98 protein-coding genes (2 of these 98 cut by a window edge) are annotated in these 115,343 nt (G+C 71.8%); 62 read left to right on the top strand and 36 right to left on the bottom strand.

Annotated elements, in window-relative coordinates; translation table 11 throughout:
• Window positions 1-367: the final stretch of an IMP dehydrogenase gene (gene guaB / locus IE269_RS02835; protein ID WP_189821052.1), read on the top strand. The gene continues 1,139 nt to the left of window position 1, outside the view; 367 of the gene's 1,506 nt are visible here — the last part of the coding sequence; its start codon lies beyond the left edge, outside the window; the stop codon is at window positions 365-367.
• A gap of 102 nt (window positions 368-469) precedes the next feature.
• Entirely contained in the window at window positions 470-1,597 is a 1,128-nt protein-coding gene (locus IE269_RS02830; RefSeq protein ID WP_189821051.1) for a GuaB3 family IMP dehydrogenase-related protein, read from the top strand.
• Between the two features lie 90 nt (window positions 1,598-1,687).
• On the opposite strand, the gene IE269_RS02825 is transcribed toward IE269_RS02830, so the two are convergent.
• The 5 genes from IE269_RS02825 to IE269_RS02805 all read right to left on the bottom strand — a co-directional run bounded on the left by IE269_RS02825 (window position 1,688) and on the right by IE269_RS02805 (window position 6,741).
• A complete protein-coding gene (locus tag IE269_RS02825; RefSeq protein ID WP_189821050.1) occupies window positions 1,688-1,933 on the bottom strand; it encodes a hypothetical protein in 246 nt (81 codons plus the stop codon).
• Window positions 1,930-2,517: a hypothetical protein gene (locus tag IE269_RS02820; RefSeq protein WP_189821049.1), complete on the bottom strand. Its 588-nt coding sequence runs from the start codon at window positions 2,515-2,517 to the stop codon at window positions 1,930-1,932. The genes IE269_RS02825 and IE269_RS02820 overlap by 4 nt, the downstream gene beginning before the upstream one ends.
• Before the next feature lie 105 nt (window positions 2,518-2,622).
• Entirely contained in the window at window positions 2,623-4,425 is a 1,803-nt protein-coding gene (locus IE269_RS02815; protein ID WP_229897468.1) for a M16 family metallopeptidase, read from the bottom strand.
• 2 nt (window positions 4,426-4,427) lie between these two features.
• Complete coding sequence (locus IE269_RS02810; RefSeq protein ID WP_189821048.1) at window positions 4,428-5,381, bottom strand: tetratricopeptide repeat protein; 954 nt, start codon at window positions 5,379-5,381, stop codon at window positions 4,428-4,430.
• Window positions 5,382-5,478: 97 nt separating this feature from the next.
• Window positions 5,479-6,741, bottom strand: a complete 1,263-nt coding sequence (locus tag IE269_RS02805) for a nucleotide sugar dehydrogenase (RefSeq protein ID WP_189821047.1) — start codon at window positions 6,739-6,741, stop codon at window positions 5,479-5,481.
• A gap of 262 nt (window positions 6,742-7,003) precedes the next feature.
• Between IE269_RS02805 and IE269_RS02800 the strand changes: the two genes are divergently transcribed.
• From IE269_RS02800 to IE269_RS02770, 7 genes are all read left to right on the top strand, one after another.
• Complete coding sequence (locus IE269_RS02800) at window positions 7,004-8,710, top strand: glycerol-3-phosphate dehydrogenase/oxidase (RefSeq protein WP_189821046.1); 1,707 nt, start codon at window positions 7,004-7,006, stop codon at window positions 8,708-8,710.
• Between the two features lie 287 nt (window positions 8,711-8,997).
• Window positions 8,998-11,286, top strand: coding sequence for a serine/threonine-protein kinase (locus IE269_RS02795; protein ID WP_229897417.1), 2,289 nt, complete (start codon window positions 8,998-9,000; stop codon window positions 11,284-11,286).
• Window positions 11,287-11,539: 253 nt separating this feature from the next.
• On the top strand, window positions 11,540-14,320 hold the full coding sequence (locus IE269_RS02790) for a protein kinase domain-containing protein (RefSeq protein ID WP_189821045.1): 2,781 nt from the start codon (window positions 11,540-11,542) through the stop codon (window positions 14,318-14,320).
• Window positions 14,321-14,579: 259 nt separating this feature from the next.
• Window positions 14,580-16,346, top strand: a complete 1,767-nt coding sequence (locus IE269_RS02785) for a serine/threonine-protein kinase (protein WP_229897467.1) — start codon at window positions 14,580-14,582, stop codon at window positions 16,344-16,346.
• A gap of 106 nt (window positions 16,347-16,452) precedes the next feature.
• A complete protein-coding gene (locus IE269_RS02780; RefSeq protein WP_189821044.1) occupies window positions 16,453-18,141 on the top strand; it encodes a serine/threonine-protein kinase in 1,689 nt (562 codons plus the stop codon).
• Between the two features lie 139 nt (window positions 18,142-18,280).
• The gene (locus IE269_RS02775) at window positions 18,281-19,897 is read left to right on the top strand and encodes a succinic semialdehyde dehydrogenase (protein WP_189821043.1); all 1,617 of its coding nucleotides are present in this window, start codon (window positions 18,281-18,283) and stop codon (window positions 19,895-19,897) included.
• A 93-nt stretch (window positions 19,898-19,990) separates the two neighbouring features.
• Window positions 19,991-21,826: a GMC oxidoreductase gene (locus IE269_RS02770; RefSeq protein WP_189821042.1), complete on the top strand. Its 1,836-nt coding sequence runs from the start codon at window positions 19,991-19,993 to the stop codon at window positions 21,824-21,826.
• Between the two features lie 63 nt (window positions 21,827-21,889).
• Here the strand turns inward: IE269_RS02770 and IE269_RS42940 are convergent, their stop codons facing one another.
• Complete coding sequence (locus tag IE269_RS42940; protein WP_229897416.1) at window positions 21,890-22,966, bottom strand: LAETG motif-containing sortase-dependent surface protein; 1,077 nt, start codon at window positions 22,964-22,966, stop codon at window positions 21,890-21,892.
• Window positions 22,967-23,405: 439 nt separating this feature from the next.
• Window positions 23,406-23,714, bottom strand: a complete 309-nt coding sequence (locus IE269_RS02760) for a chorismate mutase (protein ID WP_189821041.1) — start codon at window positions 23,712-23,714, stop codon at window positions 23,406-23,408.
• A gap of 348 nt (window positions 23,715-24,062) precedes the next feature.
• On the opposite strand from IE269_RS02760, the gene guaA reads away from it, so the two are divergent.
• The 5 genes from guaA (at window position 24,063) to IE269_RS02735 (ending at window position 29,246) form a co-directional block, all read left to right on the top strand.
• Window positions 24,063-25,637: a glutamine-hydrolyzing GMP synthase gene (gene guaA, locus IE269_RS02755; RefSeq protein WP_189821040.1), complete on the top strand. Its 1,575-nt coding sequence runs from the start codon at window positions 24,063-24,065 to the stop codon at window positions 25,635-25,637.
• A 207-nt stretch (window positions 25,638-25,844) separates the two neighbouring features.
• Window positions 25,845-26,642 carry a class II aldolase/adducin family protein gene (locus tag IE269_RS02750; RefSeq protein WP_189821039.1) on the top strand — a complete coding sequence of 266 codons (798 nt, stop codon included), beginning with the start codon at window positions 25,845-25,847 and terminating at the stop codon, window positions 26,640-26,642.
• 37 nt (window positions 26,643-26,679) lie between these two features.
• Window positions 26,680-27,252: a hypothetical protein gene (locus tag IE269_RS02745; protein ID WP_189821038.1), complete on the top strand. Its 573-nt coding sequence runs from the start codon at window positions 26,680-26,682 to the stop codon at window positions 27,250-27,252.
• A gap of 100 nt (window positions 27,253-27,352) precedes the next feature.
• A complete protein-coding gene (locus IE269_RS02740; protein ID WP_189821037.1) occupies window positions 27,353-28,627 on the top strand; it encodes a hypothetical protein in 1,275 nt (424 codons plus the stop codon).
• 97 nt (window positions 28,628-28,724) lie between these two features.
• The gene (locus IE269_RS02735) at window positions 28,725-29,246 is read left to right on the top strand and encodes a DoxX family protein (RefSeq protein WP_189821036.1); all 522 of its coding nucleotides are present in this window, start codon (window positions 28,725-28,727) and stop codon (window positions 29,244-29,246) included.
• Here the strand turns inward: IE269_RS02735 and IE269_RS02730 are convergent.
• The gene (locus IE269_RS02730) at window positions 29,153-29,416 is read right to left on the bottom strand and encodes a hypothetical protein (RefSeq protein ID WP_189821035.1); all 264 of its coding nucleotides are present in this window, start codon (window positions 29,414-29,416) and stop codon (window positions 29,153-29,155) included. The two genes, IE269_RS02735 and IE269_RS02730, sit on opposite strands and share 94 nt — an antisense overlap.
• On the bottom strand, window positions 29,403-30,692 hold the full coding sequence (locus tag IE269_RS02725) for a PspC domain-containing protein (RefSeq protein WP_189821034.1): 1,290 nt from the start codon (window positions 30,690-30,692) through the stop codon (window positions 29,403-29,405). Before IE269_RS02725 ends, IE269_RS02730 begins: the two co-directional genes overlap by 14 nt.
• Before the next feature lie 142 nt (window positions 30,693-30,834).
• On the opposite strand from IE269_RS02725, the gene IE269_RS02720 reads away from it, so the two are divergent.
• The 3 genes from IE269_RS02720 to IE269_RS02710 all read left to right on the top strand — a co-directional run bounded on the left by IE269_RS02720 (window position 30,835) and on the right by IE269_RS02710 (window position 34,152).
• Window positions 30,835-32,136, top strand: coding sequence for an ATP-binding protein (locus tag IE269_RS02720; RefSeq protein ID WP_189821033.1), 1,302 nt, complete (start codon window positions 30,835-30,837; stop codon window positions 32,134-32,136).
• Window positions 32,133-32,831: a LuxR C-terminal-related transcriptional regulator gene (locus tag IE269_RS02715; protein ID WP_189821032.1), complete on the top strand. Its 699-nt coding sequence runs from the start codon at window positions 32,133-32,135 to the stop codon at window positions 32,829-32,831. The genes IE269_RS02720 and IE269_RS02715 overlap by 4 nt, the downstream gene beginning before the upstream one ends.
• A gap of 202 nt (window positions 32,832-33,033) precedes the next feature.
• Window positions 33,034-34,152 carry an alpha/beta hydrolase gene (locus IE269_RS02710; protein ID WP_189821031.1) on the top strand — a complete coding sequence of 373 codons (1,119 nt, stop codon included), beginning with the start codon at window positions 33,034-33,036 and terminating at the stop codon, window positions 34,150-34,152.
• Window positions 34,153-34,188: 36 nt separating this feature from the next.
• Here the strand turns inward: IE269_RS02710 and IE269_RS02705 are convergent, their stop codons facing one another.
• Both IE269_RS02705 and IE269_RS02700 read right to left on the bottom strand, forming a co-directional pair.
• A complete protein-coding gene (locus IE269_RS02705; RefSeq protein WP_189821030.1) occupies window positions 34,189-34,362 on the bottom strand; it encodes a hypothetical protein in 174 nt (57 codons plus the stop codon).
• 79 nt (window positions 34,363-34,441) lie between these two features.
• Entirely contained in the window at window positions 34,442-35,509 is a 1,068-nt protein-coding gene (locus tag IE269_RS02700) for a C40 family peptidase (protein WP_189821029.1), read from the bottom strand.
• A 254-nt stretch (window positions 35,510-35,763) separates the two neighbouring features.
• Here IE269_RS02700 and IE269_RS02695 point away from each other — a divergent pair, with 254 nt between their 5' ends.
• Window positions 35,764-36,117, top strand: coding sequence for a hypothetical protein (locus IE269_RS02695; protein WP_189821028.1), 354 nt, complete (start codon window positions 35,764-35,766; stop codon window positions 36,115-36,117).
• 13 nt (window positions 36,118-36,130) lie between these two features.
• On the opposite strand, the gene IE269_RS02690 is transcribed toward IE269_RS02695, so the two are convergent.
• Complete coding sequence (locus IE269_RS02690) at window positions 36,131-37,279, bottom strand: C40 family peptidase (protein WP_189821027.1); 1,149 nt, start codon at window positions 37,277-37,279, stop codon at window positions 36,131-36,133.
• Between the two features lie 419 nt (window positions 37,280-37,698).
• Between IE269_RS02690 and pcrA the strand changes: the two genes are divergently transcribed.
• Entirely contained in the window at window positions 37,699-40,179 is a 2,481-nt protein-coding gene (gene pcrA, locus IE269_RS02685) for a DNA helicase PcrA (RefSeq protein WP_189821026.1), read from the top strand.
• A gap of 73 nt (window positions 40,180-40,252) precedes the next feature.
• Here the strand turns inward: pcrA and IE269_RS02680 are convergent, their stop codons facing one another.
• Window positions 40,253-41,821, bottom strand: coding sequence for a M23 family metallopeptidase (locus IE269_RS02680; protein ID WP_189821025.1), 1,569 nt, complete (start codon window positions 41,819-41,821; stop codon window positions 40,253-40,255).
• Window positions 41,822-42,090: 269 nt separating this feature from the next.
• The gene (locus IE269_RS02675) at window positions 42,091-42,915 is read right to left on the bottom strand and encodes an esterase/lipase family protein (RefSeq protein WP_189821024.1); all 825 of its coding nucleotides are present in this window, start codon (window positions 42,913-42,915) and stop codon (window positions 42,091-42,093) included.
• Between the two features lie 398 nt (window positions 42,916-43,313).
• On the opposite strand from IE269_RS02675, the gene IE269_RS02670 reads away from it, so the two are divergent.
• The gene (locus IE269_RS02670; protein ID WP_189821023.1) at window positions 43,314-43,727 is read left to right on the top strand and encodes a coenzyme B12-dependent isobutyryl CoA mutase small subunit; all 414 of its coding nucleotides are present in this window, start codon (window positions 43,314-43,316) and stop codon (window positions 43,725-43,727) included.
• A 189-nt stretch (window positions 43,728-43,916) separates the two neighbouring features.
• Here the strand turns inward: IE269_RS02670 and IE269_RS02665 are convergent, their stop codons facing one another.
• Together IE269_RS02665 and IE269_RS02660 are read right to left on the bottom strand one after the other, a co-directional pair.
• Window positions 43,917-45,512 carry a DUF5691 domain-containing protein gene (locus IE269_RS02665; protein ID WP_189821022.1) on the bottom strand — a complete coding sequence of 532 codons (1,596 nt, stop codon included), beginning with the start codon at window positions 45,510-45,512 and terminating at the stop codon, window positions 43,917-43,919.
• A 75-nt stretch (window positions 45,513-45,587) separates the two neighbouring features.
• Window positions 45,588-46,961: an SWIM zinc finger family protein gene (locus tag IE269_RS02660; protein ID WP_189821021.1), complete on the bottom strand. Its 1,374-nt coding sequence runs from the start codon at window positions 46,959-46,961 to the stop codon at window positions 45,588-45,590.
• A 129-nt stretch (window positions 46,962-47,090) separates the two neighbouring features.
• Between IE269_RS02660 and IE269_RS02655 the strand changes: the two genes are divergently transcribed.
• From IE269_RS02655 to sucD, 6 genes are all read left to right on the top strand, one after another.
• The gene (locus IE269_RS02655) at window positions 47,091-47,555 is read left to right on the top strand and encodes a hypothetical protein (protein WP_189821020.1); all 465 of its coding nucleotides are present in this window, start codon (window positions 47,091-47,093) and stop codon (window positions 47,553-47,555) included.
• A gap of 104 nt (window positions 47,556-47,659) precedes the next feature.
• On the top strand, window positions 47,660-48,796 hold the full coding sequence (locus IE269_RS02650; RefSeq protein ID WP_189821019.1) for an ATP-binding protein: 1,137 nt from the start codon (window positions 47,660-47,662) through the stop codon (window positions 48,794-48,796).
• Window positions 48,793-51,237 (top strand): DUF5682 family protein, encoded by a 2,445-nt coding sequence (locus tag IE269_RS02645; protein WP_189821018.1) that lies wholly within the window; start codon window positions 48,793-48,795, stop codon window positions 51,235-51,237. The genes IE269_RS02650 and IE269_RS02645 overlap by 4 nt, the downstream gene beginning before the upstream one ends.
• Window positions 51,234-52,412: a VWA domain-containing protein gene (locus IE269_RS02640; protein WP_189821017.1), complete on the top strand. Its 1,179-nt coding sequence runs from the start codon at window positions 51,234-51,236 to the stop codon at window positions 52,410-52,412. Before IE269_RS02645 ends, IE269_RS02640 begins: the two co-directional genes overlap by 4 nt.
• A 367-nt stretch (window positions 52,413-52,779) precedes the next feature.
• Window positions 52,780-53,961 (top strand): ADP-forming succinate--CoA ligase subunit beta, encoded by a 1,182-nt coding sequence (gene sucC, locus IE269_RS02635; RefSeq protein WP_189821016.1) that lies wholly within the window; start codon window positions 52,780-52,782, stop codon window positions 53,959-53,961.
• Window positions 53,962-53,982: 21 nt separating this feature from the next.
• On the top strand, window positions 53,983-54,867 hold the full coding sequence (gene sucD, locus IE269_RS02630) for a succinate--CoA ligase subunit alpha (protein WP_189821015.1): 885 nt from the start codon (window positions 53,983-53,985) through the stop codon (window positions 54,865-54,867).
• A 94-nt stretch (window positions 54,868-54,961) separates the two neighbouring features.
• Here the strand turns inward: sucD and IE269_RS02625 are convergent, their stop codons facing one another.
• Window positions 54,962-56,494: a helix-turn-helix domain-containing protein gene (locus IE269_RS02625; protein WP_189821014.1), complete on the bottom strand. Its 1,533-nt coding sequence runs from the start codon at window positions 56,492-56,494 to the stop codon at window positions 54,962-54,964.
• A gap of 134 nt (window positions 56,495-56,628) precedes the next feature.
• Here IE269_RS02625 and IE269_RS02620 point away from each other — a divergent pair, with 134 nt between their 5' ends.
• Complete coding sequence (locus tag IE269_RS02620) at window positions 56,629-58,254, top strand: cell division protein PerM (protein WP_189821013.1); 1,626 nt, start codon at window positions 56,629-56,631, stop codon at window positions 58,252-58,254.
• A gap of 30 nt (window positions 58,255-58,284) precedes the next feature.
• Here IE269_RS02620 and IE269_RS02615 read toward each other — a convergent pair whose 3' ends face one another.
• Window positions 58,285-59,073 (bottom strand): hypothetical protein, encoded by a 789-nt coding sequence (locus IE269_RS02615; RefSeq protein ID WP_189821012.1) that lies wholly within the window; start codon window positions 59,071-59,073, stop codon window positions 58,285-58,287.
• 299 nt (window positions 59,074-59,372) lie between these two features.
• Between IE269_RS02615 and purN the strand changes: the two genes are divergently transcribed.
• Window positions 59,373-60,038: a phosphoribosylglycinamide formyltransferase gene (gene purN, locus IE269_RS02610; protein WP_189821011.1), complete on the top strand. Its 666-nt coding sequence runs from the start codon at window positions 59,373-59,375 to the stop codon at window positions 60,036-60,038.
• Complete coding sequence (purH, locus tag IE269_RS02605; protein WP_189821010.1) at window positions 60,019-61,608, top strand: bifunctional phosphoribosylaminoimidazolecarboxamide formyltransferase/IMP cyclohydrolase; 1,590 nt, start codon at window positions 60,019-60,021, stop codon at window positions 61,606-61,608. Before purN ends, purH begins: the two co-directional genes overlap by 20 nt.
• Before the next feature lie 82 nt (window positions 61,609-61,690).
• Here purH and IE269_RS02600 read toward each other — a convergent pair whose 3' ends face one another.
• The 4 genes from IE269_RS02600 to IE269_RS02585 form a co-directional block, all read right to left on the bottom strand.
• Complete coding sequence (locus tag IE269_RS02600) at window positions 61,691-62,083, bottom strand: hypothetical protein (protein ID WP_189821009.1); 393 nt, start codon at window positions 62,081-62,083, stop codon at window positions 61,691-61,693.
• A gap of 95 nt (window positions 62,084-62,178) precedes the next feature.
• The gene (locus tag IE269_RS02595; protein WP_189821008.1) at window positions 62,179-63,720 is read right to left on the bottom strand and encodes a serine/threonine protein kinase; all 1,542 of its coding nucleotides are present in this window, start codon (window positions 63,718-63,720) and stop codon (window positions 62,179-62,181) included.
• The gene (locus tag IE269_RS02590; protein ID WP_189821007.1) at window positions 63,717-64,472 is read right to left on the bottom strand and encodes an FHA domain-containing protein; all 756 of its coding nucleotides are present in this window, start codon (window positions 64,470-64,472) and stop codon (window positions 63,717-63,719) included. The genes IE269_RS02595 and IE269_RS02590 overlap by 4 nt, the downstream gene beginning before the upstream one ends.
• A 144-nt stretch (window positions 64,473-64,616) precedes the next feature.
• Window positions 64,617-65,366: an RDD family protein gene (locus IE269_RS02585; protein ID WP_189821006.1), complete on the bottom strand. Its 750-nt coding sequence runs from the start codon at window positions 65,364-65,366 to the stop codon at window positions 64,617-64,619.
• A 253-nt stretch (window positions 65,367-65,619) separates the two neighbouring features.
• Here IE269_RS02585 and IE269_RS02580 point away from each other — a divergent pair, with 253 nt between their 5' ends.
• Both IE269_RS02580 and IE269_RS02575 read left to right on the top strand, forming a co-directional pair.
• Window positions 65,620-66,486: a bifunctional methylenetetrahydrofolate dehydrogenase/methenyltetrahydrofolate cyclohydrolase gene (locus IE269_RS02580; RefSeq protein ID WP_189821005.1), complete on the top strand. Its 867-nt coding sequence runs from the start codon at window positions 65,620-65,622 to the stop codon at window positions 66,484-66,486.
• Window positions 66,487-66,521: 35 nt separating this feature from the next.
• Window positions 66,522-67,037, top strand: coding sequence for a DUF3017 domain-containing protein (locus IE269_RS02575; RefSeq protein ID WP_189821004.1), 516 nt, complete (start codon window positions 66,522-66,524; stop codon window positions 67,035-67,037).
• A gap of 90 nt (window positions 67,038-67,127) precedes the next feature.
• Here the strand turns inward: IE269_RS02575 and IE269_RS02570 are convergent, their stop codons facing one another.
• Entirely contained in the window at window positions 67,128-67,565 is a 438-nt protein-coding gene (locus tag IE269_RS02570; RefSeq protein ID WP_189821003.1) for a hypothetical protein, read from the bottom strand.
• 350 nt (window positions 67,566-67,915) lie between these two features.
• Here IE269_RS02570 and IE269_RS02565 point away from each other — a divergent pair, with 350 nt between their 5' ends.
• The 17 genes from IE269_RS02565 to IE269_RS02485 all read left to right on the top strand — a co-directional run bounded on the left by IE269_RS02565 (window position 67,916) and on the right by IE269_RS02485 (window position 86,963).
• The gene (locus IE269_RS02565) at window positions 67,916-68,629 is read left to right on the top strand and encodes a helix-turn-helix domain-containing protein (RefSeq protein ID WP_189821002.1); all 714 of its coding nucleotides are present in this window, start codon (window positions 67,916-67,918) and stop codon (window positions 68,627-68,629) included.
• Complete coding sequence (locus IE269_RS02560) at window positions 68,626-69,504, top strand: helix-turn-helix domain-containing protein (RefSeq protein ID WP_189821001.1); 879 nt, start codon at window positions 68,626-68,628, stop codon at window positions 69,502-69,504. The genes IE269_RS02565 and IE269_RS02560 overlap by 4 nt, the downstream gene beginning before the upstream one ends.
• 412 nt (window positions 69,505-69,916) lie before the next feature.
• Complete coding sequence (locus IE269_RS02555; RefSeq protein ID WP_189821000.1) at window positions 69,917-71,305, top strand: helix-turn-helix domain-containing protein; 1,389 nt, start codon at window positions 69,917-69,919, stop codon at window positions 71,303-71,305.
• Between the two features lie 314 nt (window positions 71,306-71,619).
• Window positions 71,620-72,609, top strand: a complete 990-nt coding sequence (locus IE269_RS02550; protein ID WP_189820999.1) for a malate dehydrogenase — start codon at window positions 71,620-71,622, stop codon at window positions 72,607-72,609.
• Between the two features lie 111 nt (window positions 72,610-72,720).
• Window positions 72,721-72,972 carry a helix-turn-helix transcriptional regulator gene (locus IE269_RS02545; protein ID WP_189820998.1) on the top strand — a complete coding sequence of 84 codons (252 nt, stop codon included), beginning with the start codon at window positions 72,721-72,723 and terminating at the stop codon, window positions 72,970-72,972.
• Window positions 72,969-73,514, top strand: coding sequence for a hypothetical protein (locus IE269_RS02540; RefSeq protein WP_229897415.1), 546 nt, complete (start codon window positions 72,969-72,971; stop codon window positions 73,512-73,514). The genes IE269_RS02545 and IE269_RS02540 overlap by 4 nt, the downstream gene beginning before the upstream one ends.
• Window positions 73,515-73,591: 77 nt before the next feature.
• Window positions 73,592-75,355, top strand: a complete 1,764-nt coding sequence (locus IE269_RS02535) for a hypothetical protein (protein ID WP_189820997.1) — start codon at window positions 73,592-73,594, stop codon at window positions 75,353-75,355.
• Complete coding sequence (locus IE269_RS02530) at window positions 75,342-75,731, top strand: hypothetical protein (RefSeq protein ID WP_189820996.1); 390 nt, start codon at window positions 75,342-75,344, stop codon at window positions 75,729-75,731. The genes IE269_RS02535 and IE269_RS02530 overlap by 14 nt, the downstream gene beginning before the upstream one ends.
• A 3-nt stretch (window positions 75,732-75,734) precedes the next feature.
• Window positions 75,735-76,607: a hypothetical protein gene (locus IE269_RS02525; protein WP_189820995.1), complete on the top strand. Its 873-nt coding sequence runs from the start codon at window positions 75,735-75,737 to the stop codon at window positions 76,605-76,607.
• An 85-nt stretch (window positions 76,608-76,692) separates the two neighbouring features.
• The gene (locus tag IE269_RS02520; protein ID WP_189820994.1) at window positions 76,693-77,439 is read left to right on the top strand and encodes a hypothetical protein; all 747 of its coding nucleotides are present in this window, start codon (window positions 76,693-76,695) and stop codon (window positions 77,437-77,439) included.
• A 70-nt stretch (window positions 77,440-77,509) separates the two neighbouring features.
• The gene (locus IE269_RS02515) at window positions 77,510-78,721 is read left to right on the top strand and encodes an outer membrane protein assembly factor BamB family protein (protein WP_189820993.1); all 1,212 of its coding nucleotides are present in this window, start codon (window positions 77,510-77,512) and stop codon (window positions 78,719-78,721) included.
• A 78-nt stretch (window positions 78,722-78,799) separates the two neighbouring features.
• Window positions 78,800-79,135: a hypothetical protein gene (locus IE269_RS02510; protein WP_189820992.1), complete on the top strand. Its 336-nt coding sequence runs from the start codon at window positions 78,800-78,802 to the stop codon at window positions 79,133-79,135.
• 214 nt (window positions 79,136-79,349) lie between these two features.
• Window positions 79,350-80,849 carry an aldehyde dehydrogenase family protein gene (locus IE269_RS02505; protein ID WP_189820991.1) on the top strand — a complete coding sequence of 500 codons (1,500 nt, stop codon included), beginning with the start codon at window positions 79,350-79,352 and terminating at the stop codon, window positions 80,847-80,849.
• Between the two features lie 478 nt (window positions 80,850-81,327).
• Window positions 81,328-82,905, top strand: coding sequence for a GMC family oxidoreductase (locus IE269_RS02500; RefSeq protein ID WP_189820990.1), 1,578 nt, complete (start codon window positions 81,328-81,330; stop codon window positions 82,903-82,905).
• Complete coding sequence (locus IE269_RS02495) at window positions 82,905-83,984, top strand: quaternary amine ABC transporter ATP-binding protein (RefSeq protein ID WP_189820989.1); 1,080 nt, start codon at window positions 82,905-82,907, stop codon at window positions 83,982-83,984. The genes IE269_RS02500 and IE269_RS02495 overlap by 1 nt, the downstream gene beginning before the upstream one ends.
• A gap of 52 nt (window positions 83,985-84,036) precedes the next feature.
• Window positions 84,037-85,995 (top strand): ABC transporter permease, encoded by a 1,959-nt coding sequence (locus IE269_RS02490; protein ID WP_229897465.1) that lies wholly within the window; start codon window positions 84,037-84,039, stop codon window positions 85,993-85,995.
• A 2-nt stretch (window positions 85,996-85,997) separates the two neighbouring features.
• Window positions 85,998-86,963, top strand: coding sequence for an ABC transporter substrate-binding protein (locus tag IE269_RS02485; protein ID WP_189820987.1), 966 nt, complete (start codon window positions 85,998-86,000; stop codon window positions 86,961-86,963).
• A gap of 229 nt (window positions 86,964-87,192) precedes the next feature.
• Here the strand turns inward: IE269_RS02485 and IE269_RS02480 are convergent, their stop codons facing one another.
• Window positions 87,193-87,696, bottom strand: coding sequence for a carboxymuconolactone decarboxylase family protein (locus IE269_RS02480; RefSeq protein ID WP_189820986.1), 504 nt, complete (start codon window positions 87,694-87,696; stop codon window positions 87,193-87,195).
• Between the two features lie 47 nt (window positions 87,697-87,743).
• Between IE269_RS02480 and pdxR the strand changes: the two genes are divergently transcribed.
• Window positions 87,744-89,375: a MocR-like pyridoxine biosynthesis transcription factor PdxR gene (gene pdxR, locus IE269_RS02475; RefSeq protein WP_189820985.1), complete on the top strand. Its 1,632-nt coding sequence runs from the start codon at window positions 87,744-87,746 to the stop codon at window positions 89,373-89,375.
• A gap of 211 nt (window positions 89,376-89,586) precedes the next feature.
• Here pdxR and IE269_RS02470 read toward each other — a convergent pair whose 3' ends face one another.
• Window positions 89,587-89,970, bottom strand: coding sequence for an STAS domain-containing protein (locus tag IE269_RS02470; protein ID WP_189820984.1), 384 nt, complete (start codon window positions 89,968-89,970; stop codon window positions 89,587-89,589).
• Window positions 89,971-90,332: 362 nt separating this feature from the next.
• Here IE269_RS02470 and IE269_RS02465 point away from each other — a divergent pair, with 362 nt between their 5' ends.
• Complete coding sequence (locus IE269_RS02465; RefSeq protein ID WP_189820983.1) at window positions 90,333-90,662, top strand: hypothetical protein; 330 nt, start codon at window positions 90,333-90,335, stop codon at window positions 90,660-90,662.
• 197 nt (window positions 90,663-90,859) lie between these two features.
• The gene (locus IE269_RS02460) at window positions 90,860-92,050 is read left to right on the top strand and encodes a glutathionylspermidine synthase family protein (protein WP_189820982.1); all 1,191 of its coding nucleotides are present in this window, start codon (window positions 90,860-90,862) and stop codon (window positions 92,048-92,050) included.
• Between the two features lie 3 nt (window positions 92,051-92,053).
• On the opposite strand, the gene rocD is transcribed toward IE269_RS02460, so the two are convergent.
• From rocD to IE269_RS02440, 4 genes are all read right to left on the bottom strand, one after another.
• A complete protein-coding gene (rocD, locus tag IE269_RS02455; RefSeq protein ID WP_189820981.1) occupies window positions 92,054-93,310 on the bottom strand; it encodes an ornithine--oxo-acid transaminase in 1,257 nt (418 codons plus the stop codon).
• A gap of 133 nt (window positions 93,311-93,443) precedes the next feature.
• A complete protein-coding gene (locus IE269_RS02450) occupies window positions 93,444-94,193 on the bottom strand; it encodes a hypothetical protein (protein ID WP_189820980.1) in 750 nt (249 codons plus the stop codon).
• Between the two features lie 122 nt (window positions 94,194-94,315).
• Window positions 94,316-95,095 carry a hypothetical protein gene (locus IE269_RS02445; RefSeq protein WP_189820979.1) on the bottom strand — a complete coding sequence of 260 codons (780 nt, stop codon included), beginning with the start codon at window positions 95,093-95,095 and terminating at the stop codon, window positions 94,316-94,318.
• Complete coding sequence (locus IE269_RS02440; RefSeq protein WP_189820978.1) at window positions 95,076-95,741, bottom strand: RNA polymerase sigma factor; 666 nt, start codon at window positions 95,739-95,741, stop codon at window positions 95,076-95,078. Before IE269_RS02440 ends, IE269_RS02445 begins: the two co-directional genes overlap by 20 nt.
• Window positions 95,742-95,879: 138 nt before the next feature.
• Here IE269_RS02440 and trpS point away from each other — a divergent pair, with 138 nt between their 5' ends.
• A complete protein-coding gene (gene trpS / locus IE269_RS02435) occupies window positions 95,880-96,890 on the top strand; it encodes a tryptophan--tRNA ligase (RefSeq protein ID WP_189820977.1) in 1,011 nt (336 codons plus the stop codon).
• A 149-nt stretch (window positions 96,891-97,039) separates the two neighbouring features.
• Window positions 97,040-97,621: a 2'-5' RNA ligase family protein gene (locus IE269_RS02430; protein WP_189820976.1), complete on the top strand. Its 582-nt coding sequence runs from the start codon at window positions 97,040-97,042 to the stop codon at window positions 97,619-97,621.
• An 11-nt stretch (window positions 97,622-97,632) separates the two neighbouring features.
• Here the strand turns inward: IE269_RS02430 and IE269_RS02425 are convergent, their stop codons facing one another.
• Together IE269_RS02425 and IE269_RS02420 are read right to left on the bottom strand one after the other, a co-directional pair.
• On the bottom strand, window positions 97,633-98,388 hold the full coding sequence (locus IE269_RS02425; protein ID WP_189820975.1) for a decaprenylphospho-beta-D-erythro-pentofuranosid-2-ulose 2-reductase: 756 nt from the start codon (window positions 98,386-98,388) through the stop codon (window positions 97,633-97,635).
• Window positions 98,389-98,408: 20 nt separating this feature from the next.
• Window positions 98,409-99,785 carry a decaprenylphosphoryl-beta-D-ribose oxidase gene (locus IE269_RS02420; protein WP_189820974.1) on the bottom strand — a complete coding sequence of 459 codons (1,377 nt, stop codon included), beginning with the start codon at window positions 99,783-99,785 and terminating at the stop codon, window positions 98,409-98,411.
• A gap of 189 nt (window positions 99,786-99,974) precedes the next feature.
• Between IE269_RS02420 and IE269_RS02415 the strand changes: the two genes are divergently transcribed.
• From IE269_RS02415 to IE269_RS02400, 4 genes are read left to right on the top strand one after another with little or no spacing between them, the layout of a single operon-like run.
• Window positions 99,975-100,496, top strand: a complete 522-nt coding sequence (locus tag IE269_RS02415) for a phosphatase PAP2 family protein (protein ID WP_189820973.1) — start codon at window positions 99,975-99,977, stop codon at window positions 100,494-100,496.
• Window positions 100,489-101,478 carry a decaprenyl-phosphate phosphoribosyltransferase gene (locus tag IE269_RS02410; protein ID WP_438817522.1) on the top strand — a complete coding sequence of 330 codons (990 nt, stop codon included), beginning with the start codon at window positions 100,489-100,491 and terminating at the stop codon, window positions 101,476-101,478. The genes IE269_RS02415 and IE269_RS02410 overlap by 8 nt, the downstream gene beginning before the upstream one ends.
• 14 nt (window positions 101,479-101,492) lie before the next feature.
• Complete coding sequence (locus IE269_RS02405; RefSeq protein WP_308436929.1) at window positions 101,493-101,906, top strand: GtrA family protein; 414 nt, start codon at window positions 101,493-101,495, stop codon at window positions 101,904-101,906.
• Between the two features lie 23 nt (window positions 101,907-101,929).
• The gene (locus tag IE269_RS02400) at window positions 101,930-102,853 is read left to right on the top strand and encodes a YihY/virulence factor BrkB family protein (protein ID WP_189820971.1); all 924 of its coding nucleotides are present in this window, start codon (window positions 101,930-101,932) and stop codon (window positions 102,851-102,853) included.
• On the opposite strand, the gene IE269_RS02395 is transcribed toward IE269_RS02400, so the two are convergent.
• Window positions 102,804-104,048, bottom strand: coding sequence for a D-alanyl-D-alanine carboxypeptidase family protein (locus tag IE269_RS02395; RefSeq protein WP_229897414.1), 1,245 nt, complete (start codon window positions 104,046-104,048; stop codon window positions 102,804-102,806). The genes IE269_RS02400 and IE269_RS02395 overlap by 50 nt on opposite strands.
• Window positions 104,049-104,175: 127 nt before the next feature.
• Between IE269_RS02395 and IE269_RS02390 the strand changes: the two genes are divergently transcribed.
• Both IE269_RS02390 and IE269_RS42935 read left to right on the top strand, forming a co-directional pair.
• A complete protein-coding gene (locus IE269_RS02390; RefSeq protein ID WP_189820969.1) occupies window positions 104,176-104,421 on the top strand; it encodes an SCO4848 family membrane protein in 246 nt (81 codons plus the stop codon).
• Window positions 104,422-104,425: 4 nt separating this feature from the next.
• On the top strand, window positions 104,426-105,034 hold the full coding sequence (locus tag IE269_RS42935; protein ID WP_229897413.1) for an SMI1/KNR4 family protein: 609 nt from the start codon (window positions 104,426-104,428) through the stop codon (window positions 105,032-105,034).
• 18 nt (window positions 105,035-105,052) lie between these two features.
• On the opposite strand, the gene IE269_RS02380 is transcribed toward IE269_RS42935, so the two are convergent.
• The 3 genes from IE269_RS02380 to IE269_RS02370 all read right to left on the bottom strand — a co-directional run bounded on the left by IE269_RS02380 (window position 105,053) and on the right by IE269_RS02370 (window position 111,190).
• Window positions 105,053-106,648, bottom strand: coding sequence for a DUF2079 domain-containing protein (locus IE269_RS02380; protein WP_189820968.1), 1,596 nt, complete (start codon window positions 106,646-106,648; stop codon window positions 105,053-105,055).
• 121 nt (window positions 106,649-106,769) lie between these two features.
• Entirely contained in the window at window positions 106,770-108,065 is a 1,296-nt protein-coding gene (locus IE269_RS02375) for a lanthionine synthetase C family protein (protein ID WP_189820967.1), read from the bottom strand.
• Window positions 108,062-111,190 (bottom strand): lantibiotic dehydratase, encoded by a 3,129-nt coding sequence (locus IE269_RS02370; RefSeq protein ID WP_189820966.1) that lies wholly within the window; start codon window positions 111,188-111,190, stop codon window positions 108,062-108,064. Before IE269_RS02370 ends, IE269_RS02375 begins: the two co-directional genes overlap by 4 nt.
• Window positions 111,191-111,393: 203 nt before the next feature.
• On the opposite strand from IE269_RS02370, the gene IE269_RS02365 reads away from it, so the two are divergent.
• The 3 genes from IE269_RS02365 to IE269_RS02355 all read left to right on the top strand — a co-directional run bounded on the left by IE269_RS02365 (window position 111,394) and on the right by IE269_RS02355 (window position 115,117).
• Window positions 111,394-111,537 carry a hypothetical protein gene (locus IE269_RS02365; protein ID WP_189820965.1) on the top strand — a complete coding sequence of 48 codons (144 nt, stop codon included), beginning with the start codon at window positions 111,394-111,396 and terminating at the stop codon, window positions 111,535-111,537.
• Window positions 111,538-111,954: 417 nt separating this feature from the next.
• Complete coding sequence (locus IE269_RS02360; protein WP_438817521.1) at window positions 111,955-113,232, top strand: metallophosphoesterase; 1,278 nt, start codon at window positions 111,955-111,957, stop codon at window positions 113,230-113,232.
• Window positions 113,233-113,560: 328 nt separating this feature from the next.
• Entirely contained in the window at window positions 113,561-115,117 is a 1,557-nt protein-coding gene (locus IE269_RS02355; protein WP_189821359.1) for an ABC transporter substrate-binding protein, read from the top strand.
• Between the two features lie 89 nt (window positions 115,118-115,206).
• On the opposite strand, the gene IE269_RS02350 is transcribed toward IE269_RS02355, so the two are convergent.
• Window positions 115,207-115,343, bottom strand: partial view of a succinate dehydrogenase iron-sulfur subunit gene (locus IE269_RS02350; RefSeq protein WP_189820964.1) — the 3' portion only. The gene runs 646 nt beyond the window's last position; 137 of the gene's 783 nt are visible here — the last part of the coding sequence; the start codon falls outside the window, past its right edge; its stop codon occupies window positions 115,207-115,209.

Genomic DNA, 115,343 nt, shown 5'->3' with positions numbered 1-115,343 from the left:
GCTGCTCTTCATCAACGGCAAGCAGTTCAAGTCGTACCGCGGCATGGGCTCGCTGGGCGCCATGCAGACGCGCGGCGAGAACAAGTCGTACTCCAAGGACCGCTACTTCCAGGAGGGCGTGCGCACCGACGACAAGCTCGTGCCCGAGGGCATCGAGGGCCAGGTGCCCTACCGGGGCCCGGTCTCGGCGGTCGTGCACCAGCTCGTCGGCGGTCTGCGCCAGTCGATGTTCTACGTCGGCGGGCGTACGGTCCCCGAGCTTCAGGACAACGGTCGCTTCGTCCGGATCACGTCGGCGGGTCTCAAGGAGAGCCACCCGCACGACATCCAGATGACGGTCGAGGCGCCGAACTACAGCCGTAAGTAGTCACGACGCGCGCTTGGGGCGGTCCCGGAATCACCGGGACCGCCCCTTCGCTGCGTGTCGGGGATACTGGAACGGCAGACCAAGAGGGAAAGGCCACACAACGTGACTGAGATCGAGATCGGGCGCGGCAAGCGCGGCCGCAGGGCGTACGCGTTCGACGACATCGCCATCGTGCCGAGCCGGCGTACGCGGGACCCGAAGGAGGTCTCGATCGCCTGGCAGATCGACGCCTATCGTTTCGAGCTGCCGTTCCTGGCGGCTCCGATGGACTCGGTCGTCTCGCCCGAGACCGCCATCCGCATCGGCGAGATGGGCGGCCTCGGCGTCCTGAACCTCGAAGGCCTGTGGACGCGGTACGAGGACCCGGAGCCGCTGCTCGCCGAGATCCGCGAGCTGAACGACGAGAGCGCCGCCACCCGCCGCCTCCAGGAGATCTACGCCGAGCCCATCAAGGCGGAGCTGATCGGCAAGCGCATCAAGGAGGTGCGCGACGCGGGTGTGGTCACCGCCGCCGCGCTGTCTCCGCAGCGTACGGCCGAATTCTCCAAGGCCGTCGTGGACGCCGGTGTCGACATCTTCGTCATCCGCGGTACGACCGTCTCGGCCGAGCACGTCTCCGGTGCCGCCGAGCCGCTCAACCTGAAGCAGTTCATCTACGAGCTGGACGTTCCGGTCATCGTCGGCGGCTGCGCCACGTACACCGCGGCCCTGCACCTGATGCGTACCGGCGCTGCCGGTGTGCTGGTGGGCTTCGGCGGCGGCGCCGCGCACACCACCCGCAACGTGCTGGGCATCCAGGTCCCGATGGCGACCGCCGTGGCGGACGTCGCCGCCGCGCGCCGCGACTACATGGACGAGTCCGGCGGCCGGTACGTGCACGTCATCGCCGACGGCGGTGTCGGCTGGTCCGGCGACATCCCGAAGGCCGTCGCGTGCGGCGCCGACGCTGTGATGATGGGCTCCCCGCTGGCCCGTGCCACGGACGCGCCCGGCCAGGGCCACCACTGGGGCATGGAGGCCGTCCACGAGGACGTGCCGCGCGGCAAGCGCATGAACCTGGGCGTGGTCGGCACCACCGAGGAGATCCTCACCGGTCCCTCGCGCGTGCCGGACGGCTCGATGAACATGTTCGGCGCGCTCCGCCGCTCGATGGCCACCACCGGCTACAGCGAGCTGAAGGAGTTCCAGCGCGTCGAGGTCACGGTCGCGGACTCGCAGCACCGCCGCTGAGGTTCTTCCGCGTGCGTTCGCTCGTACGTACGTGAGTGGCCCGGCGCCCCCTGGTGGGGGTGCCGGGCCACTCGTGTGTGACGGCCGGGGTCAGGTCAGCGTGCCGAGGAGGGCGAGCAGGGCGCCGCCGGCTGCGACGACGGAGCCCAGGACACGGAAGGTGGTGGGCGTCTGAAAGGGGCTCGGCGCGGTCACCATCTCGAACTGGGCGGAGGCGCGCAGTTCCGCGTTCTGCAGCGCCTGGCGTGCGCGGGCCGGCGCGGTGAGCGCGATCCAGACGCCGCAGGCGAGGGCGGCCAGGCCCAGGATCAGGAGGAAGAGGTTGGCGCTGGTCACGAGGCCTTCTTGGCGCCTGCGAACGCGCCGACACCGCCGAGCCCGAAGAAGAGGAACTGAATCGGCTTCTCGTCCAGGACCAGCTTGAACAGCTCGTTGAGCTGGGCGAAGTTCTTCGTCAGGACGCTCATCAGATCGAGCCCCTGGCTGTCGGAGACGGCGATGGCGATGCCCAGTATCTGACCCACGTACACCGCGAACAGCGAGATGACCACGCTCGCGACGATGACCAGCGGGTTGCGTCCGCCGAGCTTCGCCGCGACCAGGCCGGTGGCGAAGCCGATGCCGAAGGTGAGCCAGCCGATCTGGAAGTCGGCCTTGCCGAGGATCAGGCCGTAGACGACGGCTCCCACCAGCGCCACCCCGAGACCGGCCAGCAGGCCCAGGCCCACGTTGCCCCGGCGCACCGGGGGCTGCGGGTAGCCGCCGCCGAAGCCGCCGCCGAACTGGCCGCCCTGCGGCTGCTGGCCGGGGAACTGGCCCTGCGGGAACTGGTTCGGCTGCTGCGGCTGGCCGTACGGGCCGGGTGCCTGGCCGTACGGGTTGCCGCCGGGCTGCTGGGGCGGCGGAGCGGAGTAGGACATGGGCGGTTCCCCCCTGGGAGCGCGTGCGCGTAAGGCGCACGTAAGTTCGGTTGTGCGGGCTGACGGTAGCAGTCGGTACCGACAGTCGGGATGGGGATTACGGGGTCATTCCTTGCGGAGCTTGCGACGCACCCGTACCGCCAGTGCCACGAGACCGAACTCGATGATGCCGAAGAGGCGGATCCACCGGCCCAGGTCGCGGGACCACGACTCGTCGGTGTGCGCCTCCGAGGCGATGCCCACGACGCCCGCGATGCCGACCAGCCCCCACGCCGAGGCCAGCACCACGAGCGTCCAGAACACCCAGGTCCACAGGGAGCGCTTGCGGGGCTCGCGGGGCGGGCGCTTCGACTTCTGCTTCGGGCCCGGCTTGGGGATGTCCTTCGGGTCGCGGGTCGGCATCGGCACCACCGCGTACGGCGACACCCCCGCGTCGATGACGGCGAGGTCGGCGGCGGTGACCGGGAAGAGGGTCGGCTCGATGGAGACGCTGAAGCCGTCGAAGCCGGTGAGGTGCCGGGCGCCGTCGGGGCGTACCAGCATGGCGGCGCACTCGGCGTACTTGACCGTCACCGCGTTGCCCGGGGCGGTCAGCGTGACGGCCTGCGGGTGGATGATCAGCGCGACCTCGTCGCTCTCGTGCGAGGTGAAGCGGCGGCCGGTGACGATCTCGGCGGACTGCTGCGGGGCCTCGGTGAAGCCCGCCCAGTCGGCGCCCCTGGTGGGCACTTGGAGGAGCGCCTGCGCGGACACCTCCTGGGCGACGGCGTGCAGGTCGGCGAGGGTGGTGGCGTGCAGTTCGGCGGTGAGTTCCGCGACGGAGGCGCGGCGGTGGCCGGTGAGCAGGGACAGCGCGTGCGCGGGCAGCATGGCCGCCGTCAGGTCCGGGGTCTCGAACTGCCGCAGCTTCGCGGTCCGTACGGCGTCCAGGTCGGCCTGCTCGATGCGGCCGGCGCGCAGCCGGGCCAGGACGTCGACGAAGCCGCCGAGCACGGCGTCCTGCTTCTGCGGCAGGGCGTCCGCGAGGGCGGTGATGGTGGCGAAGTCTGCGTCGCGCGGGGAGTAGTCGGCGGTCGCCGTGTACGAGTAGCCGCCCTCCTGGCGCAGGTCCCGGTAGAGGACGCGGCCCAGCACGTCGGCGAAGATACCGGCCGCGGTGGAGCGTCGTACGACCGCGTCCATGACGACGACGCCGGAATCGCCCCCGAAGTACGCGGGGGTCTGCGGCAGCGCGGAGTGGACCTGCGGCATGGGGTGCGGCGGGCCGGAGGGGAGGGTGAGGTCCAGGCCCGGCGGGAGGGTGTCGCTGGTGATCCACAGGACGGCGTTCTCGCGCGTGAAGCGGGTCTGCGCCCAGTGGCGTACGTGGTCGGGGCCCAGGTGCCACAGGCCGTGCTCGGGGTAGCTGAGCAGGCCGTGGCCGCGGGCGCCGTAACGCCACAGCGGCATCTGGTGGTTCGCGCCGTGGCCCCGGTGGGCGGCCTCGGTGCGCAGGATCTCGCGCTCGGTCTCCAGGCGTTCCAGCGGGAGGTCGCGCAGGGCGGCGCAGACGCCGTTGAGGTAGGAGGCGACGTCGGTGAGGTCGCCGTCGACGTGGAAGTGGGTGTAGGTGGCGGCGGTGGCGCCGTTGTAGTGCAGGTCGCTCACGCCGTGGCGGTGCAGGGCGAGGTGTTCGACGAGGTGGGTGAGACCGGCGGTGGCGAGGGTCTCGTCGGCGCGGCCCACCCGGAAGAAGAGGCCGGCGGACACCGGGCCCGGTCGCGGGGCGAGCAGGACCCGTATCCCCTGGACCTCCATCAGGCGGATGCCGTCGGGGTGTTCGGCGACGTGAGGGGGAGCGGTGAACGCGGGGGCGGCGGGGGCCGGGTAGTGCGCGGGCCCCTCGTACAGGGGGACGTCGTACGTCATGGTCAGCCTCTCCCGAGCGCGGACTTGCGGTGCTTGGTGAACGCGGCGGCGGCGTCCTGGCCGGGGAGGAACAGCCACGGGTGCTCGTCGGCGCAGTTGCCGAGCGCGCGGAAGTGCGGGGCGGCCTCGGCGTGGCGGCCCGCGACGGAGTGCGCGAACGCGAAGTAGGTGTGCGCGCTGATGCCGTGGAAACCGGGCCGGAAGGCGGGGTGCAGCACGGACTTGGCGGCGGCGTTCAGCAGCGAGTCGCGGACGTCGGGGCGGCGCAGGTAGGCGGTCGCCTCGCTGCCGTCCAGGTCCGACCAGTGCTCGAAGTGGACCTCGGCGACGAGGGCGGGGCTCTGGCTGCCGGGCGGTGCGGCCTGGGCGCAGGACTCGGCGAAGGCGTGCGCGGCCTCCCAGGAGCCGCTCCACTTGGGGCAGAGCTGCTGCAACAGCTGGCGCTGCGCCGGGAAGTGGTGCGGGTGGTGGGCGGCGAGCCGGTCGTAGCGGCGGCGGGCCTCGCTCTGGCCGAGCGACAGGCCGCGGGCGGTGATGGTGCGCAGGTACCAGGCGAGGGCGTACGCGGGCTGCTCGGCGCACACCTGGATGAGGAGCTGTTCGGCCTGCCGCAAGTGGGCGTGGAACTGGTCGAACTGAGACCGCGTCACGTGCTGGGCGCGGGCCCCGGTGCGGATGTCCCAGCCCTTGGTGATCAGCCGGTCCGCCAGCAGTACGCGGGGCAGCGGCTCGCCGGGGTACTGGTCGGCCACCTGCCGCAGGAACGTTTCGCTGCCCACGGTGTCGCCCACGGTCCGGCAGGCGGCGGCCACCTCGTCCGGGTGGTCGAGCGCGGCGAAGTACCGGACCAGGCCGGGCCAGTCCCGGGAGCCCGCCAGATGACGGGCGCGGGCGAGCGGGGGGAAGACGACCAGCGGGTCGAACTGGGGCCGTGAGGACGGCGGGGCAGGAGACACCGGCGGATCATAGGTTGTGAAGGGAGTGTAAAGGCAAGTTCTTTCTTGCAGGCTTGCACAGGATTTTGCAGGTGGGGGCGGGTGGGCGGCGGGGGCTCTAGAGCCGGTGCGCCGCGCCCGCCGGGCTCGCGCCCCGGGTGTCCAGGAGGAGTTGGGCCTTCACGGCCAGGCCCTGGAGGTCGTACGTGCGGTGGTTCTGGAGCAGGATCGTCAGGTCCGCCGCCGCGGCCGCCTCGTACAGGGAGTCCGCGCGCGGCACCGGGACGTCGCGCACGCGCCAGTGCGGGACGTGCGGGTCGTGGTAGGTGAGGTGGGCGCCCATGTCGCGCAGCCGGGAGGCGATTTCGGGGGCGGGGGAGTTCTCCTGGTCGGCGAGGTCGGGCTTGTAGGAGACGCCGAGCAGCAGGACGCGGGCGCCGCGCGCGGACTTGCCGTGCTCGTTGAGGAGGGTGGCGCAGCGCTGGATGACGTACGCGGGCATCCGTCCGTTGATCTCCTGCGCGAGGCCGACCATGCGCAGGGGGTGGCCGGGGGTGCGGCTGTTGTACGAGAGGTAGTTGGGGTCGAGGGGGAGGCTGTGGCCGCCGACGCCGGGCCCGGGGCGGAAGGCCTGGAAGCCGTAGGGCTTGGTCTCGGCGCAGCGGATGACGTCCCAGAGGTCGACGCCGAGGTCGTGGCAGAGGACGGCCATCTCGTTGGCGAAGGCGATGTTCACGTGCCGGTAGTTGGTTTCGAGTACGGACACGGTCTCGGCCTCGCGGGGGCCCCGGGCGCGGACCACCTTGTCGGTGAGGCGGCCGTAGAAGGCGGCGGCGGACTCGGTGCAGGCGGGGGTGAGGCCGCCGATCACCTTGGGGGTGTGGGCGTAGTCGTGGCTGCGGTTGCCGGGGTCCAGGCGGCTGGGGGAGTGGGCGAGGTGGAAGTCGCGGCCGGCCCGCAGCCCGGAGCCCTGCTCCAGGAGGGGGCGCAGGAATTCTTCGGTGGCGCCGGGGTAGGCGGCGGATTCCAGCAGCACGGTGGTGTGCGGGCGCAGCCGGGCGGCGAGCGTGCGGGCGGCGGCCTCGACGGCGGACAGGTCGAGGGTGCGGTCGGGGCCGATCCGGGTGGGGGCGCAGATCACGGCGGTACGGACCCGGCCCAGCTCGGCGGGGTCGGTGGTGGGGCGAAATCCCCGGGCGAGCATCCGGCGGATCTCGGCGGCGGAGAGCGAGCCCTCGACCGGCGGGCGGCCCGCCGCGAGCTCGGCGACGGCGCGGGGGTCGGTGTCGTAACCGATGGTGGCGATGCCGGCGGCGACGGCGGCCTGGGCGAGAGGGAGACCGAGGTGACCGAGTCCGATGACGGCGAGATCTGCGGGCATGGCGTGAGCCGTCCTTCCCTTGAGTCCGCAGGGGGAGCCCTTAACGGGCATCGGGGCGGTGCGCAACCCCTGTGGACAGTTCGAGCCGAAGAAATGTCAGACTAGGCGTAAATATGACCGTGATGGGGGATTTGCGAGTCGGGTCCGTCCACCGTTGTCCACAGGCAGTGGCTGAAGCGGCGGGCTGCGGCGAGAATCGGTGTGCGACCCGGCTCGTACCGGTACGGGAGCACCGCACCAACCGCACCAACGGGAGGCAGCAGTGAGGACAGCGACACTGGGACCGGACGAGCGTGAGCAGGCGCTCGCCGCGATGGCCGAGCGGGAACTGGACGTGCTGGTGGTGGGCGCGGGCGTGGTCGGTGCGGGTACGGCGCTGGACGCCGTGACCCGGGGGCTTTCCACCGGTCTGGTCGAGGCCCGCGACTGGGCCTCGGGCACCTCCAGCCGCTCCAGCAAGCTGATCCACGGCGGCCTGCGCTATCTGGAGATGCTCGACTTCGCGCTCGTACGGGAAGCGCTCAAGGAGCGGGGCCTGCTGCTTGAGCGGCTCGCGCCGCACCTGGTGAAGCCGGTGCCCTTCCTTTACCCGCTCCAGCACAAGGGCTGGGAGCGGTGGTACGCGGGCTCGGGCGTGGCGCTCTACGACGCGATGTCGGTGTCGTCGGGGCACGGGCGCGGGCTGCCGATGCACCGTCACCTGACGCGGCGGCACGCGCTGCGGGTGGCACCGGCGTTGAAGAAGGACGCGCTGACGGGTGCGCTCCAGTATTACGACGCGCAGATGGACGACGCCCGGTATGTCGCGACCCTGGTGCGCACCGCCGCCGCCTACGGGGCGCACGTCGCCAACCGGGCCCGGGTGATCGGCTTCCTGCGCGAGGGTGAGCGGGTCGTCGGGGTGCGGGTGCAGGACGTGGAGGCGCAGGGCGAGTACGAGATCCGCGCCAAGCAGGTGGTGAACGCGACCGGGGTGTGGACCGACGACACCCAGGCGCTCATCGGGGAACGCGGACAGTTTCACGTCCGCGCCTCCAAGGGAATTCATTTGGTCGTCCCGAAAGACCGAATTCATTCCTCGACCGGATTGATTTTGCGCACCGAGAAATCGGTCCTTTTCGTCATTCCGTGGGGAAGGCACTGGATTGTCGGAACGACGGACACCGATTGGGATCTGGACAAAGCGCATCCGGCGGCTTCCAGCGCCGATATCGACTATCTGCTGGAACACGTGAATTCGGTGCTCGCCGTCCCGTTGACGCGCGACGACGTCCAGGGCGTGTACGCCGGCCTGCGGCCGCTGCTGGCCGGTGAGTCGGACGCCACCAGCAAGCTCTCCCGGGAGCACACGGTCGCCCACCCGGTGCCGGGGCTGGTGGTGGTCGCGGGCGGCAAGTACACGACGTACCGGGTGATGGCCAAGGACGCCGTCGACGAGGCCGTGCACGCGCTGGACGTGCGGGTCGCGGAGTGCGTCACCGAGGACGTCCCGCTGGCCGGGGCCGAGGGCTACAAGGCGATGTGGAACGCGCGGGCCAGGATCGCCGCCCGCACCGGGCTGCACGTGGTGCGCGTCGAGCACCTGCTCAACCGGTACGGGTCCCTGGCCGAGGAGGTGCTGGAGCTGATCGCCGCCGATCCGGGCCTGGGCGAGCCGCTGGCGAACGCCGACGACTACCTGCGGGCGGAGGTCGTCTACGCCGCCTCGCACGAAGGGGCCCGGCACCTGGACGACGTGCTGACCCGGCGCACCCGGATCTCCATCGAGACCTTCGACCGGGGCACGCTCAGCGCGCTGGAGTGCGCGGAGCTGATGGCGCCGGTGCTGGGGTGGGACAAGGGGCAGGTGGAGAGGGAGGTGGAGCACTACCAGAAGCGGGTGGAGGCGGAACGCGAGTCGCAGCGCCAGCCCGACGACCTCACGGCCGACGCGGCCCGGCTGGGCGCGCCGGACATCGTGCCGCTGTAGGGGGTGGGGCCCGGGTCCGGGCGGATTCCGTACGGGTATCTGACGGGATATCCGTACGGGAGGTCCGTACGGGAGAGCGGGTGCGGGGTGCGGCGGTTGTCCGTTGCGCCCCGGGGGTGTTGGCGGTCCGCGCGTGGGGGACAATGGGGGCTCTGCCAGGGCGGGTTGCCGCATCGCCGGGGAAGCTGCCGAGAAGCCTGCGACATGTGCGCACGAGGGAGTGCGCGTGTGTACGTGTACGTACGGCCGGGGCGCGGGGCGAAGATCAGGGATCGCAGAGGGGACGCATGTCGGACGAGCCGGAGCAGTCGCGGAAGAGCACGCAGGATGCCGTGTCCGACAAGAAGCGGGATGCTGCGTCCGGCGGGAAGCGGGATGCCGTGTCCGGCGGGAAGCGGGACACCGGGACGGGTGCGCCCGCGGGCGGCACGCCCGGGGGCGCGGTGAAGGCCGACGGCCCCGAGGCGGATTCCCCGAAGGGTGACGCCGCGTCAAGGTCCGCCCGGGCAGAGGGCGGCGACAGGGCCGTGCTCGACGCGAAGGTGCCCGGGGCGAGGGCCGGAGGTTCCGCCAAGTCCGCCGTGACGGACGCCAAGGGTGCGGGCGGTGACAAGGCGCGCGACGCCGAGCCCAAGGCCGCCGAGGGCAAGGCTGCCGAGGGCAAGGGGCGTGACGTCGGGGCCGCCGGTGGGCGGCGTGGTGGGGGCATGTCCGAGGAGACGGCCGCCGAGGCCGCCAAGGATGCTGCCTCCGACACCTCCAAGGAGGTCGAGGGGCGGCTGCTGGCCGGGCGTTACCGGCTCGGGGACGTGCTCGGGCGCGGTGGCATGGGCACCGTGTGGCGGGCCGTCGACGAGACGCTGGGGCGTACCGTCGCCGTCAAGGAGCTGCGCTTCCCCACCGCCATCGACGAGGACGAGAAGCGCCGCCTGATCACACGCACCCTGCGCGAGGCGAAGGCGATCGCCCGGATCCGCAACAACAGCGCCGTCACCGTCTTCGACGTCGTCGACGAGGACGACCGGCCGTGGATCGTGATGGAGCTGGTCGAGGGCAAGTCCCTCGCCGAAGCCATCCGCGAGGACGGCCTGCTGACGCCGCGTCGGGCCGCCGAGGTCGGCCTCGCCATCCTCGACGTGCTGCGCGCCGCCCACCGCCAGGGCATCCTGCACCGCGACGTCAAGCCCTCCAACGTGCTGATCGCCGAGGACGGCCGGGTCGTGCTGACCGACTTCGGCATCGCCCAGGTCGAGGGCGACCCCTCGATCACCTCCACCGGCATGCTCGTCGGCGCCCCCTCGTACATCTCCCCGGAGCGGGCGCGCGGCCACAAGCCGGGCCCCGCCGCCGACATGTGGTCGTTGGGCGGGCTCATCTATGCCTCGGTGGAGGGCGTTCCGCCGTACGACAAGGGCTCGGCCATCGCCACCCTGACCGCCGTCATGACCGAGCCGGTGGACCCGCCGAAGCACGCGGGCCCGCTGGAGGACGTCATCTACGGCCTCCTCGCCAAGGACCCCGAGCAGCGCCTCGACGACGCGGGCGCGCGTGCGCTCCTGAACGACGTGCTCGCCCGCCTCGACGAGGCGGACGCCGCCGGGGACGAGCTCGCCCGCTCCGACGCCACGAAGCTGGTTCCGCTTCCGCCCGCGCCCGCCGAGAAGGCGCGTACGCCCAAGAAGCCCGCCGCGGCCGCGGCCGCCGCTGCCGCCCCGGCGGCTCCCGCGGTGTCCGGACCTCCCACGGCCGCCATGCGGTCCACCGGGTCGGGTTCCGGTTCCGGCGGTGTGTCGCCGGGCACGACCGGCGGGATGTCGCCCGACGCCCGCAAGAAGCTGCTGCTCGTCGTCGCGCTGGTCGCGCTCCTCGCCGTCCTGGGCACGGTGATCGCCATCGCCCTCAACAAGGACGACGACAAGGGCGGCCCCACCGGCAAGGGCGCCACCCAGACCAGCGGCACGACCGGCGGCGACTCCAAGAATCCGGACAAGGACCCGGCGAAGGGCAAGGACCCCGCGAAGGACAAGGGCACCACCGCCCCGGAGAAGGGCACCGGCGGCACGGACGGAACCAAGCCCTCCGGCACCCCGGGCACCGGCGCGCCCGCCGACGGAGCGGCCCCCGCGGGCTTCACGACCGTCAACGACGACCGTTTCCACTTCACGATGGCGATGCCCGAGGGCTTCCGCCGCACGGCCATAGCGGGCCTGAACTCGGGCGGCATATACAGCAAGGACGGCGGATTCCCGCGCGTCCAGGTCGACTTCAACTCCAAGCCGGGCCCCAACGCGGCCGCCGCCTGGCTCAGCGCGGTCGCCTCGGTCGGCGCCTCCAGCAAGGACTTCAAGCAGATCGGCATCGAGCCGGTCGACTACAACGGCTACCCCACCACCGCCGACTGGCAATTCGAGCGCACCCAGCAGGGACAGCGCATCCACGTCCTCAACCGGGGCTTCAAGGTCGACGACAAGCGCGGCTACTCGATCATGGTGAGCTGCCCGGCGGACGCCTGGGACGGCCCCGAGTGCAAGCAGCTCCGCGACGCCGCCTTCGCCACGTTCAAGCCGACCGCCTGAGGCACCGGCGGGCCGGCCGCCCGACGCATCCGAAACGAACCGGTTCGGCGGGATGCGGTGACACCGCCTCGCAACGGGGTATTGCCACGTATCGTGAGACCCCGTGGACCGTACGCAGCCGCAATTGGCCGGTAAACGACCGGAATTGATGGTTTCGGAAGGCCCATGAGGGCACGGTGGGACCACGGTGGCACGCCGTGGACAGCCCCGCCGGTCAGGAGCGGCGAGCAAGCGCGCACATGGGGGAGGCGTAGTGGACGAGTACGCGGGACGGGTGCTTGCCGATCGCTACCGCCTGCCGTTGCCGCCCTCCGACGAGTACGACCTCGTGGAGACCCGCGCCTTCGACACCTACAGCGGCCAGGAGGTCCTGGTCCGGCAGGTGCCGCTGCCGGAGGTGGTGGACGCCGAGTTCCTCGACGCCGACGGCGCCCCGGTCCACCGGCGCAGCGTCACCGGGCGCGGCGCGCCGCCCCGCTCCACCGACCCCACCGTGCTGCGCGCCGTCGAGGCGGTGCAGGCGGTCGCGCAGATCCCCGACCACCCCCGGATAGACCAGGTCTACGACGTCTTCCAGGAGGACGGCTCGCTGTGGATCGTCAGCGAGCTGGTCTCCGCCCGGCCGCTCGCCGCCCTCCTCGCCGAGGCCCCGCTCAGCCCCTACCGGGCCGCCGAGGTCGCCTCCGACGTGCTGACCGCGCTGCGCGTGCTGCACGCCCATGGCTGGACCCACCGCAACATCACCGTGCGCACCGTGCTGGTCTGCGACGACGGCCGCATCGTGCTCACCGGCCTCGCGGCGGGCGCCGCAGAGGAGGCCCTGTGCGGGTACGCGCCGATCCCCGGCCGCGCCCCCGCGAACCCCGGGGCGCAGGACGGCGGTTGGGCGGGTTCGGACGGCGCGATCCCGGTGCCGCGCGGACACGTCGCCCCGGGCGAGGACGACACCGCCGGGCAGCCGGCGCTTCCGGCGCTCCCCTCCTCGTACCGGAACGAGGAACAGCCCCCCGCACAGGACCCCCGGGCCGCCAGGGCCGGGGCGATAGCGGCCTACCGGGCGGGCGCCCGGGCGGCGGTCCAGGCCACCGAGGAGCAGCGCCGCCAGGCCGATCCGGCCCGCAGTCCCTACCTTCAGGACCAGGACGCCGCCAAGCCGCCCGCCTCCACCTCGGACTACGGCGCGGGCACGGGCCCGATATCCCCCTACGGCGACCCGCCTGAGCGCCCCCGCACGCCCGCCGTCTCCCCGCTGGGCCAGCGCCCGGGCGTGGCACCGGCCGTGTCCGCCCGTACGACAGACGTCTCCCGTACGACGGACGTCTCCCGTGCGGCAGATGCCTCTCGCACGGCAGATGTCTCCCGCACGTCCGAGGCTTCCCGCACGGCAGATCCTTCCCGTACGGCCGAGGCCTTCCGCGCACCGGCTGCCGCCCCCGGCTCCGGCGTCGAGCGCGCCGGGGAGCCCGCGCCCGGGGCCGGTTGGCACGGCGCGGTGCCCCGGGGCGTCGGCGGCGGAGCGGGCGGCGAGGCCCTGCGCGCCGACGACATGCGGCACGGCCGCCCCGTACCCGCACAGGGCGGACCCCACCCGGCCCGCACCCAACTCCCCGTGCCCGGACAGAAGTCCGAGCGGACGCCGAAGAGCGGCGGCGGCCGGTGGGACGACGTCATCGCCGGGCTGCCCTACCGGGGTCCCAGCACCCCGCTGGCCGCCGAGCGCGCCCGGCAGACCCGCATCAACGTGGTCGGCGCGGTCACCGAGCGGTGGGCGCCCGAGCAGGCGGGCCCGGTGCACCACAACTGGCAGTTGGCCCCGCCGATCGGGCCCGCCACCGACCTGTGGGCGCTCGGCGCGCTGCTCTTCCGCGTCGTCCAGGGGCACGCGCCCTACCCGGAGGACAACGCGGCCGAGCTGGTGCAGATGGTGTGCGCCGAGCCGCCCGCCTTCGCGGAGGACTGCGGTCCGCTGCGGCCCGTCGTGGAGTCGCTGCTGCGTCAGGACCCCACCGAGCGGCCCGACTTCGAGGAGCTGCGCGGCTGGCTGCGCTCGCTGGTGCGCTCGGCGCCGGAGCCCGAGGCGGGCACCAAGGTCGTTCCGGTGCCGTCGCCGCCCGACGCGACGCGGCTGCCGATCGTACGCCGCAGGGGCGAACTCGTACGCAAGCGGAAGGGCAAGGGGAAGAGCGCCGCCAACGCTGGACGCCACCGGCACAAGCAGCCGAAGGGGGCGGCGAAGGCCGCGCCCGCCCGGCCGGCCAAGCCGACGCGCGGTCCCCGCGAGCCGCGGATCGGGGCCCGGCAGCCGCGCTCGCTCGGGCGGTGGCTGCTCGTCCTGGTGCTGGCGCTGCTGGTGGCGGCCGTGGTGTACGCGGTGAAGTTCATGCCGAAGGACGAGGGGCCGGGCGGCGGCCAGAACACCGGCAGCGGACAGCCCGCGCAGACCCAGGAGCCGCAGGAGCCCCAGCAGACCCCGCAGCCCCAACAGCCCGCGCCCGCACCGACGTCCGGTGACAAGCCGCCGAAGGACTCCGGCAAGGCCTCCGAGCCCGCGCCGCCCCCGGAGCGCACCGCGGACTCCGGGCTGCCGTCGGGGTTCAGCCTGGTCAAGGACCCCAAGGGCTTCGAGATCGCCGTCGGCAAGAACTGGCGGCGCGAGGCGGGCAGCAACGGGCAGATCCGCTACTACGGCGGCGACATCGAGATCGTCGTCGTGCCGGGCCGGGACACCGTCAAGCAGATGGGCCCCGACCCCATGGAGTACCAGCTCAAGTCGGAGCCCGAGACGCAGCCGCTGCGCGACTCCAACTGGGCCACCAGCAGCGGGCTGCGCAGCATCGGCGTCGGCCGGCAGGCGGGTGCCGAGGGGCAGTTCAAGTGGCGGGACCGGACCACCCGGTGGGTCTTCGTGCGCAACCGCGTGATGATCTTCAACGAGAAGTACCACATCGTCCAGGTCGTCGGCCCCGAGTCGCAGCTCGACGAGGTCAATCGGGTCTACGAGGCGGCGGCCCCGCACTACCGGCCGACTTCCTAGTGTTCGTACGGGAATCACCCGGTCCGCGCCGCGTCGTGCGGCATCACGGTGCGGTCTCGTGATCGGCCCTGTGTTCCCCGCCCGCATCCGCCATCCGTAACCTGGGTTGCCGAGACACGGGGTGGTGGGCTGGATCGTGGAGCACGCAGAGGGCACAGAGGGCGGCAGGAACGCCACGGACGGTACGGGTGGCGGGATACGCACGGGCGAACTGCTCGCCGGGCGCTACCGGCTGGGCGACGTCCTGGGCAGCGGCGGCATGGGCCGCGTCTGGCGCGCCCGCGACGAAGTGCTGCACCGCACCGTCGCCGTCAAGGAGTTGCGGGCCGGGCTGTACGCGGCCGAGGCCGACCGGATCGTGCTGCACGCCCGCACCCAGAAGGAGGCGCGGGCCGCCGCCCGCATCAACCACCCCGGTGTCGTCACCGTGCACGACGTGCTGGAGCACGACGACCGCCCGTGGATCGTCATGGAGTACGTCGACGGGCCCTCCCTCGCGGACGCCCTCAAGGAGACCGGCAGCGTCTCCCCGGAGGAGGGCGCCCGGATCGGCCTTCTGGTGCTGGCCGCACTGCGGGCCGCGCACAACGTGGGTGTGCTGCACCGGGACGTCAAGCCGGGCAACGTGATGCTGGCCAAGGACGGCCGGGTGCTGCTCACCGACTTCGGGATCGCCGCCATCGAGGGCGACTCGACCATCACGCGCACCGGCGAACTGGTCGGCTCGCTGGACTACTTGGCGCCCGAGCGCATCCGGGGCGAGGACCCGGGCCCGGCGTCCGACCTGTGGGCGCTGGGCGCGACGCTGTACACGGCGGTCGAGGAGCGCTCGCCGTTCCGCAGGACCTCGCCGATCAGCACCATGCAGGCGGTGGTCGCGGAGGACCCGTCGCCGTCGTACAACGCGGGGGCGCTGGCCCCGGTGATCACCGCGCTGCTGCGCAAGGAGGCCGACGAGCGCCCCACGGCGGCCGAGACGGAGCAGATGCTGCGGGAGGCGCGGGAGGGGCGCCGGCCCAGGGCGGCGCAGGAGTTCGTGCCGACCCGGCAGGTGTCCCAGGAGGAGCTGACCTCCGCGACGCCGATGCCGCCGACGCGGCAGCAGCCGGGGCCGGGCGTGGAGAACGTATCGGCGGCCCATCAGTACCCGCACGCCTACCAGCACCCGTCGTCCGGGCACACGCCGCCGACCGGGCACACTCCGCCGTTCGCGCACACGTCGCCGCAGAGCGCGCCGGGGTCGCAGGGGTCGCCGGGGTCTCAGGGGTACTTCCCGCAGCCGGCGTCGCAGTCGCACACCTACCCGCAGCAGTACGGACCGTCAGCGCCGTCGTCGTCCTCCGTGCCGCCCGCGCAGGGCAAGTCGCGCGGGAAGGTGCTGCTGGTGGTGCTGGCGGCGGCGGTCATCGGCGGCGGGGCCGTCTTCGGCGTCCTCCAGTGGAAGAGCAACGACAGCTCCAGCACCGCTGAAGGCGACCGGACCGCCGCCGTCGCGGGGCAGCAGGGCGGCGGCAGCGAGCCCGCCAAGGACAAGGGCAAGGGCAAGGACGAGCCCAAGCCCACGCCCAAGGCGGGCGAGGTTCCGGCGGGTTGGCACCGGGCGAACGAGGCCCGGTTCAGCCTGCCCGTCCCGGACGGCTGGCAGCGGGAGCAGACCGGCCCCGGCCAGTACGACTACACCCCGGACAACGGCCGCCACATGATCCGCATCAATGTCGACCCCACGCCCGACTACAGCAACCCCTACGACCACCTCCTCCGGCTGGAGAAGAACATCGGCACACTGCCCGACTACCGGCGGGTGAGCCTGGAGCAGGACAACTACCGGGACCGGAAGAGCGGCGTCCTGGAGTTCACCTTCCGCGAGAAGGGGCAGACGGCCGGCCCCCGGTACGCCGTGGACATGCTCTACATCGACGAGACCGGCCCCGAGTACGCGCTGTACGTCACCGGGCCCGCCGCCGAGCGGGAGACGACGAAGCAGCGCTTCGAGGTCCTGAAGCAGGGCTGGCGGGTCAAGCCGTAGGGTCCCGGGAAGGTCCGTGGTGCTGGGGTGTTGACACGGTCACGGCTGTGTATCGCTCAATCACCCCCGTGGCACCCTCCGGCGCGCACCCGTCAGGATGGGGAGCATGACGAACGACGGGGGACAGGCGTACGAGCCCACCAGTTACGGGCTCCGTCCGCCGAACGCACCACAGGAACAGCCCACGCAGGCGCACGGGTCCGAGCAGCCCACGCGGGCCCATGTACCGGTCCAGCCGCCCCACCCGCCGGAGGGACCCGCGCACCACCAAGCGCCCACCGCCGCCACCCAGTTGACCGACCCGGAGTCGGGCCGCACCATCGGCGGCCGCTACCGCCTGGTCTCGCGCCTCGGCCACGGCGGCATGGGTACGGTCTGGCGGGCCCACGACGAGATCGTGGACCGCGACGTCGCGGTGAAGGAGCCCCGCGTCCCCGACCACCTCCCCGAGCGCGACCGGCAGAACGTCTACCTGCGCATGCAGCGCGAGGCGCGGGCCGCCGCCGGGATCGACCACCCGTCCGTGGTGACCATGCACGACGTGGTGGTCGAGGACGGCAAGCCGTGGATCGTGATGGAGCTGGTCCAGGGCCACTCGCTGGCCGACCGCCTCCAGGAGGGCACCCTCGACGTACGGGAGGCCGCCCGGATCGGTCTCGACGTCCTCGGCGCGCTGACCGCCGCCCACCAGGCCGGAGTGCTGCACCGCGACGTCAAGCCGGACAACGTACTGCTCGGGCAGGGCGGCCGGGTCGTCCTCAGTGACTTCGGCATCGCCCAGGTGGAGGGCGAGCAGGGGCTCACCGAGACCGGCGGTTTCGTCGGATCGCCCGAATTCATCGCCCCGGAAAGGGTGTTGGGGCAGCGTCCGGGTCCTGCGTCCGACCTGTGGTCGCTGGGTGTGGTGCTCTACGCCGCCGTCGAGGGCATGTCCCCGTACCGGCGCTCCAACACCCCCGCCACCCTCCAGGCCGTCCTCTCGGCCGAACCGCAGACGCCCGCCCGGGGGTCGGGGGCCTTCGGGGAACTGGTGATGCGGCTGCTGCACAAGGATCCGGCGGCCCGGCCGAGTGCGACCGAGGTGCGCCATGCCCTGGAGAAGGCGACGGGGCAGGCACCGCCGCCCCCGTCGGCGCCGACCCGGGTGATGCCGCAGGGCACTGCCGCGGACTGGGTGCCGCCGGTGCTCCAGCGCAGCAAGAAGGCCCGGTTCGGGCTGCTCGGCGGTGTCGTGGTGGTCGCCCTCGCCCTCGTCCTGGTCCTGCTGAACCCCTTCGCGGGCGACGCGCCCCCGGAGGGGTGGAAGGTGCACCGTGCGCTGCAGAGCGTCACGGCGGACATCTACCTGCCGGCGGACTACATCTCGACGGAGGACAACAACGAATCGGCGGAGTCCTTCCGCGAGCCGGGCAACGTCTTCGCGGTGTATCTGGAGCGCGTCACGATCAGCAAGCTGGCCGCGACCGACCTCAAGCCGACCCGCGAGGCCTGGACGGAGCACTACAAGAAGGGCGGCCAGTACGGCACCGAGCTCGGCGATCCCAAGGTGACCTCCAAGGACTCCACCCAGCAGGACAGGCCCGCCTTCGACGTGACGGTCGACTTCACCGACCGGTCCGAAGCGGGCAAGAAGGATGCGGTCCACCACCGCTTGCACGAGCGTCTGGTCGCCAGCAAGGAGAAGGACGCCTACTGGCGGCTACGGGTCTCCATGCCGGGCGAGGGCAAGTTCACCGCCGAGGGCGAGCAGCTGTTCCGCGACATCACCGAGAACCTCAAGATCCTGGACCTCTGACAGAAGTCGCCTGTCGGCGAAGGGAACGGCCCTGATCAGGGGCTATGTGCCAGCAACCGCTGGCGCGGTCGTGAGAGGCCGGTGAAAAGCCGTTACCGACGGGTACCAAAAGTGCCCGGCGCGCAATACGCTCGCACGCATGACGGACTCGCAGGCCCTCACGGCACCCCTCGGCACCAACCCCACGGCCCCCGCGCCGGCCGGCGCGCGCACCGCGGCCGACGTGGTCACTCCCGAGGTGGTGGCCCAGCTGACCCGGGGCGTGGTCGGCTCCGGACGGACCGCGAGCCACGCCCCGTTCACCGGCGAGAAGCTGGCCGACCTCCCCGAGTCCACCCCCGAGGACGTCGCCCTCGCCTTCGAGCGGGCCCGTGCCGCCCAGCCCGCCTGGGGCGGCCTGCCCGTCAAGCAGCGCGCCGCCGTGCTGCTGCGCTTCCACGACCTGGTCCTCCAGCGGCAGGCCGAGATCCTCGACCTGATCCAGCTGGAGACCGGCAAGGCCCGCTTGCACGCGCACGAGGAGATCCAGGCCGTCGCGATGGCCGCCCGGCACTACGGCCGCCAGGCCCCCTCGTACCTCAAGCCCAAGCGGCACACGGGCGCCGTCCCCGTCCTCACCAAGGTCACCGAGCAGCGCCAGCCGCGCGGCGTCGTCGGCCAGATCTCGCCGTGGAACTACCCCTTCGAGCTGTCCGTGGGCGACTGCCTGCCCGCCCTGGTCGCGGGCAACGCCCTGGTGATGAAGCCCGACACCGAGACCGCGCTGTCCGCCCTGTGGGGCCGTGACCTGCTGATCGAGGCGGGGCTGCCGCCGGAGGTCTTCCAGGTCGTCCTCGGCGAGGGCCCGGTCGTCGGCCCCGCCGTCGTCCAGCACGCCGACTACGTCTCCTTCACCGGCTCCACCCGCACCGGCCGCGAGATCGCCCAGAACGCGGGCGCCCGCCTGGTCGGCGTCTCCCTCGAACTCGGCGGCAAGAACGCCATGCTGGTCCTGGAGGACGCCGACGTCGAGAAGGCCGCCGCCGGAGCCGTCCGCGCCTGCTTCGCCTCCGCGGGCCAGCTCTGCATCTCCATCGAGCGGCTGTACGTCCACGAGTCGATCGCCGACGACTTCGTGCAGCGCTTCGTCGCCCGCACCAAGGCCATGCGCCTCGGCAACTCCCTCGCGTACGGCGCGGACCTGGGCTCCCTGGTCGGCCCCCGGCAGCTGGAGACCGTCACCCGGCACGTGGACGAGGCCGTCAACAAGGGCGCCACCGTCCTCGCCGGCGGCACCGCCCGCCCCGACCTCGGCCCCTACTTCTACGAGCCGACCATCCTGGAGGGCGTCGAGACCCCGATGGCGGTCTGCGGCGAGGAGACCTTCGGCCCGGTCGTCTCGATCTACCGGTTCCGCGACGAGGACGAGGTGATCGCGGAGGCCAACGGGACGTCGTACGGCCTGAATTCGAGCGTCTGGACCAGGAGCGCCAAGCGCGGCCACGCCGTCGCCTCCCGGCTGCGCACCGGCACGGTGAACATCAACGAGGGCTACGGTCCCGCGTACGCCAGTGTCCGCGCCCCCATGGGCGGCATGAAGGAGTCCGGGCTGAGCCGCCGGCACGGCTCCGAGGGCATCCTGAAGTACACCGAGGCGCAGACCGTCGCCCACCAGCGGCTGATCCCGCTCGCCCCGTCCTTCGGGATGGACGACGAGAAGTACGCGGCGTTCATGACCACCAGCCTCAAGGCGATGAAGGCACTGCGCCTGCGCTGAGGCGCCGGGCGCGGGGAGGGGCGGGCGCAGGCCCCGCCCCGTACCGCCTCTCTCTATTCACTTTTCAAAGAACGAAAAGAACGAGGTGTGCACGTGTCCGAGGAGAGCTCTGCCCAAAACCACGTCGACGACGGGGAGTTCGACTACGACGTGATCGTCGTCGGCTCCGGCTTCGGCGGTGCCGTCTCCGCGCTCCGGCTCACGGAGAAGGGGTACCGCGTCGGCGTCCTGGAGGCCGGTCGCCGCTTCACCCGCGACTCCCTGCCCAAGAACTCCTGGGACCTGAAGAACTACCTGTGGGCTCCCGCGCTGGGCCTCTTCGGCATCCAGCGGGTGCACCTGTTGGGAAACGTCATGGTCCTGGCAGGTGCGGGCGTCGGCGGAGGTTCGCTGAACTACGCCAACACCCTCTACGTACCCCCCGCTCCCTTCTTCTCGGACCAGCAGTGGGCGGGCATCACCGACTGGCAGGACGAACTCGCTCCGTACTACGACCAGGCCAAGCGGATGCTGGGCGTGCGCATCAACCCGACCATGACCCCCTCCGACGTCCACCTGAAGGCGACCGCCGAGGCGATGGGAGTGGGCGACACCTTCCATCTCGCCCCGGTGGGCGTCTTCTACGGCGACGGACGGGACGCCGATGGTGAGTCAACGACCGGACCGGGCCGCGAAGTTCCCGATCCGTACTTCGGTGGAAAAGGCCCTGCTCGTACGGCGTGTCACGAATGCGGCGAGTGCATGACCGGCTGCCGCCACGGCGCCAAGAACACCCTCAACGAGAACTACCTCCACCTCGCCGAACAGGCCGGGGCCGTCATCCACCCCATGACCTCCGTCCTCGGCCTCACCGAGCACCCCGACGGCGGCTACCGCGTCGCCACCGCCCCCACCGACGCCCGCCGCAAGGGCACGCAGCGGATCTTCCGGGCCCGCCGGGTCGTCGTCGCGGCCGGGACGTACGGCACCCAGACCCTCCTGCACGCCATGAAGGACGGCGGCCACCTGCCCCGCATCTCGGAACGGCTCGGCGAGCTGACCCGTACCAACTCCGAGGCCCTGGTGGGCTCCCAGACCACCGACCGCCGCTACCGCAAGGCGCACGGCACGCAGCTGGGCGCCTCCGACGGGTCGGGGAAGGTCGACTTCACGCGCGGGGTCGCCATCACGTCCTCCATCCACCCCGACGCCAACACCCACATCGAGCCGGTCCGCTACGGCAGGGGCTCCAACGCGATGGGCGCGATGTCCATCCTCCAGGTGCCGTACGCGGAGAAGTTCCCGCGCGCGCTGGGCTGGGCCGTCAACGTCCTGCGCCACCCCACGCTCGCCGTGCGCTCCCTCTCCAACCACCGCTGGTCGGAGAAGACCATCATCGGGCTCGTCATGCAGTCCCTGGACAACTCCCTGACGACGTACCGCAAACCGGGCGGTATCGGAAAGGGCCTGCTCACCGCCCGCCAGGGCCACGGCGCGCCCAACCCCAAGCAGATCCCCGAGGCGACCCGGGCGGCCACCCTCCTCGCGAAGGAGATCAACGGCTTCGCGGGCAGCAACATCGGCGAGCTGATGGGCACCCCGCTCACCGCCCACTTCCTGGGCGGCTGCCCGATCGGGGCGAGCGCGGACGAGGGCGTCATCGACCCGTACCACCGCCTCTACGGGCACCCCGGCATCTCCGTCGTCGACGGCTCGGCGGTCTCCGCGAACCTCGGGGTGAACCCCTCCCTCACCATCACCGCGCAAGCGGAACGCGCCATGTCGCTCTGGCCCAACAAGGGCGACGCGGATCCGCGTCCGGCGCAGGGCGAGGCGTACGTACGGCTCGCGGCCGTGGAGCCCGTGTCCCCGGCCGTGCCGGAGAAGGCGTTCGGCGCGCTGCGGCTGCCGCTGCTGGCGGTTCCGGCGGTGCCGCCGAAGAAGAAGTAGCGGTTCCGGGTACGCGAAAGGGGGCTGCATCCCCCTCCGAATGCAGCCCCCTCTCAGCGGTTGTTACGCCTGCGCCTTCTTACGGCGCACGACGAACATCGCGCCCGCGCCCAGCGCCACGGCCGCGCCGCCCGCCAGGGCGAACATCGGCAGCTGCGAGGAAGCGCCGGTCTCGGCGAGGTTGCCCTCGAGCTGCGGCAGCTTGCCGGGGGCAGGCTTGGCCGGCTTCTTCGGGGGCAGCGGGGTCTTGCCGCCCTCCTGGGGCTTGGTGCCGTCGGTGTCCGTACCGGGCTTCACGATCTGGAAGCGGTAGGAGTTGGAGGCGATGCCGAAGCACTCCTCGCCACTGTCGATGTACATGCTGCCGCCGAAGGTGAAGCCGGAGCCCGCGGGGGCACCCTGCTTGACGCTCAGCCGCAGCTTGACCCTGACCTCGGCGTCGGCCTCGAAGATCTCCGTCTCACCGACGTAGCCGGCGCTCAGGTCCTCGATGGTGACGGCCTCCCAGCGCTTGGCGTCCTCGTTGTACGCCTGGAGCTGGATCTGCTTGTTGTCGAAGGGCTCGTCGGCCTCGGCGTCCTTGGCGACGGCGGCCAGGAACGCGACGCCTTCGAGGTCACGGCCCGACTTGTTGACGAAGCTCAGGTCGAAGGCGTGCCAGCCGCTGCCCGCGACGATCTTGCCGGGCACACCGCTCAGCCGGACGTCGACCTTGACGTCCTTGCACAGGAAGTCCTCGTCGAGGTCCTCGTCGATCTCCTCCTCCCCGTCCTTGGCGGGAGCCGAGGGGGAGGGGGCGACGGACGCGCCGGGCTTGACGGGCTTGCCGTCCTTGCCGGTGTCGGGCTTGGTCTCGTCCTTCTTGTCCGGGACCTTGCCGTCCTGCTTCGTGTCGTCCTGCTTCTGGTCCTGCTTGTCGGCGACGGCGTCGCCGGGCTTCTCGTCCTTCTTGTCGCCGGACGTGCCGGCGGCGTCGCCCGGCTTCTTGTCGTCCGTCTTGGACGCGTCGGGGGAGGCCGTGGCCGCCGGGGTGGCGCCCGGGGCGGGGGTGTCCGCGAAGGCGGCCGTCGCCGACAGCAGCGAAGCGGGGGCTATGACGGCCGTGGCGGCCGCGAGGGCCAGGGAACGGCGCAATTTCATGGGACCTCAGAAAGTCTGGCGTGCCCACTCTGGGGGACGTGGCACGAGATGTGAGGGGCCAAGGGTGCTGGAGATGCACCAATGTCCACAGATACGCAAGGGAGACCCATGATCGAGAGAAAGGGTTGTACGAGTCAGCTCGGAATCTTCACGTGATCCGCGCCACTGGTGCACGGTCTGGAGAGGTGGTGCGTTCCCTGCCGACCGGCTCCGGGCGTCCCCGGAGCCGACCGCCTGGAGCGACCGTGTGGCTGTCCCCTGCCGCCCGGTCGCACACGCTGGAGCGAGGTCCCACGACGTACCGGCGAAGCCCGTACGTCACACGCCCCAGCCGGGGCCACGCGTGGCACCGGGACCAACGAAGCCGCCGACGCCCCGGTCACGCGCCGTACGAGTGACCGCAGGAACGCACGCGCCCCCTCCGCCGTCCCGCGACGCCTCAGACGCGGCCCCGGCACAGTTCGAGCAGCGTCATGGCGAGCGTCGTGCCCGGCTTGCCGAGGGCGTCCCTGTAGTGGCCCAGGATCTCCATCTCGCGCGACAGGTTCACCCGGCGCCCGCCCGACGTCATCCGCGCCTCCTGGATGACCGCCGAAACGGCCATCCGTTCCTGGACGAGCCCGATGATCCGGTCGTCCAGGGCGTCGATGCGCTCGCGCGCGCCGGTGATGAGGGCGGCCGCGTCCTCGGTGCGGGCTCCGGTGATCTCGGTGGTGGTGGGGGCGTGCGTGGTGGGGGCGTTGCTCATGTCCGTACTCCTGGGGTGAAGGGAGCACCCGCGACGGCCACCAGGTCCGGCAACGACAGAACGCCCCGGGCCTGTCGGCCCGGGGCGCCTGGGAAGTCGCTTGTCAGTTGCTACAAGCAGCACGACCGTGGCAGCCGGACGGGCCGGGTGCCATAGGTAAAGACGAAGGTCGTGTACGAGCGCATGGGGAGCATTATGGACCCGCTCGCCCGCGTCGGCCAACGCGGGGCCGGATGATGAGACGGGCGTCCCAGGACCGGCCTCCCGTACGGCCGTCCAACAGGGGGCATCTGCCGACGCCGGTAGAATCGACACTCCCGACCCCCCTTCACCGCCGGAAGGCCGCCCGTGCCCGCAGCGCCCCCCGCCGCCCCCGACGTCGTACTCGTCGTCGACTTCGGCGCGCAGTACGCCCAGCTCATCGCCCGCCGTGTCCGCGAGGCCCGGATCTACAGCGAGATCGTCCCGAGCACCATGCCGGTGTCGGAGATGCTCGCGAAGAACCCGAAGGCGATCATCCTCTCCGGCGGTCCGTCCTCGGTGTACGCCGACGGCGCCCCGTCGATCGACCGCGCGCTCTTCGAGGCCGGCGTCCCGGTCTTCGGCATGTGCTACGGCTTCCAGATCATGGCCACCACGCTCGGCGGCACCGTCGACGACAACGGCGCCCGCGAGTACGGCCGTACGCCGCTGAAGGTCACCCGCTCCGGCTCCACGCTCTTCGAGGGCACCCCGGACGAGCAGTCGGTGTGGATGTCGCACGGCGACGCCTGCTCGGCGGCCCCCGAGGGCTTCACCGTCACCGCGTCCACGGACGTCGTGCCGGTCGCCGCCTTCGAGAACGACGAGAAGAAGCTCTACGGCGTCCAGTACCACCCCGAGGTGCTGCACTCCACGCACGGCCAGCAGGTCCTGGAGCACTTCCTCTACCGGGGCGCGGGCATCGAGCCCACCTGGACCACCGGCAACGTCATCGAGGAGCAGGTCGCCCTGATCCGCGCGCAGGTCGGCGACAAGCGCGCCATCTGCGGCCTCTCCGGCGGCGTGGACTCCGCCGTCGCCGCGGCCCTCGTGCAGAAGGCCATCGGCGACCAGCTGACCTGCGTGTACGTCGACCACGGTCTGATGCGCAAGGGCGAGACCGAGCAGGTCGAGAAGGACTTCGTCGCCGCGACCGGCGCCCGTCTGGTCGTCGTCGACGCCGAGAAGCGCTTCCTGGACGCGCTGGCCGGCGTCTCCGACCCGGAGACCAAGCGGAAGATCATCGGCCGCGAGTTCATCCGCGTCTTCGAGCAGGCCCAGCTGGAGATCCTCCAGGAGGAGGGCCCCGAGGTCGCGTTCCTGGTCCAGGGCACCCTGTACCCGGACGTCGTCGAGTCCGGCGGCGGCACCGGCACCGCGAACATCAAGTCGCACCACAACGTGGGCGGCCTGCCCGACGACATCGAGTTCGAGCTCGTCGAGCCGCTGCGTCAGCTGTTCAAGGACGAGGTCCGGATGGTCGGCCAGGAGCTGGGTCTCCCGGAGGAGATCGTCCAGCGCCAGCCGTTCCCCGGCCCCGGCCTCGGCATCCGCATCGTCGGCGAGGTCACCAAGGAGCGCCTGGACCTGCTCCGCGACGCCGACGCCATCGCCCGCGAGGAGCTGACGGCGGCCGGTCTCGACCGCGAGATCTGGCAGTGCCCGGTCGTGCTGCTCGCCGACGTGCGCTCGGTGGGCGTGCAGGGCGACGGCCGCACCTACGGCCACCCGATCGTGCTGCGCCCGGTGTCCTCCGAGGACGCCATGACGGCGGACTGGACGCGCATGCCGTACGAGGTGCTCGCGAAGATCTCGACGCGCATCACCAACGAGGTGAAGGACGTCAACCGCGTCGTGCTCGACGTCACGAGCAAGCCCCCGGGGACGATCGAGTGGGAGTAGGACTCCCGCTTCCCGGTTCTCCGCACGCGCGGAGGTAAACCGCCGCCGGGGACGATCGAGTGGGAGTAAATCCCGTCTCGGCCGATGCCGCTGTCACCTCTCTGAGGTGGCGGCGGCATCGCCGTTTCCGCGCACCGGCACCGGTGTTCGCGCGCACCGGCACCGGTGCTCTGGTTTCCGTCCGTACCACGCGGTAGCTTCCGCCCCATGACCGCCGAGATACCCGCGCCCCCGCCGGTGCCCCTGGACCAGCTCGACTTCTCCATGCCGCCCGTGCACAACGACCCGGCCGACGAACGCCGCTACCGCAAGGAGCGGCTGGCGGGCGCGCTGCGGATCTTCGCCTCGTACGGGTACGAGGAGGGCGTCTCCGGGCACATCACCGCCCGGGACCCCGAGTACGCCGACTGCTACTGGGTGAACCCCTTCGGCCTCGCCTTCGCCGACGTCACGGTCAGCGACCTGCTGCTGGTCAACGGGGACGGGCAGGTCGTGCAGGGACGCAGGCACGTGAACCAGGCGGCGTTCACCGTGCACGCCCAGGTGCACAAGGCGCGCCCCGACGTCGTCGCCGTCGCGCACACCCACTCGGTGCACGGGCGCGCCTTCTCCGCGCTCGGCGAGCTGCTGGACCCGATCACCCAGGAGTCCTGCGCCTTCTACGAGTCCCACGCGCTGTACGACGCGTACACGGGCGTCGCGGTGGATCCCACGGAGGGCCGCTGGATCGCCGGGGCGCTCGGCGGCCACAAGGCGGTGATCCTGCGCAACCACGGGCTGCTGACGGTGGGCGACTCGGTGGACGCGGCGGCCTGGTGGTTCCACACCCTGGAGCGCTCCTGCCAGGTGCAGTTGGCGGCGCAGGCGGCGGGGAAGCCGGTGCTGATCGGGCACAAGGAGGCCGTCGAGACCCGGGACCAGATCGGCGGGGACCTGGTGGCCTGGATCAACCACCAGTCGATGTGGCGGCGGATCAGCAGGGCGGAGCCGGAGCTGCTGAGCTGAGGGTTTCGCTTGTGAAGGACTGGTGTACGTTCGGTGGATGATGAGGGCGAGAACGGCACTTCGGGTGGCCGTGGGGGCGGTGGCCTCCGGGTTGATGGTGGCGTTCGTGGGCGTGGTCATGGTGCTGCACTGGTGGGACGACCCCGACTTCGTGCGGGAGGCCGAGCGCGCTTCCGTGTGCGGGCCGCACTCGGGCTCGTTGGTTGAGAACGGCGGCTGCCTGTACTTCGAGCCGTGGCGGGTGGTCCGCGCGCACCCGAGTGGTGCGGGCGTGCGGCTGGACCTCGAAATGGTCGACGACTGCTGCGACAACGGCACCGCGCGCGCCCAGTTCGCCGAGGCCGGTCCGATCGCCGGAGCACTCCGTGTCGGTGACACCGTGAACGCCGCCGGCCTCGGTTACATCGACGGCCTCATGGTGGTCGAGCGCAACGGTGTCACGCAGAAGACCCTGGACTACCCCGTGGGCGTGTCCGACGCCAGCCTGGCCCGCGCCCTCATGGTCCTCACCCTCGGCGGCGTCCTCTTCGCCTCCGGCTGCTACGCCCTGCGCAACTCAAGCCCCCTGCGCGTCAACCCGGCACCCGGGCCGTCACCCCGCCCCACCTGAACCCCTGGGCGCACCCGTCGCTCCGTACGGCACAATTCCCTTTCAACACATGCACGTTCACACGTTGATAGTGAGTTGTGAGGAAAGGGCGGCGTCTGTCGTGGCGGTGCAAGAGGCGAGGCAGAGCACGCACGGCGGGCACGGCGGGGGATGCGTCTGCGGGGGCTGTCCCAGCGGAGCGCGGGAGGGGCACCGGCGGGCCGTCGCCGCCTTCCTGGCCAAGCGCGACGGACTCGCCACCGGGGAGGGCCTGCCGTCCGCCGTCGCGCACTCCACGGGCGCGTCCCGGCAGTGGGTGTCCGACGAGCTGACCCAGTCCGCCCGCGAGGTCGCCGACCGTTCCCGCGAGGCCGGTGAGGTGTGGCTGCGGCACCTGTGGCGCGGAACGCTCCTCGCACTGTGGGGCGGGGTCGTGGTCCTCGCACTGGTGCAGGCGTTCACCGCGATCGGCACCGGCTGGACACTCGCCCGTACGGCAGGACTGGTGGCCGCCCTGATCACCGCCGTCCTGCTGACGGCCGCCGCCCGGGTGCACCGCGCGCGCGGCGGGCTGCTCGCGCCGCTGATCGGCGAGGACAACCGGCTCTCCACCTCGCGCACCGTCGCCGCCAGTTGGGTGCTGCTGGCCGTCTTCGCGGTGCTCGTGCTGGCGGTGGAGCTGGCCGGGGCCTCGAAACCGGCCGACCGGGACGCGCTGATCGCCGGTCTGGAACTGGCGCGCGGCGCCGGTGTGTTGACCGTTCTCGCGCTGACCTGCGCGGTCGCCGTGCTGCTGCGGCGGATGGTGGGCGCACGGGTGCTGAAGCAGACCCTCCAGAAGGTGCGGGCCGACCGGCCGCGCGCCGCCGACCTGCTCACCGACGATTCCGGGCGCGGGAACTTCGGTGACATTCAGTACGTTCTCGTGTCGAGCGTCGCCGTCGTCTTCGCCGCCGTACGACTCGCCAGGCGGCCGGAGCAGCTGCCGGACCTGCCGTGGGGGCTCGCCCTCCTCGTGGTGGTGTCCGCGGCCACGTACGTCGCCGGGAAGTTCGCCGAGGGCGGGCGTCCGGTGGTGCTGTCGGTGGTCCGCGCCCGGGAGGCGGGGGACCTGGACGGCCCGATCCGTACGGGCGACGACATCGAGATCCGGGGAGCCGGATTCGTACCGCCCGGGGCGCACACCCCCGACCGGCTGGCCCGCATGGTGGTGCGCATCGGCACCGTCCATGTGCACGTGCCCCTGGTGCCGGTGCCCGGCGGTTTTGCCAACCCCACCGACAGCGTGCTGACCGTGCCGGTGCCCGTCGAGGTGGAGCCCGGCGAGGTCGAGGTGCAGGTGGTCACGGCCGCCGGGGTGGAGACCAACAGCCACCGCATCGACGTCACCGACTGAGCCGCAGCCCCTGGGCCGCACCCGTTGAGCCCCGCCCGCCCTTCGAACGTATGGTCAAAGGACGGACGGTGAGCGCGAGGGAAGGCAGGGCCGGAGCATGGCGTACGGATACGGGACGAACGGCACACGCGCGTACGGGACCAACGAACCGCGCGGCTGGAAGCAGAGCGCCAGCCGTTTCGCGCTGCTGCCGCTGCGTCTCTTCCTCGGCTTCACCTTCGTCTACGCCGGCCTCGACAAGCTCACCGACAGCGCCTTCCTGTCCGCGTCCGGCAACGGGTCGATCGCCCAGACGATGAGCGCCGTGCGCGACAGCTCCGCCGTGCCCTGGCTGGTCGACCTCGCACTGAAGGCGCCCGTCGGTTTCGGGTACGCCATCGCGATCGGCGAACTCCTCGTCGGCATCGCCACGCTGCTGGGCCTGTTCGCCCGGGTGGCCGCCGTCGGCGGGGCGCTGATCTCGCTCAGCCTGTGGCTGACCGTCAGCTGGGCGGCCACCCCGTACTACTACGGCAACGACCTGCCCTACCTGATGGGGTGGCTGCCGCTGGTGCTCGCCGGAGCATCGGTGTTCTCGCTGGACGCGATGCGCGACCTGCGCCGGCGCCGGATGCCGTAGGACACCGCGCCGACGACGGACGCCACCAGGAGGCCGCAGGCGACCAGCGGGATGAGCGCCCACCACGGGGTGTCCCACTCGCCCTCCACGTCGGCGGCGTACACCGCGACCGCGCCCAGGAACGTGAGGCCCAGGACCGCGCGCCCGGGCTGGAAGTCATGACGCAGCACGTTCCACCGCCACCTGTCCGACGCCTACTTCGAGCCGCAGGTCCACCGTGCCCGCGGGTTTCGCCCCCGGTGGTGGCATCAAGGTGCGCACCTGCTGCTGGTCGGTGCGGATGTCGATGTTGTCCGCCCCCTCGCCGGGCAGCTGGATGTCGCCCAGGCCCAGTTCCATGTCGACGCGCACGGTCACGTCCTTCGGTACGACGACCCGCAGTGCGCCCGCGCCGACCTCGACCCGGGTGGACAGCGTGCTGCCCTGTGGCACCGCCACCTGGCTGAGGTCGAGCCGCCCCTCGCCCGCGCCGAGCTCGTACGACGGCTGCACCTGCTGGGTGGTCGAGGGCCGCCAGTTCGTGGTGGCCCACTCGGTGGAGATGTTCTTCGGGATGGTCGTCGCGGCCGTCAGCAGGCCCGCCGTCAGCAGCCCCAGGAAGATCGTCCCGACGCCGACCCGGCCGAAGAACGAGGCCAGCACCAGGCCCACGCCGAACACCGCGAGCGCGCACGCCAGCCCGGTCGCCAGGCTCGGGCCCAGCGGGTCGCTCTGCCAGGTCGACGCAGTGCCCGCCGCACCGGCCAGCAGCGCCGCCAGGAAGGTCAGGCCGCCGAAGGAGCGCGGGCGGCTGTCCACGGGCCGCCAGGGACGCCGTACGGGCGCCTCCGTGACCGGCTCGTCCGCCGGACCCCACAGGTAGCCGTGCGGCACGGGCCCGGTGGTGCCGTCCTTGACGATCGGGTCCCGCCACCAGGAGGGCGTGCCGGGAATCGGCGGCGCCTTGGTCTCCGGCGGCGCCGCCACGTCCTGCACCTGTGTCGCCCCCGGCTCCGCCGGCGCCGCCGACCTGCGCTGCCGCGACCACACCGTGCTCGCCCCGACGATCAGCAGCAGCATCACGGAGAACCCGAAGACGCCGCCGTTGTGCCGCAACGCCAGGAACATCCCGCAGCCCACCAGGGCCAGCAGCACCGCGATCAGCGCCGGGCCGTCGACCCGGCCGGTCAGCAGCCGCTTGCCCTCGTTCTCGTCGTCGCCCTCCAGGGGCACGAGCAGCCAGGCGAAGCCGTACGCGATCAGTCCGATGCCGCCGGTCACCGAGGTCACCGCGAGCACCACCCGGAAGATCACCGGGTCGACGTCGAAGAACTCGCCGAGCCCGCCGCACACCCCGCCGACCGTCCGATGGCGGCGGCTGCGGTGCAGGGTCCGTCGGGGCACGGGGTCCCCGGCCGGGGGCGCTCCGGTTCCGGAGGCCGGTGCTGCGTCGTGGACTTCTGTCATACGCCCCATGGTGACGGCCCGCTCCGGGGCACGGCACCTGGGGCGACCCTGGCTGATCCCTGATTTCCGCCCGGCGACGGCCTCGGGGAATCGGGGGTTTTCCCCCATGTGCCGGGCCCCGTGCGCGTGTGACCATCGAGGCATGTCGTCCATCGCCCCGAGCCGCCGTCCGGCCCGCACCCCCGCCGCCGAGCAGGATCCGGCGGGGCCGCCGCCGCGCAAGCTCTACCGCAGTGCGGACGGCCGGATGCTCGGCGGTGTGGCCCGCGGACTCGCGGGGCATCTCGGGCTGCCGGTGGTCTGGGTGCGGATCGCGTTCTTCGCGCTGTTCCTGATGCAGGGGCTGGGCGCGCTGCTGTACGCGGTGTTCTGGTTCTTCGTGCCGCTGGGCGTCGGCGGGGTCAACGCCCAGCCGCGCAGCGTGTTCGAGACGCTCCCGGACGGCCGTCGCCGGCTGCGGATGCCCGACAAGGGGCAGATTGTCGCGCTGATCGCCCTGTGCCTGGGCGCCGCGATCTTCATGGGGAACGTCGACATGGCGGGCAACGAGCGCTATGTGTGGCCGCTCCTGCTCACCGGCGCCGGTGTCGTCCTGGTGTGGCGGCAGGCCGACAACGCCCGGCGTGCGCACTGGACCGAGGGCGGCAGCCACCGGCGCACGCTCCAGGTGATGCGCGGCATCGCGGGCGTCGCCCTGGTCGCCGTCGGGGTCACCGTCTTCATCGTCGTACGGGGCTCCGCCGCCCAGCTCGGCAACGTGCTCACCGCCGCCCTCGCCGTGATCGCCGGGGTCGGGCTGCTGGCGGGACCGTATCTCGTACGCATGACGCAGGACCTGTCCGAGGAGCGGCTGATGCGCATCCGCGCACAGGAGCGCGCCGAGGTCGCCGCCCACGTCCACGACTCCGTACTGCACACCCTCACCCTGATCCAGCGCAACGCCGACGACGGCTCCGAGGTGCGCCGGCTGGCCCGCGCACAGGAGCGCGAGCTGCGGAACTGGCTGTACAAGCCGGAGGGCACGGGCAAGGACGCCGCGGAGGAACCGAGCACCCTCGCGGAGGCCGTGAAGCGCTCCGCCGCAGAGGTGGAGGACAAGCACGGGGTGCCTCTTGAGGTGGTCGTCGTCGGCGACTGCCCGCTGGACGACAAGCTGACCGCACAGATGCAGGCCGCGCGCGAGGCGATGGTGAACGCCGCCAAGTACGGTGGCGAGGGCGGGGCGGTGCAGGTCTTCGCGGAGGTCGAGGGCCGCACGGTCTTCGTGTCCGTACGGGACCGGGGGCCCGGCTTCGACCTCGATTCCATCCCGGACGACAGGATGGGCGTACGAGAATCGATCATCGGCCGGATGGAACGCCACGGCGGAACGGCGGTCCTGCGGTCCGCGCCCGACGGGGGCACGGCAGTGGAGCTTGAGATGGAGAGGGCGGCGGACGCATGACCGAGCAGAGCGCACAGGACGCACAGGGCCAGGACCGGCACGTCAGGGTGGTGCTGGTGGACGACCACCGGATGTTCCGCACCGGCGTGCAGGCCGAGATCGGCCAGACCGCGACGACGGGCGTGGAGGTCGTCGGCGAGGCCGCCGACGTCGACCAGGCCGTCACCGTCATCACCGCCACCCGCCCCGAGGTCGTCCTCCTGGACGTCCACCTGCCGGGCGGCGGCGGTGTCGAGGTGCTGCGCCGCTGCGCCCCGCTGATGGGGGACGCGGAGCGGCCCGTGCGGTTCCTGGCGCTGTCGGTGTCGGACGCCGCCGAGGACGTCATCGGGGTCATCCGGGGCGGTGCGCGCGGCTACGTCACCAAGACGATCACCGGTGCGGACCTGATCAACTCGGTGTTCCGGGTGCAGGACGGCGACGCGGTGTTCTCGCCGCGCCTGGCCGGGTTCGTCCTGGACGCGTTCGCGTCGACGGACGCGCCGCCGGTGGACGAGGACATGGACCGGCTCACCCAGCGCGAGCGCGAGGTGCTGCGGCTGATCGCGCGCGGTTACGCGTACAAGGAGATCGCCAAGCAGCTGTTCATCTCGGTGAAGACGGTCGAGTCGCACGTCTCGGCGGTGCTGCGCAAGCTCCAGCTCTCCAACCGCCACGAGCTGACCCGGTGGGCGACGGCGCGACGCCTGGTCTGAGCCCGGCGCTGGTGCGAGGCGTTGTCCGAGCCCCGGTGCTGGCGCGACGTCTGGTTTGAGCCCGGCGTTGGTGCGAGGCGGGAAAACTGTCACCGGTGCCGGTGCTCGGCGGACGCCTGTCACCGGTGCTGGTGTGAGGCGTGCGACAGGGGGTTGAGGTCGGGGAACCTCTGCCCGGAAAGGCCCCTCTTCTCACCATGTGATGAGTCTGACCGGGACCCCCTTCTTCGTGACCGCGATATGCCTGCTCGTGGTCGCCTTCGTCCTGCCGCTGGCACTGTGGAGCCGGCTGCGGGGACCTGCCGCAGTGCGCGGTTTCGTACGGCTGCTGATGCTCGTTTTCGCGCAGGTCACCGCCATCACGGTGGTGTTCGTCGCGGTCAACAACGCCAACGGTCTGTACGACACCTGGGACGACCTCCTGGGCAACTCCGACCACTCGGGCGTCGCCGCCGACCTCGGCCCCGACGGCACGGGCGGGCAGAAGATCTCCGAGCAGCCCAAACAGGCCGCGGTCTTCCGCCCCGTGGACGACGCCAGGATGGGCGAGGGCGTCAAGGTCACCGACCTCAAGGGACGCATCTCGGGCGTCGAGGGCGAGGTGTACGTGTGGCTGCCGCCGCAGTACGACGACCCGGCGTACAAGGACAAGAAGTTCCCGGTGGTGCAACTGCTGCCGGGCTACCCGGGCTCGGCGAAGGCCTGGTTCGGCGCGCTGCAGGTGAACAAGCAGCTGAAGCCCCTGATGCAGCAGGGCAAGGTGAAGCCCTTCATCCTGGTCTCGCCGCGAACCACCCTGCTGGGCGACCAGACCGACACCGGCTGCGCGAACACCCCCGGCAAGGTCAACGCGGACACCTGGCTGAGCGTCGACGTGCGCAAGATGGTCACCGACACCTTCCGGGCCTCGCCGAAGGCCGCCGACTGGGCGGTCGGCGGGTACTCGGCGGGCGCGCACTGCGCCACCAGGCTGGCCGTCGCCCACCCCGACCGCTACCGCGCGGGCGTCAGCCTCTCCGGCTTCAACGACCCGAACGGCGAACCGGCCGCCCTCACCGCCGCCACCCCCGAACTCCGGCGCGCCAACAACCCGTACTACATGCTGAAGAAGGCCAACAAGGCCGGGAAGCCGCCGCACACCGCGCTGTTCCTGTCGGGCGCGGCGGGCGACGGCTTCGAGGCGGCGAACGCGCTCAAGGGCGAGGCGAAGAAGCCGACGACGGTACGGGTGGTGAAGACCGTCGGACCGCACGGCACCAGCGTGTGGAAGCAGCAGGTGCCGGAGGTCTTCCGGTGGCTGTCGGAGCAGGTGGGCAAGTAGTGGCCCCGGGGTCTCGGGGGCGGGCATTCCCGGGGCTCAGTAGCGGCGCGCGCCGCCGTGGCCCCGGCCGCCGCCGCGCAGCCGGCCCAGCAGCGACCTGGCCTGCGAGCGCCTGCGCGGATTGGCGGCCTGCTGGCGGCCTCGGGCGATGGTGCGACGGCCCTGCGGGCTGCGGGCGTAACTCTTGAGCTTGCTGATGATGCCGGGCATGAGAGTCCTCCCTCTGGGGCGCATCGGATGCGCCTCCCTGTGAGGCGGCTACCCCGACATCGCGGCCCGACCCTGTGGATCACGCCGGCCGCGTCGCCCCCACCATCGGCATCTGGTCGATCGGCGCGATCCGCACCGGCGCGCCCGGGCGCGGGGCGTGGATCATCTTGCCGTCGCCGATGTACAGCCCGACGTGTGTGATCCCGGAGTAGAAGAACAGCAGGTCTCCCGGCGCGAGTTGGGAACGCGAGACCCGCTCTCCCGCGTTGATCTGGGTGTACGTGGTCCGGGGCAGCGACACCCCGGCCGAGCGCCAGGCCGCCTGGGTCAGGCCCGAGCAGTCGAAGGAGGAGGGGCCCGTGGCACCCCAGACGTAGGGCTTGCCGAGCGCCGAGTAGGCGAAGGACACGGCCTGCGAGGCCCGGGCGTTGGGCGCGCGGACCGACCCGCGCGGCATGTCCCGGTCCGCCGAGGACCGGTCGGCGCGGTCCGAGCCGCCGCCGTGCCCGTCCTGGGCGGCGTAGCGGGCCCGGTCGTCGCCGGTCAGCCGGGAGAGCAGTTCCTCGGCCTCGGAGATGTTCCCCTGGATCTTCTCCTTCTGCTTCTTCAGCTCGGCCTCCTCCTGGGCGAGCTGGCCGAAGCGCTGGTCGGCGGCGCCCCGCAGCCGGGCGATCTGCGCGATCTGCCGCTGCGCTCCCTGGACCTTGACGGCCTGGAGCTCCCCGGCCCGCCCGGCGACGGCGGCCCGCTCCAGGTACTGGTCGGGGTCCGAGGTGAGTGCGACCTGCACGGCGGGCTCGATCCCGCCGGAGCGGTACTGCGCGGCGGCCATCGAGCCGAGCGACCTGCGTTCGACGTTGAGCTGCTCGGTGCGGCGGGCCGCCTCGTCGCGGAGCTGGTCCAGCGACCTCTTGGTCCCCGCGGACTTCTCCTTCACGCCGTTGTACGTCTCGGTGGCGGTCTCGGCGTCGTGGTAGAGCTTGTCGACCTTCGCCTTGATCTGGGCCGGCGTGAGCTGCGGCTCCGCCTGCGCGGTGCCCTCCAGGGCGGTGGTGCCCGCGGCTCCCGCCAGTGCGAGGGTGACCGCGGTGGTGCGGGCGGTACTGCCGCCGAGTGAGCGCTGCTTGGGCTTCCGGTGCGCTGCCACGAGGGCGTTCACGTCCTTCCACGGGTACGGCCGGTGGGGGTTGGGGGGTCGGCCATCTGGGGAGGGACGCTAAACCTGGCCGTCACGGGGCAGCCTTCGAACGACCGCTAATGCCCGTAAGTGGTCGCGGATTGGTCGCTCATGATCGCGACAAGCGGGACGGAACCACTTCTTCCGTTCCCTCTGTGACCGATGGGGCGGAATGGCCCGCCCTGCCGTCGGACGCGTGCTAACGCCTGGCTAGGCTCCGCCCCATGGACGTACTCCTCAATGTCTTCGTCGGCCTGCACATCATCGGCATCGCCTCCCTCCTCGGCGGGTTCCTGACCCAGACGAAGGCGATGGGCGCGGGCACCGCACGCTTCACCCCCGCGATGCTGCACGGCGCGCTGACCATGCTGATCACCGGCGTCGCGCTGGTCGGCATCCACCAGGCCCAGGACCACAGCGTCAACAACCTCAAGATCGGCATCAAGCTGGCGATCCTGGTGGTGATCCTGGGCCTCGTCTACGTCAAGCGGGACGAGGAGAAGGTGGAGAAGGCACTGTTCGGCGCGGTCGGCGGGCTGACAGTCGTCAACATCTTCATCGCCGTCCTGTGGAACTGACGCCCGCAGGTATTCAGACGGGCCGCACGCTCCCGTAGATCGGCATGTAGTAGATCGACTCCTCGCGCACCTTCGCGTTCGGCTTCGGCGCGTGGACCATCATCCCGTCGCCCTTGTAGATGCCGACGTGGCTGATGTCGTCGTAGAAGAACACCAGGTCACCGGGCTGGAGGTCCTTCGTCGCGACCCGCTTGCCGACCTTCACCTGGTCCCAGGTGGTGCGCGGCAGGTCCACCCCGGCGGCCTTCCAGGCGGCCTGGGTGAGGCCCGAGCAGTCGTACGAGGAGGGGCCGGTCGCGCCCCAGACGTACGGCTTGCCGATCTGGGCGCGGGCGAAGGCCAGCACCTTCTCGGCCTTGGTGGAGTACGAGCTTCCAGAGCCTGATCCGCGCCCGGTGCCGGATCCGGTGCCGGGCTTCTGCTCGCCCTTCTCCTTCTCCCTCTCCCGGGCCTCCGCCGCCTGCCGCCGCGCCAGCTCGTCCGCCTTGCGCTGGGCCTCCGCCTTCCGTTCGCGCTCCAACTGCGCGAGCCGTGCCTTCTCCTGCGCGCTCAGCTTCGACAGCAGCCCGCGGGCCTGCCCCAGCTTGTCCTGCACGCTCTCCTTGGACTCCCGCAGCGCCGCCTGCGCCGTGGTCAGCCGCTCCAGCCCGCGGGTGGCCTCGCCGCGCTTCTTCGCGGCGGCCTCCTGCTGGGTGCTGTAGGTGTCGATCAGCTTCTTCTGCCGCTCGGTGGCCCGGGCCATCACCCGCCGCGACTGGAAGTACGACGTCGGGTCGTCCGCGAGGAACAGCGCGGAGGCGGAGCCCACCGACCCGCTGCGGTACTGGGAGGCCGCGAGGGAGCCGAGCGTGCGCCGGGCCTGGTTCAGCCTGTCGGTGCGCCGGGCGACGTCGTCGAGCAGCCCGTCGACCCGCTGCTTCTGCTTGCGGGTGGCCTCCTTGGCCGCGTTGTACTCCTGGGTCGCCGCCCCGGCCTGCCGGTACAGGGCGTCCACCTTCTGCTGCACCTCCTCGACGGAGGGCTTCGGCGCGGCGGGGGAGGCCTGCGCGGACTGGGCGACGATGCCGACGGTCACCAGGGCGGCGGTGGTGACGCCGACGCCGGGGGCCGAGGAACGCAGGAGAGCGGCGGTACTCGTGCGTGGCTTGCGATGGGATGCCAAAGGAGGCAATTCCTTCCGTGGACCGCCTACCGGGTTAGCTGGCGCCGAGCTTTTGCCAAATAAGAGGTGCGGGCTCATGGAAGGCGTGCCCTACGGCCCTGGGTGTGGGGGTACGGGCCGATTCACCCCGGTGGTGCGTGTGGGTCCCCGGTTCCGAACCGCCGTGCGGGCGGCGCGAATTCGGCGTGCGACGACCGTTCCGGCGCGGTTCGCCGAGGGGGGTACGGGCCGCTCGCGCAGCACCGTAACGAATGGGTGTGACGGGTGGGAAGCCTGATGTTCGATATGCCCGATACGTTTGCGTGACCTTGATCCGGGGCCGGCACGAGCGTGAGCACAGGGTCACAGAAGGTGCCCGGGGCCGGTTCTGGCGGAATCCGGGCCGGGCTGTCAGTGGGGCCGCCTAGACTCGGTAGGCGATGAGCAGCCTCTTTGACGACAGCTTCCTGGCCGACCTCCAGAACAAGGACGACTCGGCCCCGCCGCCCCCGGAGGACACCGAAGAAGGTGCCCCTCCGGAGGAGGTTCCGCACGACCTCTTCGAGGGGAAGTTCGACGGCCCGCCGCCGCCCCGGGACGCCTACTACCGGGACGGCGCCCCCCGCCCGGTCCTCGACCCGGCGGCCCTGCTGGACGGGCTGAACGACAACCAGCGCGCCGCCGTCGTGCACGCGGGCTCGCCGCTGCTCATCGTGGCCGGAGCCGGTTCCGGCAAGACCCGTGTGCTCACCCACCGCATCGCGCACCTGCTCTCCGCGCGCGGTGTGCACCCCGGCCAGATCCTCGCGATCACCTTCACCAACAAGGCCGCCGCCGAGATGAAGGAGCGCGTCGAGGCCCTGGTCGGCCCCCGCGCGGGCGCGATGTGGGTGTCCACCTTCCACAGCGCCTGCGTGCGCATCCTGCGCCGCGAGTCCAAGAAGCTCGGCTTCACGTCGTCGTTCTCGATCTACGACGCCGCCGACTCCAAGCGCCTGATGGCGCTGGTCTGCCGCGACCTGGACCTCGACCCCAAGAAGTTCCCGCCGAAGTCCTTCAGCGCCAAGGTCTCCAACCTCAAGAACGAGCTGATAGACGAGGAGACCTTCGCCGGCCAGGCCGCCGACGGCTTCGAGAAGACCCTCGCCCAGGCGTACGCGATGTACCAGTCCCGCCTCCGCGAGGCGAACGCGCTGGACTTCGACGACATCATCATGACCACGGTGCACCTGCTCCAGGCGTTCCCCGACGTCGCCGAGCACTACCGCATGCGCTTCCGGCACGTCATGGTCGACGAGTACCAGGACACCAACCACGCCCAGTACACCCTGGTCCGCGAGCTGGTCGGCCCTTCGGGCCCCGGCCTCGCGCCCGGCGAGCTGTGCGTCGTCGGTGACGCCGACCAGTCGATCTACGCCTTCCGCGGTGCGACGATCCGCAACATCCTCCAGTTCGAGGAGGACTACCCGGACGCGACGACGATCCTGCTGGAGCAGAACTACCGCTCCACCCAGACGATCCTCACCGCCGCCAACGCCGTCATCGAGCGCAACGAGAACCGCCGCGCGAAGAACCTCTGGACCGACGCGGGCGCGGGCTCCCTGATCACCGGGTACGTCGCGGACACCGAGCACGACGAGGCCCAGTTCATCGCCGAGGAGATCGACCGCCTCACCGACGCGGGCGACGCCAAGGCCGGCGACGTCGCCGTCTTCTACCGCACCAACGCCCAGTCCCGCGTCTTCGAAGAGATCTTCATCCGGGTCGGCCTGCCCTACAAGGTCGTCGGCGGCGTCCGCTTCTACGAGCGCAAGGAGGTCCGGGACATCCTGGCCTACCTGCGCGTCCTGTCGAACCCCGAGGACACGGTCCCGCTGCGCCGCATCCTCAACGTGCCCAAGCGCGGTATCGGCGAGCGCGCCGAGGCCATGATCGACGCGCTCTCCCTGCGCGAGCGGATCAGCTTCCCGCAGGCCCTGCGCCGGGTCGACGAGGCGTACGGCATGGCCGCCCGCTCGTCCAACGCCGTCAAGCGGTTCAACACGCTGATGGAGGAGCTCCGTACGATCGTCGAATCGGGAGCCGGACCGGCCACCGTCCTCGAAGCGGTCATGGAGCGCACGGGCTATCTCGCCGAGCTCCAGGCCTCCACCGACCCCCAGGACGAGACCCGCATCGAGAACCTCCAGGAACTCGCCGCCGTCGCCCTGGAGTTCGAGCAGGAGAACGGCGACGAGGACAACCCGGGGACCCTCTCGGACTTCCTGGAGAAGGTCGCACTGGTCGCCGACTCCGACCAGATCCCCGACGAGGACGAGGACGGCTCCGGCGTCATCACCCTGATGACCCTGCACACGGCCAAGGGCCTCGAATTCCCGGTCGTCTTCCTCACCGGCATGGAGGACGGCGTCTTCCCGCACATGCGCTCGCTCGGCAACACCAAGGAGCTGGAGGAGGAGCGCCGCCTCGCGTACGTCGGCATCACCCGCGCCCGCGAGCGGCTCTACCTCACCCGCTCCACCCTGCGCAGCGCCTGGGGCCAGCCCTCGTACAACCCGGCCTCCCGCTTCCTGGAGGAGATCCCGGACACCCACCTGGAGTGGAAGCGCACCGGCGCGCAGATCCCGGCCGGCCCGGTCTCGGGCTCGAAGGGCGGCGTGGGCTCGGTGGCGGCCTCGCTGTCGTCGTCGCTCGCCAACTCCCGCAACCGGCGCGGACCTTCGGGCTTCGCCACCGGGCGGGCCTCGGACAAGCCGGTGATCACGCTCGCCGTCGGCGACCGGGTCACGCACGACCAGTTCGGCCTCGGCACGGTGATGACGGTTACCGGCTCCGGCTCGGACGCGCAGGCCACCATCGACTTCGGCGACGAGCGCCCGAAGAAGCTGCTGCTGAGGTACGCGCCGGTCGAGAAGCTGTAGTTCGTTCCGCCTGTACGACGCGGGGGCCGCACCGGACGTCCGGTGCGGCCCCCGCGTCGTACAGGCGCGTGCCTTACGTCGGGTCCAGGCCGTGGCTGCGGAGCCAGGCCAGCGGGTCGACGGCCGAGCCGCCGCCCGGGCGGACCTCGAAGTGCAGGTGCGCACCCGTGGAGTTGCCGGAGTCGCCCGCGTAGCCGATGACGTCGCCCGCCTTGACCGTGCCGGAGCGCATCTTGGTACGGGAGAGGTGGCAGTACCAGGTCTCCACGCCCTTCGGCGAGACGACCTTCATCATGTTTCCGTACGCGCTGTTGTACTGGTAGCTGACCGTGCCGTCGGTCGCCGCCATCACCGGGGTGCCGAGGTCTACGGGGAAGTCGATGCCGGTGTGCACGGCCGCCCAGTTGACGCCCGCCTGGCCGTAGTACGCGCTGAGTCCGTGCTGCTTGACCGGCAGGACGTACTTCGGGCGGGCCGCCTCCTTGCGGGCGGCCTCCTCGGCCTTGCGCTTCTTCTCGGCGTCCTGGCGTTCCTTGAGGTCGATGCGCTCCTGCGTACGGCTGGCGCGGTCGCCGAAGTCGCGGGCGTCGGCGCTCAGTCCGGCGGCCATGGTGTCGAGCTTGTTGTTGACGGCGACGGGCTTCACCGTCGACGGGTCGGCGACCGTCATGGCCGTCGGCTTCTTCGACTCGTCGGCGCCCGCGACCCCGCTGACGGAGGCGGCGGCGATTCCTGCGACGCCCATGACACAGGCGGAGGGCACGGCGACGGTGAAGAGGGCGGAGCGCTTGGCGGGGGTGCGGCGGCGGCCGCGGTCCGCGGGGGCTCGGCGGGCGGCGCGGGGGCCGGCCGCCGCGGGTTCCGGCTCGGGGCCCGGACCGGCGTCGGCCTCGTCGTGGGCGCGGGGGCTGATCACCGGGAACTCGGTGGTGTGGACGTCCGTTTCACCGGTGAGGGTGTGGGGGGAGTCCGGGGTGTCGTGGGCCTCGTGGGTGTCGTGGCCGGTGTTCCAGGCGGTGGCGTCGAAGGCGCCGGACTCCGGGCTGGGATCGTACGGCTGCCACTGGTCCCCGGAGGAGGAATCGGCGGAGTAGGCGAACTGCGGGGCGTCCGGGTGACCGGTGTCGAACTGGCCGGTCTGGTGGGACTGGCTGGTGTCGAGGTGCTCCGTGCTGAGATGACCTGTCTCGAAATGGCCCGTCTCGAACTGGCCCGTCTCGAACTGGCCCGTCTCGAACTGGCCGGTCTGGAACTGCGTCGCGTCGAACTGGCCGGTCTCGAAGGCGCCCTGGTGGACCTGGTGCACCTGGTTCGCCTCGCTCCACGCGGTGGCGTCCCACTGGCCGGTCGCCATGGCGTCGGCCTGGTAACTCTGCGTGTCGTACGAGACGGGGCCGCCCTGCGCCGGAATGTCCGCCAGGTTCGTCCACGTACCCGTGGTGTCGTAGCCCTGCTGCGGGGTATGTGCGCCGTACGCGTCGTACCCGGCGGTGAGGTCCTGGTGCGAGCCGGTGTCCCACTGGGTGCTGTCGTACTGGCCGCTGTGGTCGGCAGTGCCGGACGGACCGCCGTGGAGCGGGTCGGTGCCGAAGCTGCCGGAGGGGTACGTGTCGTACCCGGCGTGGGGTTGCTGGTCGTTCACCAACGTCTCTCTCGCCTCGGCAGCAGGACCTGTTTCCCGGGTGCCATGAGCACCCAGAGTGAAAGCAGTGGCGCGACTGTACCCGGCGGTATGCGGCGGCGACAATCTCCGGCAGGTTTTGAGCAATCAGGAAACGGGCATTCAGCCGCCTTTTGGCGGACGGCGGGCATGGGTTTGGCGCTGCGTTCGGCGATTGTTCGAGGAATGCAAGGCCTTGATCACGGCACATTCACACTCTGCGCACTCGTCTGGGTGTTTACCTCCGGGGGTTACGCCACGGAGACGCCGGCGGCGGTCGTGTCGGCGGCGCCCGAGGTCTGCAATACCTGCCGGATCTTGGCGGCGACTGCGGGATGCACCGGCAGGGCGAGATGCCCGATGCCGCTGACCTGCACGTTTTCCGAGACGAGATCGGGATGGTGGATGCGGGCCGTTTCCACCGGAACCATTATCTGATCAAGGTCGCTCCAGAAACTCACGAATCGAGTCCGGCAACCCGGGGCGGGAAGGGCGAGTTCCGCGATCACCGAAGAGCCCGGCCGCATCTGCCGCACGAGGGGGTGCGCGCTCATCGGCGGGGCGATGCGGGTGCCTTCGTGCGGAGTTCCGAGAGTGACGAGTGTGCGCACGCGCGTGTCGCCGCCGAGCCGCTGCGTGTAATAGCGCGCGATCAGACCGCCCAGGCTGTGCCCGACCACGTCGACCCGGGTGTGTCCCGTCCGCGCGCAGATGTCCTCGATGTGGCGGGCGAGGAGTTCGGCGGCGGTGCGCAGGTCGCAGGTCAGGGGGGAGTAGTTGAGCGAGGTCAGATGGCGCCAGCCGTGCCGGGCCAGCGAGCGGCGCAGCAGCACGAACACGGAGCGGTTGTCGACGAAGCCGTGCAGCAGGACGACGGGCGGACGGTCCTGGGCGGTGGCCAGGAGCGCCGGCTCTTCGAGGTCGGGGTCGGGGTGTGCTGCTCCGGTGGGGGAGAGCTGCTCGGGGCGCATTCCGGCCGGATAGAGCATCAAATGCCCGAAAAGAACCGCCAGTTCCAGGACGGTGGCGCGCAGCAGGGGAAGGAGGGGAGCGAAGGGCAGTGGCGGAATTCTCATGGTGGCCGACCTCCCGAACGGCACGCGGGGGGACGGCCCTGTCCCCCGTGTGCCCTCATGGGGTGCCGTGATGAGGTCCGGTGAAGAAAAAGAGTGGGCCGCACCACCGTGCCGTGCGGCTGACGGCGCGGTGGTGCGGCGACCTCGTTGCGGCTCCCCGTGCGACGGTCCCGTCGTGGCTGCTGCTCCCGGGTTCCTGACCTCCCGGGGCGCGGCGTTGGCTGAGGCGGGTGCGACGCACAGCGAACGTTTTCCCAACGTGTGATTTCCCCCTCTGTCTCCACCGCGAAACGGCGGCGTGCGGGATGCTGTGGATAACGTTCGTTCACTTCCCTGCTCCTCCTGGGGCGGGGACGTTGCGCCAACGGCGGCGCGGTGCGTACTGGGAGGCAGCAGCGATGGGTGTTACGGGTCCGATCCGTGTGGTGGTGGCGAAGCCGGGGCTCGACGGGCACGACCGGGGTGCCAAGGTCATCGCGCGGGCGCTGCGCGACGCGGGCATGGAGGTCATCTACACGGGTCTGCACCAGACGCCGGAGCAGATCGTCGACACCGCGATCCAGGAGGATGCGGACGCGATCGGCATGTCGATCCTGTCGGGCGCGCACAACACGCTCTTCGTGAAGGTCATCGACCTGTTGAAGGAGCGGGACGCGGCGGACATCAAGGTGTTCGGCGGGGGGATCATCCCGGAGGAGGACATCGCGCCGCTGAAGGCGAAGGGCGTCGCCGAGATCTTCACCCCGGGCGCGACGACGACGGCGATCGTGGACTGGGTCCGGGCGAACGTGCGGCAGCCGGCGGGGGCGTAGGGGGCTTGTTCGGTAGCCCCCTTGGGCGTCGCCCCCTCCCCTTCTCCGTAGCTCCCTTGGGCGGCGGGGCCGCCCCCCGGGGGCGGAACGGGCGGGCAAGGGGGCGGCCCGCCCGATCCGGGCCCGCCCCGGCACCGGCCCCTGCCCGCACCCCCGACACCGGGCGCGCCCGGCACCGGTGCCCCGGGCCTACGCCTCGCCCGCCAACTCCCTCACCATCGCCGCCCGCAGCCTCAACGTCCCGACCAGCCGCTGGAAGGCCTCCGACCAGTAGCCCCCCGCACCGGGCGACGCCCCCTCCGCCTCCGCCGGAGTCGTCGTCAGGATCTCCAGCCGGTCCGCCTCGCCCGGATCGAGGCACCTCTCCGCCAGCCCCATCACCCCACTGAAGCTCCACGGATAACTCCCCGCGTCCCGCGCGATGTCCAGCGCGTCGACGACCGCCCGCCCCAGCGCCTGCGACCACGGCACCACGCACACCCCCAACAGCTGGAACGCCTCCGACAGCCCGTGCGCCGACACGAAATCGGCCACCCAGTCCGCCCGTTCCCCGTCCGGCAGCGTCGCCAGCAGCTTCGCCCGTTCGGCGAGCGACGCCGTGCCCGTCCCCGCCTCCGGCGGCACCGACGGCGCGCCGAGCAGGGCCCGCGCCCACGGTGCGTCCCCCTGCCGTATCGCCGCCCGGCACCACGCCGCGTGCAGTTCCTCCCCCCAGCCGTCCGCCACCGGCAGCGCGGCGATCTCCTGCGGGGTACGGCCGTTCAGCCGCGGCGACCAGGCGGACAGGGGTGCCGACTCCACCAACTGGCCGAGCCACCAAGACCGTTCACCCCGCCCCGCCGGGGGCTTGGCGACCACGCCGTCCCGCTGCATCGCCGCGTCGCACTCGTGCGGGGCCTCCACCACGATCCCGCCGAGCGTGCCCGTACGGTCCGGGCTCACGCAGGACGTCGCCCGCGCCGCCATCCGCGCGGCGAACGCCGAGGCCGGGAGCGCCGAGAGCAGCTCCGCCGCGACCGCGCGGACATTGCGGCTGCGGTCGGCGAGCGCCTGCTCCAGGAACTCCTCGTCGGCGGCGCTCAGCCCGGTCCGCAGGGAGTCCAGGAACATCAGCCGGTCCTCGGCCCGCTCCGTGGCCCAGGTGCCGGAGAGCAGGGCGAGCGCGGCGGCCGGGTCGGCGGCCCGCACCGCGCCGAGCAGCCCCACCCGTTCGGCGAACAGCCCCTCCTCCCACAGGGCCCGCACCGCCTTTGCGTCCTGCACGTCGGGCAGCGCCGCCGCGCCCGACGTCCCGCGCAGCGCGTACTTCCACTCCGGGTTGAGCCGGGCCAGCCAGAGCCCGCGTGCCCCGGCGAACTCCAGTGCCTGGGGCCGCAGATCGGTACGCGCCCGGGCGGCGTCCAGGAGTGCGGGCAGCAGGTCCGCCGGAGCCCGGTACCGGTGCGCGTTGGCGGTGGCCAGCCACTGCGGCAACAGCTCCGTCAGATCGGGTGCACTGCCCCGTCGCCCACCGGACTGGGCCGGTGCCGCCCGATCGGCCAACAACACGGCCAGCCTGCGCCGGGCAGGCTCCGGCAGCGGCCCCCGCCCGTCCTCCGGTGCGGGCTCGGGCAGCTCGCCCGCAACAGCGGGCATGAGCCCGGCCCGCCGCCGCACGGTGTGCACGGCGGCGGCATCCAGCAGGGCGAGGGCGGGCTCCTGCGCGGGGAAGGGGCGGCGGTCGGTGCCCAGGAGGGCGGTGGTGACCTGCTCTTCCCAGGCGGGAGGAGGAGTGACAGTACTCATCGGTGTCCCTTCTCGAACGGTGCCCGGTCGGGCCGGAATGGGAGGTGCGGGCAGGGGGGGCTGGGGGACACCCCCTCACGCCAGTGCTATCGGCTCGCCGGACCCCGGCCCCCACGCCGCCAACGGCTGGAAGCCCCCGTGCCCGCACTCCCCGAAGACGGCCACCGGCCCCCCGCCGGAAAGCGCGGCCAGCTTCCACAGCCCGGGTCTGCCCACCGCCGCCGACGCCACCGGAAGCGCCAACCGTCCGTCCGCATCCACCAGTTGCCACCCCTCCCCGTCCGGAGCCCGCACCGGCACCACTCCGCCCAACGTCACCGGCACGAAATCCAGCCACGGATCCTCCCGCAGCGCCCGCCCGTACGCCTCCAGCGCCTGTGTCACCCCGCCGCCCTGCGGCAGGGCGCCTCCCGCGTGCGGTGCCCCGAAGCGCTCCCCGAGCGTGGCCCTCAACTGGCCCGCACCGCCGTGCGGCAGCACCTCCGCGTCGACGGCGAGCCCGACGGGCAGGGAGATCTCGGGTGCCCGTCCCGCCGCCCCGAAGGACAGCACCAGCGCCGTGCGGCCCGTGCCCTGTCCGTACAGCCAGATGCGGCGCGTGGTGACCTTCCCGTCGGACTGGTCGTACTGGGCGAGGACCAGCCAGCTGTCGTGCACCGCGGGTCCGGCCGGCGCGGACGGCAGGCCGACCCGGGTGCGTACCGTCGTGGCGAGGTCGGCGGGGAGGCGGGCGCGGCCCAGCCACGCCCCGTCGAGCAGGTGCAGCAGCGCGCACTCCTCCAGCAGGCGCACCGGCCAGCCGGGGCCGGAGGACGGTATCGACCCCAACTCCCGCACCCGGGCGGCCAGTCCGGGCGCCTGGGCGTCCACCATGCGGGCGGCCGTCTCCTCCCAGTACCCGTACCCCTCGCGCTCCGCGGCGGCCAGGCCGCCGCGCAGCAGGTCCGTGAGGCGCTGCTCCAGCTCCGAGGCGCCCGCCTCGATCCGGGCAGCCCGGCGCTCGGCCCGCCGTCGGGCCGCCTCGGGACCGGCGGTCTTCTCCGCCGGAGCCCCTCCCGGCTCGGCGGTCGCCCCCTCCTTCTGGGCCTCCGCCCGCTCCCGGCGGCCCCGGACCCACTCCCCGGCCCACTCGGCGGGCTCCGTGCCCGCCCGTACGACCGGATCCTCCGCAGCCCAGAGCAGCAGCAGCCCCAGCGCGTGCTTGCAGGGGAACTTCCTGCTCGGGCAACTGCACGTGGAGGCCGTGCCCGCGCCCGCCAGGTCCACGACGGTCCGGTACGGCCTGCTGCCGCTGCCCTTGCACAGTCCCCACAGCGCACCCGCGTCGTCGCACCCCGCGTCCGACCACGGCCCGGACGAGCCGAGCCTGCTTCCCGCTTTGCGTGAGGCGGCGTCAGGAGCCAGTGCCAGCACCTGATCCGCCGTCCAGCGCACCCCCAGCTGATTCATGTCTCCGACGGTAGAGGCCACCACTGACAATCGCCCTGACCTGCGATTCTGCTGAAGATCAGTTTGACTTTGCCATCTCTTTGCGCTTCTGTGCGAGCTCCGACATCACCGATCCGGGGGGATCCCGCAATGACCCGCACCACTCGTACCGCCCGCACTGCCCTCTGTGCCGCCGCCGTCGCAGGACTCTTCCTCGGCCTCACGGCCTGCCAGGAGGCGAAGGATGCCGCGAAGTCCGTCGCGTCCGAAGGCACGGACAAGGCCATCGACCAGGTCGACAAGGCCGTGAAGGACACCTATGAGGTGACGTACGAGGTCAGCGGCAGCGGGATCAACCAGATCGGCTACCACGCCGGCAAGGGCACCGCCCTGGAGCCGCTGCTGACCAAGGACACCAAGCCGAAGCTCCCGTGGACGAAGACGGTCACGCTGAAGGGCATCATGCCGCCCGCCGTCGTGCCCACGACCATGGAACTGAACGCGAGCCCGGACCTGAAGTGCAAGGTCCTGCACAAGGGCAAGGTCCTCGCCGAGGCCACCGGCGACAAGGTCCTGACCGGCGGCTGCATCGCTGCCGCACCGGTCGGCAAGTAGCCCCCCGGGCCTGCCAGTTGGGCCTCTGACCTGCACGGACGCTTGATTGTCAGTGGCATGGTGCACCGTGGGAACCACATCCGGGAAATCTGGAGGGGGATTCCATGACCACGCCTGCCACCGACCTGAATTCCGCCGCGGGGGCGGATCCCGCAGACTTCGCGGCGGCCCTGCGGCCGCACGCGGAGGACGCGTTCGCGCACGAACTCAAGGCGCTGGCCGCGGCCGACGACCGGCCGCGGCCCGCCCGCTGGAAGCTCTCGCCGTGGGCCGTCGCCACCTATCTCCTCGGCGGCACGCTGCCCGACGGCACGGTGATCACCCCGAAGTACGTGGGCCCGCGCCGGATCGTCGAGGTCGCCGTCACCACGCTCGCCACCGACCGCGCCCTGCTCCTCCTCGGCGTTCCCGGCACCGCCAAGACCTGGGTCTCCGAGCACCTGGCCGCCGCCGTCAGCGGCGACTCCACCCTGCTCGTCCAGGGCACGGCGGGCACCCCCGAGGAAGCCATCCGGTACGGGTGGAACTACGCGCAGCTCCTCGCCCACGGCCCCAGCCGTGACGCCCTCGTGCCCAGCCCCGTCATGCGGGCCATGTCCGAGGGCATGACCGCCCGCGTCGAGGAGCTGACCCGCATCCCGGCGGACGTCCAGGACACCCTGATCACGATCCTGTCCGAGAAGACCCTGCCGATACCGGAGCTGGGCCAGGAGTGCCAGGCCGTCTCCGGCTTCAACCTCATCGCCACCGCCAACGACCGCGACCGCGGCGTCAACGACCTCTCCAGCGCGCTCCGCCGCCGGTTCAACACGGTCGTGCTGCCGCTGCCCGCGACCGCGGAGGACGAGGTCGACATCGTTTCCCGGCGCGTCGACCAACTGGGCCGCTCCCTCGACCTGCCCGCCGGCACGGACGCCATCGACGAGATCCGCCGCGTCGTCACCGTCTTCCGCGAGCTGCGCTCCGGCGTCACCGCCGACGGTCGTACGAAGCTCAAGTCGCCCTCCGGGACGCTCTCCACGGCCGAGGCGATCTCCGTCGTCACCGGCGGCCTCGCCCTCGCCGCCCACTTCGGCGACGGCGTGCTGCGCTCGGGCGACGTCGCCGCCGGCATCCTCGGCGCAGTCGTCCGCGACCCGGCCGCCGACCGGGTCATCTGGCAGGAGTACCTGGAGACGGTCGTCCGCGAGCGCGACGGCTGGAAGGACTTCTACCGCGCCTGCCGCGAGGTGACCGCATGACGATCACCGTGTCCCCGCCGGCCCCCGCCCCGGCCGCACCCGGCCCGGCGGCAGCCGACACCGAGGTCCCGCAGGGCCCCTGGCTGCTCGGGGTGCGGCACCACGGGCCCGGGTCGGCCCGCGCGGTGCGGGACGCGCTCGACGCCGCCCGGCCCCGGGCCGTACTGATCGAGGGGCCGCCGGAGGCCGACGCCCTGCTGCCGCTCGCCGCCGATCCGCAGATGCGGCCGCCCGTCGCCCTTCTCGCGCACGTCACGGACGACCCCGGGCGGGCCTCGTTCTGGCCGTTCGCCGAGTTCTCCCCGGAGTGGGTCGCCGTCCGGTGGGCGCTGGAGCACGGCGCGCAGGTCCGCTTCATCGACCTCCCCGCCGCGCACTCGCTGGCCGTACGGGAGCAGAGCACGGCGCTCGCCGAGGGGGAGGGGCCCGCCCCCGCATCAGCAGACGCCGACGCCCTCGCCGTCGACCCGCTCGCCGTGCTCGCCGAGGCCGCCGGGTACGACGACCCCGAGCGCTGGTGGGAGGACGTCGTCGAGCACCGCGGCGCCCGGGGCACCGGCCGCTTGGACCCGTTCGCCCCGTTCGAGGCCCTCGCCGAGGCGATGGGCGCGCTCCGGGAGGAGTACGGACACGGCGGGCACGCCCGCGACCTGGTGCGCGAGGCGTACATGCGCATCCAACTGCGCACCGCGAAGAAGGAGTTCGGGGACGAGATCGCCGTCGTCTGCGGCGCCTGGCACGTGCCCGCGCTCGCCGGGAAGCCCCCGACGCTCACCGCCGACCGCGCCCTCCTCAAGGGCCTGCCCAAGGTCAAGGCCGAGCTGACCTGGGTGCCCTGGACGCACCGCAGGCTCGCCCGGCACAGCGGGTACGGAGCGGGCATCGACTCACCCGGCTGGTACGGGCACCTGTTCGGCGCGCGGGACCGGCCCGTCGCACGCTGGATGACCAAGGTCGCGGGCCTGCTGCGGGACGAGGACCGTCTCGTCTCCTCCGCCCACGTCATCGAGGCCGTCCGGCTCGCCGAGACCCTCGCCGTGATGCGCGGCCGCCCGCTGGCCGGACTGACCGAGACGACCGACGCGATCCGGGCCGTGATGTGCGACGGCTCCGACGTGCCGCTCTCGCTCGTGCAGGACAGGCTGATCGTCGGCGACGTCCTCGGCGAGGTCCCGGACAGCGCCCCCGTCGTCCCGCTGCAACGCGACCTCACCCGGCAGCAGCGCACCCTGCGGATGAAACCGGAAGCGGCGGAGCGGGAGTTGGAGCTCGACCTCCGCAAGGACAACGACGCCGCCCGCAGCCGCCTCCTGCACCGGCTGCGCCTGCTCCGCGTCGACTGGGGCGAACCCGCCGCATTCCGGGGCAGCACCGGCACCTTCCGCGAGGGCTGGCGGCTGCGCTGGGAGCCCGAGCTGTCGGTGAAGGTCGCCGAGGCCGGCATCTGGGGCACCACGGTCCTGGCCGCCGCCACCGCGAAAGCGGAATCCGAGGCCGTGTCCGCCACCGCGCTCTCCGCCGTCACCGCGCTCGCCGAACAGTGCCTGCTGGCCGAACTGCCCGACGCCCTCCCGGTGGTGATGAGCGCCCTCGCCGACCGCGCCGCCCTGGACAGCGACGTCGGCCACCTCGCCCAGGCCCTCCCCGCCCTCGCCCGCACCCTGCGCTACGGAGACGTGCGCGGCACCGACACCGCCGCCCTCGCCGAGGTCGCCGCCGGACTCGCGATGCGGATCTGCGTCGGACTGCCCCCGGCCTGCACCGGCCTGGACGACGACGGCGCCGCCGAGATGCGCGGCCACATCGACGCCGTGCACGCCTCCGTCGCCCTGCTCACCCGGCCGTCCGGCAGTGAAGGACCGCGCGACCCGCACGACCTGACCGCCCGCTGGGCCAGGGTCCTGCGCACCCTCGCCGACCGGGACACCGTCGCGGGCGTCATCCGCGGCCGGGCAGTCCGCCTCCTCCTGGACGACGGACGCCTCGGCGAGGACGACACGGCCCGCCTGATGGGCCTCGCCCTCTCGCCCGGCACCCCGCCCGCCGACGCCGCCGCCTGGATCGAGGGCTTCGTGGGCGGTGCGTCCGGCTCGGGCATGCTCCTGGTCCACGACGAGCGCCTCCTCGGCCTGGTCGACGCCTGGCTCACCGGTGTCTCGCCGGACGCCTTCACCGACGTACTGCCACTGCTGCGGCGCACGTTCTCGGCGTACGAACCAGGAGTGCGCCGCACCCTCGGCGAGCTGGTCCGACGCGGCCCGACCCCACCCGGCGGCACCCCGACACCCCCCGGCGGACCCGCCACCGAAGCGGGCGCACCCGGCTTCGGCCCCACCCTCGACCCGGCCCGCGCCGATGCCGTACTCCCGCTGCTGCACCTGCTCCTGGGCACACCACCCGCACCCGAGCACCACGACCCCACGGAGGTGACCCCCCGATGACCACGGATCCGACCCGCACGGCGGCCGACGAGCGGTTGCGGCGGTGGCGGATGGTGCTCGGCGGCGAGTCCGCCGACGGCACCGGCTGCATGCTCGCCGGCCAGGACGCCGCCATGGACGGCGCCCTCACCGCCCTGTACGGCGGCAAGGACTCCGCCACCAGGCAGAACGGCCGAGGCGGCGACCGGTCCGCCGGGCTCGGCGCCTCCGCGCCCTCCGTCGCCCGCTGGCTCGGCGACATCCGCACCTACTTCCCCAGCTCCGTCGTGCAGGTCATGCAGCGCGACGCCATCGAGCGGCTCGGTCTTTCCGCGCTGCTCCTGGAGCCGGAGATGCTGGAGGCCGTCGAGGCCGACGTGCACCTCGTCGGCACCCTGCTCTCCCTCAACAAGGCCATGCCGGAGACGACCAAGGAGACCGCCCGCGCCGTGGTCCGCAAGGTCGTCGAGGACCTGGAGAAGCGGCTCGCCACCCGCACCCGGGCCACCCTCACCGGCGCGCTCGACCGCAGCGCCCGCATCCACCGGCCCCGCCACCGCGACATCGACTGGGACCGCACGATCCGCGCCAACCTGAAGAACTACCTCCCCGAGCACGGGACGGTCGTTCCGGAACGGCTCATCGGGTACGGACGCGCCTCCCAGTCCGTCAAGAAGGAGGTCGTGCTCTGCATCGACCAGTCCGGGTCGATGGCGGCGTCCGTCGTCTACGCGTCGGTCTTCGGGGCGGTGCTCGCCTCGATGCGGTCGATCCGGACGCGGCTCGTCGTGTTCGACACGGCGGTCGTGGACCTCACCGACCAGCTCGACGACCCCGTCGACGTCCTCTTCGGCACCCAGCTCGGCGGCGGTACGGACATCAACCGGGCGCTCGCCTACTGCCAGTCGCAGATCACCCGGCCCGCCGACACCGTCGTCGTGTTGATCAGCGACCTGTACGAGGGAGGCATCCGCGACGAGATGCTGAAGCGGGTCGCCGCGATGAAGGCGTCCGGCGTGCAGTTCGTCACCCTGCTGGCCCTCTCCGACGAGGGAGCCCCCGCCTACGACCGCGAACACGCGGCCGCCCTGGCCGCCCTCGGCGCCCCCGCCTTCGCCTGCACCCCGGACCTCTTTCCGGAGGTCATGGCCGCAGCCGTCGAGAAGAGGCCACTTCCGATACCGGAGGCGGGCTGACCTGGGGCGACCCGGGACCGGCCGGGGGTCCGGGGGGTGTCCCCCGGAAGATGCAGCCCGGAGGTCATGGCGGCAGCGATCGAAAAGCGACCTCTCCCGATACCGGAGACCGCATGATCGGACACTCAGTGACACCGATCATCGTCAGGGGCGGCACTCTGTGACAGGTATCACCGTTCAGGTGTGACCTGCGATTTAGGGCCGAAGGTCCCTCGGGGATAACCTGCGAGACGGACATGCCGCGTACCGGACACCGTGTACGCCTCCCCTGTGACAGCGCCGTCACGTTGCCTTCGCGGCACGCCCATCGCATTGAACGCAACGCGATCACCAGAACCCGCGATCTTCAGAAAAGGGACGGACGCGCGTGGACCTGTTCGAGTACCAGGCGAGGGACCTCTTCGCCAAGCACGGTGTACCGGTGCTGGCCGGTGAAGTCATCGACACGCCTGAGGCGGCGCGCGAAGCCACCGAGCGACTGGGCGGCAAGTCGGTCGTCAAGGCGCAGGTGAAGGTCGGCGGCCGCGGCAAGGCCGGCGGCGTCAAGCTCGCCGCCGACGCCGACGAGGCGGTGGCCCGCGCCACCGACATCCTCGGCATGGACATCAAGGGCCACACGGTCCACAAGGTGATGATCGCCGAGCTGTCCCCCGAGATCGAGGCCGAGTACTACGTCTCGTACCTCCTCGACCGCACCAACCGCACCTTCCTGGCCATGGCCTCGGTGCAGGGCGGTATGGACATCGAGGAGGTCGCGGAGAAGACCCCCGAGGCCCTCGCGAAGGTCCCGGTCAACGCCGTGGACGGCGTCGACATCGAGAAGGCCCGCGAGATCGTCGCGCTGGCGAAGTTCCCGGCCGACGTGGCCGAGGGCGTCGCCGAGGCCCTGGTCACCCTGTGGGACACCTTCGTCGCCGAGGACGCGCTCCTCGTCGAGGTGAACCCGCTGGTCAAGACCAAGGACGGGCGCATCCTGGCGCTGGACGGCAAGGTCTCGCTCGACGAGAACGCCGACTTCCGTCAGCCCGACCACGAGGCGCTCGAGGACAAGGCCGCGGCCAACCCCCTCGAGGCCGCCGCCAAGGCCAAGAACCTCAACTACGTCAAGCTCGACGGTGAGGTCGGCATCATCGGCAACGGCGCGGGTCTCGTGATGAGCACCCTGGACGTCGTCGCGTACGCCGGTGAGAACCACGGCAACGTGAAGCCCGCCAACTTCCTCGACATCGGTGGCGGCGCCTCCGCCGAGGTCATGGCGAACGGCCTGGAGATCATCCTCGGCGACCCGGACGTCAAGTCCGTGTTCGTCAACGTCTTCGGTGGCATCACCGCCTGCGACGAGGTCGCCAACGGCATCGTCCAGGCCCTGGAGCTGCTGAAGAGCAAGGGCGAGGAAGTCACCAAGCCCCTCGTTGTCCGTCTCGACGGCAACAACGCCGAGCTGGGTCGCAAGATCCTCTCGGACGCCAACCACCCGCTGGTCCAGCGCGTGGACACCATGGACGGTGCGGCCGACAAGGCCGCCGAGCTCGCCACAGCTGCGAAGTAAGGAAGAGGGACTCCAAACACCATGGCTATCTTCCTCACCAAGGACAGCAAGGTCATCGTCCAGGGCATGACCGGTGCCACGGGCATGAAGCACACCAAGCTCATGCTGGCCGACGGCACCAACATCGTCGGCGGCGTGAACCCGCGCAAGGCCGGCACGACCGTCGACTTCGACGGCACCGAGGTCCCCGTCTTCGGCTCCGTCGCCGAGGCCATGGAGAAGACCGGCGCGGACGTGTCCGTCCTCTTCGTGCCGCCGGCGTTCGCCAAGGCCGCCGTCGTCGAGGCGATCGACGCGGAGATCCCCCTCGCCGTCGTCATCACCGAGGGCATCGCGGTCCACGACTCGGCCGCCTTCTGGGCGTACGCGACGGCCAAGGGCAACAAGACCCGCATCATCGGCCCGAACTGCCCCGGTCTCATCACCCCGGGCCAGTCGAACGCCGGCATCATCCCGGGCGACATCACCAAGCCGGGCAAGATCGGCCTGGTCTCGAAGTCCGGCACGCTGACGTACCAGATGATGTACGAGCTCCGTGACATCGGCTTCACCTCCGCCGTCGGCATCGGTGGCGACCCGGTCATCGGCACCACGCACATCGACGCCCTCGCGGCGTTCGAGGCGGACCCGGAGACCGAGCTCATCGTCATGATCGGCGAGATCGGCGGCGACGCCGAGGAGCGTGCGGCCGACTACATCGCGAAGAACGTGACCAAGCCGGTCGTCGGCTACGTCGCGGGCTTCACGGCCCCCGAGGGCAAGACCATGGGCCACGCCGGCGCCATCGTCTCCGGCTCCTCGGGCACCGCCCAGGCGAAGAAGGAGGCCCTCGAGGCCGCCGGCGTCAAGGTCGGCAAGACGCCGACCGAGACGGCGAAGCTGGCGCGCGCGATCCTCGCGGGCTGATTCCGGCTTCTGACACGCGAAAGGCCCGCACCCCTCGACGGGGGTGCGGGCCTTTCGCGTTGCCCGGGGGCGGGGCGGGGCGGGGCGGGGCGGCTCAGCGGCCCTGCGGGACCAGACGCTGGGGGCCGTTCTCCGGTTCGGCGCGGAGTTTGGCGCGGAGCTGCTTGTCGTGCGCGTCCAGGCGCTGCGGGCCGCTGCGCGCGGGGACGCCGCCGACCCGTTCGCCCGGCGGGATCGGGGGCTCGTACCGGGTGGGGGCCGTGGCCAGCGTGAAGCTCGTCGCGCCGATGATCAGCGTGGTGAACGCGATGGCCGCCCGAGTCCAGAAACGGGTCTTGCGCTCGCTGCGGGTGCGGACCGCGTCGCCCGTCGGCAGGGCGTCCACCGGCTGGGCCGCGGCCAGGGTGCTGAGACGTTCCTGCATCAGGGCGGACTGCTCGGCGGGGGTCCGGGGCTCGGCCAGTTCCGGGAGCTTCTGGGCGACGACCGTGCGGGCGTGCTCCAGGCGGTGGGCGGCGGCCGGGGTGGTCGCCTCGGTCTCGGCGGCGGTCTCGGGGAGATCCAGGCCGAGGCCGTCGTAGAGGACGAGGGTGCGGCGGTAGGGGGGCGGGAGCTGGAGGAGAGCTTCGAGCAGGGGCGCCTGGGGGTCCTGGAGGTCCTGAGGGTCTGGTGTTTCGGCTGCTGTCTTCTGGGGCTGAGGGGGGTCGATGTGTCGGTGGGACGGGCGGAGGCGGTGCCAGGGGGACATCGCGTACTCGTACGCCGCCGCGCGGACCCAGCCGGCCGGGTCGCCGTCGGTGGCGACCTCGGGCCAGCGCTGCCAGGCGAGGTGGAAGGCACGCTCGACGGACTCGTGGGAGAGGCGGTGGCGGCCGGTGAGGAGGTAGGCCTGGCGGAGGAGGGAGGGGGCGGTGCGGGAGTAGAGGTGGTCGAAGGCTTCGGTGGGGGTGAGGGGGGACTCGGCGCCGGTCCCGGTCCCGGCTTCGGCTTCGGTTGCCGTGTTGGCTTCGGCCGGGGCCTTGGTGGGTTTGGTGGTACGAGGACGGAGACGCTTCTGGGAAGTGTCGGGCTTGGCGGTGCGGGACGCGGTGGCAGTGGGGGGCTGGGCCGGCGCGGTGCGGGACGCGGTGGCGGCGTCGGGGTGGGCCGGGGCGGTGCCGGGCGGGGCCGGGGCGGGGGGTTCGGCTCCGCCGGGGGCCGCCCCCTTGCCCGCCCGTTCCGCCCCCGGGGGGCGGCCCCGCCGCCCAAGGGGGCTACCGGGAGCGGGGGCGTTCCGCCGCCCAAGGGGGCTGCCGGGAGCGGGGCTGGGGGCTGCTGCCGGGGTTGTGGGTGTGGCCGGGGGAGTCGACTCGGCCGGGGGGTTGGGGGTCCGGACCGGGGTGGCCTGGCCGGTGGTGGTGAGTTCGGTGGTGATGGTGGCGAGGAGGCGGGCGTAGAGGTCGCGTTTGCGGCCGCGGGGGGAGGTGCGGCCGAGCTCCCAGGAGCGGACCGTTTCGCGGGTGACGCCCACGATCTCCGCCACCTGCGCCTGTGACAGCGCCTTCGCCTCGCGCAGTCTGCGGCGTTCCTTCGGGGACGGCAGCTCGACCGCGGGGGTCGCCGGGGCGGTCCCGGTGTTCCTGGTCATCGGCGGACCACCCTCCCCGGAGTTCCCGTAACGACGGCACGGCGAGCGAAAAAGTACATAAACGTATATTGGGCGACACGTCGGCCATTCGCCCGTTACGCGAAGATGGCGCGTGTCGTGGGCAGCATGGCCGCGTGAACCCGAATCCAGTGACCGAGCAGCCGCTGCCGCAGGCCCTGCACGAGGAGCAACAGGAGCACCCGGAGCACCAGGAGCCGCACCCCGGGCCGGGCGAGTCGGGCGACCGGCGTGCCGCCTGGGTCGCGTGCGTGGTGCGGGGGGCGCTCGCCGCCGGGCTGGGCCTCGGGGCGTTCGCGGTGCTGGCCATGGTGCTGTGGATCAGCTCGCCGTACCCGGACGCGGGGGCCGGGGCCGCGCTGCACGTCGCGGCCGGCCTCTGGCTGCTCGCGCACGGCGCGGACCTCGTACGTACGGACACGCTCGGCGGTGTCGCCGCGCCCGTCGGGCTCACCCCGCTGCTGTGTTCCGTCCTGCCCCTGTGGCTGGCCCACCGCACCGCGCGGGACGCCTGCGAGGAGGCCGAGGAGGACGCGGCGGTGCAGACCCCCGCCGCCTCCGGCTGGGAGTCCTTCGCGGGCGTGACGCTCGGATACCTGCTGGTCGGGACGTTGGCGGCGGTGTACGCGGCCGGCGGCCCGCTGCCCGCGACGGCCGGGAGCGCGGCGCTGTGGCTGCCGCTCACGGTGGGGGCCGCCGCCGCTGCCGGGGTGTGGACCGCGTTCGGGCGGCCGCACGGGCCGCTGCCGCACTGGGTTCCGGCGGGCGTGCGGCACGGCCTCGCGCGCCCCCGGCTCGCGGTGGCGGTACGCGCGGCCGCCGCGGGGACTGCGGTGCTCGTGGGCGGCGGGGCGCTCGTGGTCGGGATCTCACTGGGGTGGCACGCGGACCTGGCCCAGGCGTCGTTCGTGGGGCTCGCCGGGGAGTGGTCGGGGCGCTTCGGGGTGCTGCTGCTGGCGCTCGCGCTGGTCCCGAACGCGGCGCTGTGGGGTGCGAGTTTCGGGATCGGGGTGGGCTTCGAGGTCGGCGCGGGCACGACGGTCGGGCCCCTGGCGGCGGTGGGCACGGGCACGGTCCCGCCCTTCCCGCTGCTGGCGGCGCTGCCCGCCGAGGGGCGCGGGACGGCCGTCAACTGGGCTTCGGCAGGTGTGCCGTTGGCCGCTGCGGCGGTGGTGGCGTGGATGGTCGTACGGGTGGCGGCGCCCGCCTATGCCGTACGGGAAGAGGCCTGGGGGCGGCGGCGGACGGCCGGGGCTGTGGCCCTCGCGGGAGTGGGGTGCGGGGCGCTGACGGCGGTGCTCGCGGCGGCGTCGGGCGGGCCGCTCGGCGTCGAACGGCTGGCGGTGTTCGGGCCGGTGGGGTGGGCGGCAGGGCTGGGGGCGCTGGGGTGGGTGGTGCTGGTGGGGGTGCCGGTGGCTTTGGGGGTCAGGGCGTGGCGGGTGCGGGAGAGGAAGGGGTGGCGGAGGGTTCCGGCCCCGGCGGGGCGGGGACGGGCGGCTCCGGCGGAGGTGCCTTCCGTACAGGCAACTCCCGTACCGGAAGCGCCTCTTCCTGTGCCTCCGCCTCCGCCCCCGCTGCCTCCGCCCGCTCCGCCCGAGCAGGGTTCCTGGCACGACAGCGGTGCGCGGGAAGTGCGGTGGGCGGCGTTGCGGGAGGGGTCCGGGGGGCTCATGGCCGAGGTGCGGGAGGAGGAGGGGTTCCCGCCTTCGGCGGGTGATGGCCCCTCCCCGCCCCTTCCCTAAACCCTGCGGGGCCGCGGGGAAATCGGGGAACTACTCCTTCACGCCGAGCATCGGCACCAGTGACTTCGGCAGTTCCTCGTTGCAGGAGACCTGGGCCGACTTCGTCAGGGAGTCCGCCACGCACGTGTAGTAGTCCCGGTACACCAGCTGCGCGGTGAACGTCGCCGCCACGATCGCCAGCGCGAGCCCCGCCGTCACCAGGCCGCTGATCGCCGCCGTCGTCTGCGGGCGCGTACTCGTGGCGGGGTCGGCCTTGGTGCGGTTGCGCAGCGAGCTGATGCCCCAGTACAGGGCCAGCGCGCCCAGCAGCAGCGCGATCTCCCGCTGCGTGAACACCGCGAAGAAGAACGCCCACATGCCCGCGAGCAGCGCGTACCGCGCCCGTCGCTGGGCCGGGTCCGTCGGGTCCCAGCGCAGCCCGGAACCCGGGCCGCCCTCCTGGCCCTCCGGACCGTTCTGCCCGCGCCCGGGCGAGGAGGGGCCGCCGAAGCCGCCGTCGCCGCGGCCCGGCTGACGGTTGCTCCACTGGCCGCCCAAGCCGCCCGAGCCCGACCCTTCGGAGGAATCGGAGGAACCAGAAGAGCCAGAGGGACCCGACGAGCCCGACGGCTTGCGCGGCCGCCACGGCTGGTCCGGCGTCCCCTCCGGCGGCGGCGCGAACGGATTGTCGTCCGGGGGTGAGGACGGGGCCGAGGGGGAGGCTTCGCCGCCCTTGCGTTCCCGCAGCAGGAGCCCCCGCGGGAGCCCCTCACCGGCCGAGGACTGCGGCAGCGGGAACGGGTGGCGGCTCGGGGCCGCGTCGCGGCGTCGGTCCGTCATCTGGTGAACGTCTTCCCCTCGGACCTTCCGTCGGCGCCCGGAGCGTTGTGCCCCGCGGTGCGGAAGGTCGTGTGTCGTGTGGTGCTCCGTCCTGCGGAGACCCTGCCCTGACGCTACCTGGCGCCGGTGCACCCGTCCCGTGGGGGCGGGCCGGTGTGCCGGTATCGTTGCTGACGTTCGGCGCCTTCGTAGGGTTCCCCGTATATCGGGCTGCGATTCCTTCGTACGACCCCACAAAGGCGAGCCGGATCCCGAAAAACCGCACGAGCACCGCACGCGCCGCGAGAAAGAGACCCGCCGTGGCCTCCCCGCCTCCCTCCGCACCTCACCTCCCGCACCCTTCCGGACGCCCCGCCCGGCTGGTGGTCCTGGTCTCCGGTTCCGGTACGAACCTCCAAGCCCTGCTCGACGTCATCGAGGCGGTCCCGAACTACGGGGCGGAGATCGTCGCGGTCGGCGCGGACCGGGACGGCATCGTCGGCCTGGAGCGCGCGACGGGGGCGGGCATCCCGACCTTCGTGTGCCGGGTCAAGGACCACGGGACGCGCGCGGAGTGGGACGCGGCGCTGGCCGCCGCGACCGCCGCGTACGAGCCCGACCTGGTCGTCTCGGCCGGGTTCATGAAGATCGTGGGCAAGGAGTTCCTCGCCCGGTTCGGCGGGCGGGTGGTCAACACGCACCCCGCCCTGCTGCCCAGTTTTCCCGGTGCGCACGGCGTCCGCGACGCTCTCGCGTACGGCGCGAAGGTCACCGGGTGCACCGTCCACTTCGTCGACGACGGCGTCGACACCGGCCCGATCATCGCCCAGGGCGTGGTCGAGGTCCGGGACGAAGACGACGAAGCCGCTCTGCACGAGCGGATCAAGGAAGTCGAGCGCCTGCTGCTCGTCGAGGTCGTGGGGCGTCTCGCCCGCAACGGCTACCGCATAGAGGGACGAAAGGTTCATGTCGGTGAACTCCGCTAACCCGGCCAACTCCACCCCCATCAACAAGAAGCCCATCAAGCGGGCGCTTGTCAGCGTCTACGACAAGACCGGTCTGGAGGAGCTGGCCCAGGGCCTGCACGAGGCCGGTGTCGAGCTGGTGTCGACCGGCTCCACCGCCGCGAAGATCGCCGCCGCGGGCGTTCCCGTCACGAAGGTCGAGGAGCTGACCGGCTTCCCCGAGTGCCTGGACGGCCGGGTCAAGACCCTGCACCCGCGCGTGCACGCGGGCATCCTGGCGGACCTGCGCCTGGAGGACCACCGCAACCAGCTCGCCGAGCTGGGCGTCGAGCCCTTCGACCTCGTCGTCGTGAACCTCTACCCGTTCACGCAGACCGTCGCCTCGGGCGCGAGCCCCGACGAGTGCGTCGAGCAGATCGACATCGGCGGCCCCTCCATGGTCCGCGCCGCCGCCAAGAACCACCCGTCGGTGGCCGTCGTCACCAGCCCCGAGCGCTACGCGGACGTCCTCGCGGCGGCCAAGGACGGCGGCTTCGACCTGACCGCCCGCAAGCGCCTGGCGGCCGAGGCCTTCCAGCACACCGCCGCGTACGACGTGGCAGTGGCGGCCTGGTTCGCCGACGACTACGCCGCAGCGGACGACTCCGGCTTCCCCGACTTCATCGGCCAGACCTACACCCGCAAGAACGTCCTGCGGTACGGCGAGAACCCCCACCAGGGCGCCGCCCGCTACGTCGACGGCACCGGCGGCCTCGCCGAGGCGGAGCAGCTGCACGGCAAGGAGATGTCGTACAACAACTTCACCGACACGGACGCCGCGCGCCGTGCCGCGTACGACCACGCCGAGCCCTGCGTCGCGATCATCAAGCACGCCAACCCGTGCGGCATCGCCATCGGTGACGACGTCGCCGAGGCCCACCGCAAGGCCCACGCCTGCGACCCGCTCTCCGCGTTCGGCGGCGTGATCGCCGTCAACCGCCCGGTGACCGTCGCGATGGCCGAGCAGGTCGCGGAGATCTTCACCGAGGTCATCGTCGCCCCGGCGTACGAGGACGGGGCCGTCGAGGTCCTCGCCCGCAAGAAGAACATCCGCGTCCTGCGCTGCGAGGGCGCGCCCTCCGCGAAGGTCGAGGTCAAGCCGATCGACGGCGGCGCCCTCCTCCAGGTCACCGACCGCCTCCAGGCCGAAGGCGACGACCCGAAGAACTGGACGCTGGCCACCGGCGAGGCCCTTTCCGAGGACGAGCTGAAGGAACTCTCCTTCGCCTGGGAGGCCTCCCGCGCGGTGAAGTCCAACGCCATCCTGCTCGCCAAGGACGGCGCGTCCGTCGGCGTCGGCATGGGCCAGGTCAACCGCGTCGACTCCGCGAAGCTCGCCGTCGAGCGGGCGGGCGAGGAGCGGGCGAAGGGCTCGTACGCGGCCTCGGACGCGTTCTTCCCCTTCCCCGACGGCCTGGAGATCCTGCTGAACGCGGGCGTCAAGGCCGTGGTCCAGCCGGGCGGTTCGGTCCGTGACGAGCTGGTCGTGGAGGCCGCGAAGAAGGCGGGCGTGACCATGTACTTCACGGGCACGCGCCACTTCTTCCACTGATACACAGCGGTACGTACGGGAATGACGGAAGCCGTGCCCTCCCCCGAGGAGCACGGCTTCCGTCACGTACGGGTGGTGAGGGTCAGCACTTCGGCAGACCCGGGATCGGCTCCCACGGTCCGCCCTTGCTGAACGCGGTGGCGCTCACCCAGACGTTCCGGTTGCCGTTGTCGTCGTCCGTCTTGGCCCACCAGTCGTTGTGGTTGTTCGCCCCGTCGTAGACGGCCTGGCCCTTGACCTGGCAGTAGAAGTAGTTGTTCCCGGCCCACAGGTTGCCCATCGGCTGGGAGAGGTTCGGGTACTCCTCGCTCACCGCGTTCCGCCAGGTGTTGAAGTAGTACTTCCCCTGGATCTTGACCTGAGCGGTCTGCGACGACGCCGGAGCGTCGGCCTGGGCGATCCCGGGAGCCACCAGTACCGCGGCCCCCGCGACCGTGGCACCGAGAGCGGCGAGAGTCCTTCGCGTGCTGCGCATGCTGTCCCCCTGTGAGGTGTGGTGTTCCGTGCCGCCGCTCCGGCGGCACACCAGAACCATCCCGTCACCGCGCCCCACCCGGTACCTCAGAACCCTCAGGGTGCCCCGGTCGTCTGCGCCGTGTACTCCTTGAGCCAGTGCGCGACCTTGTCCGCATGGGGGCGGAGTTTCGCCGGCGCTCCGCCCCACTCGTTGACCCGGGAGGCGGAGGAACGGTGTGCGACGGCTCCCGCGACCGAGGTCGAGACGTTCAGGTTCGGCCACAGCTCCGGGGTGATCGCGCACAGGTACCGCCCCAGCGCCGGAATCGACTGCTCCGGCGGGAACGGCGGCTTCGGGTTCCCGGTCGCGGGCCGCTCGTCGCTGCGCAGCCAGTACCGCACCACCCGGGGGCTCCACCGGGCGATCCCGAACTCGTCGTTGGCCGGGTCCCACAGGTCCGCGTCGAAGTCGCTCTCCACCTTGAGGATCGCCGCGATCTGCGCGGGCGTGACGGCCTGTTCGCCGCACTGGTGCGCCGCGTCGACGATCAGCCTCCGGTACGCCACGGGCACGCCCTTGTCCGTACGCAGCTCGGCAGCCCCGTACTCGGCGTCCGACACCGGCTCCTCCCGCGTCGCCACGAACCCCAGCGACGCCCCCACCAGCGCCGCCGCGACCCCGGCCGCCCACATCGCGCGCACCGCCCGCCGCGAGCGGGGGCGCAGCCGGGGCAGCCTGGGGGCGGGTGCGGAGCCGGTCACCGCTTCGATACGGCGCAGCAGTGCGGCGGCGCCGAAGGCGGCGCGTTCCTCGTGCGTACGGGCCAGGCAGTCGGTGATGATCTCCCGCCAGCCGGGCGGGAGTTGCGGGTCGAGTCCCAGTTCCGTCTCCCCGCGCGCATAGGCGAGCAGGGCCTCCGAGCGGGCGGCGGGGCCGCCGCCGCTGCCTCCGCCGCCCGGCAGCGGGGGCTTCCCGGTCAGCACCTGGTGGGCCAGTACCCCGAACGCCCAGACGTCCGTGCTCGGTCTGACCTGCCGCCCGTTGTCGCTGATCTCCGACCAGAGGAGTTCCGGCGGGGTGTAGTCGGGGGTGGCGAAGGCGGGGGCGTAGGCGTGGGTGCCGTCCATCTCGGCGGCCAGGTTGAAGTCGCCGAGGCGGACCGTGCCGTCCGCCATCAGCAGGACGTTGCCGGGCTTGAGGTCGCCGTGCACCCAGCCCGCGTGGTGCAGTTGGTGCATGCCCTCGCAGACCTGGGCCAGCAGCGCGGGCCCGGCGGCGGGCACGGGCTCGCGGGCGAGGAGTGCGTCGAGCGATCCCTCCGCCCGTTCCAGCACCAGGACGGTCGCGCCGTCCAGCTCCGGGAGGTCCGGGTCGTCGACGGTCAGCGCCTCGTACATCCGGATCAGCCGGGGCCGCGACAGCTTGCGGTGCATCGTCAGCTCGCGCTGGGCGAGTTCCCGCAGGTGGTGCAGCTGGCGGGGGGTGCGGGTGCCGGTGGGCAGGAACTTCAGGGCGGCCTCCGGGGGAAGGTCCCCCGACGTGCCGGACACCCGGACCGCCGCGTACACACTCCCGAAGGCCCCGGCGGCGAGCGGCTCGCGCACCTGCCAGGAGCCGATCCGGTAACCGGGCGGGACGGTGACGGCGAAGGTCATCGGGCGGGGCCCCGGGTGCTCAACTCGGTGTCCAGCAGGGCGAGGTCCGTCTCCCGTACGAGATCGAAGCGCAGCGCGAGCGAGACCAGCGACTCCTTCTTGCCGTTGAGCCGGGGCCCGCAGTCGGCGGACTCGGGCGGGGCCTTCAGCCGGAGTTTCACCGCGAGGTAGTCGATGTTCCACTGCACGGAGGTGCGGGAGGCGGCCGGCCAGTGCGGGCGCAGCCGGTCCACCACCTGGTCGACGGTCGGCAGCGGGGCGTGCGGCTCGCCGCGCAGCCGGGGCTCGCAGAGCGCGGCCAGCACCGCGAAGTACCGCTTCGACCGGTCCAGGGCGAAGGCGGGCGCGGTGCGCGCACCCGGCAGCGAGGGATCCGCCGTCACGTAGTCGTGGCGCGGCGCCCACACCTCGAAGTCGAGCAGCTCCCCGGCGGCGGGCAGCACCACCCGGGAGAACTCGAAGGGCACCGGCGCGTCCAGCCGCCCCGGGGCGACCTTGAGGTGCTCGCCCGCCCCCTCCGGGTTCTCCACCACGTACGTGTGCCGCGAGCCCAGGTTGCTCAGCGTCCAGAACGCGCCGCTGGCCCGGATCTTCCCGGCGGACCGGGAGATTCCGTCGTGGGCGAGGGTGAGGTGGGGGAGCGCGGGGTCGTCGGGAGGTGTACGGCCGAACCGCAGACTTTCCCCCGGCGCGAGCCGGAATTGCTCCTCGGGGCCCGCACATTGCGCGGGAACCACGATGATGCTGTACATCCTGTGCACCCCTCCCTGGCAAATCCCCGCCAGGGTAGGGAGCGAATTCGGTCCCGGTAAGGCGGAAGGCCGCCAATTCCCCGGAAAGAGTGGGGAATTGGCGGCCTTCGCAAGGCGGTGAAGGCGGTTGCGCCTTCGACCTGGTTACTTCTTGATGACGATCGTGCCGCCGGCACGGTCGTGCCAGCCCTGGAGCTTGCCCGAGTTGTCGAAGAAGGGGGAGAGGTAGACCAGCAGCGTGCCGAGGCCGCAGAAGAGCGAGCCGACCATCGGGATGATGTAGCGGATGAAGCCCGCACCCAGGCCGGGGGCCTGACCGGTGTTCTCCTTGACGACCTTGACGCCGAGGACCATCTTGCCGAGCGTCGCGCCCCAGATGGAGACCATCAGCCACTCGTAGAGCAGCGCGAGGAGCGCGAGCAGCGCGAGGGCGGCGAAGAAGCCCGCGATGATGCCGCCGGCGGCTGCACCGGCCTCGTTGACGCACTGCGAGTAGTCCGGGCTCATCGGGTCGATGCCGGAGCAGTCCCGGACCGACTCCGAGGCGCCGACCAGACCCGCGAGGCCGATCACCGAGGCGACCGCGTAGAGGATGCCGTACGCCACGCCGTCCAGCAGGCGCGCGCCCAGGCGCCGCCCCATCGTGGCCAGTTCGACGGTGCCCAGGCCCGCGACGTTGATGTAGCCGTTGTTGGCCTGGAGGGTGCCGCCCGGCTGCTGGGGCGGGTAGCCGTAGCCCTGCTGCGGCGGGACGCCCTGCGGGGCCTGCTGCGGGTAGCCGTAACCGGGCTGGCCCTGGGGCTGCTGGGGGTAGCCGTAGCCGGGCTGCTGCGGGGGCTGCTGCGGCTGGCCCTGGGGCTGGCCGTACGGGTTGTTGGGGTCGCCGAAGCTCACGTGCGATTCCTCCGAAATTCGAGCTGGGGACGGTGCGGTCCGAGCGGAGGAACGTGTCTGGAACGAGCGGTTTGCCCCCCTGCGCTACCGCGAACTGCGCGCCACATCGTCGTATTAGCGACTTGTTTTTGTCCAGCCGATAGAGGGAGGTGTTGTGCAAGTGCAACGTTTGGTTCCAGCCGGTGACAATGTGCGCCCGCAGCGGGCCGGACCCTGATTGGAACCTCCTCCCCACATCCGGGAGGATGGGCACATGACCGCCCAGATTCTCGACGGCAAGGCCACCGCAGCCGCGATCAAGTCCGAACTCACCGGCCGCGTGGCGGCCCTGAAGAGCCGGGGAATCACTCCCGGGCTCGGCACCCTGCTGGTCGGCGACGACCCGGGTTCCAAGTGGTACGTCGCGGGCAAGCACCGCGACTGCGCGCAGGTCGGCATCGCCTCCATCCAGCGCGAACTGCCCGAGACCGCCACCCAGGAGGAGATCGAGGCCGTCGTACGGGAACTCAACGAGGACCCCGCCTGCACCGGCTACATCGTCCAACTCCCGCTCCCCAAGGGCATCGACACCAACCGGGTCCTGGAGCTGATGGATCCGGCCAAGGACGCCGACGGCCTGCACCCGATGAGCCTGGGCCGCCTCGTGATCGGCGAGACGGGCCCGCTGCCCTGCACCCCGTACGGCATCGTGCAGCTGCTGCGTCACCACAACGTCGAGATCAAGGGCGCACACGTGGTCGTCGTCGGCCGGGGCATCACCATCGGCCGCCCGATGCCGCTGGTCCTGACCCGCAAGTCGGAGAACGCCACGGTCACCCAGTGCCACACCGGCACCCGTGACCTCTCCCACCACCTGCGTCAGGCCGACATCATCGTGGCCGCCGCCGGTGTGCCGCACCTGATCAAGCCCGAGGACGTCAAGCCGGGCGCGGCCGTCCTGGACGTCGGCGTCAGCCGCGACGAGAACGGCAAGATCGTCGGCGATGTGCACCCCGGTGTCGCCGAGGTCGCCGGCTGGGTCGCCCCCAACCCGGGTGGCGTCGGCCCGATGACCCGTGCCCAGCTGCTGGTCAACGTCGTTGAGGCGGCCGAGCGCGCAGCCGGTGTCGACGCGGGCTGAGCCGGAACCGTACGGGACGAAGAGGGAGCGAAGCCATGGGCGGGCAGGCGGACGACCGGAGCGAGCCGGACGGCAGGATCGCGCAGCCTGAGGGCGAGCCCGAGGCGAAGGGCGTCGTCAGTGCGCCGGGTCCCGAGGGCCGCCCGGTGCGCACCACCCGGCGCTTCCCCCTCTTCACCCGGGACACCGCCCGCCCCGAGGGCGGCGGCCGGGCCGCCGACGGGGACGCCCCGGCGCCGGTGCGGCAGTGGCCGCTGATCACAGTGCTGGGAATGACCGGGCTCGGGCTGCTGCTGGTGGCCGTCGACGCGTTCGGCATCGGCTTCCGGCTGGGGACGGTGCTGATCGGGGTGGCCCTGGTCACCGGGGCGGTGTTCCGGTGGGTGCTGCCGAGCGTGGGCATGCTGGCGGTCCGCTCCCGGTTCACGGACATCGTGACGTACGGGCTGCTGGGCGTGGTGATCATGCTGCTGGCGATGATGACGCAGCCCGAGCCGTGGCTGAAGGTGCCGATCCTGGAGGAAGCGGTGCGCTTCACGGTGCGCGGCTGAGTGCGCGGCTGACGCACACCAGGACGCAGGACAGACCGGTGGCCCGTTCCCTCCCCCCGTGGGGAGAACGGGCCACCGTCGTGTGCGGGATCAGCGACAGCTGGGGCTGTTGCGGATGTCGATGGCGTACGGCTTCCAGCCGGGCCGCAGGCTGTACACGCGGCGCGGCTTCGCGCACTCCCAGTGCTTGCCGGTGCCGTTGTGGCGCATCAGGTAGATACGGGCGCCGTCGTCGTAGCGGGAGTTGACGATGACGTTCGAGGAGCGGGCGCGCGAGCCGAGGCGCTGGTAGCCCAGGTCCTTGTAGGCGGCCTTGTAGGTGTTGCCCCGGTAGAAGCAGACGCGCGGCCAGGCGCAGCGGCGGGCCTGGGCCTGCACGTCGGCGGCGCTCACGGCGCTCACGGCCGCCGGTGCCTTCACGGCGGCCTTCGCGGGCGCCGCGGCGGCCGGAGTCGCCCCGGCGGCGAAGAGTCCGCCGAGGGTCAGTGCGGCGGTGGCGAGTGCGACGGCGCGCTTGGGTGCGTGCATGTGGTGTTCCTCCCCGTTGTCGTACGGCCCGCTCCGGTTCGGGGCGGGGTACGGGAACGACTGTGCGCCGCCGTTTTCGGTCGCCGCCAGAGGCCCGCGCCCGTACGGGAGGACGTGGGACGTCCCACGGTCCTGCCTGGGGGTTCGCCCCGTCCCACGAGGCGCGGCGGGGATGCGTGGGACGCGTACGGAGTGCCGGAAGTTGGCCGGAAGCCGTCGCGGGGCGCCCGGGGCGGGGAACCCGGGCGCGGGTCCTTCGCATCATGAGGAAGGACTGCCGGGGGCAGGACTCCCCGGGTCGGGGGTCCGGGGCGTGCCCCGGAAGAGTGCACACGCGTACGGGGTGAAGCATGTCGCGTTGGAAGACACTGCCGTCCGGGCTGGGCGAACGCGATCGTCAACTGGTCGTCCAGCTGCGGAGACTGAAGGATCACAGCGGTCTGAGCCTGGCCGCCCTGGAGACCAAGACCGGCAGCAGCCGCTCCTCCTGGGAGCGCTACCTCAACGGCCGCACCCCGCCGCCGCGCGAGGCCGTCGAGGAGCTGGCCCGGGTCTGCGGCGCCGACCCCACCCGCCTGCTCGTCCTGTACGACGTCGCCGCCCGCGACCGGGGGAGCGCCCTGGCGGACGAAGGCGCGCGGCAGCACCCGGACGAGGCCGAGCCTTCGCCGCCCCGCCCGCGCCGCCCCCTCCTGCTGGTCGCCGCCGGCTGTGCGCTGCTCGCGGCCTTCGGAAGCGGGTACGCGGTCGCGTCGGTCACCGGGGGCGAGGACACGTATAAGTACGAGGAGGGCAGGACGTACTCCTGCGCGGACGCCCGCAAGGACGGCGGCCGGTACGCCGGGCACAGCGTCACCCGGGAGAGCCTGCTGATGCCCAACACCCGGGGGTGGGACGTCGTCGAGGCGCAGTGCCTGCTGACGGCGCACGGCTTCGACGCGGGCGCGGTCGACGGACTGTACGGCCCGGCCGCCAAGGACGCCGCCCGCGCCTTCCAGCGCGAGCGCGGGCTGGTGCCGGACGGTCTGGTCGGCGAGAACACCTGGCGGGAGCTGCGCCGATGAGGGGTGAAGAAGCGGCACCGGTTCCGGGCGGGGACCGTGCCCATCTGGCGGCGGAATTGCGGGAGTTGAGGGTCGGTACGGGGCTGAGCCTGGCGGCGCTGGCGACGCGGACCCCGTACAGCAAGTCCTCCTGGGAGCGTTATCTCAACGGCAAGAAGCCGGTCCCGAGGCAGGCGGTGGAGGCCCTGTGCACGGTCGCGGGCGAGCCGAGCGCCCGGCTGCTGGCCCTGTGGGAGCTGGCGGACGCCTCCTGGAGCGGCCGGTCGGCGGAGGCCGCTTCGGTACCGGAGGAGCCGGTGTACGAGCTGGGGCGCGAGCCCGAACCCGTACCCGTGAGGAAGAAGTGGCTGCCGTACGCCCTGCTGGCGGGCGGGGCGCTGGCCGGGGCGGCGGTGGCGGTCGTCGGGATCGCCGCGCTCGGGGCGGGCGGCGGGCCGGGCGCGGGGGCGTCGCCGCGGCCGAGCCGGGCGGTCGCCGTGGAGGCGGGGTGTTTGGGCGCGCAGTGCGTGGGGCGCACGCCCAAGGGGATGGGGTGCGGGCAGTCGGGGGCGGCGAGTTCGCTGGTGGACCGGACGGCGAAGGGCGGGCAGCGGCTGGAGATCCGGTACAGCAGCGTGTGCAGGTCGGTGTGGGTGCGGGCGTCGTTCCTGAAGGTGGGGGACAGGGTGGCGCTCTATCCGGCGTTGGCGGACGAGACCGAAGCGCGGGACGAAAGGGACGAAAAACCCCCAAAGGCCATGCGGGCGGAGGCCGTCGATGTGGGGGATGCCACAGATTGGGTGGTCACGCCGATGCTCGCGCCCCGTGATCCGTCCGGGGTGCGCGCCTGTCTGGAGCCCGTGGCGGGAGGCGCGCCGGAGTGCTTCACGAGCTGACCGGAGAAAGATCGACATGCACAACTGGAGGGAACCATTCCGATGTTGGGCGGCGTCTTGGGATCCGGTGTTCCGAGATGGATCACCGAAATGATCTTGTTTCGGGGGAAGGTGTCGCAAGACAGTTGAAGAACGGACTTGTCTGGACATAGTGGACCGCCGTGCGGGAAGGCCAGGGCTCGGGCAATCCGCACACAGCATCGGTGGGACACTGGTACGGGCGATCGGAACGGGAGCGCGCAATGGGGTGCGTCCGGAGTTCCGATTTGCTCCCGTGCGCTCCCGCCCCAGGAACTGACATCCTGGCTCTGCGCATCCCTCTGGGTACGCCAGGATCGAAGGGGCAAGAGCAGGGGGCTGGAACAAGAGCGCGGGGCACATCAGGAACGTACGGGGGGACAAGGGGGAAGCTATGCCTCGTTGGAAAGCGCTGCCGGAGGGACTCGACCCGCAGGTCAGGGAGTTCGCGAACCAGCTGCGTCGACTCGTCGACCGCAGCGGTCTGAGCGTGGCCGCGGTCGCGGACCGCACCGGGTACAGCAAGACGTCCTGGGACCGCTATCTCAATGGACGGCTGCTCGCACCCAAGGGCGCGGTCCTCGCGCTCTCCGAGGTGACCGGGACCAATCCCATGCACCTCACCACCATGTGGGAGCTCGCGGAGCGTGCCTGGAGCCGTTCCGAGATGCGCCACGACATGACGATGGAGGCCATCCGGATCTCCCAGGCGCGTGCCGCCCTGGGCGAGTTCGGTGCGCCCGTCGCCCAGAACGCCAAGTCGCGCAAGGCGGGCACCACCTCGACCCCGCCGGGGCAGCCGAAGCCCCGCCCTGCGGACTCGGCGCTGACCGACACCGGTCAGCAGCGCCGTGCCGCGCGTCCCAACACCGACGCGTTCGACATGACGACGAACCTGAAGATCCCGAGCGAGCTGACGGCGCGCACCGGTTCGGGCCCGTCGGCCCGCTCCGGCCAGGGCTCCTCGGAGCGTCCCGGCCAGAGCTCCTCGGGTGCCGCGCGCACCGCGCCGAGCCGTCCGGCCCCGGGCCGCCCGGAGCCCGAGCGCGGTTACGCGAGCGACTTCGAGCGCGGCTTCAGCCAGGGCCAGAGCTACAACAGCCAGGCGGCCCCGTCCGCTTCCGCCAAGCCCTCCGCGTCGTCCGCCTCGGCGGCCCGTGCCGCCCTGCCCGACGACTACGGCCGTCCGCCGGGCTACAACAGCTCCTCGCGCTCCGGCTCCTCGCGTCCCGGCTCCCCGCCGCCGCCGAACTCGGCGCCGGACCGCCAGCGCCAGCGCCGCAAGCTGACGATGTTCCTGGCGGGCGTCGTCGGCGCGCTGCTGGTCATCGTGGCCGCGGTGCTGCTGACCGGCGGCGACGACGAGAAGGACAAGAAGCCGACCGCGGGCAACCCCCCGGCGACCTCCGAGTCCAAGACGAAGACGCCGAAGCTGCCCGCGGGCGTGAAGTGCAACGGCAAGGCCTGCGACGGCAAGGACCCCGAGCAGATGGGCTGCGGCGGCGAGTACGCCGTCACGTCCGCGCGCGGCACGGTCGGCACCGCCCGCATCGAGGTCCGCTACAGCAAGACCTGCGGGGCGGCCTGGGCCCGGATCACCGGCGCCGGCGGCGGCGACAAGGTGACGGTCTCCTCCGACACCTCGGCAGCCGGCCGCAACGGCGTGGTCGGAGCGGCGGCCACCGACGCGTACACCGCCATGGTCGAGGCGGCCACGGCCGACGAGGCGCGCGCGTGCGCGACGCTGAAGGGCGGCAAGAAGGGCTGCACGACGGCCGAGTAGCCGTCGCTGGGAAAAATCTTGGAACCGGGGTGCATGTCCTCCTGCGATCAGGGCAGGCGGACGTCACCCCCCACGGGTGACGCACCCGAGACGGCCGTCCGCGCTCCCCCCCTCGCGCGGGCGGCCGTCGGTGTTCCCTCTTCCTCACGTCTTGCTTCCCGTACGACAGCGGGGTGTGCGCCGTCCCACACGGACCCGGGGGTACGGCCCGCCCGCGGCGCGATAGCCTGGCGCCGGACATCTCTCCACATCGAGATATCCCGCACACAAGGGGCAGGGACCCCCGCCACTTCGCTTGTCTTACGGAGATCGCCATGACCCGCACTCCCGTGAATGTCACCGTCACCGGCGCGGCCGGACAGATCGGCTACGCGCTGCTCTTCCGCATCGCCTCCGGTCACCTGCTCGGCCAGGACGTGCCGGTCAAGCTGCGTCTCCTGGAGATCCCGCAGGGCCTGAAGGCCGCTGAGGGCACCGCCATGGAGCTCGACGACTGCGCCTTCCCGCTGCTCCAGGGCATCGAGATCACGGACGACCCGAACGTCGGCTTCGACGGCGCCAACGTCGCCCTCCTCGTCGGCGCCCGCCCGCGCACCAAGGGCATGGAGCGCGGCGACCTGCTCTCGGCCAACGGCGGCATCTTCAAGCCGCAGGGCAAGGCCATCAACGACAACGCCGCGGACGACATCAAGGTCCTCGTCGTCGGCAACCCGGCCAACACCAACGCGCTCATCGCGCAGGCCGCCGCCCCGGACGTTCCGGCGGAGCGCTTCACCGCGATGACCCGCCTGGACCACAACCGCGCGCTCTCGCAGCTCTCGAAGAAGACCGGCACCCCGGTCTCGGAGCTCCGCAAGCTCACGATCTGGGGCAACCACTCGGCCACCCAGTACCCGGACATCTTCCACGCCGAGGTCGCGGGCAAGAACGCCGCCGAGGTCGTGGGCGACGAGAAGTGGCTGGCCGACACCTTCATCCCGACCGTCGCCAAGCGCGGCGCGGCGATCATCGAGGCCCGTGGCGCTTCCTCGGCCGCCTCGGCCGCCAACGCCGCCATCGACCACGTGTACACGTGGGTCAACGGCACGGCCGCCGGCGACTGGACCTCGATGGGCATCCCGTCGGACGGCTCCTACGGCGTCCCCGAGGGCCTCATCTCGTCCTTCCCCGTCACCTGCAAGGACGGCAAGTACGAGATCGTCCAGGGCCTGGAGATCAACGACTTCTCCCGCACGCGGATCGACGCGTCGGTGCAGGAGCTCAAGGAAGAGCGCGACGCGGTGCGCGAGCTCGGCCTGATCTAAGCAGAACCCCCCGAAAGCCCCCGGCAGCTTGGCTGCCGGGGGCTTTTGCGTACCCGCATTGCCTGCCCGAACCAGTTGTGCACCTGCTCCCGAATGTAGTACTTCTTATACATGAGCGAGCAGGTGCACAACAGAATGGCCGTCGTGCGGGCCGAGCGGAAGGTCTCGCGCCAGGCCCTCGCCGAAGCGGTCGGCGTCCACTACCAGACCATCGGCTACATCGAGCGCGGGCAGTACAACCCCAGCCTCGACCTGGCCCTGAAGGTCGCGGCGTTCTTCGAACTGCCGGTGGAGGCGCTGTTCTCGCTGGAGCCGTTCGGCTCGCTCACGCAAGAGGTCTACGGGAGGAAGGCACAGTCATGAACGCGAGCAACACGATGACCGGGTACGACCGGCGCATGCGGTCCCTGATGAACAACCCCAGGCTGTACCCGCTGCACGCGACTGCCGCCCGGCGCCGGACCGCCGTCGCGGCCCACGTGGCCCTGACCGGTACGGCCGTCGTCCTCGCGGTCTGGCTGTTCCGGCAGGAAGCCCCCTGGACCGTGCTCGTCATGCCCGCGATCCTGCTGCCCTGGTGCATTGTCACCGGCATCCTCAACAGCGCCACCGGCGGCCTCTTCGAGCTGCGCGCCCGCGCCCTGGACGAGCGGCAGCTCGCCGAGCGCGAGCAGGCCCGTTCCGCCGCCCACAAGATGACTGGCGCGCTGGTCGGCGGGGCGGCCCTCGGGCTCTGGCTGGCGGCCTGGCTGACCGACGGGCAGCTGAGCAGGGCGTACGTCGCCCCGCTGCTCGCGGGTGTCTTCGTCCTGCACTGGCTGATGCCGCTGTGGATAGCGGGCCTGCTGGTCAAGGACGACCCGGCCGACGACTTCGCGGACGACGCGGTCCCTTCGTACAGCTGATCCCGAAGGCACCTATCAGGGGAGTTCCCGTGCGAACGGGTCTATGGGGTGCGGTGGCGGGCCTAGCGTGACGCCTCGTGACGCAGCCCATCCCGCCCACCGTGCCCCCGCAGGGCCACCCGCAGCCGCCCGGCGAGCGGTACCCCGTGCCGCCCGCCCTGAGCGAGGCCAGCCGGCTGCTGTGCGCGGGGACGTATCTCGACGGCGGGTACCGCGATGCGGTGATCGAGGAGCTGTACGTCCACGAGGAGCGGGTCACCGCGCCCTCGTACGGCTTCGACGCGGCCCGCGTCCTCGCGCACGCGCTGCGGGCCCGGCGGATCGAGCTGGTGTGGGCGGGCGGGACGGTGGTGCTGTGGGTGCTGGCCTCCGTCCTGACCGACGGGCTCTTCCTGTTCCTCCTCTTCCCGTGCGTCGTGCTGGCCCTGGCCACACTGCTGCGGGGCTCCGCCCGCAGTCCCGAACCGGCCCGCCTGATTCCGGCACTGCTGCTGCGCTGGTACGGCCGGGGGGTGTTCGCCTGGACCCTGCTCTGGCTGGTGGCCCGCGCGTTCGACGACCCGGAGAGTTCGGAGAAGAGCTGGCTGGACGACGCGCTGGCGAAGGTCGAGGACGTCTTCGGCGGCCTGCTGAACACCCTCGACGGCATGGGCACTCCGGCCCTGCACATCGAATCCCGGTCTGTCTGGGTGGCGTTGGTCTTCCTCGCCGCGCTGGCCGTGACGGCAGGTGTCCAACGGCTCCAGTTCGCCCGCATCCTCGCCAAGGAGTTGAATCCGCTGGAGTTCGTCCGGCGCGACGAGGACCGCGCCGAGGCGGAGTCCGGTGCGATCGGTCCCCGCTCGCGGCGGATGCGTGCGCTGGTCGCCGCCGAGCAGACGTCGCCGGTGATCATGTACGGCACCGAGGACCCGTTCTGCGGTGCGGGTGCGCCGGTCGACACCTGGGAACTCGCGGTCGAGCTCAAGCCCCGCGAGGGCGTCATGCCCCACCCGCTCGACAACCGGACGATCCTGGCCAAGGTGGTTCCGCTGGTGACGGCCCTGCGGGTGCCCTCCGTGCACGGCGACGCGGTCGTGGACCGGCTGCGTGAACTCACCGTCGACGAGTGCGTGTTCCTGCCCGCGCTGAACGCGGGCTCGTTCGCCTCCACCCAGGGCGACCCCGTTTTCGTACGGGACGGCCTGACGGCGTCCGTCGAGGAGGGCGGCGAGACCCGGCGGCACTTCCTGCGGATCCGGGTCGGCGGCTGGGGCGAGGAGGTCGTCGTCACCGTCTTCGTACGGGTGCACACGCAGGGCGGGATGCTCATGCTGGAGATCGCCCCGCACGTACTGCCGCCGATCCGCCCGCAGTTCCTGGCCGGGACGCTTCAGGCCCACCGCTACGCGGACGGCAACGCGCTCGTCCGGATCGCGGGCGGCCTCGCGGACACCCCGTCGGCCCCGGTGCGGGCGCTGATCACGCTCGTACGGGGAGCGAACAGCGGCGTCCGGCTCCTCACCGGCGGCCAGGGCGCCGAACCGCGCACCGGCCCCGGCTTCTCGGTACGGGAGCGGGCGGCGACCGGACGCCTCTCCCTCTTCCAGGACATGGACGTCAGCCGGTACCTCAAGAGCATCCAGGACCGGGTCGCCAACGGGGTCAAGCAGGCCCTGTACGAAGCGGGCTGGCAGACCGGCGACTTCGAGCAGAAGGTCATCAACGTCTCGGACGGCGGGGTCGTCATCGACTCCGTCCACAACAGCGCGCTGGGCTTCGGCGCGGGCGCACGGGCGCACACCACCAATTCGGGCCCGCAGGGTCCTGTACGGGGAGGGAACGGCAATGGCCGACAGTAATCACGAGGACGCGTCGGTGTCCGGGCCTCGCTTCGGCACGGTCAACAACAGTGCGATGTCCTTCGGCGCGAACAGCCGCGCCGATACCTCGAACTACTTCGGCGGCGCTGCCCCCTCGCCCGAGCACCAGAAGCTCCTCACCGAGGTGCAGGCCCTGCGGGACGACCTGGCCCGGCTGGCGGCCACGCGGGAGATCGAGGTGCTGGACGCCGAACTGGTCACGGCGGAAGCCGAGTTGGCCACCACGGGCCAGGCTCCGCGCCCCCTGCTCGACCGCGTCAGGCACGCCCTGACGGCGGCGGGCCCGATCGCCGCGAGCTTCGCCTCGGCGGTGGCCCTGGGCGAGTCCCTCACGGCACTCCTCCCGGGCTCCTGACCGGTGCCGAAACGCCGCGACACCCCGGACCGGGTCTGGGACCCCACCACCCAGAGCTGGCAACCGGCCCCCACCGCCAGCCCTCTCGGACCTAGCCCCGAGGGGCCGGAACGGGCGGGCACGGGGACAGCCCCCGACGGAGCCGCACCCTCTGCCCTGCTGACGCCCGGCCCGTACTCCCCGCCTCTCACACACCCCTCGCCCGCTCCCGGAGGTCTTCGTCCCGCCCCCAAGCTGATCGCCGTCACCCTCCTCCTCGCCGTCGCCCTCGGCGGGGGCAGCACCTGGCTCGCGCTCCGGCTCACCGATCAACCCGTCGCCCCGCGCGCCGCCGTGACCCCCGCACCGCCCGGCATCCCGGGCCCCGCACCTCTCCCGCCGACCTCCGCCACGGCGGAGACCCCGACCTCCGCCGCAGCGGAAGCCCCCACCCTCCCCCCGGACTTCACCCTGGTCACCGACCCCGTCGGCCCCCGCTTCGCCGTCCCCTCCTCCTGGACCCAATCCCCGGACACCGAGGACGTCACCTTCTACCGGGGGTCCACCGACGCCGAGTTCCTCCAGTTCTGGCGGATCAAGGAGGTCGGGATCTCCTCCAGGGCGGCCCTGCAGCAAACCGTCCTGAACCAGGGGAGGTCCCGGGTGAACTTCCAGGAGATCTCCTTCGCCCCCGTGTACGACTCGCCCCACCCCGAGACCGAGGAACTCGTCTACGAGTACGACAAGGGCGACACCGCCCTCCGCGTACGCCACGTCGAACGCGTCTTCCGTGCCTCCGACGGCGCCCAGTACGCCGTCCTGGTCTCGGGCCCGGCCACCTCCTGGCCGGCCCAGCGCGCCACGCTCACCACCGCGCTCGCGCACTTCACCCCGTGACCGCGACCTGTTCCGATTCCGGTCGCCGGACCTACCATGTCCTCCCGCGCGTGCGGGAGTTCAGGCGGTCGAGGGGGAGCGGTCCATGGCGCACGGCGACGAATTCGCGCGCACGGGCCCGGAGGGGGAGTCCGGTACCCCGCAGGCCCGTTCGCCGTTCAGCACGGGCAAGCCGGGACTGCGCTTCCGCTTCACCCCGGTCAACGTCCTCCTCGTCGTCCTCGGCCTGGTGATCGGCCTCGGTACGGGCTGGCTCGTCCAGGACCGCCCCGTCGCCGACCCCGCCAAGAAGTCGCTCGCAGCCCCGTCCGGCTCCACGCAGGCCGCCAAACCCCTCCCCCCGAAGCCCAGTTCACCGAGCCCGACTCCCACGCCGTCCCCCACCCCCACCCTCCCCGACGACTTCGCCGTCGTCCGGGACCCCTCCGACGTCACTCTCGCCGTCCCCTCCGGCTGGCGGCGCGACGAGGCGGCCTCCGTCTACTACCGGTCGCCCAAGTACCCGTACAGCCGCTTCCTCCAGTTCTGGCCCCTCGCGGAGTCCGGCATGAGCGCCACCCGCGCCCTGCGCGTCACGGTCACCACCCACCGCCACTACCCGAACTTCGAACTCCAGTCTCTGCACCCCACCACCAAGGGTGCCGCCGAACTCGTCTACTCGTACGACAGCACCCGAACGGGCCGCCGCCTCACCCTCATCCAGTGGATCTTCCCCACCTCCGACGGCAAGCGCTACGCCCTCGCGGTGGTCGGCCCGGCCGACGAGTGGCCCCGCCAACGCAACACCCTGGAAACGGTGTTGAGGCATTTCGAACCCGTGGACGACGACTGACCGCACGCGCTGCCCGCGCTGACTGGGGTGACTCGCGACGCGAAGGGGGCGCGGGGTGCGGGGGCGGGACATGGGAAGGCACGGGCGGCTCCGGGCGGGCCTGGCGGCCCTCCTGCCGGTGGTGGCGGTGGGGATGTGGGCGGTCGCACCGACAGAGACCCCCGAGGCGATCCGGATGGACGGGTGGAAGCCGTGGGAGACGCGGCTGAAGCTGGACGATCCGTACGACATGCGGGGCTACCCCGGCGTGAAGTGCCGGTACGCGGCCTCGGCGCTCTGGTGCTCCGGCAGCGGCATGGTCGCCGGACGCCTCGATCCCCGTACCGGGGCCCTGCTCTGGCGGTACGAGACGTCCGCCCGGGAGCCACGGCTGGTGGGAATCACGGCGACGGAGGCCTTCTTCCTGGAGGACCACGGGCAGGGCGGGAAGAGCCGGTGGGAGGTGCGGGCCTTCGACGCGCGGTCCGGTCGCCGGGTCGCGGGGTACGGGCTCCCCGGCACCCCGGAGTCCTGTGTCGTACGTGTCGTACGTGTCGTACGTGTCGTACGCAAGGCCGGCGGGACGGCGCTCGCCTGCCAGGAGCGGGGCGGCCGGATCGTACGGCGGGACGCCCTGACCGGCGAGGAGAAGTGGAGTGCGGAAGGGGAGTGGAACCTCGTCCTCCGGCCGCCCTTCGTCCCGGAGCCGACGCCGCAGCAGGCTTTCGACGGCGTCGTGGTGGAGCGCCGCCGGTCGGGCGGTACGGCCGGCGGCCGTGAGGTCGGCAAGCTCGACGACGAGGACGGTCACGTCGTCTGGCGGGCGGCGCTGCCCAGGCAACTCGCCTTCTCCGGTCTCGCCGACGACTGCGTCTACCTGACCCCCTGGCCCGAGTCCCGGCCCGACGAACTGGTCCGGCTCGACCCGTCGACGGGCAGGACCACCTCGGCCGCCGCGCTCGAAGAGCGGGAGCGCACGCTGGGCGTGACGGACGGCGTCCTCTGCACACGCCTCGAAAACCCCACGAACTACAACGAGGGCCTGGTGCGGGCGTACGACACCGCCCGGGGCAAGCGGCTGTGGCAGACCGGGTACATCGAGTCCAGCGGCCTGTCCGGGCCGACTGATCCCGGCCAGTATCGTGTCGCGACACGGCAGCACGTTTCACGGGGGCGGGACATGGCGCGGGGTGAACGGCCTGCACAGCTGGTCCACTACGAGGTGGACGAGCCCGTCAACGTACAGGAACGTGCCCTTCAGGAGCGCGGAGCGTCGGAGGAGGGCTCAACCCTCAGAAGTTGATCAAGTTGGGGTTGAGGGGCTTCGGGGTGTGGAAGCAGGGCAGAGACCGCAGTACGCACCAAAACCGGGGGTTCTCCCATGGCCGGACTCTTCTCCAAGCGCGACCTCAATGTCCTCGCGCTGAGTGACCGCGACGACCTGCTCGCCCTCCTTCGGGGCGCCCTCGACGCCGCCGGGCCCGACTCCGTCGAGCGGCCGGGGCTGGAGCGGGCCGTCGCGCTCGTCGCCGGCGCGCCCGCCATGTCGCCGGCGGAGCTCCGCGGCCGCTGGGCCCGGGAACGTATCGAAGCGGCCGGGGTCGAGGTCAAGGCGGACTCCGTGGTCGCGATCAAGGCCCTCCGCAAGGCCGAGCCCGAGCTGAGCCTCCTCGCGGCCGTCAACCTGACGAAGGACGCGGCGGCCGTTGAGCGGTGAGTCGTTTTCGGCCCCGGGGGTGTGTCGGGTCCTCGGGGTCCTCGGGGACGCATCCGCCCCGATCAGGTCTTTTGTCCCCACGGAAAGTGACTCATGGCACTTTCGGCGACGTAAACGGCATGCTTTTCGCCGCCGGGGGGAGGGGTTCCGCCGCCAGTTCTCCTGGCGGGGACCAGCACCTCTGGTCCTTTCGGTAACGGAAGGCGAAAGCGTCGTGTCGGCAGAAAAGACCATCCATGTGGGCGGGGAGTGGCGGGCAGCCCTCTCCGGCTCCACGCGCGAGATCCTCGACCCCGCGGACGCGAAGCCGTTCGCCGTGGTCGCCGAGGGCGGCGCGGAGGACGTCGACGCAGCAGTCGCCGCCGCGAGCAAGGCCTTCGGGGGTGGGCAGGGGGTCTGGCCCTTGACGCCCACCGCCGAGCGGGCCGCCCTGCTGCGCCGCGTCGCCGATCTGCTCCAGCGGGACCGCGAGGAGTTGGGGCGGCTGGAGGCGCAGGACGCCGGAAAGACCGTGGAGGAAGGGCGCGTTGACATTGACTGCGTGACGGATGCCTTCCGGTACTTCGCCGACCTGGTGATCGGGGAGGGCGCGGGGCGTGTTGTCGACGCGGGGTCGGCGGACATCCACAGCGTGGTCGTGCATGAGCCGGTGGGTGTGTGCGCGCTCATCACGCCGTGGAACTATCCGCTGCTTCAGGCGAGTTGGAAGATTGCGCCTGCGCTGGCGGCCGGAAATACCTTCGTGGTCAAGCCGAGTGAGATCACGCCGATGACGACGGTTGCGCTCATCGCGCTGCTGGTCGAGGCAGGGCTGCCGGAGGGTGTGGCGAACGTTGTCACCGGGCCTGGCGCCTCGGTGGGGGCGCGGATGGCCGAGCACCCGGATGTGGATCTGGTGTCGTTCACGGGTGGGTTGGTGAGCGGTACGAAGGTCATGCAGGCCGCTGCCGAGACCGTCAAGAAGGTCGCGCTGGAGCTGGGCGGGAAGAACCCCAATGTCGTGTTCGCTGATGCGTGTGCGACGGAAGAGGGGTTCGATACGGCTGTTGATCAGGCGTTGAATGCTGCCTTCATTCACAGCGGGCAGGTGTGCTCGGCGGGGTCGCGGCTCATTGTGGAGGAGTCGGTGAAGGAGCGGTTCGTCGCCGAGCTGGCGCGGCGGGCCGAGAAGATCCGGATCGGGCGCGGGACCGAGAAGGGCGTCGAGTGCGGGCCGCTCGTGTCTGCGTCGCAGTTGGAGAAGACGGAGTATTACGTCGCTGCGGCGCTGGAGGAAGGCGCTGTGCTGCGGGCCGGCGGCTCGCGGCCCGAGGGTCCCGGGTACGAGGGGTACTTCTACCGGCCGACCGTGCTCGACGGGTGCCACCGCGAGATGCGGGTCGTGCGGGAGGAGACCTTCGGGCCGATCCTCACGGTGGAGAGTTTTGTGACGGAGGCGGAGGCGATTGCCCTCGCCAATGACACCGAGTACGGGCTTGCGGGGGGTGTCTGGTCCGCGGATCCCGGGCGGGCGCGGCGGGTTGCCGCGAAGCTGCGGCACGGGACGGTGTGGATCAACGACTTCCATCCCTACTTGCCGCAGGCGGAGTGGGGCGGCTTCGGGAAGTCCGGTGTGGGGCGGGAGTTGGGCCCGGCGGGGCTGGCTGAGTACCGGGAGTCCAAGCACATTTACCAGAACTTGAATCCGGTGCCGGTGCGGTGGTTCTCGGGCTGAGGGTCGGTCCGGGCGGGCGTTGCCCTCCCCGTTCTGCCTGGCCCCCTTGGGCGGCGCCCCCTTCCCTTCCCCGTAGCCCCCTTGGGCGGCGGGGCCGCCCCCCCCGGGGGGGCGGAACGGGCGGGCAAGGGGGCGGCCCGCCCGATCCGGGCCCGCCCCGGCACCGGCCCGCCCGCACCCCCGACACAGGGCACGCGCAGCCCAGGGCCCTCGGGGCGCCTCCCGGTACCGGGGACGTGAGGCTCTGGCCCGCCGGGCCATGGGGTCCCCAGCCCCGCCCCTTCACCTAAACCCGCGGGGCAAGGGGACCGGTCCCGTGCAGGTGTGTCGTGGCTGGTGGCGCAGTTCCCCGCGCCCCTGAAGGGGCGCGGAAAGGGAGCGGCCCGGCACGGGAGGACCGCGCCCGTACAGCCCCCGTACACCCCCACCAAAAACCCATTACGCGACAGAACCTTCGTCAGAAGAGGAGCAGCACCCCATGCCCGAGCCCACGCCCGAGCCCACCCACGACTACGACTACGACTACGTCGTCATCGGCGGCGGCACCGCCGGATCCGTGATCGCCTCCCGCCTCACCGAGGACCCCGAGGTCCGCGTCGCCGTCATCGAGGGCGGTCCCTCCGACGTCGACCGGCCCGAAGTCCTCACCCTGCGGCGCTGGATGGGCCTCCTCGGCGGTGAGCTGGACTACGACTACCCCACCACCGAGCAGCCCCGCGGCAACTCCCACATCCGGCACAGCCGGGCCCGCGTCCTCGGCGGGTGTTCGTCCCACAACACCCTCATCGCCTTCAAGCCCCTCCCGTCCGACTGGGACGAGTGGGAGGCCAACGGCGCCGAGGGATGGGGGGCCTCGGCCATGGACCCGTACTTCCACAAGCTCCGCAACAACATCGTCCCCGTCGACGAGGCCGACCGGAACGCCATCGCCCGCGACTTCGTCGACGCCGCCCAGGGCGCCCTCGGCGTCCCCCGCATCGACAGCTTCAACAAGAAGCCCTTCGAGGACGGCGTCGGCTTCTTCGACCTCGCCTACCACCCGGAGAACAACAAGCGTTCGTCCGCGTCCGTGGCGTACCTCCATCCGTTCCTGGACCGCCCGAACCTCCACATCATGCTGGAGACCTGGGCGTACGAACTGGAGCTGGACGGCACCCGGGCGCGCGGGGTGCGCGTGCGGACCAAGGACGGCGAGGAGGTCCTCGTACGGGCCAACCGCGAAGTCCTCGTCTGTGCAGGGGCGGTGGACACCCCGCGGCTGCTCATGCACTCCGGCATAGGCCCGGCCGCCGACCTCGAAGCGCTCGGCATACCCGTCGCCGTCGACCTCCCCGGCGTCGGCGAGAACCTTCTCGACCACCCCGAGTCCGTCATCGTCTGGGAGACGAACGGGCCCATTCCCGAGAACTCCGCGATGGACTCGGACGCGGGTCTCTTCGTGAAGCGGGATCCCGAGCACGCGGGCCCCGACCTGATGTTCCACTTCTACCAAATCCCCTTCACCGACAACCCCGAGCGCCTCGGCTACGAACGCCCCGCGCACGGCGTGTCGATGACCCCCAACATCCCCAAGCCGCGCAGCCGCGGCCGGCTCTTCCTCACCAGCGCCGACCCGGCCGTCAAGCCCGCCCTCGACTTCCGGTACTTCACCGACGAGGACGACTACGACGGCCGCACCCTCGTCGACGGGATCAGGATTGCCCGGGAGATCGCGGCGCAGGCCCCCCTCTCCGGATGGCTCAAGCGCGAGGTGTGCCCGGGTCCGGAGGTCACCTCCGACGAGGACCTGAGCGAGTACGCCCGCAAGGTCGCGCACACCGTCTACCACCCCGCAGGCACCTGCAAGATGGGCGCCGCCGACGACGAACTCGCCGTCGTCACCCCCGACTTGAGGATCAAGGGACTCGACGGCATCCGCATCGCCGACGCGTCCGTCTTCCCGACCATGACCGCCGTCAACCCGATGATCGGCGTCCTGATGGTCGGCGAGAAGTGCGCAGAGCTGCTGGCCGAAGCGGCCACGCAGCAACCGACCATCTCCGGAGGTGCCGCGTAATGAGTACGACTCCCGCCACGAAGGACGCCGAGACCACGGCCGACCACGCCGTCTTCTCCGTACGCAACCTCTGGAAGGTCTTCGGCCCCAAGGCCGACAAGGTCCCCGGCGACCAGGAGCTGACCGGCCTCTCAGTCCCGGAACTGCGCGAGCGCACCGGCTGCACGGCCGCCGTCCGCGATGTCTCCTTCGACGTGAAGAAGGGCGAGGTCTTCGTCGTCATGGGGCTGTCCGGCTCCGGAAAGTCGACTCTCGTCCGCTGCCTCACCCGCCTCATCGAGCCGACCTCCGGCAGCCTCGCCATCGACGGCGAGGACGTCCTGTCCATGGACAAGGCGCGCCTGCGCGAACTGCGCCGCCACCGCGCCGCCATGGTCTTCCAGCACTTCGGCCTGCTCCCGCACCGCACGGTCCTCGACAACGTCGCGTACGGGCTCGAAGTGCAGGGCATGGGCAAGGCCGAGCGGCGCGCGAAGGCGGCGGAGGTCGTGACCAAGGTCGGCCTCGACGGGCTCGAAGACCGCCGTCCCGGCCAGCTCTCCGGCGGTCAGCAGCAGCGCGTCGGGCTCGCCCGCGCCCTCGCCGTCGACCCCGAAGTCCTGCTCTTCGACGAGCCGTTCAGCGCGCTCGACCCCCTCATCCGGCGCGACATGCAGGAAGAGGTCATCCGCCTCCACCAGGAGGAGGGCCGCACGATGGTCTTCATCACCCACGACCTCAACGAGGCCCTGCGCCTGGGCGACCGCATCGCCCTGATGCGCGACGGCGAGATCGTCCAGCTCGGCACGCCCGAGGAGATCGTCGGCTCCCCGGCCAACGACTACGTACGGGACTTCGTCCGCGACGTCCCCCGCGAGCAGGTCCTCACGGTCGCCTCCGCGATGCGCACCCCGGAGGCAGGCGACGCCGAGTCCGGCCCCGCCGTGGCCCCGTCCGCCCCGGTCTCCGAGGCCATCGAGGCCCTGGTCCGCACCGGCGAACCGACGGCCCGCGTGATGTCCGACGGCCGCCTGCTCGGCATCGTCGACCGCGCGTGCCTGCTGTCGGTCGTCGCCGGCACCCTGGCGGTGACCGCCTGATGAGGTACGTCAGTAGCATCCTCCCGACCGGCGAGGTGATCGCGTGAGTGCCGTGACCACCACCTCCGCCCCGCCGAAGCCCCGTACGCAGGAGCCCAGTTGGCGCGACCGGCTCACCCGTCGCCCCGCCCTCCTCAAGCTCGGCGCGCTCCTGGTGATCGCCGCCGTCGCCGTCCCCGTGCTCCACTCCCGCTGGGCGTCCGGCACCTGGCCGGCCCCGCTCACCGTCGACCTCACCGAGCCCCTCGGCAAGGTCAGTGACTGGATCATCGACAACCGCGACGGCCACCCCCTCTTCCTCTATTTCTTCGGCCACATCTCCAACGCGGTCGTCCTCTCCGTACGTGGCGTCTATCTCGTCCTCCTCGCCCTCGGCTGGGCCGGCACCACCGCGCTCGCCGCGCTGGTCGCCTGGCGTGCCGCCGGGGTGAAGCTGGCCGCCGGGACCGTCGTCGCGCTCGCCGCCTGCGGGCTGCTCGGCATGTGGGTGCCGACCATGCAGACCCTCGCGCTGATGGCCGTCGCGGTCGCGGCCTCGGTGATCCTGGGCGCGTTCCTGGGACTCGCCGCGGGCCTCTCCGACCGCACCTTCCGCATCCTGCGCCCGGTCCTGGACACCATGCAGGTGCTGCCTGCCTTCGCGTACCTGCTCCCCGTCGTGCTGATCTTCGGCATCGGCGTCCCGGCCGCCGTCCTGGCGACCGTCGTGTACGCCGCCCCGCCGATGGCGCGCCTCACCGCGCTCGGACTCCGGGAAGCCGACAAGGGCGTGCTCGAAGCCGTCGAGTCCCTCGGTGCGACCGCCCGGCAGCGGCTCTTCACGGCCCGCCTCCCGCTGGCCCGCAAGCAGCTCCTCCTCGGCCTCAACCAGACGATCATGATGGCCCTCTCCATGGCCGTCATCGCGTCCGTCATCGGCGCCGCCGGTCTCGGCGACCGCGTCTACCAGGCGCTCGCCTCCGTCGACGTCGGCCAGGCGCTGGCCGCGGGTCTCCCCATCGTCCTGATGGCGATCGTCCTCGACCGGGTGACGGCCGCCGCCGGTTCCGGCGACCGCGAGCAGGGGCGCTCCTGGCTCCCGGCCGCGCTCGGCGTGCTCGCCGTCGCGGCGGTCGCCGTCGCGACCCGCCTCGCGGGCTCGCTCCTGTGGCCCGAGGCCTGGTCGATCGAGATCGCCCCGACCGTCAACAAGGCCGTCGGCTGGATGACCGACCACCTCTACTCCGGCGTGCCCGTCATCGGCGGCACCGCCGACTGGGCCGGCCACTTCACCTCGTTCGTCCTCGACCCCATCCGCTCGGGCCTGACCGCCCTCCCCTGGTACGCGGTCCTGCTCCTGGTCGCCGCGCTCGCCTGGCTGATCGGCACCTGGAAGTCGGCGCTCACCGCGGCGCTCGCCATGGCCGCGATCGGCGTCCTCGGCGTGTGGAAGCCGTCCATGGACACGCTCTCCCAGGTCGTCGCAGCCGTCGCCGTCACCCTCCTCATCGGCTTCGCGATCGGCATCGCCGCCTCGCGCAGCAGCCGCCTGGAGCGAGTGCTGCGCCCCGTCCTCGACGTGATGCAGACGATGCCGCAGTTCGTCTACCTCATCCCCGTCGTCGCCCTCTTCGGCGTGGGCCGCGCCCCGGCGGCAGCCGCCGCCGTCGTCTACGCGCTCCCCGCCGTCGTACGCATCACCACCCAGGGCCTCCAGCAGGTCTCCCCGGCGGCGCTCGAATCCGCGCGCTCGCTCGGCGCGACCAGCGGCCAGCAGCTCCGCCAGGTCCAACTCCCGCTCGCCCGGCCCTCCTTGCTCCTCGCCGTGAACCAGGGCGTCGTCCTGGTCCTCGCCGTCGTCATCATCGGCGGCCTGGTCGGCGGTGGCGCACTGGGTTACGACGTCGTCTTCGGCCTCGCCCAGGGCGACCTGGCCACCGGCCTCAAGGCGGGCGCGGCCATCGTCTGCCTCGGCCTGATGCTCGACCGGGTGACCCAGCCCTCGCGGGCCGCCCGCAAGGAGGACGCGTGAACATGAATCGTCGTACGGCTCTGAAATCGACCGCACTGGGACTCGGCGCACTCCTGCTCACCGGATGCGGCGCCGCCGACATGACCCAGCAGGCGTCCCCGTACGCGAACGCGGCGGGCGCGAAGACGGTGACGCTGTCCGTCCAGTCCTGGGTCGGCGCCCAGGCGGACGTCGCCGTCGCCAAGCTCATCCTGGAGCGCGAACTCGGCTACCGGGTCGACACGGTCCAGGTCGACGAGGTCCCCGCGTGGGACGCCCTCAGCCAGGGCCGGGTCGACATGATCATGGAGGACTGGGGTCACCCGGAGCAGGAGGCCCGCTACGTCAAGGACAAGAAGACGATCGTCCCGGCGGGCGAGGTCGGCGTGATCGGCCACATCGGCTGGTGGGTCCCGAAGTACTTCGCGGACAAGCACCCGGACGTGACGGACTGGCGCAACCTCAACAAGTACGCGGACCAGTTCAAGACCCCGGAGAGCGGCGGCAAGGGCCAGCTCCTGGACGGCTCGCCGTCCTACGTCACCAACGACAAGGCCCTCGTCAACAACCTGAAACTCAACTATCAGGTGGTCTTCTCGGGCTCCGAGGCCGCGCAGATCACCCAGATCCAACGCTTCGCCAAAGAGAAGAAGCCCTTCCTGACCTACTGGTACAAGCCCCAGTGGCTGTTCGAGCAGGTGCCGATGGTGGAGGTGAAGCTGCCGAAGTACTCGGAGGAGTGCGCGGCGAAGGCGCCGGAGGACATCGACTGCGAGTACCCCACCACGCCGCTCGCGAAGTACATGAACGCGAACTTCGCGAAGAAGGGCGGGAAGGCGGCCCAGTTCCTGAAGAACTTCAAGTGGGACGCGGAGCAGCAGAACGCGGTGTCGCTGATGATCGCCGACCAGAAGCTGTCGCCGGACGAGGCGGCACGGAAGTGGGTCGCGGCGAACGAGAACGTCTGGAGGGCATGGCTCCCCAAGTAAGTCCCGCGCCCCCTGATGTGCCGCCCGAAGGGCCGCACTTCAGGGGCGCGGGGAACTGCGCAAAACGCCAGCCCCCCACCCAGCCGCGCGGCCGAGCGCTTTAGGCGAAGGGGCGGGGCCGGGGCGAAACCCGGGGGCCCGGGGGCAGCGCCCCCGGCCGGAACAGCAACCACCCACCACCCCAGCACCCCGCCCCGCCCCGAGCCCCGCCCCCCGGCGGCCCGAGCGGTCAGTGCTTGATGGACCCCGCCACATAGTGCCCCGGCACCATCCGCGTCGACACCGCGAACCGGTTCCACACGTTGATCGTGTTGATCGCCGCGATCAAATGCGCCAGCTCGACCTCGTCGAACTCCTTCGCCGCCTTCTCGTACACCTCGTCCGGCACGAACCCGTCCGTCACCACCGTGATCGCTTCGGTCAGCTCGATCGCCGCGATCTCCTTCGCCGTGTAGAAGTGCTTCGACTCCTCCCACGCCGACAGCTGGATGATCCGCTCCACCCGCTCCCCGGCCGCCAGCGCGTCCTTGGTGTGCATGTCCAGGCAGAACGCGCAGTGGTTGATCTGCGAGGCGCGGATCTTCACCAGCTCCGCGACCACCGGATCCAGGTGCTTCCTCGTTGCCTTCTCCAACTGCAGCATCGCCTTGAAGACCTCGGGCGCGTGCTCGGACCAATTCATGCGGGGAGTGTGCTCGGGGACATTCACGGGGGCGTTCTCGTTCGTCGTCATGCTGTCGACGTTACGCCTGGGACGGCCCACGACTATGGTCCATTCCCATGCCAGATTCCTGGGCCACTTACCGCGCCGAACTCGGCAAGGACCTCCACCTCGACCTGTCCATCCCCGGCTCCACCCCCGACGCCGCCTACGGCTCCACCTCCGACGCCACCCTCGGTTCCGCTTCTGGATCCGCCCCCGGCTCCGGCTCCGGCTCCGGCTCCGCCCCCGGCTCCGGCTCCGGCTCCGGCTCCGCCCCCGGCTCCGGCTCCGGCTCCGGCTCCGCCCCCGGCTCCGGCCCCGGCTCCGCCCCCGGCTCCACCTCCGACGCTGCCCCCGGTTCTGCTTTCGGGCTCCGCACCCGCCTGCGCGACGCCCTCCGCGAGGCCGCCCGTACCGGCCGCCTTGCCCCCGGCACCCGGCTGCCCTCCTCGCGCAGCCTCGCCGCCGATCTCGGGATCGCCCGCAACACCGTCGCCGACGCGTACGCGGAGCTCGTCGCCGAGGGCTGGCTCACCGCCCGCCAGGGCTCCGGCACCCGGATCGCCGAACGTGCCCGCCCCACCCCGCGAAAGCAGCCCTCACCTGGACCGCGGCCCCCGGCCCGTACCACTCCCACCCACAGCCTGATGCCCGGCGCCCCCGACCTCTCCACCTTCCCGCGCGCCGACTGGCTGAAGGCCTCCCGCAAGGCCCTCACCGCCGCCCCCCACGACGCCTTCGGATACGGGGACCCCCGCGGCCGTATCGAACTCCGTACCGTCCTCGCCGAGTACCTGGCCCGCGCTCGCGGCGTCCACGCCGACCCCGAACGCCTCGTCATCCGTTCCGGTTACGTCAATGCCCTGACCTTCCTGGCAGGCGCCCTCCGCCGCCGCTCGCCCACCACGAAGGCCGTCGCCACCGAGTCGTACGGACTGCCCTTCCACCGCGCCTGCTTCACCGCGGCCGGCCTGCGCACCCCCGCCCTCGGCCTCGACGAACTCGGCTCCCGCACCGGAGAATTGACGGGCCTCTCCGGCGCCGGGGCCGCCCTCCTCACCGCCGCCCATCAGTTCCCGACCGGCGTCGCCCTGCACCCCGACCGGCGGGCCGCCGCCGTCGACTGGGCGCGCAGCACCGGCGGTCTGATCCTGGAGGACGACTACGACGGCGAATTCCGCTACGACCGCCAGCCCGTCGGCGCCCTCCAGGGCCTCGACCCGGACCGCGTGGTCTACCTCGGCACCACCAGCAAGGCCCTCGCCCCGGGCCTGCGCCTCTCCTGGGCGGTTCTCACCCCGGACCTCCTGCCCTTCCTCTCCCCGTACGACAACACCTCCAGCGCGCTGGAACAGCTCACGCTCGCCGAATTCATCTCCTCCGGTGCGTACGACCGCCACATCCGCGCCAAACGCCTGCGCTACCGCCGCCGCCGCGACGAGCTGGTCTCGGCCCTGGCCACCCACGCCCCCCACGTCCGCATCAGCGGAATCGCCGCCGGCCTGCACGCCATCCTGGAACTCCCCGAGGGCACCGAACGCGCCGTCCTGCGCGCCGCCCACTGGCAGGGCCTCGCCCTGGAGGGCCTCTCCACCTACCGCCACCCCGAAGCCCCCGCCCCACCCCACGACGGCCTGCTGATCGGCTACGCCACCCCAACCGACAGCGCCTGGCCCGGCACCCTGAACGCTCTGATCCGGGCCCTTTAGGGGCGCGGGGAACTGCGCGAGCAACCCACCACAAGCCGCGCGGCCGAGCGCTTTAGGTGAAGGGGTGGGACCGGGGCGAGCGCCGCAGGCAATCGAGGTGCCGGGCACCATCCCGAAAACCCCCGCCGCGCAGCAAGCGACCCCCGCCCCGCGCAGCGATTCGCCACACGGCCCGGGGGCCGAACAATGCCCGGTCAGCCGACCAGAAGCCTCACCTCAACGCCTCCTCCATCAAAAGCTTCCCGCTCCGACTCGCCCGCAACAACCGCTTCACCGCCGCCGAAGCAGCCGCCAGAATCAACCGGCGCCCACCCCGCCGCCAGGCGAGCAACGCGTTCAGGAAGCCGGAGTCGCAGAACGTCACCCGTGACGCGTCGACCACCAGTCGGGTGTGCCCGAACGCCGCCGCCGACGTGAGCAGCGCAGTCAGCGGGGCCGCCGTGAAGTGGTCGATCTCGCCCTGCACGGCGACGCTCAGCGTGGTGCCTTCGGCGCGGCACGCGGCCACGACGCCGGGCAGCGGACGCCTGGTGACGCCACGGCCGGTACGGATGGGGATCGGCAGTATGTGAGAGGGGCTTGCAGTGGTGTTCACGCCGTCTGCAACGAGGCCCGGCCCCCGGGGGCACCGTCGAAGCCCCAGGATCACCCGGCCGCGCGAAAGATACGCCCCATTGCGACGGGGAAGGCGACGGGAAAGAGAAGCCCCGGCCGGACGGGGGAGACCGGCCGGGGCGGCATGGGGAGGCGGGGTGAAGAACCCGCGCATAGATGAAGGATAAACCATTCGAATGTGTCTCTACCACCGCCCACCCCCACCGGGGCAAATCCACCCGGTCCAGGCTCCGGCGTTCCTCGCAGCCGCCCGGCCCTCTAGTCTGGCGACGATCCGAAGGCAGTCAGGGATGCCGGAGACAGATCAGACGTGCAGAACGAACACGGGGGAGTGGGCCGGTCATGGCAGCGGCAGGGCGACGGCGACGACTGAGGTCCAGCACGGTGGTGCTCGGCGGCATGGGAATGCTCGCCCTCACCCTCACCTCCTGCGGTGACGAACCGGACCGGCGCTGCGTCGACCCGGTCACGCAGGAGGAGCTGCCCAGCTACGAGTGCGACGACGATGACGACGACGGCGGCAGCAGCGGCAGTAGCGGCAGTTCCGCCTCCCACCACGGCGTCTACTACTACGGCGGGTCCGTCAGCAACAGGCGCGTCTCCGGCGGCAGCTTCGACAAGCAGGCCGTTGACCGCGGCGGCTTCGGCTGTTCCGGCTCCGGCGGCGGCTGAGGGGTGTTCCCTGCGGGCCGGGGGTCGCTTGCTGTAACTGCCGGGGGCTCCGCCCCCGGGCCCCGGCCGCCTTCGGCGGTTTTGGCCCCTGACCCGCCCCTTCACCTAAACCCTGCGGGAGCGTCGTGGCTGGTCGCGCAGTTCCCCGCGCCCCTGACGGGGCGATCCCGACACGCCCTCCCCCCGAAGGCCACGCCATGAAGCGCCACACCACCACCCCCCGCCCCGACTGGCAACGCATCGTCGAGGAGCAGGGCGTCATCTACCCCCTGACCCGCTACCCCGACGACACCCTGCGCCCCTACTGGGACGAGAGCGCCTACTACTCCTTCACCCTCCCCGAGGTCGAAGCCCTCGAAGAGGTCGTCGAGGAGCTGCACGCCATGTGCCTGGCCGCCGCCGCCCACATCGTCGAGCACGACCGCTTCGCCGACCTCGGCATCACCGACCCCAAGCTCGCGAAGCTGATCGCCGAGTCCTGGCACCGCCGCGCCGAACTCCCCTCCCTCTACGGCCGCTTCGACCTCCGCTACGACGGCACCGGCCCGGCGAAGATGCTGGAGTACAACGCCGACACCCCCACCTCCCTGGTCGAGGCCGCCAGCCCGCAGTGGTTCTGGATGGAGGAGCTGTTCCCCGGCGCCGACCAGTGGAACTCCCTCCACGAACGCCTGGTCGACGCCTGGAAGCGGCAGTCGGCGCTCCTCCCGCCCGGCCCCCTGCACTTCGCCCACTCCGACGGCGACGAGCTCGGCGAGGACCTGATGACCGTCGCCTACCTGCGCGAGACCGCCGAACAGGCCGGCATCCGCACCGAGGCCATCTCCGTCGAACGCATCGGCTGGGACCGTCTCTCCCGCCGCTTCGTCGACGAGAAGCTCCGCTTCATCCGCAGCTGCTTCAAGCTCTACCCGTGGGAGTGGCTGGCCACCGACCGCTTCGGCCCGCACGTGCTGTCCACCCTCGACAACGGCGGCGGCACCGGCACCACCTGCTGGATCGAACCCGCCTGGAAGATGCTCCTCTCCAACAAGGCCCTCCTGGCCATCCTCTGGGAGCTCTACCCCGGCCACCCCAACCTGCTCGCCGCCTACCTCGACGGCCCCCGCGAGCTGGCGGACGAGAAGGGGTACGTCGCCAAGCCGCTGCTGGGCAGGGAGGGCGCCGGAGTCACCGTCCACGAGCCCGGCTCCCCGCCGCCCGCCCCCACCGGCGAAGGCGACAAGGTCTGCTACCAGGAGCTGGCCCCGCTGCCCGACTTCGACGGCAACCGCACCGTCCTCGGCGCCTGGGTGATCGAGGACGAGGCCGCGGGGCTCGGCATCCGGGAGTCCGCGGGGCTGGTCACGGACGAGTACGCCCGCTTCCTGCCCCACGTCATCCTCTAGCCGTCAGTCACTGAGCACGGCCCGCAGCTGGTCCAGCCCCCAGTCCAGGTCCTCCTTGCTGATCACCAGCGGCGGGGCGATCCGGATCGTCGAACCGTGCGTGTCCTTCACCAGCACCCCCCTCTCCATCAACTGCTCCGAGATCTCCCGGCCGGTGCCGCGCGCCGGGTCGATGTCCACCCCGGCCCACAGTCCGCGCCCGCGCACCGCCCGCACCGCGCCCCCGCCGACCAGCAGGTTCAGTTCGTGGTGCAGGTGGTCGCCCAGTTCGGCGGCCCGCTGCTGGAACTCGCCGCCGCGCAGCATCGCGATCACCTCCAGCGCGACCGCGCACGCCAGGGGGTTCCCGCCGAACGTCGAACCGTGCTCGCCCGCCTTGAACACCCCCAGCACCTCCGCCGAGGACACCACCGCCGACACCGGCACCACCCCGCCGCCGAGCGCCTTGCCCAGTACGTACATGTCGGGCACCACGCCCTCGTGCTCGCAGGCGAAGGTCTTCCCGGTCCTGCCGAGACCCGACTGGATCTCGTCCGCGATGAAGAGGACATTCCGGGAGGTCGTCAACTCCCGTACTCCCGCGAGGTATCCGGGCGGTGGCACCAGCACCCCTGCCTCGCCCTGGATGGGCTCAAGGAGCACCGCCACCGTGTCGTCCGTGACCGCGGCGGTCAGCGCCTCCAGGTCCCCGTACGGCACGACGTCGAAGCCCGGGGTGTACGGCCCGTAGTCCGCGCGCGCCTCCGGGTCCGTGGAGAAGCTGACGATCGTCGTCGTACGGCCGTGGAAGTTGTCCGAGGCCACGATGATCCTGGCCCGCCCGTCCGGTACGCCCTTGACCCGGTAGCCCCACTTGCGGGCGGTCTTCACGGCCGTCTCGACGGCCTCCGCCCCCGTGTTCATCGGCAGCACCATCTCCATGCCGCACAGAGCCGCCAACTCGTCGCAGAACGCGGCGAACCGGTCGTGGTAGAAGGCCCGCGACGTCAGCGTCACTCTCTCCAGCTGCGCCTTCGCCGCGTCGATCAACCGCCGGTTGCCGTGGCCGAAGTTGAGCGCCGAGTACCCGGCGAGCATGTCGAGGAAGCGGCGCCCCTCGACGTCGGTCATCCAGGCGCCCTCGGCCGAGGCGACGACGACGGGCAGCGGGTGGTAGTTGTGCGCACTGTGCGCCTCCGCCGAGGCGATGGCCTCCGCGGTGGCCGCCGAGGCGGTGGCCGTGGCGTCCGTGGTGTTCGTGGTGGCCTCCGTTGTCGACACGGGAACTCCGATCGTCAGGTACGGGAAGTGGCCGTCCTGTCAAAGGTGCGGACGGCGCCCCTTTCTATCGTCGGTCACCGCGAGGGCGCGGAAACCTTGCCGCCCGATGCACATCTTCCGCCCGGACTGCCGGTCACAGGTCGATGAGTTGACCCCGGGGCCCCGGCGGGTCCGGCTCCCCGGGCCCCGCTTCCCGGGCCGCCCGCCACCGCAGGAACAGCACCGCCCCCACCGCCCCGGCGGCCAGCCCGGGTATGGACCACCACCAGCCGTCCGCCGCACCGACGGGCCTGGGCGCCGCGACCGGGGCGGGCGCCTCGGCGGCGATGGCGGCTCTGCGGGCTTCCAGGTCCAGCTCGGCGTGCCGGTCGTACCAGGACTGGGGTGGCCCGTGCGTCGGCCAGGAGGGCACCACGGCCTCGTCGGTGGCCGGCGCCCTCAGCCCCCAGCGCTTCAACAGGCCCGCCAACCGGACCGGATCGGCGGCCTTGTGCCAGGAGCCCTCGGTGTCCGCCGGGTCGTCGGAGGCCGTGTGTATCCATACGGTGCGGCCGGCCTCGCGGACGTACACCTGCTGGAGTCGCCAGGGGACGGAGTCGTTGACCAGCCAGGTCACATTGATCTCGTCGGCGTCCATCCCCACTTCCAGCCCGGGCCGGTCCGCCGGGCCCGTCGCCTTCCTGGACGGCGGCTCCAGCAGCTCCAGCAGGTACCGGTACTCGAGGTCCGAGGCATACCGGGCGGCAGTCTTGCCGTTGACCGGACAGGCCAGCAGCACACTCGTCGGACCCCCGGCGTACGCCGCCGGAGCCGTGGCCCAGGCGAGGCCGAGCACCAAGAGCAGCAGGGCCAGTCGCCGCAGAGAGCGAAGCCGGTGTCGCATGAGCCCCTCCAACTGTCCAGGTGTGTCGCTTCGTTGCCTCTGACGGATCTGCCTCTGATACACCGCCCGGACCGCGCAGGTTCCCATCCCGGCGAGGTCAGTTCCCGGCGGATCCGGCGAGGTCAGTTCCCGGCCGATTCCGCGACCTCCACCGCCCGAGCCATCGGGGTCACCCCCTCCAGCCGCCACGTCAGCGCACGGTCCCGCCCCTGCCAGACCAGCGTCGGTGCCGCCGTCCTCACCACCGGTGCGTACGGCTGCCCGGCGGCGTCCTGGAGCCGCAGCGTCAGCCGGTGCGGCTCGGGGAACCAGAGCGCCGTGTTCGTCCCGACCTCCGTCCACTCCGGCTCCCCGGACACGGTCTTGAAGAACAGCGGGTCCAGCCCCGCCCGGAACACATCCAGCCGCACCGGCCCACCACCCCTGCCGCCCCCGTCGGCCCAGCACACCGACAGCACCCGCCCGTCCGCCGACACCGAGGCCCCGCCCGGCCTCCCCAGCGACTGGGGCAGCCGCACCGAGAACCCCGCCCGCCGCTCGGCCTCCGCCAACGGCACCGCCCCCGGGCAGCCCGGCACCGGGTCCGGCGACGGTGTCGCCCGCCCCGGTTCGTACCGCACACCGACCCCGCCGAAGCCGAACCAGTCCGCCACCGCCGCCCGCACCGGCGGCGTCAGCGCCAGCACCACCAGCAGCCCGGACACCCCCGCCGCCAGCGCTCGCCACCGCCGCCGCGCCCAGCCCCGCAGCCGCACCCACCGCGACACCGGGGGGAGAGGCGTCGGGACGCCGTCCGCGAGCAACTGGGCCAGCACCCGCTCGGCCATCGACTCCCCGATGCCCTCCGGAACCCGGATGGACCGCCCCAACTCCCGCAGCTCATCAGGCAGTTCGCCGCCCACGCACCCCACCCCCTCCCCGCAGTTCCTCCGCCAGCTCCGCCGGTAGCAGCCGCTCCAGCTTGCGCAGCGCCCGGTTCAGCCGGGACTTCACCGTCCCCCTCGGCCAGCCCAGGGCCTGCACCGTCTCCGCCTCGTCCAGCTCCAGCAGGAACCGGCACGTGACCACCTGTCGGTGCTCCTCGCTCAGCTCCTCCAGCGCGGCGGCCAGCGCCGCCATCCGCTCGGCGCGCACCGCGGCCACCGCCGGGTCCGCCGACTCCGGTATCAAGGGGAAGGCCCCGGTCAGCGTGGCCTCCCGGCCCACGGCGGAGCGCAGCCGGGACGCGGCACGCACTGTGTTCCTGGTCTCATTGGCCACGATGCGTATCAGCCAGGGCCGAAAGGCCGCGCCCTCCCGAAAGCCGCCCAGCGCCTGGTACGCCTTCACCCAGGCCGTCTGGACCACGTCCTCGGCGTCCGCCCCCGCCCCGAGCGCCACGGCCGCCCGCAGTGCCGTGCCCGTGTGGGCCCGCACCAGCTCCGCGTACGCCTCGGAATCCCCGGACAGTACGCGTGCGATCACCGCGGCTTCATCGACGACGACGCCGCCCCCTCTCAGGGTCCCCTCCAGCGTTCTCACACACTTGATACACCGGAAGCACCGCATCGGTTCCCCACCTGACGCCACCGGATTCGCCGTCCGACGCGATCGGATTCGCCGTCCGACGCGATCGGATTCGCCGTCCGGCGCGATCGGGTTCCCCACCCGACGGGATCAGGTCCCGTACCTGAGAGAATGATGAACATGGCCTCTCGACCCCGTGTGCTCTCCGGCATCCAGCCCACCGCAGGCTCGTTCCACCTCGGCAACTACCTCGGCGCCGTGCGCCAGTGGGTGGCTCTGCAAGAGACGCACGACGCCTTCTACATGGTCGTGGACCTGCACGCCATCACCATTCCGCAGGACCCCGCCGAGCTGCGCGCGAACACCCGCCTCGCCGCCGCCCAGCTCCTGGCCGCAGGGCTCGACCCGGACCGCTGCACCCTCTTCATCCAGAGCCACGTGCCCGAGCACGCCCAGCTCGGCTGGGTGATGAACTGCCTCACCGGCTTCGGCGAGGCCTCCCGGATGACCCAGTTCAAGGACAAGTCCGCCAAGCAGGGCTCCGACCGCACCACCGTCGGCCTCTTCACGTACCCCGTCCTCCAGGTCGCCGACATCCTGCTCTACCAGGCCCACCAGGTCCCCGTCGGCGAGGACCAGCGCCAGCACATCGAGCTGACCCGCGACCTCGCGACGCGTTTCAACGCCCGCCTCGGCGAGACCTTCACCGTCCCGGAGCCGTACATCCTCAAGGAGACGGCGAAGATCTACGACCTCCAGGACCCCAGCATCAAGATGAGCAAGTCGGCGTCCACGCCGAAGGGCCTCATCAACCTCCTGGACGAGCCGAAGACCACCGCGAAGAAGGTCAAGAGCGCGGTCACCGACACCGACACGGTGATCCGCTTCGACCCGGCCGAGAAGCCCGGCGTCTCCAACCTCCTCACCATCTCCTCCGTCCTGACCGGAAAGTCGGTCGCCGAGCTGGAGAAGGAGTACGAGGGCAAGATGTACGGCGCGCTCAAGACGGACCTCGCCGAGCAGATGGTGGAGTTCGTGACGCCGTTCAGGGAGCGCACCCAGGCGTACCTGGACGACCCGGAGACCCTGGACGCGATCCTCGCCAAGGGTGCCGAGAAGGCCCGCGCGGTCGCCGCCGAGACCCTCGCCCAGGCCTACGACAGGATCGGCTTCCTGCCCGCGAAGCACTGAGGTCTGCCAGCACGCAGCGGTGGCGGACGCACGTCCCGCAGGCCCCGGACCTTGGACTCTGGCCCCGGGGCCCCTGCGCCCGCCACACTGCACTGCGACAGCTTCCTTCACCCATCCGCAGTGACGACAGCGACGACGAGGAGAACGACGTGGGGACCGTAACGCTCGGCGTTTCGATCGCGGTCCCGGAGCCGTACGGCAGCCTGCTCCAGGAGCGGCGCGCGGCCTTCGGGGACCCTGCCGCTCATGGCATCCCTACCCACGTCACGCTCCTGCCGCCGACCGAGATCGACGCGGACCTGCTGCCGTCGGTGGAGGCGCACCTGGCGTCGGTCGCGGCGTCGGTGCAGCCGTTCCCGATGCGGCTCGCGGGCACGGGCACCTTCCGGCCGCTGTCGCCGGTGGTCTTCGTGAAGGTCGTCGAGGGCGCGTCCGCGTGCGCCTGGCTCCAGAAGCGGGTGCGGGACGCGTCGGGGCCGCTGGTCCGCGAGCTCCAGTTCCCGTACCACCCGCACGTGACGGTCGCCCACGGCATCACCGAGGAGGGCATGGACCGGGCGTACGAGGAGCTGTCCGCGTACGCCGCCGAGTGGTCCTGCGAGTCCTTCGCCCTGTACGAGCAGGGGTCCGACGGGGTGTGGCGGAAGATGTGCGACTACGCGTTCGGCGGGGGCACGGAGGGGGATCTGCCGCCGCAGGGGCTTCCGCACGACGCGCCGGCCCTGCACTAGGGCCGAGGCCGCTACACCGGCAGGCGCCTGAACAGCGGCCTCGGGACGTGCCGCAATGCCGACATCACCGCCCGCAGCGCCCCCGGCACCCACACCACCTCCGCGCGCCTGCGCAGCCCCGCCTCGATGGCCTCGGCCACGGCCTCCGGCGTCGTCGCGAGGGGGGCCTCCTCCATGCCCTCGGTCATCTTCGTCCGTACGAATCCGGGGCGTACGACCATGACGTGCACCCCCGTCCCGTGCAGCGCGTCCCCCAGCCCCTGAGTGAACGCGTCCAGGCCCGCCTTGCTGGAGCCGTAGATGAAGTTCGCCCGCCTGGCCCGCTCGCCCGCCACCGAGGACAGTACGACCAGCGAGCCGTGGCCCTGGCTCTGGAGGGCGTTCGCGCAGACCAGACCGGCGGAGACCGCGCCCGTGTAGTTGGTCTGGGCGACCCGTACGGCGGCCATCGGTTCGGCCTCGTCGCGGGCCTGGTCGCCGAGCAGCCCGAAGGCGATCAGCACCATGTCGATGTCGCCCTCGGTGAAGACCTTGCCCAGCACCTCTTCGTGCGAGGCGCTGTCGAGGGCGTCGAAGGGCACGGTGTGCACCTCTGCGCCCAGGTCGCGGAGCTGGCCCGCCGCCGCGTCGAGGGCGGGGGAGGGGCGGCCCGCCAGCCACACCGTGCGGGTGCGGCGGGCGACCAGGCGGCGGGCGGTGGCGAGCCCGATCTCGGACGTGCCGCCGAGGACGAGCAGGGACTGCGGGGTGCCGAAGGCGTCCTTCATGTGAAGCTCCTAGAACAGTTTCAGAGGGCGAGGCGGCGGGAGAGGTCCGAGGTGAAGACCCCGTGCGGGTCCAGCTCGGCGCGCAGGGCGCGGAAGGCGTCGAGCTTCGGGTACATCGCGGCGAGCGTCTCGGGACGTACGCGGGAGTCCTTGGCCAGGTAGAGGCGTCCTTCGGCGGCGCAGACCTCCTCGTCGAGCTCGTCGAGGAAGGTGCCGAGGCGGGGCATGTTCGCCGGGATGTCGAGGGCGAGCGTCCAGCCGGGCACGGGGAAGGACAGCCAGCCCGGGTCGCCGTCGCCGAAGCGCTTGAGCACGGCGAGGAAGGACGGGCAGCCGCGCCGGGAGATCCGGCCGACGATCCGGCGCAGGGCCTCCTCCTGTCCGTACGGGACGACGAACTGGTACTGGACGAAGCCGCTGCGGCCGTAGATCCGGTTCCAGTGCGGGACGCCGTCCAGGGGGTGGAAGAAGGTCGAGATCTTCTGGAGTTCGCCGACCCGGGAACGGGGGGCCCGCCGGTACCAGAGCTCGTTGAAGAGGCCGACGGACTTGCGGCCGAGCAGTCCCTCGGGGACGAAGGAGGGGGCGCCGGGGAACTGGCCGGGGCGGAAGGTCAGCGGGTGGCGGCGGGCGCGGGCGGGCAGTTCGTCCAGTGGGGCGTGGTCGCCGCGGGTGAGGACGGAGCGGCCCATCGAGGCGCCCTTGGCCAGCAGGTCGATCCACGCCACCGAATACCGGTACAGGTGGTCGGTCTCGGTGAGGCGGGTCATCAGGTCGTCGAGGTCGGTGGCGCGCTCGGTGTCCACCGACATCAACGAGGTCTCCACGGGCAGCAGTTGGACCGTCGCGGAGAGGATGACGCCGGTCAGGCCCATGCCGCCGGCGGTCGCGTCGAAGAGTTCGGTGCCGGGGAGGACCTCGCGCACCTCGCCGTCCGCGAGCAGCAGCCGCAGCGAGCGCACGTGCCGGGAGAAGCCGCCGGAGACGTGGTGGTTCTTGCCGTGGATGTCCGCGCCGATCGCCCCGCCGACGGTGACGTACCGGGTGCCGGGGGTCACGGGCACGAACCAGCCGAGCGGGAGCAGCACCTCCATCAGCCGGTGCAGGCTCACCCCGGCGTCGCACACCACGATCCCGGCGTCCGCGTCGACGCTGCGGATGCGGTCCAGGCCGGTCATGTCGAGGACCGAGCCGCCCGCGTTCTGCGCGGCGTCCCCGTACGCCCGGCCCAGGCCCCGCGCGATCGAGCCGCGTGCCCCGCAGCCCCGTACCGCCGCCGCTGCCTCCTCGTACGTACGCGGACGCTCCACCAGGGCGGTGGTGGGGGCGGTGCGGCCCCAGCCGGTCACGGAGGCGAAGGAGTCGGCTTCGGTGGTGAGCGTGGTGTTGTCAGCCATGGGCGTGACCGTATCGCCAGGAGGTGACCTCTTATGTCACCTCTTCTTGGTGTTTGCGCGTTTCCTGAGCGGAACGGGTGGTTGACAGAGTGTCATCACGAAATGTCATGAATATTGGCATTTTCCCGACAAGAGTCTCCCCTGATGTGCGCCTTTCCGGGCCACGCACACCGATATCAAGGGATGACAATGCGAGAAGTGGACCACCGTCTGCTGTCCGCGATGCGTGACTGCGGTACGGATCCGCGCGTGGCCGCCGCCGCCCGCGCCCTCTCCTTCAGCGGCGAACACGGTGCGCTGTGGCTGGCCGCCGGACTGCTCGGCGCGGGCGTCGACCGCGAGAGGCGCGGCGCCTGGCTGCGCGGTACGGCACTGATCGGCGCGGCCCACCTGGCGAGCATGGGCGTCAAGCGCGTCGTACGCCGCCCCCGCCCCCAACTCACGGACCGGCAGCCCCTGGTGAAGACCCTGGGGCGGCACTCCTTCCCCAGCTCGCACGCCACCTCGGCGGCCGCCGCGGCCGTCGCCCTCGGTGCGCTCGGGCCGTTCGGCAAGCAGGTCGTCCCGCCGCTGGCCGCCGCGATGTGCGTCTCCCGGCTGGTCGTCGGCGTGCACTACCCGAGCGACGTGGCGGCGGGCGCGGCCCTCGGCGGCATCACCGCCGGGATCGGCGCCAAGTGGCTGAAGACACGGGAGGCCTCCCGTGTCTGACCGCACCGTCATCCCCCTCCTGGAGAAGCAGCAGGACCGCCGCGCCGCCACCGGCGGCCCCACCCTCCCGCCGCAGCGCCGCGCCCTGCGCCCGCTCGGTCTCCCGCTGGGACTGCTGCGCACCGCCCGCCCCCGGCAGTGGATCAAGAACAGCCTGGTGGTGGCCGCCCCGGCCGCCGCGGGACAGCTCTTCTCCGTGCACTCCGCGCTCCAACTGGCCGTCGTATTCGTCCTGTTCACGGCCGCCGCGTCCGCCGTCTACCTGATCAACGACGCCCTCGACGCCGAGGCCGACCGCGCCCACCCCACCAAGTGCCGCCGCCCCGTCGCCGCCGGACAGGTCCCCGTCGTCGTCGCGCACGCCGCCGGCACCTTCCTCGCCGTCCTCGCGCCGACCGCCGCCGCCTTCCTCTGCAACCCGCTCACCGCGGCCCTGCTCACCGGCTACGTCATGATGCAGATGGCGTACTGCCTGCGCCTCAAGCACGTCCTCGTGCTCGACCTCGTCGTCGTCACCACCGGCTTCCTGATGCGCGCCATGATCGGCGGCATCGCGCTCGGCATCCCGCTGTCCCGCTGGTTCCTCATCACCACCGGCTTCGGCGCGCTGTTCATGGTCGCCGCCAAGCGCTACTCCGAGGCCGTCCAGATGGCCGACAGCCCCCACAAGGGCAAGACCCGCGCCCTCCTCAGCGAATACACCACCGGCTACCTGCGCTTCGTCTGGCAGCTCGCCGCCGGCGTCACCCTGCTCGGCTACTGCCTGTGGGCCATGGAACGCGGAGGCGCCACCGACGGTGGCGTCCTGCCCTGGCGCGAACTCTCCATGATCGCCTACATCGTGGGCATCCTCCGGTACGCCGTCTTCGCCGACCGGGGCTCCGCCGGAGCCCCCGAGGACGTCGTCCTGCGCGACCGGGGACTGCTCATGATCGGCCTGGTGTGGATGGCGATGTACGCGCTGGCGGTCGCCGACCTGTGAGTATGCGCAACCGCGTGAGCGCCCGTGCCGTGAACTGGTCCGAGCTGGGCTCCTTCGCCGCTGTCGGCGTCTGCGCCTACCTCGCCGACCTCGCCCTCTTCGTCTGGCTGCGGGGCCCCCTCGACTGGGACCCGCTGTCGGCGAAGGCCGTCGCCTTCCTCGCCGGATGCTCCGTCGCGTACGCCGGGAACGCCCTGGGAACGTACAAGAACCGGACCGCGCAGGTCTCGCGCCTGCGCCAGTACGGCGTCTTCTTCGCCGTCAACGTGGCCGGTGCGCTGGTCCAGTTGCTCTGCCTGCTCGTCTCGCACTACGGGCTCGGGCTCACCTCGCCGCGCGCCGACACCGTCTCCGGTTCACTCGTCGGCATGGCGCTGGCGACCTGCCTGCGGTTCTGGGGTACCCGCACTTTGGTTTTCCGTAACTGAGAGCAGGCGGGTACACAAAGATCATGGACTGGCTGAAGAACCTCCCGGTGATCGGGCCGTGGGTGACGCGTCTGATGGGCACCCACATCTGGCGGACGTACGAGACCTTGGACCGGGCGAAGTGGAGCAGGCTCGCCGCGGCGATCACCTTCATCAGCTTCCTCGCGCTGTTCCCGCTGATCACGGTGGGTGCGGCGATCGGTGCGGCGGTGCTCAGCAAGGAGCAGATCGCCGACATCAAGAGCAGCATCGCCGAGCAGGTCCCCGGCATCTCCGACCAGCTCGACATCGACGCCCTGATCAACAACGCGGGCACCGTCGGCCTCGTCGCCGGTGCGCTGCTGCTCTTCACCGGCATCGGCTGGGTCGGCTCCATGCGCGAATGCCTGCGCACCGTGTGGCAGTTGGACGACGTCGACGAGGGCAACCCGATCCTGCGCAAGCTCAAGGACGGACTGGTCCTGGCCGGTCTCGGCGGGGCGGGCCTCGGCTCGCTCATCGCCTCCGCCGTCGGCTCCACGGCGGTCGGCTGGACCGCCCGCACCCTGGACCTCTCCGAGTCCGGCGCGGGCGGCGTCCTGCTGCGGATCGCCGCCCTCGCGGTCGCCGTCGGCGCGGACTTCCTGCTCCTGCTGTACGTCCTGACGCTGCTGCCCGGCGTGCAGCCCGAGCGCCGCAGGCTCGTCGTCGCGGCGCTCATCGGCGCGGTCGGCTTCGAACTGCTCAAGATGCTGCTGGGCGGCTACATGAGCGGGGTCGCCTCCAAGAGCATGTACGGCGCCTTCGGCGTCCCCGTCGCCCTGCTGCTGTGGATCAACTTCACGGCGAAGCTGATGCTGTGCTGCGCCGCCTGGACGGCGGCACCGCACGCGGACGGCCCCGCCAAGGGCGCGGGACCTACGGCTGACGACGACGGGACAGCGCCGGCACCGGCCACTTCCGGTTGACCAGGAACACCGCACCGGCCAGCAGCACCAGCGCCCCGCCCGCCACCGCGAGCGCGATGCCCACCCCGCTGGAACCGTCCTCGGCGGCGGCCAGCCGGGTCGGGCCCGCCGGGGTCTGCTTGGCCTTCGGGGCCGGGGGAGCGGGCTTGGCGGCGCTGGTGTCGACGTTCTTCGGCGCGACCAGCTCGCCGACCGGCTTGATCTTCGCGGTCGCCGCCTGGAAGCCCCAGTCGAACAGCCTGGCCGTCTCCTTGTAGACCGCCTGGGACTCGTCGGACTGCGGGTTCATCACGGTCACCAGCAGGACCCGCTCGCCCCGCTGGGCGACACCGGTGAAGGTGGCGCCGGCGTGCGTGGTGTTGCCGTTCTTGACGCCCGCGATGCCCTGGTACCGGGCGACGCCGTCCGCGCCGGTCATCAGCCGGTTGGTGTTCTGGATCTCGAAGGACCCCCGCTGACCGCCGGACGTCTCCCCGCCGGGGAACTTGGCGGTCGCCGTCGCCGCGTACTCCCGGAAGTCCTTCTTCTGCATGCCGGAGCGGGCGATCAGGGTCAGGTCGTACGCGCTGGAGACCTGGCGGGGAGCGTCGTAGCCGTCGGGGGAGACGACGTTGGTGTCGACGGCCTGGAGGTCGCGGGCGTGCGCGTTCATGTCGGCGACGGTCTTCTGGACGCCGCCGTTCAGCGCGGACAGCACGTGCACCGCGTCGTTGCCGGAGTTCAGGAACACCCCCAGCCACAGGTCGCGCACCGCGTACGAGGAGTTCTCCTTCACCCCGACCACGCTGCTGCCCTCGCCCACGCCCTCCAGGTCGGCGGGCTTGACCTTGTACACCTGCTCCTTGGGCAGCCTCGGCAGCACCGTGTCCGCGAAGAGCATCTTCAGGGTGGACGCCGGGGCCAGCCGCCAGTGCGCGTTGTGCGAGGCGAGCACCTCGCCGGTCTCGGCGTCCGCGACGATCCAGGACCGGCCGGAAAGACCCTGCGGCAGCACCGGCACCCCGGGACCGAGATTGACCTGCGTGCCCGCCCTGCCCAGCCGTTCGCCGCCGACCGAGGACATCTGGGCCGGGGGCTTCGGCTTGTCGTCGGACTTCGGGTCGGGGGCGGCATGGGCGGCCGGAGCGAGCAGCAGCGTGGGGGCCAGCAGGGCGGCGGAGGCGACCGCGACGGCGGTCCTTTTCACGGCAGACACGGACGTGAACGTACAGGGCGCGCCTGTGGATACGGCCACCGCGTGGCTGACCCGCCGCAAGCGCCGCCGGGACAGCCCAGCAGCCCCCGTCGCTCCTCCCTCCGGGACCGACCGCGATACTGGACCCATGAAGCTCAACCGCACCCTCTCCTGGTTCCTGCTCGCCTTCGGGGTGTGGAGCTGGTTCATCTGGATCACTTTCGTCAAGAATCTCGTCGCGGACGGGAGCGGTCTCGCCTTCGACGACGCGGGCGACCCGACGCCCTACTTCTGGGTCCACCTGCTGCTCGCCGTGACGTCCTTCCTTCTGGGGACGGGCATCGGCGTGATCGGGTTCCGTTCGGTGCGCGCGCTGCGGCGGGAATCCAGGTGAGAGCGTGAGTACGGAACCCGACTTCCTGCAGGGCGTCTTCCACCTCCTGGGGGACCCGCCGCAGCGCCCCGAGCCGGCGGAGCTCTGGCGGGAGACCGAGGCAGTGGTGGGCTGCGCCCTGCCGGAGGACTACAAGGAGATCATCGGCAGGTACGGCCCCGCCAGGGTGAACGGCCACCTCTACTTCTCCACCCCGGACTCCGGCCGGTGGAGTCTGCGGGAGGAGATCCCGGAGACGATCCGGGCCTGGGCGGACGCTGACTGGGAGCCGGACGAGGACGAGATCACGGGCGGCGATCCGCGCACCCTGTTCGGCTGGGACGGGCTGAAGTTCGGGGTGGAGGACGGGCTGACCCCTCTCGCCTCGACGGACAACGGCGTCACGCTGTTCTTCGTCCCCGGCCGGCCGGCCGCCGGGCTGTTCGTGGCGAACGGCGACGGGGAGCTCCTGCGCTACGACATGTCGTTCGCGGAGTGGCTCCACCGCTACCTCTCCGGCGACGACGTGACGGGCTACGGCGGGTTCTTCTACCCGGGGCCGGTCGAGCTGAGGAGCATGCCCATGAGTCCCACCGACAGGGAAGTGGTCTGGTACGGCTCGCCGCGGGACTGACCCGGGGCGACGGGACGCCTACCCGAAGACCCGCACGTCCGCCGTGTCGTAGCCCGGCAGGTCGCCGCGGCCCTGTTCGACGCTGCCCGGGACGGGGACGGCGGGGGTGGGGCGGCGCAGCAGGACGATGCCCCGGGACTCGTACGTGATGACGTATCCGGAATCCCGCAGGAGGAGCAGCCGGTCCTTCTGCGACTGCGCGTCGGGGAACGGGAACGCCTTCTTCGTGGTGTCCAGGAGGACCCAGTCCGCATTGCGGGGGATGAGGTCGAGGATCATCACCCGGGCGCGGCGGGTCAGGCGCGGGGCGAGATTGTTGTCGGCCTCGACGGTCGCCGCGTCGGGGATTTTCCGTACGGCTGTGAGTGCGGCCTCCTGGTGGGCGTCGCGCTGCCAATGGCTGGGCAGCACGATGTGCCAGGAACCGGATATCAGCAGCCCGAAGAGCGTGATTGTGGCGGCGAACACGGCGGCCCCTTTCGCCGCTCTTTCTGCCCGTCTTCGCTCCCACTTCCGGGCGATTTTCCCGGTCGTCTCGATCGACGCGGCGATCAGGATCGGCCAGACGAAAGCGCCGTAATGGTGCAGGGCCTGCCAGTGGTTGCCGTTGTCGGAGAAGAGGCGTTCGGCGAGCAGAGGGAGGGCGCAGAGGGTGAGGGCGGAGCGCAGGGGGAGGAAGAGGAGCGAGCCGAAGGTCCACAGCAGGAGTACGGCCTTCGCGGACGGGGTGAGTGCGGCGCGCAGGGTGTCCAGGGGGTGCAGGACGACATGGACCAGTGCCTCGCCGGCGCTCGTGCCCAGGTCGCTGTACTGCCAGTAGAACTGCGCGTCCCCGCCCATCCACGGGACGAACAGCACGATCGCCGCCAGCGAGGCGAGCGGCCCGAGCACCAGCAGCACCCCGCCGGTCCGCACCCCACGCCGGTCCCCGGCCCGCCGCGCCCGCAGCGCGAGCACCGCGCCGAAGATCCCGACGGACAGCCCCAGGTCCTCCTTGGTCAGGCACAGCAGCAGCGCGACGGCCACCGTGTGCCCGTACGCCCGTGCCCTCGCCCGCTCGAAGAGCAGCAGGAACAGCGGTACGGCAAAGGCGACTTCGTGGAATCCGGCGCGGCTCGCGTAGAAGAGGGCGGCCCCGAATCCGTACACGAGACAGAAAGCGAGGGTGAGGCGGGAGAGCGCGCGGGGGCCGAGTGCGGAGCCGCATTCCCTGCGGACCAGGCGTGCTACCACCGGTACGCCCGCACCGAAGAGCAGGGATTGCACGAGGAGGAGTGTGCGGGGGTCGTCCCACAGCCAGTAGAAGGGGGCGGCGAGCGCGAGTATCGGTGAGAAGTGATCCCCCAACAGGGAGAATTCCGGGGGGAATCCATGGTGCACGCTCTTGATGAGGGAGCGGGGCAGCTCGAAATGCGAATAGGCCCTTATTGCCTGGTCGAACAACCCCAGGTCGAATCCCCCGAGTTGGAGCTGCCGGAAACGCTGGAGGCCTATCAGCAGGCATACGACGGCACAGGCGACGGCGACGGCCGCGACGCGTATTCGCTCGCGCTGCCGCCCGGCGGGCACCGCCTCGTCGGCGCGCACCGGGGGGCGGAGTGTGAACGTGGTCAAGGTTCGGTCCCATGATCGTGCGCGGTGGCAAGGGAAGCCGATTCTTCCCCATGCGCCCCGGGAATGCCCTACCGTTCCGCGCCGATGTGCAGGACGTGCGACCGGTCGGGAGGGCGTGCCGTCAGTTCAGCAGGAGCGCCGCCTGCCAGGTGAGTTCACCGTGCGGGGCCCCGGAGGCGGTCGCGTGGTGCAGGGCGAGCGCCGCGCCCGCCGCGCCGTCGAGGAACCCAGGGCGGTGCACGAGCGTGCCTTCGCCCGGGGCCGCTGCGGGCCAGAGGAAGGGGTGTGCCGGGTCGGCCGCTGCGGCGAGAGCGTCCGTCAGGCGGGGCAGGAGTGCGGTCAGTTCGCTGCCGCCGGGCTCCTGGGACATGAGGGTGACGATCGTGGTGAGTCCGGCCAGGCCGTGGCAGAGGGTGGGGTCGGGGAAGTCGTCGCGTTCGCAGGCGGCGGCGACGGCGGACACGGCCTGCTCGTTCCAGCGGGGTTCCTTCAGGGCCAGCGACGCCAGTTGGAGGGCGCGGGCGACTCCCGGCGTCCCGTAGCACCAGCCGGTACGGGCCTCGGCCAGTGCGGGAGCGGTACCCGAGGCCGCCTTCAGTTCGGCGTCCAGCGGTACGACGTTGGGCCAGCCGGTGCCCGACGGGCTGCGGCGGGCGAGCAGCCACTCGGCGACGGTACGGATCGCCCGCTCCTGGCCGGGCACCCGCACCCCCGCCCGGTGCGCGAGGGAGAGCAGGGCGAGCGGGCCGGGGATGCCGTGCGCGAGGCCGACGTTGAAGTGCCCGCCGGGGACGCCCTCGGGTTCGCTGAACAGGACCGGGTCGGCGGTCCACCAGCCGGGTACGGTCTCGCCGCCCGGCGCGGTGACCGGGCGGGTCAGCGCGACGAGGTGGGCCAGCACGCGCTCGGTGGCCTCGCGGTGGTCGGGCCCCGCCGCCAGGAGGAGCCTGCCGAGCCCCGAGAGGCCCGCCACCACGTCGTATCCGAGCATGCGGGCCCCGGCCGTCCCCGCCGCCGTCCGGTCGGCGTCCTCCTCGACCAGCCGGAGGGCGAGCCGGGCGACCTGGCCGTCCAGCTTGGTGAGCAGGGACGCGTACTCGCCGGGGCGGGTGACGGCCGTACGGGCGGCGAACGCGACGGCGGGCAGCCCCGCGTACAGGCCCTCGCGGGCGGGGCGCTGCACCGAGGTGACCGCCGCCTTCAGGTGGGCGTGCGCGGACTTCGCGTGCCCGGGGTCGGTGTGGGAGAGCGCCGCGAAGAGCAGGGCGACGCCGGCGTGGCCGTCCGCGAGGGACTGGGGGTGCCACAGGGACCGGGTCTCGGCCAGCTCCGGTGTCTGCGCGGCGGTGACCTGCGCGGCGAGGGCGGCGGGGTCGGCGAGCCGTTCGGCGAGGAGGGCGACGGGGTGGCCGGTCATGCGGGGGTCCCTTCTCGGCGGGCCTGCGCCCTCTCGCGGTCGAGCTGTGCCTGCACGGTGCCGCGCACCACCGCCAGGGTCTGGGCCTCGGCCGTGCGGTCCGTGCCGAGACGCCGGTTGCAGTGCATGTGCAGGAGGGAGGCGAGCACCGCGTCCGGGGACACGGACAGCTCGCCCCGGCCCTCGGCGGCGCGGACGAGGCTCCCGAAGCGCTCGATGGCCGCCTCGTGACCGTCGTACGTGTCGGGCGTGGCCGTGAGGAGCGCCAACGCCTCCTTCCTGCGTGCCGCGAACGCCTTGTGGTGCCGCTCCCGCTTGGGGTGCACGCGGGTGAACCAGGGCCGCCAGTCCCCGCCGTACCCCCGGTGGAAGGCCGAGGTCAGGGCGGCCACGTCGTGTGCGGTGGACAGGATGCGGTCGTCCGCCGGGGTGTGGAGGCGGTCCAGTACGCGTCGGCTGTCCGCGTGGAAGACCTCCTCGGCCGCGCTCAGCAGGGCCGGGCCGCCGTAGCGCTCGGTCTCGGGGGAGTAGCTGTCGAGGCGCAGCCCCCGGGCGAGCCCGGCGCTCCCCAACTCCTCGGCGAGGGCGTGGAGTTGGGGCAGCAGTACGCCGTTGAGCAGGGCCGGGTCGCCGTGCAGGCGCAGCCGCAGGTGCGGGTCGGGGTCGGCGTACCGGATGAAGAACCACCGGTCGACGCCGCCGGGCCCGGTGGGCAGCGCGGTGAGGAAGCGTTTCAGCGGACCGGCCAGCAGCTCGTCCTGGCGCTCGGCGGAGGCGTACAGCGTCGCGTACAGCCACGGGCCCCCGGGCGGGATCTCGCCGGTGCCGTGCCGGGTTACGACCGGGGGCGGGGTGCGTCGGGGACGTACGGACTGCTCCGAAGGCCGGGGGAGTGGCGTCAGGGTCACCACGGCCTCCGTCTCGTGGGCGCCTTCCGGCCCGTGCAGCCAGCCGCCGTCGGGGTCCTGGCCGCGCGGCGGTTCGTGCACCACGGCCACGCCCTTGCGCTCGCACTCGCGGCGCAGGATCTCGCGGTGGGCGGGGACGGTGAGGTTGAGCGGGATGCGGTGGTCGCCGAGGGCGAGCTGCACGTGGTCGGGGACCTGCCACAGGCCACGCCACTCGTCGAGCGGCGGACCGTCCGCCTCCAGTCGCCAGCGGGCGGGCGCGAGCACGGTCCGGCCGACGCGCACGGCGGGCAGGAACGGCAGGTCCTCCGCCGCACCCCACTCCCACAACTGCCACTGCCGGTGGCCGAACGCCGCCGCCTCGACCAGGAAGCGCACCGCGTTCGGCGCGGTCAGTTCGCGGTTGAGGACGTGCAGCGCCGACGGCGTCAGCTCGCGGCCCAGCGAGGCCGACCAGATGGCGAAGCCCTCCGAGTCCGCGCAGACGGTCAGGTCGTCCAGGCCGACGTCGGTGACGCCCGGCTCGGCGGGCCCGGGGTGCACGCCGACGACCAGGCGGCCGTCCAGCCAGGTCGGCACCTGGGCGACGTTGGCGTGCCGGTGGTGGGACGCCTGGTGGTGGACCTGCACCGGAAGGCGCCCGGTGTCCTCGCGGGCGGCGCGCACCGTCTGCCGCATCGATTCGGTCTGCGCGGGGTCGAAGAGGTGGGCGAACCGGCCCATGAGGCCCCCCGACGCGGTGGCCGCGCCGTTCAGTACGAGGGTGAAGTCGCCCCGGTCCAGGTCGGCGGCCGAGGCGGCGGCGACCTGCACGACGAGTTCGAGCGCGGGCGGACGCCCGCCCGCCGCCGCGTCGTCCCTGTCCGGGTGTGTGCCCCGGTCGGCCGATGCGAGCCTGCGCAGCATCTCTTCGTCCAGGACGACCTCGCGCGCACCCCGCGCCTGCGCCTCGGCCGCCAGCCCGAGCAGCAGCCGTTGTCGTACGGTCCCCAGGGGTGCGGGCCCCGGGTTGGGCCGGTGGCTGGGCGGAAGCCGGTAGCCGGCCGGGGCGCCCAGCCCGATGTCGGGATCGAGCAGCTCCTTCACGGGGACGTGGCGCCCGAGACCGTACCGCTCCACGAAGTCCTGGTGGTACGGGACGAGTCGGCTTCTGCCCGGGAGTGCGAGCCGCCACAGGGCGGTGGCGGCGTGCTCCAGCTCGCGGGCCACCTCGCGGGACAGCTCGACGGTGCCGTCCAGGCGCAGGTCCACCTGTACGGCGTGCCCGCCGGTGTCCCTGGCGGTGTCCCCTGCGGTCTCCAGCACCTCGCGCCAGGCGTCCCGGCCCTCTCCGAGCGGCGTACGGACGTATCGGTCGAGCGTCGCGCGCAGTTCGGCCGTGCGCCGTGCGGCCGGGCCGTCGGCGGGCAGGTGCGACGCGACGTGGGCCAGGGGGTCGGGGGCGTCCAGGGGCGGGCGCAGCGGGGTGAGCAGTACCCCGGCGCCGATCAACTGGCCGACGAGGCGGGCCACGGCCCCTTCGGGCGCCGTGGGGAAGAGCCCTTCGGTCCGCCGGATCAGCTCCTCGCACGGCACGGGGCCGGCGGCGGCCTCCCGCAGGGCCTGCACGACGGGGGTGTGGCGCAGGGTGCGCGAGGTGGGGGGATTCCCGCCGGACGGGGCGGGGCCGGGGCCCGGGTCGGCGGGCGCGAAGGGCAGGACCAGGCGGTCTCCGCGTACGAAGCACAGGCTGTTGGCCACCACGGTCAGCCCCCGGTGGATCTCCGGGTCGCGTTCCCACGCGGTGACGAGCCGGGCCAGCAGGCCCGCGTCGAGGCGGGCGGCCTTGTGCCCGCCGCCGGTGAGCTCGCCCTTGGTCGTGGCGCCGAAGGAGCCCCACAGGACGCCCGCGAGCAGGCCGAAGGGGGTGGGCCGGGACGCGGCCCTGAGCAGGTAACGGGTCACCGCCCGATGGGCCTTGCGCAGGTCGGAGGGGGTGAGGGGGGCCTCGGCGAGCAGGGCTTCGACGGTGCGGGCGAGCGAGGGGCTGGAGACCTCCAGCGCTTCCCGGAAGAGGGGGTCGGCGACCAGCTCCGCGAGCTGCGGGCGGAGTTCGGCGGGTGCGGCGGGTCGCCAGGTGTCGCGGGCTCTGCGCCGGGCCAGGAGCGGGGTCCTGATCAGCACGCCGTCCGCGCAGCGGAACACCGGTTCAGCGCTTCGGCCATGCGGTATCGGCACCGCTCCCCCTTTACTAAAGACTTACTAATGCCGGGGGGAATGCATACGGGAATCCCCGGCCCTCAGGAATGGCGTCACCATACCCAGTACACACCCCGCCCGGAACCCCTTGACCTTGCACGCCGGCCGCCCATAGATTCCGACCCGATCGCCCAACCGGGGCGATTTGATTGGTTTAGCAGGTTCCACTGGAGGGAATTCACATGCCCGAAAGCACGAGTCAGGACCTCTTCGACATCGACCTCACCGAGACCGCCATCCAGGACGTCGCCCAGGACGGGTCGGCGCTCGCGATCTCCGGCGAGGAGTCCTGCTTCCGTACGTGTACGACCTGCGCGCTTTGCTGACGGCGGCCGCCTGAAGGGCCGGTTCCGGCGGCGCTGAAGCCGCCGGAACCGGCCCGGCGGCGAGGCCTTTCCCGAGGCGGTGAAAGGGGCCTTCCCGCGTAAGCGCGGTATAAGCATTGGCGGAAATACGCGACCCCTTTCGGCGCGAAGTGCCGGAATTGGGTGCGCGGCATTCCTTGCCTTCTCCATCGGCATCACGACCGGCTATTCGCGTTACCGCCGGGTATTCAGCCCGCGCGGCAGACGGCCCGCATCGCACCCGGCACCGCGAAAGGCAATTGCCCTCCGCGCCACTTTCTGCGACGCATTCGGGCCACCGTGCGCCCGCCGCCGGGCCGGGTGCCGACACCCGGCCGGGCCCAAGATCGTGCGCACGGGTATTTTGAGGGCCCTGTCCGGCGCGTGGTGAGGGTCGTCGTGGTCGTTGTCTTCGTACTGGCCCTGCTTCTGCTGCTGGGCGGGGTGCACTGGTACGTCTGGAAGCGCGTCGTCCGCGACACCGCGCCGCCCGGAGCACGGGGTCGGCGCATCCGCCGGACCGGCGCGGCCGCCCTCACGGTCCTCCCCCTCCTCTCCGTCACGGCCTTCCTCTCCGGCCGCCTGGGCTTCCCCTTCTGGCTCCAGCAGACCCTGGCCTGGCCGGGCTACCTGTGGCTCGCGCTCCTGCTCTACCTGACGCTGGCCCTCCTGGCGACGGAGGCCGCCCGCCCCTTCCTGCTCCGCTCCCACCGGCGTCCCCGGACCCCGGCCTCGGCCCCCGCCGACGCCCCCGTCCCGGATGCCACCAAGGTGCCCACCCCGATCACCCCGGCAGCCCCCGAGACGCCCAAGGCCCCCAAGGCTCCCGAGGCCCCCGCACCCCCAACTCCCCCCACCCGCCGCCTCTTCGTGTCCCGCACCCTCGCCGCCACCGCAGCGGTGGCCGCGACCGGCACCGTCGCGTACGGCACCCACTCCGTCCTCCAGGGCCCCCGCACCACCCACGTCACCGTCCCCCTCCCCCACCTCCCCCGCCGCGCCCACGGCTTCCGCATCGCCGTCGTCAGCGACATCCACCTCGGCCCGATCCTCGGCCGCGCCCACACCGAGCGCATCGTCGACGCGGTCAACGCCGCCCAGCCCGACCTGATCGCCATCGTCGGCGACATGGTCGACGGCACCGTCGAGGACCTCGGCCCGGCCGCCGAACCGCTGCGCCGACTCCGCGCCAAGCACGGCCAGTTCTTCGTCACCGGCAACCACGAGTACTACGCGGGCGCCGCCCCCTGGCTCGCCCACATCCGCGAACTCGGCCTGCACCCCCTCGAAAACGACCGCGTCGAAATCGCCGGCTTCGACCTCGCAGGCGTCAACGACGTCGGCGGCGAAGCCTTCGGCCAGGGCCCGGACTTCACCAAGGCGCTCGGCGACCGCGACCGCTCCCGCGCCTCCGTCCTCCTGGCCCACCAGCCGGTCCAGATCCACGAGGCCGTACGCCACGGGGTGGGCCTGCAACTCTCCGGCCACACCCACGGCGGCCAGCTCTGGCCCGGCAACCTGATCGCCGCCCTCGCCAACCCCACCGTCGCGGGCCTCGAAAAGTACGGCGACACCCAGCTCTACGTCTCCCGGGGCGCGGGCGCCTGGGGACCCCCGGTCCGCGTCGGCGCCCGCTCCGACATCACCGTCGTCCGACTGGCCTCCCTCCAGGCGTGACCCCACCCTCACCACAACGTGGAAGGCCCCCGACCAACCCGGCCGGGGCCCCACAGCGCGACCTTCCGGGTGTGTTCGACCTGCGGAGGGCGGGCCACTTCGAGCTGTGCCAGGAGGCGTTTCTCCAGCGGGAGGTCGCGGCACTGCGTCACCGGCGCCGTGCCCGCTGACGACGAGTTGTCCCGTATCTGTGACCACTTGCGAAAGATTCGCCCCTTCCGTCGCTCTAATTCGTGTGATTAGGTGAATGAATCGTGGGGTAGGGCATGTTGGGTTTCTGCCTGCCCCTGGGTGGGGGTAGTGCAAGGAGAGCAAGTCAATGCCGTTGATGGGTTCCGTGCGCCTGCGGGTCGGGGCGACGGTTGTGGTGGTGGCTGCCGCAGCGGTAGGGGGGTGGATGCTCCTCCCCTCGGACGACGACCAGGGTCCGGCGATCAAGATCGGTACGACCGACGCGTCGTCGTCACTGGATCCGGCCTACGCGTACGACGCCGGTTCCTGGGCCCTGTACAGCAACGTCTTCCAGTCGCTGCTCACGCTCAAGACCGGCTCGGTGACGCCGACCCCGGACGCCGCCAAGAGCTGCGGCTTCGTCGGCGGCACACTGACGAAGTACCAGTGCGAGCTGAGGAGTGACCTCACCTTCGCCAACGGCAAGCAGATCACCCCTGCCGACGTGAAGTTCAGCTTCGACCGCATCCTGCGCAACGACAACGAGGTGGGTCCGCGCTCGCTGCTGACGACGCTCAAGTCGGTGTCGGTGGACGGGCAGAAGATCACCTTCAACCTGTCGTCCGGCGACTCCACCTTCCCGTTCAAGATCGCCTCCGGTGCCGGGTCCATCGTGGACAGCACCAAGTACTCGGCGACCGCGGAGCGCAAGGGTTCCGTCGTCGACGGTTCGGGACCGTACACGATGGCGGAGTACAAGAACGGCAAGATCGGCCGGCTGCGCCCCAACCCCGCCTACAAGGGCGCGGTGGCCAAGACGGGCCGCCCGATCGACGTGCTGTACTACGAGAGCTCCAAGGACCTCCAGACCGCCTGGGAGTCCAAGGAGATCGACCTCACCTACCGCCAGCTCCCGCCGGAGATGCTCGCCCAGCTCAAGCCGGGCGAGGCCAACGTGCGCATCAGTGAGCAGGACGCCACCGAGACCCGCAACATGGTCTTCAACGTGCGCCAGGCGTCCAAGTTCCACGATGTGAACGTGCGGCGGGCCGTCGCCTACCTCGTCGACCGGCCGAAGCTGGCGCAGGACGTCTTCCACAACACGGTCGAGCCGCTGTACGACGCCATCCCCAAGGGCGTCATCGGCCACAGCACCCCCTTCTTCGACGTCGCGTCCAAGCCGAACGTGAAGAAGGCGAAGGCGGCGCTGGAGGAGGCCGGGGTGAAGACCCCGGTCAGCTTCACGCTCGGCTACTACCTCAAGGACTCGGCCAAGGCCGAGGCCGAGCTGCTGAAGAAGCAGCTGGAGGCGGACGACCTCTTCTCGGTCAAGCTGGTCGAGAAGAAGGAGTGGACGGCGTTCCAGGCGGACTACAAGGCCGCCAAGTTCGACGCGTTCAACGTCGGCTGGGTCGCCGACTTCCCGGACCCGGACAACTACAGCCAGCCCCTCGTCGGCAAGAACAACTCCAACGCGAGCGCCTACGAGAACCCGAAGATCGAGCGGCTGATCACCAAGACGCAGGCCGCCTCCGACCGCGGATCCACCGTGGACGACTTCAAGGCGATGCAGAAGGAAGTCGCCAACGACGTCCCGCTGGTCCCGCTCTGGCAGACCAAGGACTACATCCTCAGCAACGGCAAGGTCGGCGGGTCCGAGTACCTCTCCGACGGCACCGGCCTCTGGCGCCTGTGGGAGCTGAACTGGCTGTAGCAGCCGCAGGAGTAAGAAGAAGGCCCCGGCCCCCGGTGATCATCACCGGGGGCCGGGGCCTTTTCCGTACAGGACTCGTACAGGCGAAATCAGTAGCGGCGCGTGATCAGCGCACGCTTCACTTCCTGGATCGCCTTCGTGACCTCGATGCCGCGCGGGCACGCGTCGGTGCAGTTGAACGTGGTGCGGCAGCGCCACACACCGTCCTTGTCGTTGAGGATTTCGA

Source organism: Streptomyces spiroverticillatus, assembly GCA_014650415.1.
GTDB lineage: Bacteria > Actinomycetota > Actinomycetes > Streptomycetales > Streptomycetaceae > Streptomyces > Streptomyces spiroverticillatus.
This window is presented reverse-complemented; position numbering and strand designations above follow the sequence as displayed.

Coding starts and splice junctions, on each gene's coding strand:
- trpS (WP_189820977.1), top strand. CDS start 95,880: ATGGCCTCTCGACCCCGTGTGCTCTCCGGCATCCAGCCCACCGCAGGC.
- IE269_RS02465 (WP_189820983.1), top strand. CDS start 90,333: ATGGCAGCGGCAGGGCGACGGCGACGACTGAGGTCCAGCACGGTGGTG.
- IE269_RS02725 (WP_189821034.1), bottom strand. CDS start 30,692: ATGACAGAAGTCCACGACGCAGCACCGGCCTCCGGAACCGGAGCGCCC.
- IE269_RS02805 (WP_189821047.1), bottom strand. CDS start 6,741: ATGCCCGCAGATCTCGCCGTCATCGGACTCGGTCACCTCGGTCTCCCT.
- IE269_RS02510 (WP_189820992.1), top strand. CDS start 78,800: ATGGCCGGACTCTTCTCCAAGCGCGACCTCAATGTCCTCGCGCTGAGT.
- IE269_RS02545 (WP_189820998.1), top strand. CDS start 72,721: ATGAGCGAGCAGGTGCACAACAGAATGGCCGTCGTGCGGGCCGAGCGG.
- IE269_RS02775 (WP_189821043.1), top strand. CDS start 18,281: ATGACGGACTCGCAGGCCCTCACGGCACCCCTCGGCACCAACCCCACG.
- IE269_RS02710 (WP_189821031.1), top strand. CDS start 33,034: ATGAGTCTGACCGGGACCCCCTTCTTCGTGACCGCGATATGCCTGCTC.
- IE269_RS02640 (WP_189821017.1), top strand. CDS start 51,234: ATGACCACGGATCCGACCCGCACGGCGGCCGACGAGCGGTTGCGGCGG.
- IE269_RS02815 (WP_229897468.1), bottom strand. CDS start 4,425: ATGACGTACGACGTCCCCCTGTACGAGGGGCCCGCGCACTACCCGGCC.
- IE269_RS02665 (WP_189821022.1), bottom strand. CDS start 45,512: ATGAGTACTGTCACTCCTCCTCCCGCCTGGGAAGAGCAGGTCACCACC.
- pdxR (WP_189820985.1), top strand. CDS start 87,744: ATGCCAGATTCCTGGGCCACTTACCGCGCCGAACTCGGCAAGGACCTC.
- IE269_RS42940 (WP_229897416.1), bottom strand. CDS start 22,966: ATGAAATTGCGCCGTTCCCTGGCCCTCGCGGCCGCCACGGCCGTCATA.
- IE269_RS02500 (WP_189820990.1), top strand. CDS start 81,328: ATGCCCGAGCCCACGCCCGAGCCCACCCACGACTACGACTACGACTAC.
- IE269_RS02735 (WP_189821036.1), top strand. CDS start 28,725: ATGGCGTACGGATACGGGACGAACGGCACACGCGCGTACGGGACCAAC.
- IE269_RS02600 (WP_189821009.1), bottom strand. CDS start 62,083: ATGCGCAGCACGCGAAGGACTCTCGCCGCTCTCGGTGCCACGGTCGCG.
- IE269_RS02650 (WP_189821019.1), top strand. CDS start 47,660: ATGACCACGCCTGCCACCGACCTGAATTCCGCCGCGGGGGCGGATCCC.
- IE269_RS02745 (WP_189821038.1), top strand. CDS start 26,680: ATGATGAGGGCGAGAACGGCACTTCGGGTGGCCGTGGGGGCGGTGGCC.
- IE269_RS02580 (WP_189821005.1), top strand. CDS start 65,620: ATGACCGCCCAGATTCTCGACGGCAAGGCCACCGCAGCCGCGATCAAG.
- IE269_RS02365 (WP_189820965.1), top strand. CDS start 111,394: ATGCCCGAAAGCACGAGTCAGGACCTCTTCGACATCGACCTCACCGAG.
- IE269_RS02515 (WP_189820993.1), top strand. CDS start 77,510: ATGGGAAGGCACGGGCGGCTCCGGGCGGGCCTGGCGGCCCTCCTGCCG.
- IE269_RS02705 (WP_189821030.1), bottom strand. CDS start 34,362: ATGCCCGGCATCATCAGCAAGCTCAAGAGTTACGCCCGCAGCCCGCAG.
- IE269_RS02675 (WP_189821024.1), bottom strand. CDS start 42,915: ATGAGAATTCCGCCACTGCCCTTCGCTCCCCTCCTTCCCCTGCTGCGC.
- IE269_RS02670 (WP_189821023.1), top strand. CDS start 43,314: ATGGGTGTTACGGGTCCGATCCGTGTGGTGGTGGCGAAGCCGGGGCTC.
- IE269_RS02695 (WP_189821028.1), top strand. CDS start 35,764: ATGGACGTACTCCTCAATGTCTTCGTCGGCCTGCACATCATCGGCATC.
- IE269_RS02570 (WP_189821003.1), bottom strand. CDS start 67,565: ATGCACGCACCCAAGCGCGCCGTCGCACTCGCCACCGCCGCACTGACC.
- IE269_RS02820 (WP_189821049.1), bottom strand. CDS start 2,517: ATGTCCTACTCCGCTCCGCCGCCCCAGCAGCCCGGCGGCAACCCGTAC.
- IE269_RS02520 (WP_189820994.1), top strand. CDS start 76,693: ATGGCGCACGGCGACGAATTCGCGCGCACGGGCCCGGAGGGGGAGTCC.
- IE269_RS02555 (WP_189821000.1), top strand. CDS start 69,917: ATGCCTCGTTGGAAAGCGCTGCCGGAGGGACTCGACCCGCAGGTCAGG.
- IE269_RS02495 (WP_189820989.1), top strand. CDS start 82,905: ATGAGTACGACTCCCGCCACGAAGGACGCCGAGACCACGGCCGACCAC.
- IE269_RS02565 (WP_189821002.1), top strand. CDS start 67,916: ATGTCGCGTTGGAAGACACTGCCGTCCGGGCTGGGCGAACGCGATCGT.
- IE269_RS02400 (WP_189820971.1), top strand. CDS start 101,930: ATGGACTGGCTGAAGAACCTCCCGGTGATCGGGCCGTGGGTGACGCGT.
- IE269_RS02460 (WP_189820982.1), top strand. CDS start 90,860: ATGAAGCGCCACACCACCACCCCCCGCCCCGACTGGCAACGCATCGTC.
- IE269_RS02540 (WP_229897415.1), top strand. CDS start 72,969: ATGAACGCGAGCAACACGATGACCGGGTACGACCGGCGCATGCGGTCC.
- IE269_RS02655 (WP_189821020.1), top strand. CDS start 47,091: ATGACCCGCACCACTCGTACCGCCCGCACTGCCCTCTGTGCCGCCGCC.
- IE269_RS02795 (WP_229897417.1), top strand. CDS start 8,998: ATGTCGGACGAGCCGGAGCAGTCGCGGAAGAGCACGCAGGATGCCGTG.
- IE269_RS02485 (WP_189820987.1), top strand. CDS start 85,998: ATGAATCGTCGTACGGCTCTGAAATCGACCGCACTGGGACTCGGCGCA.
- purH (WP_189821010.1), top strand. CDS start 60,019: ATGTCGGTGAACTCCGCTAACCCGGCCAACTCCACCCCCATCAACAAG.
- IE269_RS02715 (WP_189821032.1), top strand. CDS start 32,133: ATGACCGAGCAGAGCGCACAGGACGCACAGGGCCAGGACCGGCACGTC.
- IE269_RS02760 (WP_189821041.1), bottom strand. CDS start 23,714: ATGAGCAACGCCCCCACCACGCACGCCCCCACCACCACCGAGATCACC.
- IE269_RS02625 (WP_189821014.1), bottom strand. CDS start 56,494: ATGACCAGGAACACCGGGACCGCCCCGGCGACCCCCGCGGTCGAGCTG.
- IE269_RS02595 (WP_189821008.1), bottom strand. CDS start 63,720: ATGACCTTCGCCGTCACCGTCCCGCCCGGTTACCGGATCGGCTCCTGG.
- IE269_RS02355 (WP_189821359.1), top strand. CDS start 113,561: ATGGGTTCCGTGCGCCTGCGGGTCGGGGCGACGGTTGTGGTGGTGGCT.
- IE269_RS02750 (WP_189821039.1), top strand. CDS start 25,845: ATGACCGCCGAGATACCCGCGCCCCCGCCGGTGCCCCTGGACCAGCTC.
- IE269_RS02550 (WP_189820999.1), top strand. CDS start 71,620: ATGACCCGCACTCCCGTGAATGTCACCGTCACCGGCGCGGCCGGACAG.
- IE269_RS02660 (WP_189821021.1), bottom strand. CDS start 46,961: ATGAATCAGCTGGGGGTGCGCTGGACGGCGGATCAGGTGCTGGCACTG.
- IE269_RS02785 (WP_229897467.1), top strand. CDS start 14,580: ATGGGCCGCGTCTGGCGCGCCCGCGACGAAGTGCTGCACCGCACCGTC.
- IE269_RS02530 (WP_189820996.1), top strand. CDS start 75,342: ATGGCCGACAGTAATCACGAGGACGCGTCGGTGTCCGGGCCTCGCTTC.
- IE269_RS02615 (WP_189821012.1), bottom strand. CDS start 59,073: ATGACGGACCGACGCCGCGACGCGGCCCCGAGCCGCCACCCGTTCCCG.
- IE269_RS02420 (WP_189820974.1), bottom strand. CDS start 99,785: ATGGCTGACAACACCACGCTCACCACCGAAGCCGACTCCTTCGCCTCC.
- IE269_RS02415 (WP_189820973.1), top strand. CDS start 99,975: ATGCGAGAAGTGGACCACCGTCTGCTGTCCGCGATGCGTGACTGCGGT.
- IE269_RS02575 (WP_189821004.1), top strand. CDS start 66,522: ATGGGCGGGCAGGCGGACGACCGGAGCGAGCCGGACGGCAGGATCGCG.
- IE269_RS02645 (WP_189821018.1), top strand. CDS start 48,793: ATGACGATCACCGTGTCCCCGCCGGCCCCCGCCCCGGCCGCACCCGGC.
- IE269_RS02450 (WP_189820980.1), bottom strand. CDS start 94,193: ATGCGACACCGGCTTCGCTCTCTGCGGCGACTGGCCCTGCTGCTCTTG.
- IE269_RS02375 (WP_189820967.1), bottom strand. CDS start 108,065: ATGACCGGCCACCCCGTCGCCCTCCTCGCCGAACGGCTCGCCGACCCC.
- IE269_RS02390 (WP_189820969.1), top strand. CDS start 104,176: ATGAAGCTCAACCGCACCCTCTCCTGGTTCCTGCTCGCCTTCGGGGTG.
- IE269_RS02720 (WP_189821033.1), top strand. CDS start 30,835: ATGTCGTCCATCGCCCCGAGCCGCCGTCCGGCCCGCACCCCCGCCGCC.
- IE269_RS02440 (WP_189820978.1), bottom strand. CDS start 95,741: ATGCGGTGCTTCCGGTGTATCAAGTGTGTGAGAACGCTGGAGGGGACC.
- IE269_RS02590 (WP_189821007.1), bottom strand. CDS start 64,472: ATGTACAGCATCATCGTGGTTCCCGCGCAATGTGCGGGCCCCGAGGAG.
- pcrA (WP_189821026.1), top strand. CDS start 37,699: ATGAGCAGCCTCTTTGACGACAGCTTCCTGGCCGACCTCCAGAACAAG.
- IE269_RS02480 (WP_189820986.1), bottom strand. CDS start 87,696: ATGACGACGAACGAGAACGCCCCCGTGAATGTCCCCGAGCACACTCCC.
- sucD (WP_189821015.1), top strand. CDS start 53,983: ATGGCTATCTTCCTCACCAAGGACAGCAAGGTCATCGTCCAGGGCATG.
- IE269_RS02425 (WP_189820975.1), bottom strand. CDS start 98,388: ATGAAGGACGCCTTCGGCACCCCGCAGTCCCTGCTCGTCCTCGGCGGC.
- IE269_RS02560 (WP_189821001.1), top strand. CDS start 68,626: ATGAGGGGTGAAGAAGCGGCACCGGTTCCGGGCGGGGACCGTGCCCAT.
- IE269_RS02780 (WP_189821044.1), top strand. CDS start 16,453: ATGACGAACGACGGGGGACAGGCGTACGAGCCCACCAGTTACGGGCTC.